This is a genomic window from Embleya sp. NPDC005575 (assembly GCF_040605455.1).
GTDB lineage: Bacteria > Actinomycetota > Actinomycetes > Streptomycetales > Streptomycetaceae > Embleya.
Genome location: NZ_JBEXCV010000013.1, coordinates 1 through 97,367, shown reverse-complemented (window position 1 = coordinate 97,367; position 97,367 = coordinate 1). Strand labels below are relative to the sequence as shown.

The following is a 97,367-nucleotide window of genomic DNA, read 5'->3' as shown; positions in this document are numbered from 1 at the left end:
AGGAGGCACGGCAACCAGCCACCGCCGGTGTACGCGCTGTTGTCGGTGTACGAGGGCACCAACCGCTCGCGCAGCGACGTCGGCGGCCGGTCCCGGTATCCGAATCGGGCCAGTGACCAGGCCCATCCGCGCGGCTCCGGACGGGCGGCCCCGGTGTTGCCGGGGGACTCCGCATCACCCTCCGGGGGCTGCTTTCGGGTCGGCTGATCGGTCGCCACGTCACTCGTCACCCGTGCATCGTATTGACGCGCGGGCCAACCGGGGCGCGTCAAAGGGGAGGATGGCGCAGTGGAACACGAACAGCAGAGCACTCAGGGCGGCGTACTCGTACTGGCCGGCACCCCCATCGGTGACGTGAGCGACGCGCCCGCGCGGCTCGCCGTCGAACTCGGCGCGGCCCAGGTGGTGGCCGCCGAGGACACCCGCAGGCTGCGCAGACTGGCCGGCGCGCTCGGCGTGGAGGTGCCCGGGCGCGTCGTGTCGTACTTCGAGGGCAACGAGGCCGCGCGCACGCCGGAGCTGGTCCAGGCGCTGCGCGAGGGCAAGCGGGTGCTGCTGGTCACCGACGCCGGCATGCCGTCGGTGTCCGACCCGGGCTACCGGCTGGTCGAGGCGGCGGTGGCCGAGGACATCCGGGTGACCGCCGTACCGGGGCCCTCGGCGGTGCTCACCGCGCTCGCGTTGTCCGGCCTGCCGGTGGACCGGTTCTGCTTCGAGGGCTTCCTGCCGCGCAAGGCGGGCGAGCGCGGTCGGCGGCTGACCGAGCTGGCCGCCGAGCCGCGCACGATGGTCTTCTTCGAGGCGCCGCACCGGCTCGCCGAGTCGCTCGTCGCGATGGCCGAGGCGCTGGGCGCCGACCGTCGCGGCGCGGTGTGTCGCGAGCTCACCAAGACCTACGAGGAGGTTCGCCGGGACACGCTGGCCGACCTCGCCGAGTGGGCGAAGCCGGGAGTGCGCGGCGAGATCACCGTCGTGGTTGCCGGCGCGCCGCCCGCCGACCCCTCGAAGATCGGCCCGGCCGAACTGGTCGAGCGGGTGGCCGGGCGCGAGGCCGCCGGGCAGTCCCGCAAGGAGGCCATCGCGGCGGTGGCCGCGGAGGTCGGCGTGCCCAAGCGGGTGGTCTTCGACGCGGTGGTCGCGGCGAAGAAAAGCTGACCCGCGGCGATCGATCGACAACGGATCGCGAAGTGTCGGCACGTTGCGTACGCGTGGTGCGACGCAGCGTGCCCGGTCGAGTCGGGGTCGGGTCGGGGTCGGGCCGGGATCCGTTCGGATCGGCTCGGGGTGGACGGTCAAGTGCACGCAACGGGTAGGTACGGCACAGCACTCGATTGGGTGATGAGTCTTTCGGGTTCGCCATATTCCGTGTTGGCGCCCGTCAAGGAACCGTATGTGCCGATACGGAAGACCTCGTTCGGGCATTCCATGGATACCGGTCACGGGAAGCCCCCTGAACGAGTCGGTGGGCGCGCCCGTGTGAGGAGGTCGTCATGGAGAACCCGACGGTGGTGCACGAGTCCTACGCCTTCGTCTGTATGTCGTGTGGTCGAGGCTGGGAGCGCGACTACGAGATCCACCACGCGACCGATCTGCACGGATTGCGACTTTGCCGGTACTACTCGGAGGGGGCGCTGGTCCCGTCCCCGTTCACCAAGCCCGCCTGCGAGCACTGCGACGGCACCCGCCTGCGCATACTCCCGGCCGGCCGGGTCGCCTCGGCGACCGGCACCTCGACGGCCAGGCCGGTCAAGGCCGTCGGGACGGTCAAGCCGGTCAAGGTCGCGAAGGCCGACAAGCCGGCCGAGGTGCCCGCTCCGCGCGGGGCCTCGCGGTGGCACCTGCCGTCGCTGCACCGCTCCGCCTGAGCCCGCTCCGGGCCGCCCGCCCGTCCCCGCCCGCCCCCGCCGATACTCGGGGGCGGGCGCCGTCGCGCCGGCCGTAGGATTCCGGGTATGGCGGCCACTGGAACCACTGACATCACTGCGGGCGAGCGCGAGAAGGCGTTCTATGTCACAACGCCCATTTACTACGTAAATGACGCCCCGCACCTGGGCCACGCCTATACGACCGTCGCAGGCGACGTGCTCACCCGTTGGCACCGCCAGCGCGGTGAGAAGGTGTGGTTCCTCACCGGCACGGACGAGCACGGTCAGAAGATCATGCGCACGGCCGAGGCGAACGGCGTCACTCCCCAGGAGTGGTGCGACAAGCTGGTGACACAGGCGTGGAAGCCCCTCTGGGAGCACCTCGAGATCGCCAACGACGACTTCATCCGCACCACCGAGAAGCGGCACACCGACCGGGTCCAGGAGTTCGTCCAGGATCTGTACGACAAGGGCGAGATCTACAAGGGCGGCTACGAGGGCCCGTACTGCGTGGCGTGCGAGGAGTACAAGGCGCCGGGCGATCTGCTCGACGGCGACGACGGGCAGAAGTTGTGCCCGATCCACAAGCGCCCGGTGGAGATGCTCAAGGAGGAGAACTACTTCTTCAAGCTCTCCGCGTACGGCCCCCGGCTGCTCGAGTTCTACGAGGCCGACCCGGACTTCATCCAGCCCGCCTCGGCGCGCAACGAGGTCCTCCAGTTCGTTCGGCAGGGCCTGCAGGACCTGTCCATCTCGCGGTCCACCTTCGACTGGGGCATCCCGGTCCCGTGGGACCCCAAGCACGTCATCTACGTGTGGATCGACGCGCTGCTCAACTACGCCACCGCGGTCGGCTACGGCGCGGACGAGGCGAAGTTCAAGGGCACCTTCCCGGCGGACGTGCATCTGGTCGGCAAGGACATCCTGCGGTTCCACGCGGTGATCTGGCCCGCGATGCTGATGGCCAACAGCCTGCCGGTGCCCGGCCGGGTGTTCGCGAACGGCTGGCTGATGGTCGGCGGCGAGAAGATGAGCAAGTCGAACCTGACCGGCATCTCGCCGCAGCAGCTCACCGACCACTTCGGTGTGGACGCCTATCGCTACTACTTCCTGCGCGCGATCCAGTTCGGCCAGGACGGGTCCTTCTCGTGGGAGGACTTCTCCGCGCGGTACACCTCGGAGCTGGCCAACGACTTCGGCAACCTGGCCTCGCGTGTGGCGGCCATGGTCGGCAAGTACTTCGACGGCGCGCTGCCCGCCTCCACCGCCGACGGGGACGCCGAGGGCGCGCTGCACAGCGCGCTGATCGAGGCCGTGTCGGTCGCCGACGACCGGGTCCGGCTGCTCGACTTCCAGGCCGGTCTGGATGCGGTGTTCGGCTACGTGAAGCTGGTCAACGGCTACATCACGGAGCAGGAGCCGTGGAAGGTGGCCAAGGACGACAGCCCCGAGGGCCGGGCCCGGCTGGCCACGATCCTGTACACCTCGGCCGAGTCGCTGCGTGCGCTCGCCGTGCTGCTCAACCCGGTGATGCCGGCGACCGCGGAGAAGTTGTGGGACTCGCTCGGCGCCGAGCCGCACCTGGGCCCGCTGGCCGCGCAGCACGTGCAGGACGCGGGCCGCTGGGGGCAACTGCCCGCAGGGGCGACGATCACCAAGGGCGCGATCCTGTTCCCGCGCCTCGAAGAGAAAAAGGATTTCTGAGCCTTGAGCAAGCGCAAGCGTCGGGACGGCGGGGCCCGGGACACCACCCCGCCGCCCGCGCCCGAGCCGCTGCGGGTGCCCGTCTGGGACGCCCATACGCACCTGGACCTCCAGGAGGCGAGTGTGGCCGACGCGTTGTCGGCCGCCGCCGAGGTCGGCGTGGACACGCTGGTCCAGGTGGGCATCGACGTGCCGTCCTCGGTGTGGGCGGCCGAAACGGCCGCCGCGCACGAGCGGGTGCACGCGACGGTGGCGTTGCATCCGAACGAGGCGCCCCGGATCGTGCTCGGCGACCCGGACGGCTGGTCGGGGCAGCGCCGCGCGCCGGGCGGTGCCGCCGCGCTGGACGCGGCGCTCGCCGAGATCGACCGCTTGGCCGCGTTGGCGCACGTGCGCGGGATCGGCGAGACGGGTCTGGACTACTTCCGCACGGGCGACGAGGGTGTGGCCGACCAGCAGGAGTCCTTCCGCCGGCACATCGAGATCGCCAAGCGGCACCGCAAGCCGCTGGTGATCCACGACCGCGAGGCGCATGCGGACGTGTTGCGGATCCTGGCCGAGGAGGGCGCACCGGAACGGGTGGTCTTCCACTGCTTCTCGGGTGACGCCGAGCTGGCGAAGACGTGCGCCGAGCTGGGCTACGTGATGTCCTTCGCGGGCAACGTGACCTACCCGAGCGCACAGCCGCTGCGGGACGCGCTCGCGGTCGCGCCGATCGACCTGATCCTGGTCGAGACCGACGCGCCGTTCCTGACCCCGGTGCCGTTCCGCGGCCGGCCGAACGCGCCCTACCTGGTGCCGATCACCGTGCGGGCGATGGCCGAGGTCAAGGGTGTGACCGAGGACGAGTTGGCCGGCGCGCTCGCAGCCAACGCCGAACGCACCTTCGCCCCCGCGTAGTTGCCTCGCCGTTGCCGCCCCTCACCCGGACGACCGGGGGACGGGCGGTGCCCGCTCCGCTCCCGTGTACAGTCCGATGCTCGTCGGGGGGAACAGCGCCCCGGCCCTCCCGGGTCACACCCGGACCAGTCCCCTCGGATTCCCCCAGGAGCACCGTTGAGTCGTTCCGCCGGCTCCGCCCGCAGGCGCAACACCGCCCGGGCGGGCAGGGGCGGCAGTCGCCCCGGACCCTCTCTGCGCACTCTCGTTCCGCAGGCCCTCGTGGTCGCCGTCCTGGTCGGCGGCACCACGGCCTTCGTCGCGTACGACAAGACGGTGACGCTCGTCGTGGACGGCGAGGAGCGCACCGTGCACACGTTCGCCTCGGACGTCTCCGGGCTGCTCGGCCGCCAGGAGATCAAGGTCGGCGAGCACGACATCGTCGCGCCCGGGCGCAAGGCGGGCCTGGAGGACGGCGACCGCGTCGCGGTGCGCTACGGCCGACTGCTGACGATGACCGTCGACGGCCGACCTCAGCAGATCTGGGTGACCGCGAAGTCGGTGTCCGAGGCGCTGGAGCAGGTCGGCGTGCGGGCGGACGGCGCGTACCTGTCGGTCTCCCGCGACCTGCCGATCGGCCGGCAGGGGCTCAACCTGGACGTGCGCACCGAGCGGGCGATCACCTTCCTCGTCGACGGCAAGACGGTGCCGCTGCGGACCAACGCGGCGACCGTGCAGGCCGCGCTGGAGCAGGCCGGGATTGCGATAGGGCCGCAGGACCGGGTGGACACGCCGACTGATTCCTACCCCCAGCAGGGCCAGACCGTCTCGATCCTGCGGGTCACCGGCGCCACGGTGACCAAGGACGAGAAGATCCCGTTCAAGACCACGAAGCAGGACGATCCGACCCTGTCCAAGGGGACCGAGGAGGTCGCCACCAAGGGCGTGGTCGGGCTTCGTCAGATCACCTACTCGTACGAGACGATCAACGGCGTCAAGCAGGAGCCGCGCAAGATCTCCGAGAAGGTGGTCAAGGAACCGGTCACCCAGATCGTCAAGGTCGGCACCAAGGAGATGCCGAACTCGGTGGCGGGGGCCGATCAGCTCAACTGGGGTGCGCTCGCGCAGTGCGAGTCGGGTGGCCGGGCGAACGTGGTGGACGCGTCGGGGACCTATCACGGGCTCTACCAGTTCGACGCGCAGACCTGGCAGTCGATGGGCGGCAACGGGGTGGCAAGTCAGGCACCTGCCTCCGAGCAGACATATCGGGCAAAGCTCATGTATGTGCAACGGGGGGCGAGTCCGTGGCCGCTGTGCGGCAGTAGGCTCTTCTCGTGAGTGATCTTCCCGCGGGACCGGGACTGCTCGGTGCCGCGGACATCCGCGCGCTCGCCGAGGCCCTGGGTGTGCGCCCGACCAAGCAGCTCGGCCAGAACTTCGTGATCGACGCCAACACGGTGCGGCGCATCGTGCGCACCGCAGGTGTGCGACCCGAGGACGTCGTCGTCGAGATCGGCCCCGGACTCGGCTCGTTGACCCTGGCCCTGCTGGAGAGCGCCGCGCGGGTGGTCGCGGTCGAGATCGACCCGGTGCTCGCCCGGCACCTGCCGACCACCATCGCCGCCCGGATGCCCGAGCGGGCCGCCGACTTCGCGCTCGTGCACGCGGACGCGATGACGGTGACCGAGTTGCCCGGCCCGGCGCCCACCGCGCTGGTGGCGAACCTGCCGTACAACGTGTCGGTGCCGGTGTTGCTGCACATGTTGCAGACCTTCCCGTCGCTGGACCGGCTCCTGGTGATGGTGCAGTCCGAGGTGGCCGACCGGCTCGCCGCGACACCCGGCGGCAAGGTGTACGGCGTGCCCTCGGTCAAGGCCGCGTGGTACGCCGACGTCAAGCGCGCGGGCGCGATCGGGCGCAACGTGTTCTGGCCGGCGCCCAACGTCGACTCGGGCCTGGTCTCGTTCGTGCGCCGCGAGCCGCCCGAGACCACGGCGACTCGCCAGGAGGTGTTCGCGGTCGTGGACGCCGCGTTCGCCCAGCGCCGCAAGACACTGCGGGCGGCCCTGGCGGGGTGGGCGGGCTCCCCCGCCGGCGCCGAGCAGGCGCTGCGCGCGGCCGGGATCGATCCGCGCACGCGCGGCGAGGCGCTGGGCGTCGAGGCGTTCGCCAGGATCGCCGAGCACCGACCCGACTCGACCGAGCGCAGGGTGCCGGGCGAAGCCGCACCCTAGGGCGAACGAGCCCCGCTACCGAGGGCACGGTGCCGCCGTCGATACCATCGGCGACGGTGTCGAGGAGTTCGCACGGCACCGGTCCGAAGAGGCCCGGCAGGGCCACGAAGGAGTTCCACGAGCCGTGTCTTCCGTCACCGTCAGTGTTCCCGCGAAGGTCAACCTGCAACTCGCGGTCGGTGGGGTGCGGCCGGACGGCTTCCACGAGCTGGTCAGCGTCTTCCACGCCGTTTCCCTGTACGACGAGGTCACCGTCACGCCCGCGGACCGGCTGAGTCTGGCCTGCGAGGGCGAGGGCATCGACGAGGTCCCGCTGGACCACAGCAATCTGGCCGCGCGCGCGGCCATCCTGCTCGCCGACCGGCTCGGCCGCGAGCCGAACGTGCGGATTCACATCCGCAAGGGCATCCCGGTCGCGGGCGGCATGGCAGGCGGCAGCGCGGACGCGGCGGCGACACTGCTCGCGTGCGACACGCTGTGGCGCGGCGACACGCCTCGCGAGATGCTGCGCCGACTCGGCGCGGAGTTGGGCAGCGACGTGCCGTTCTCCGACCTGGGCGGTACCGCGATCGGCACCGGGCGCGGCGAGCGGCTGGCCTCGGTGCCGACCACGGCGCGCTTCCACTGGGTGTTCGCGCTGGCCGACGGCGGGCTCTCCACGCCGGCCGTGTACGGCGAGTGCGACCGGCTGCGCGAGGTGGCGGGCGAGGCGGTCGGGCGGCCCGCGCCGCGCGAGGAGCTGATCGCGGCACTGCGCGCCGGCGACGCGTACGCGCTGGGCGCCAACCTGGTCAACGACCTGCAACCGGCGGCTCTGTCGCTGCGGCCCGCGCTGGCCGCGACGTTGACCGCGGGGATGGCCGCGGGGGCGGTCGGCTCGCTGGTGTCCGGGTCCGGGCCCACCTGCGCGTTCCTGGCGCCGGACCGGGAGACCGCGCACGTGGTGGCCGAGCGACTGACCGGATCGGGCACCTGCCGGGCCGCGCGGGTCGCGTTCGGCGCGGTGCCCGGAGCCCGGGTGCTGCCGCGCCGAGTGGTTCCGGTGGAGCGCGAGAACACGGTGTAGCGCGGACCGTTAGAGTTGGTCGAATGCGAGCGTTGCGGTATGGCGGTTCGGTCTGATGGCGAACCTGGTCAATCTTGAGTCAGTCGGCAAGGCGTATGTCATGCGCACCCTGCTCGACGAGGTGTCCCTCGGCGTGGCCGAAGGCGACCGGATCGGGGTCGTGGGCCGCAACGGGGACGGCAAGACCACGCTGATCCGGGTGATGGCCCAGCGGGAGCCGGTCGATTCCGGCCGGGTCACCCACGTGGGCGGGCTCAGCCTGGGCATCCTGAGCCAGCAGGACGACCTCGATCCGGCGGCGACCGTGCGCCAGGAGATCGTCGGCGACCGCCCGGAGCACGAGTGGGCGGGCGACGCGCGCATCCGCGACGTGCTGACCGGGCTGTTCGGCGGACTGGCCATGCCCGGCTTCGAGAGCGGCATCGACTCGGTGATCGGCCCGCTGTCCGGCGGTGAGCGGCGCCGGATCGCGCTGGCGAAGCTGCTGATCGAAGAGCACGACCTGATCATCCTGGACGAGCCGACCAACCACCTCGACGTCGAGGGCATCGCGTGGCTGGCCGGCCACCTCAAGACCCGGCGCTCCGCGCTGGTCGTGGTCACCCACGACCGCTGGTTCCTGGACGAGGTCTGCACGCGCACGTGGGACGTGCAGGGCGGCAAGGTGCACGACTACGAGGGTGGCTACTCGGCGTACGTGCTGGCCCGGGCCGAGCGCGCGCGGATCGCAAGCACCGAGGAGACCAAGCGGCAGAACCTGGTCCGCAAGGAACTCGCCTGGCTGCGGCGCGGCGCGCCCGCCCGCACCTCCAAGCCCAAGTTCCGGATCGAGGCGGCGAACGAGCTGATCGCGGACGAGCCGCCGCCGCGCGACACCCTGGCGCTGCGCGGCTTCGCCAACGCGCGGCTGGGCAAGACCGTCTTCGAACTGCTCGACGTGCGGATCGAGGCTGGTCCCAAGACGCTGCTGGAGCACCTGACCTGGAACCTGGGTCCGGGCGACCGGATCGGCCTGGTCGGGGTCAACGGTGCGGGCAAGACCTCGCTGCTGCGCGCGCTCAAGGACGCGGCGTACGAGGAGAAGCAGCCGGCCGCCGGCAAGGTCGTGGTCGGTCGTACCGTCAAGCTCGCCTACCTTTCCCAGGAAGTTGTCGAACTCCCGCCCACACTGCGGGTCCTGGAGGCGGTGTCGCAGATCCGCGAGCGGGTCGAGATCGGCAAGGGCAAGGAGATGACGGCCGGTCAGCTGTGCGAGCAGTTCGGCTTCACCGGTGAGAAGCAGTGGACGCCGGTCTCCGACCTGTCCGGTGGCGAGCGGCGCAGGCTGCAGCTGCTGCGGTTGTTGATGGACGAGCCGAACGTGCTGTTCATGGACGAACCGACCAACGACCTGGACATCGAGACGCTGACCCAGCTGGAGGACCTGCTGGACGGCTGGCCGGGTTCGCTGGTGATCGTCAGCCACGACCGGTACTTCATCGAGCGCACCACGGACACGGTGCTGGCGCTGCTGGGCGACCGCACGCTGCGGATGTTGCCGGGTGGCATCGAGGAGTACCTCAAGCGTCGTCGGGATGCGGTCGAGGCGGGGGCAACCGCCGCGCCGACCCGGCGCGGTGGCGGCGACACCCGCGCGGCGAAGAAGGAACTCCAGCGGGTTGAGCGGCAGTTGTCCAAGCTGGCCGATCGGGAGAAGAAGGTGCACGACGGCCTGGCCGAGTACGCCACCGACTTCGACAAGGTCTCCGCGCTGGACGCCGAACTGCGCGCGATCCGCGACGAACGCGACGAGTTGGAGATGCGCTGGCTGGAGCTCGCGGAGGAGACCGAGTAGGACCGGGCCCGACTTCGACCGGCGAAGATCAGGTCGAAGTCGGGTCTCCCGGCCCGGTCCCGGCCCGCCGCCTGCCGCCGGATCTTTCGGACAATGCGCGCTGCGGTGATCCATCGCATCGATATCCGGAGCGGGTCCGACGTGAGGGTCTCCCCGTACCCATCGGTCACATCCGCTATGTAGTCTGGGGATACTGATACGGGTGTGCCGCGATGCGCCGCCTCGGAGGACGGGGCAACGCGCGGCGCGTTGATGACTAGCTGCGTGGTGACGGGGTGAGGTATCGGCTCCACGCACGGGGGAGTGTGGCAGATGCTCATCGCGGATATCGGGGATGGTGGACCCACGGGGGTTTCCTCGTCGGACATGCAGGCGTTGTCCGTCGGGCTGGAATCGATGGTGCAGTTCCAAAAGGACGTCCAGCGCGCGCTGGACGACTTGGACGCGTCCACCGCGGCACCACACAAGTTGGTCGACAACCGCGTGGAATTGGACGCGTCGGGCAATTTCGGGGAAGCGATCCGGCTGTGGTCGGCGTACGTCGGCATACGCCAGGAGCTGATCGATCTGTCGACGCAGCTCAAGCGCCAGATCGAGGCGATGCAGATGACCGTCCAGTACGTGCAGGGCACGTACGAGGGCAACGAGGCGGAGTTCACCGCCAAGTACAAGTCTCTGCAAGAGGACTACGCGAACAACGCGCCGGCTCCCGCACCGCCGGCGAAGAAGCCCTGAGCGGCTCGAGATTCGACGTGACGGGAACTACGGGGACGGGGTGACGACATGCTGGATGCCGGCGGTGGCGGTGGCGGGTGGGGAAGTGGACCCACCAACTTCGAGGAGTTTTCGCACGAAGCGCTGAAGGGCATGATCGACGGCGCACGACCCGTCGAACTGACGGCATCGGGGAAGGCGTTGCTCGATGCCAAGGAAACGCTGGAGACGCTGACGACGGCACTGGAGACGCGGATCAGTCGTCTCGAGTGGACCGGGAAGTCCGCGGAGAGCTTTCGTGAGTGGACCGGCAAGGTCATGGTCGCCACGCGCAAGTTCGCCGAGCACTCGGGCAAGGTCGGTACCGCGATGGACCACGCGGGCAGCGAGCTGAGCTTCGCGCTGCTGACCATGCCGGAGGTGCCCGCGAACGCCAAGCTGATCGTGGACAGCAACGGCGAGAAGCGGCTGGTCTGCCAGCCGGGGGACACCCCGGACAAGAAGGCCATGGTGGCCTCGGCCAAGACCGAGCTGGAGAAGGCGCGCCAGGAAGCCATCCGCCGGATGGAGAGCCTGAGCAGCACCTACACGGTGACCACCGAGACGCTGGCCAAGGCGCCGGCGATCGACTTCCCGCCGTTGCCCGCGTTGCCGACCGTTTCGCACAGCGGTGGCGGCGGACCGACCAACGGCGGTCGTCGGACCACGAACAACTCGACGGTCAAGGCCACCGTGGACAAGGACGGCGGGACGCTGATCCCCGGCCACGGTCCCACGGGTCGCGGTGGCGAGAATCTGATCGACGGGTCCGACGGCTCGGGCGGTCCGGGCGGCGTCGGTTCGGTCGGCGGTGGTGGTGGCGGGTACGTGTCGCCGAAGGACACCGGCCTGCTCGGCACCGGCCCGTTCCAGAACGGCCCCGCGACGTTGCCCGACCCCGGTCCGATGGGTCCGGGGCAGGGCCCGATCGGCCCTTTGCCCAGCGGCAGCGGTCCCCAGGGTCTGCCCAACGGCCTGCCGATGTTCCCCGGCGGCAAGACGGGCGGCTTCCCGCCCGGCGGCAAGTCCGGTGGCTCCAAGGCGCAGTTGACCTCGAACCCGCTGGACAGCCGGCGCGGCCCCAACGCGACCTCGAACACCGAAGGTCTCACCGGGGGTCGGCCGACCGAGCGTGGCCCGACCGGCGGTGGCGGCGGTCACAACAACCCCGGCGGCGGCACCGGTCCGCGCGGCGGTGCGGGCGGTAGGCGGTTCACCGGGCAGAGCGGTGGCGTGGTCGGTGGCACCTCGCGCACCGCGGGCGCCTCGGGCCAGTTCTCCTCCGGCGGCAGCGGCCTGGCCGGCCGGGCCGGAGCGGGCGCGGGCAGCCAGGTCGGCGGCGGTCGCGGCGCAGGCATGCGCGGCGGTGGCGGTGGGATGGGCGCGGGCGGCGGTCGCGACGAGCGCAACCGGCGGCAGCGCGCGGACTACCTGCACGAGGAGGAGCAGACGTGGGTGGGCGACCGCTCGACGGCTCCGCCGGTGGTGGACTGATCGGGTGAGCACGGTCGAACAGAGTTGATACGGCACGGTTTTCGGGTCGGCTCCATTCGCGATTGTCGCGGGTGGGGCCGATTCGTCGTATCGCGGCGGTGATGCGTCGTATCGCGGGATCGATCGGGGCCTGCCGGGCGACTCGACACGTGCCCACCTCGGGGAGTGCGGTGGGTGGGCACGGTGGGATGACGGCAGGGAGCCGGGCTGGGAAACCCCCGACGATCACGGCGTGATCCCTTGCGGACACGGAAAAGGCGAAGTTGCGGGTGTTTGGGCAAAACCGCGGCGGGGGCCGAGAGTGGGCCGTACGCTGAATCCGGAGTGCCGGTGGTTGTCTGCGCGGCTGTTGGTCCATGCGATGCGCCTGGGCCGCAAGTGACGACGCGGACTGTGGGGCCATCGGGGTCGTGGGGCAATTGGGGCAGTCGCGTACGACCGCCGGGGTGGGCGTGGTGCGATGGGGGCGCTCATCCGCACCGGCGTGTCGATGCCGCGTGTGGTCGGTGCACGATCCGATGCCGATCACGCTGCACCTGACCGAGGGGGGCTTGATGGGTCGGAGTTCAGCAGCGACGGACAGTTCGGGAGCGGGTCTGCGGACCCTGGTCGTGGGGGCCGGGTCGGCGGGCAGCGCGTTGGCGCGAGATCTGTTGCGGACACCCGAATTCGGGTTGCGTCCGATCGGATTTCTCGACGACGACCCCGACAAGGACGGGATCCGGGTCGCCGACGCGGACAATCCACAACATCTGCTTCCGGTTTTGGGCGGCCTGGCCGCCCTGACCGACGTGGCATTGGAGCATGGCATCGAGGTGGTCGTACTGGCCATCCCGGGGCTTCCGCACGAGGATTTTCGCAAAGTGGCCGCCGGCGCCGCCGCAGTCGGCGCCGCCGTGCGGTATCTGCCTTCCTTCCTGGTCGCGTTGCGGCGCGATGTGGTCGGCAGCGACATGCGCATGCTCGACGTCAACCGGCTGATCGGTCGGCAGGAACTGCACGTGGTCTCGGCGTCGGTGCGCGAAGTGATCGCGGGCCGCCGGGTGTTGATCACCGGCGCGGGTGGCTCGATCGGCAGCGAGTTGTGCCGACAGGTATACGGCTTCGGGCCGAGCCGGATGTACATGCTCGACCACGACGAGTCCAACCTGCATCGTCTGCAACTCGATGTGTGGGGCGAGGCGTTGCTCGACGACGAGACGCTGGTCATCGCGGACATCCGGGATCGCCCGCGGATCGAGCAGCTCTTCCACGATCTCAAGCCGGAGGTGGTCTTCCACGCCGCGGCGCACAAGCACCTGCCGCTGCTGGAGCGGCATCCGTGCGAGGCGGTCAAGTCCAACGTGCTGGGCACGGAGAACCTGGTCCGGGCGGCGCTCGACGTGGGGGTCGAGCGCTTCGTGTTGATCTCCACGGACAAGGCGGCCGACCCGGTCTCGGTGCTCGGGGCGACCAAGCGGCTGGCCGAGTTGATCGTGCAGGCGAACACGCAGGCGCCGGGGGTGTTCGCAGGTGTCCGGTTCGGCAACGTGCTGGGCAGCCGCGGCTCGCTGCTGTCCGTACTGGCCGAACAGCTGCGCGCGGGCGGCCCGGTCACCGTCACCCATCCGGACGTCACCCGGTTCTTCATGACGATCGAGGAGGCCGTGGGACTGGTCCTGGAGGCCGGCCGGATGGCCCAGGGCGGCGAGATCTTCGTGCTCGACATGGGCGAACCGGTGCGGATCGTGGACTTGGTGCACAAGTTCGCCGAACAGGTGAACCTGCCGAACGTGCCGATCCGCTTCACCGGCCTGCGGCCGGGCGAGAAGCTCAACGAGGCGCTGTTCTCGACCACCGAGGAGCGCCTGCCCACCGAACATCGGCGGATCCAGGCGACCGTGCCGCCGGGGCAGGCCCTGGACGCGGTGGTGCGGCTGCCGGAGCTGTACGACGCGGCGGCCATCAACGATACGAAGGCGGTGCGCGCGCTTTTGTCCGAGCTGCTGCCGGGCTACATCACGCCGGAGCCGGCCGGGGTCGAGGTGCTGTCGGCGCCGTATCCGGACGACTTCTAGACGGTTCCCGTATACGTCGTGGGCGGTATTCACGTGACCGGTGGGGTGAAGGGCGCAGTACGGTGGCCATGAGGCCCCTGTGCTGCGAAAGGCGGATCCTCCATGATCGACCCCGAACTGAGGACGGCTCTGGACGCGATGCTCGGCGATCCGGAGCACTGGGTGCACGTGGGCACGGTGACCCCGACGGGGGAGCCGCACGTGACGCCCGTGATGCTCGCGTACGACGACGAGTATCTCTACCTCAGCCTCACCGGCCGCACCAAGAAGGCGAATCTGGAGCACGACCCGCGCGTGTGCCTGTCGATGGCGCGGGACGGCGACATCGCGCACGTCATCGTGTGGGGCGAGGTGGCCATGCGCGAGGACGAGTGGGCTCAGGAGCGCTGGGAGTTCGCCATGCGGCACATCCTGGGCGAGGAGGGCCTGGCGCAGCAGCGCCGCCCGCTCTCCCGCGAGGGCACGAGCCTGGGCGTGGTCACCCCGAAGCGCTGGCGGGTCTTCGGGTTGGGGCCGGGCCCGGGGTCGTGAGGGCAGGCTGCCCGTTCGGGCGGGGGTCGTGACGCCGGGTCAGCCGACTCGGCCGGCTCGGCCTTGGAGCGCTTCGTCGGCCTCCCGGTGGATCTCCGCCTGCGCGAACAACGCCGAGGCCACGTAGCACGGCAAGGCGATCAACGCGGCGACGAGCACGACATCCTCGGCCTGAATCAGGCTCATGGCGACCCCGATCAACCCGAGTGCAAGTGGCAACCCTCGCCGCCAGACCGCTAGTTCATACATACGAGCCACCCGACCGGCGCGGACGAGTACGCCTCCGCCGATTCCGGACATCAGAACAATCGCCATCAACTCCACGGCAGTGCAGGGCCTTTCCGGCTGCGGGTGGACACGGGTGACCCCAGCAAACCAGAAGTGGCCGGATTATGCGGTCCGTTCGAGCCACGGGCGGCGTCGGAAGCCTTGATCAGCCCCTCGCCCCAGCCGGTGCGAAAGCCGCGTGCGGTCTCCGCGAGCGCCGCACGCCGTGTCTTCGTCCACGTTGAGGACAAACGGGGCCCAGCGGACCCCGCGTGAGTCCCTGCGCTTTACTGGCGGTGGTCGCCGGGGGCGTACCGGTGGAACACATGCGTGGCTTGGAGATCAAGGACGGCGCGGTCGAAGTACGCCGCTGCCAGCGGCTGTTGAACCATTTCCGGGGCCATACTCTGTCTCCAGAGGACACGAAGAAGGTCATCGAGCAACGATTGCGAGACCTGGCATGACTGCGAACGCGCTTGCGTGGCGAACTTCCTCCTACTCGTCCGCCACCGACACGAATACCTGCGTTGAAGTGGCGCCCACTCCCTCTGCCACCGCCGTGCGGGACAGTGAATCCCATGAGCGAGGCCACTTCTGCGTCTCCTCCGCGTCTTGGGCCACGCTGGTGCAGACTCTCAAGGGTGCGCGCGGCCGCTGACCGGCGCACCGGGCCGGGGCGGCGGTCGTGGTCAGAACAGCGGCGCCAACGTGCCGCCGTAGCGCGGTTTGCAGGTTGTGCACGGGATCGGGCGGCCTTCGTGGTCCTCGCCGCGCCAACCGCCCTTGCAGCCGCAAGTGGGTGGCGTCGGGGTGGGTGTCGGGTCTCCGCTCATGGATCGGCGGAACGTCTCGCGCATGGTGGTGTGTATCTCGATTGCCTCGTCGAGGCGGTACAGGAGGACGGCCAGCGGTGAGCGGATTCCGGGGCCGGTGAGTGGTCCGCGGGTGCGGATCGTGTCCGCGAGGTCGTGGATCAGGACGCCTCGATCGGCGCGTTGGGCGAGCTTGAGGGCGACGCGGTGCAGACCGGGCATCAGGAATTCGTGCGACTCGGGCGGGAGTTGTTCGACCAGCACCTTCGCCGCTCGGAACGACGCGTTGTCCGGCGGGCTCGCGCGGGAGGGAGTGGGGGGAGACCCCGTTCCCTCCCTGATAGAGGTAACTACAGGGAGCGGCTCATCCAGGTGAACCGTTGAGGCGCTGTGGTGAGCGGTTGAGCGCCTGCGGGTCGTGTCCGACGAACGGCTCAACGGCTCATCCCGGTGAGCGGCTGAGTTTGCGCTCAACGGCCCATCCGGAAGAGCCGTTGAGGGCAGGAGCAGGGCGTATTCGCTGAGCGAGGAGTTGCCGTCCCCGAGGCGGTGGCCACGGTGGACCTGAAGCAACAGTCCGCGCTTTTGCAAGTGCTCCAATGCGCGGCGGACCGTGGAGAGGTGGAAGCCGCAGTCGCGGGCGAGTCTGGCGTGCGTGAGCCGGATGCCGGTGCCGTCGGACCGCGCGTACGTGGAGAGCAGCAACGCGAACATCAGCAGCGTGCGCTCAATCCCCGGATCATCGCGAATGACCTCCTGCCACCTGGCGCGCCGCGCATATGGGGGAATCGTGGCGGGATCGGTGGTCGGAGAGGGAGAGTTCAGGCATGCTTGTGCCTGAGGATGCGCCGGTGTCACGGCGTTGCCTTTCGGTTGGTTCGCTGTGCTTGCAGCGGGTTGACTAGCGGCGATCACCTTCTGAGGGGTGATCGCCGCTTTCCGTAGTCGAACCGTAATAGCCGTTTAACCGCCGATGCCCAGCTTTCACCCGATCGAGCGACCAACTGTTTTTTGACGCTCCGTCACCGGCAAGGCCGGCGAACACGCCTGCCGGGCTGACGCGCATCCTCGGCGAACCGCACGCCCAAGGAGCCGAGTTCGAGCTTTCAACCGTTGCTCACCGCGAGTCGAAGCGAGTCTGTGCTTGAGGCCGTGGCAGTGCGTCAGGGCATCAGCAGGGCGTACTCGCTGACTGCGTGGCCGCCGTCGTCAAGTTGATGGCCGCGGTGCACCTGGAGCAGCAGTCCGCGCTGCTGGAGCGTGTCGAGAGCGGAACAAACCGTCGAAAGAGGGAAGCCACTATCGCCGACGAGCATGGCGTCCGTGACGAGGATGCCGGTCCCGTCGGCCCTCGCGGAGGTGCCGAGCAACAGCGCGATCAGCAGCAGCTTGCGCGTGACTCCCGGATCGTCGAGGACGGTCGCCACCCACATCTCTCGGCACACGTTGGGCGTCGTGTCGGGATCACCGCTCGGAGACGAACAGTTCGGGCATGCTTGGGCGTGAGGATGCGCCGGGCCCATGGCGTTGCCTTTCGGTCGGGTCGCTGCGTTCATGGCGGACGGAGTAGAGGCGATTACCTTCCAGCGATGATCACCACCATCCGTCATCGAAACGTAACGGGTGGTTACCCGACGATGTACGACTTTCGCCCGATCGAGTACCAAGCGTTCCTGGCAGCGCCCGTAGAGGGCGCTGCCCGCTCGGGCGGTCCGTGTGGAAACCGGTCAACCCTGAAGGTCGGCGGGTTTGCCTGAGAAGTGGTTGTGCTGGTCGTGGGTGTGGAAGTCGCCTGAGCCGACACCCTGCTGGGCGAGGTGTTCGCCGACGAGCGGTTCATGGTGCTCTTCTCCGACCGCGGCCGTCCGTCGGTGCCTCCGGGACGGCTCGCACTGATCAGCGTGCTGCAGTTCACCGAGGGTTTGACGGACCGTCAGGCGGCCGACGCGGTGCGTGGAAGGTTGGATTGGAAATTCCTGCTGGGCCTGGAGTTGGGGGATCCCGGCTTCGACGCCTCGGTTCTCTCGGAGTTCCGTGGCCGTCTCGCGGAGAGCGGATCCGCGGAGGCGCTGCTGTTCGAAGCCGTCCTGGGCCGGCTGAAGGCGGCAGGTTGGGCCGCACCCGGCGGGCGGCAACGCACCGACTCCACCGTGGTGCTCGGCGCGATCCGCACGCTGCAGCGGTTGGAACTGGTCGGCGAAACGCTGCGGGCCGCCTTGGAAGGGATCGCCGCCACCGTCCCGGGCTGGCTGCTGGAATGGGCTCTGAAGGACTGGTTCACCCGCCACGGTCCGAGCGTGGACGCCTACCGGTTGCCCAAGACCGAGAACGAACGTGCCGATCTGGCCCTCGTCTTCGGGCGGGACGGCATCCGGGTCTTGACCGAATCCCTCCGCGACGGCGCCCCGGAGATCGTCCGCGCTCTGCTGGCGGTGCGGGCACGGCGTCAGGTCTGGGTCCAGCAATACCACCTGGACGCGGACGGTCTGCACTGGCGTGACGGGAAGGAACACGGTCGCCCTCCGAGCGGAACCGCCATCGTCTCGCCCTACGATCTCGACGCCCGCTACTGCACCAAGCGCGGCGTCGGGTGGACCGGCAAGGCCCAACTCACCGAGACCTGCGACGAGGACGGCCCGCGCCTGATCACCTACGTCGCAACGGTGCCGGCCACCGAGGCGGACATCGACACCACCAACCGGGTCCACCACAGCCTCGCCCGGCGCGATCTGAGCCCGGCCGAGCACCTCGTCGACAGCGCCTACGTCACCGCCGAGCAGGTCATCGACGCACGCGACAACCACGGCATCGACCTGCTCGGGCCGGTCACCCACGGCCTGACGCGCGAGTGCGTCTCGCGTGAAAATGAGGTCCACATCCGCGTTGGTGGCTCGAATCAGATAGCCGGCGGCATTGTATTGATGGGTGGTCTCACGGCCGGTGGCGGCGTGTACTTCGGCAGTCATCCTGCCCAACGCGTCCCGGCTGTATATGATCACTTCCCCAGCGCCGTTGATGCGTTGCGTCAGCCGTCCGGCAGCGTCGGCCTTCTCCGGGATCGTGTGCCGGATGCCGCGTCGCCGCAGGTATCGGCGGCAAGGACCGTTGCTGTAGGCCTTGTCGAACGCGACGCTGTCAGGCTTCTTACAGGCCTGCCCGACGTCCGACAGATTACCGCTTTCACCCCGCCCCATACACGGGGTAACGATTCGACCAGACGACAGTCACATGATCGGCCAGCCAGCTCCTAGTCGAGCTGCACCATGCCAGCGATGGTGGCGGGCATTTCGAAGGGCGCAGCCTCGAAGAACCAGTGGAGTGATCAAGCGCCGTTACCACGCTGACTCTTGGGTCGAACTCGGAGCCATGTGATGGGTCAAGATTCCTTGAGTTCTTGCAAGGTGGTCATGATTCGGGTGATGTCGCGGTTCGATTTTTCGCACAGATCCTGGTTCTGCTCCTGAAGGATACGCGAGGCCTCCACGCGAGATACTTCTTTCGCTAGTTCCAGGGCCACCGTGGGAGCCAGAGTCCAATTTCGACCCCAAGATGTGGTGAAGGACCACGCCAATTCCAGGTCGTCAATGGCTGCGATGGTGCGCCGAAAAATATCAGTAACGTTTGTCGGGGCATTTTCATATCGCCATACCAAAAAGACCAGGCGCCATCTCTCTGTATTTGGATTGCGGCCTGACGGAAAGCCGCCCCAGGCTACTTTGCCGAATAGGCTGAGCGTCGGCAAGATTTCAGGGGACACAAATTTCCTCGTCGGTCTGTGTGATGGGATCACTTGGTTCGTACGACGGTTTGATCGACCCGTCCGCCATTCAGTAGTCGCAGGGATCGCTCGTAATCTCCGAGTGGAATAGGTGTTGATCGGGCTTCGGGGTCGTCGATCTCGCCGGCCTGGTACGGCGACGAGTAGTGCTTTTGCAGCGCCGCCAGTTGCGCCTGCAACGGCTGCTGCTTCTGGGCGATTTCCCGGGCGACCAGCAATGCGTCGATCAACTCGGTACTCGCCCCGCGCACGAACGCGCTGTCGACCTTGAATCCGTCGTCACCCACCCGTGGCCTCCGTCTCCGGCTCGCCGTTCCACAGACTCGCCCGCAGCCGCACCGGCTGCGGGCCGGCCAGGTCCACCGCGATGTCGTAACCCGCCGGCAGCAACCGCAGCAGGTCCCCGCCCCCTGTGGCGAACCAGTCGCACGACTCGCCGACGAACAGTGCCAACTGCTCCTCGGAGGTGAACACCGGCACGACCCCGCCACCGGGCGGTCCGATCGCCGCGAAACCGACCTGGTCCGTCCGCTCGCAGTACAGCCGGGCCGCGAGCAGCGCGGCCAACAGCGCGGGCGGATCGCCCTCGCCCGCGAGCAACCGGGATATCTCCCGCTCCAGCGGCGAAGCGGCCCTTGGGTCCTCCGGACGTCCCGGGCCCCCGGCGACGCCCGCCATTTGCTCGGCCCCCGCCGTCCCCGCGCCCCCGCGCTCCGACTCGGTCACGTGTACGCCCCCGCCCCTCGACCGAGCGTCACCCTAGCGAATTCGTTCGAGTGCGCGTCACCGAATGGTTGCCCACAGCTACCCGTTCCCGGGCGAACCGTGCGGCGGGCTCCTACTAGGCTGGCGACGCAGAGCCAGCGTGCCCCTTGATCAAGGAGAAACTCGTGCCGTCCATCGACGTCATCCACGCCCGGGAGATCCTGGACTCCCGAGGGAACCCCACGGTGGAGGTCGAGGTCGTCCTCGACGACGGCAGCTCGGGCCGTGCCGCCGTGCCGTCCGGCGCTTCCACCGGCGCCTTCGAGGCCGTCGAACTGCGTGACGGCGACGAGACCCGGTACGGCGGCAAGGGCGTGCAGAAGGCCGTCGACGCGGTCAACGAGCGCATCTACGAGGAGATCGCCGGCACCGAGGCCGACGACCAGCGGCTGATCGACCAGGCGATGATCGACCTGGACGGCACCGCGAACAAGGCCGAGCTCGGCGCCAACGCGATCCTGGGCGTCTCGCTCGCCGTCGCGCACGCCGCCGCCGAATCGGTGAACCTGCCGCTGTTCCGCTACCTCGGCGGCCCGAACGCGCACGTGCTCCCGGTGCCGATGATGAACATCCTCAACGGTGGTGCGCACGCCGACACCAACGTGGACATCCAGGAGTTCATGATCGCGCCGATCGGCGCGGAGACCTTCGCCGAGGCGGTGCGCTGGGGCACCGAGGTCTACCACTGCCTCAAGTCCGTGCTCAAGGCCCGCGGTCTGGCCACCAGCGTCGGCGACGAGGGCGGCTTCGCGCCGAACCTGGAGAGCAACCGCGCCGCGCTCGACCTGATCGTCGAGGCGATCGAGATGGCCGGCTACACCCCGGGCTCCGACATCGCGCTGGCCCTGGACGTGGCCGCGAGCGAGTTCCACTCGGACGGCGCGTACGTGTTCGAGGGCGCCAAGAAGACCTCCGCCGAGATGTCGGCCTACTACGCCGAGCTGGTCCAGGCGTACCCGCTCGTGTCGATCGAGGACCCGCTGGACGAGAGCGACTGGGAGGGCTGGGTCGCGCTGACCGCGCAGCTCGGCGACAAGGTCCAGCTGGTCGGCGACGACCTGTTCGTGACCAACCCGGAGCGGCTCGCGCGCGGCATCGACGAGAAGGCGGGCAACGCGCTCCTGGTGAAGGTCAACCAGATCGGCACGCTGACCGAGACCCTGGACGCCGTGTCGCTCGCCCACCGCAACGGCTACCGGTGCATGATGAGTCACCGGTCCGGTGAGACCGAGGACACCACGATCGCGGACCTCGCGGTGGCCACGGACTGCGGCCAGATCAAGACGGGCGCCCCGGCGCGCTCGGAGCGGGTGGCGAAGTACAACCAGCTGCTGCGCATCGAGGAGATCCTCGACGACGCGGCGGAGTACGCCGGCCGCGGCGCGTTCCCGCGCTTCGACGGCTGACACCGGGTCGAGCGGAACACCGCCGGCGCCGAATCGACGGAACGGCGGGAGGACGCGTGAGCGAGCAGCGCGAGGGGGGCCGTAGGACGGCCGCTCCGAGCAGGGCCGCCCGCGCGTCCCGGGCCGTCGCGCCGCCGCGTCAGGCCCGCGGTGACCGTCCGGCGGCATCGGGCAAACCGAAGGTCGTCGCCGCGGTCGGGTCCATCAAGGACTCGGCCGCGGCGGCGAGCCTGGGTCGGCTGCGCCGGCGCGGCGGCGGCAGGTGGATCGTGTTGACCCTGGTGGTGCTGAGCCTGGCCGTCGCGCTGGTGTACCCGCTGCGGCAGTACCTGGACCAGCGGGCCGAGGTGGACGACCTGCGCGAGAGCACCCGCAAGCAGCAGTCCGAGACCGAACGCATGCGGTCCGACCTGGAGCGCTGGAACGACCCGGCGTACGTCCGCCAACAGGCGCGCGAGCGGCTGCACTTCGTCTACCCGGGGGATACCGCCTATCTGGTGGTGCCGCAGCCGGGCGAGCTCGGCAACCCGGCGCCGCCCACGCCCGCCCAGGCCGGTCCGCCGCCCTGGTACCGCGGTCTGTGGGACTCCACGCGCGACGTGGACCGGGCCGGCGTGCCGACCCCGAGCGCGACACCCACACCCACGAAGACGCCGGCCGCGTCGATCGGGTAGCCGGCGGATCCCCGCGCGTCGAGCGCGGCCGCAACGGCACCCGGATCGAACGTCGGTCCGAGTCACTCGGCGAAGCAGGAATACTTTCCTTTATGGATCAGCACGACATCGACGCCGTCAAGGCGCAGCTCGGCCGTACCCCGCGTGGTCTGCGCGGCGTCGCACACCGGTGCCCGTGTGGGCTGCCCGACGTCGTGGAGACCGCCCCGCGCCTGGAGGACGGCTCGCCGTTCCCGACGCTGTACTACCTGACCTGCCCGCGGGCGGCGTCCGCGATCGGCACGCTCGAGGCGAACAACGTCATGCGCGAGATGAGCGTGCGCCTGGCCGAGGACGAGGACCTCGCGGCCCGCTACGCCGCCGCGCACGAGGACTACATCGCGCGCCGGGACGCCATCGAGGTACTGGAGGGCTTCCCGTCGGCCGGCGGCATGCCGGATCGGGTCAAGTGCCTGCACGTGCTGGCCGGCCACGCGCTGGCCGCCGGGCGCGGCGTCAACCCGCTCGGCGACGAGACGCTGGACGCGCTGCCCAAGTGGTGGGCCAAGGGCCCGTGCGTGTGTGTGGACAAGCCGGCCGAGTCCGACGCCGCAGCCCCGGAGGATGAGTCCCGATGACCCGACGCGTCGCCGCGATCGATTGCGGCACCAACTCCATCCGCCTGCTCGTCGCCGACCTGGACCCGGCCGCCGGGACGCTGGTCGACCTGGACCGCCGGATGCAGATCGTCCGGCTCGGCCAGGGCGTCGACAAGACCGGCCGGCTGGCGCCCGAGGCGTTGGAGCGCACCTTCGCCGCGTGCCGCGAGTACGCCAAGGCGATCGACGAACTGGGCGCCGAGCGAGTGCGTTTCGTGGCCACCAGCGCGAGCCGCGACGCGGAGAACCGGGATGTGTTCCGGGCCGGTGTGCGCGAGATCCTGGGCGTGGAGCCCGAGGTGATCTCCGGCGACGAGGAGGCCGCGCTGTCCTTCACCGGGGCCACCCGGGAAATCGCCGGGACCGGCGCCGTCGAGACGCCGTACCTGGTGGTCGACATCGGCGGCGGGTCCACCGAGTTCGTACTGGGCGACGATCGACCCGAGGCGGCCCGGTCGGTGGACATCGGCTGCGTCCGGATGACCGAGCGGCACCTGCGCGCGGACCCGCCGACGCAGGATCAGATCGCCGCCGCGATCACCGATGTCGAGGCCGCGATCGCCCGGGCCGCGGAGGTGGTCCCGATGGATCGCGCCCGGACCCTGGTCGGCCTGGCCGGCTCGGTGACCACGGTCGCGGGCATCACGCTGGAGTTGCCCGAGTACGACTCGACGACCATCCACCACGCGCGGCTGACCCTCGACCAGGTCCGCGCGGTGACCGCCCGCCTCCTGGCGAGCACGCACGCCGAACGGGCGGCCATTCCGGTACTGCACCCGGGCCGGGTGGACGTGATCGGCGCGGGCGCCCTGGTACTGCGCACGATCATGGAACGCACCGGCCTGACCGAGGTCGTGGTCAGCGAACACGACATTTTGGACGGAATCGCCTGGTCTTTGGCGGAGGACCCCGAGCCCGAGGGCGAGTAGCCCTTTGCGGGCAGGGTCGGACGGGATCGCCCGGTCCCTGGTGGAAGTCTCCGACGCGGTGGGGCACCCGTGCCGGCCCGACCCTGGCCCACCGCCATGGGCCGGTGCGAAGGGTCGGAGGCTTCGGTGGACGTCGCGGCGGTCGCCGACCTCGACGACGAGAATAACGAACTCGGCGTCTCGAACCTGGGCCGACGGGAACCAAGGAGCGATGTCCAACGTTCGGACGCGGGGAAAAGTTTGTGAATCCCTTCACATGGCCGGCGAGGCAAAACTTGGCCATGTGGGGCCGTTTTCCTCTTGATAGGCCGCCCGGGTGGGAGTACTGCCTTCGAACGTGGTGGTCGCCGCCGGTTCGAGGTGGAGATCACATTGCGCCGTCCCCGGGTGCCTCCGGCAGGATCGACGCAGGTCATCGGGACCGGGTCGGTGGACAAGCCGGCCGAATCAGGTCGAGTGGATCTTCCTCGACGGCACACCGTGCACAAATGCACAAGCAAAAGGACGAAGGGTACCAGACGGCCCGTTCGGTACTGCGCGCGGCCTCAAAGCACCGGCGGGTTCGATCGGTGGATACTTCCAAACATGAGCAACACGGATCGCCCTCGCATCCTTATCGTCGGCGGCGGCTACGTTGGTCTGTACGCCGCGCAGCGCATCCTCAAGAAGATGCGCTACGGCGAAGCGACCGTCACGGTCGTCGACCCGCGGTCGTACATGACCTACCAGCCCTTCCTCCCGGAAGCGGCCGCCGGCAGCATCTCACCGCGCCATGTCGTGGTGCCGCTGCGCCGTGTCCTGCCCAAGGCCGAGATCGTCAACGGCCGGGTCACCTCCGTCGATCACGACCGCAAGGTCGCGCTCGTCGAGCCGCTCGCGGGCGAGTCCTACGAGCTCGGCTTCGACTACATCGTCATCGCGCTCGGCTCGATATCGCGGACCTTCCCGATTCCCGGTCTGGCCGAGAACGGCATCGGTCTCAAGACCATCGAAGAAGCCATCGCGCTGCGCAACCACGTGCTCGGGCAGCTCGACCTGGCCGACTCCACCACCGATGAGGAGATCCGCCGCAAGGCGTTGACCTTCTGTTTCGTCGGCGGCGGCTTCGCGGGTATCGAGGCGCTGGCCGAGGTCGAGGACATGGCGCGCGACGCGGTGCGCTATTACAAGAACCTCAAGCGCGAGGACATGCGCTTTGTGATGGTGGAGGCGGCCAACCGCATCCTCCCCGAGGTCGGCCCGGAGCTCGGCGCCTGGACGCTGGAGCGCCTCAAGGCCCGGGACATCGAGTTCCACCTGGAGACGTCGCTCAAGTCCTGCGTCGACAAGCACTGCGTGCTTTCCAACGACGTCGAGTTCGACGCCTCCACGATCCTGTGGACGGCGGGCGTCAAGCCGAACCCGGTGTTGTCGGAGTACGGTCTGCCGCTCGGCCCGCGTGGCCACGTCGACACCCGCACCACCCTTCAGGTGGTCGGCATGGACAACGTGTTCGCCGCCGGCGACAACGCGCAGGTGCCGGACCTCGCCGCGGGCGAGGGTGCCTGGTGCCCGCCGAACGCGCAGCACGCGGTGCGGCAGGCGCGGGTGCTGGGCGACAACGTCGTCTCGGTGATGCGTGGGTTCCCGCCGAAGGAGTACAAGCACAAGAACCTCGGTGCGGTTGCGGGCTTGGGCCTGCACAAGGGCGTTGCGGTGATGTTCGGCAAGCTGCGGCTCAAGGGCCTGCCGGCCTGGTTGTTCCACCGTACGTACCACGGGGCGATGGTGCCGACGTTCAACCGGAAGTTCCGGGTGTTCGCCGACTGGACGCTGTCGGCGTTCTTCCGGCGGGAGATCGTCTCGCTCGGGGCGATGGAGCATCCTCGGGACGAGTTCGCCGTGGCGGCGCTGCCGGCGCCGTGTCCTGCGGTCGAGCCTGCGGCCAAGGGTTAGCTTTTGCCTTGGAGCCCGGTACGCACTCGTGCGTGCCGGGCTCCTTTGTTGGGCGACTTCGTCGCCGGCTCGCGAGGCACCACTTTTTTCTCTCCCCCGCTTCGCTCCTCCGAGAAAAAAGCGGCCCCTCGCTCGTGACTTCGTGTCCCTGCGCTTCGCTCCGGGCCACGAAGTCGAAGTTTGCGGCTCCGCCGCTCTCCGCGCTTCGCGCGTCGATCACTTGGGTGGGCGCGGGTCGGGGGCGCTGACGCGCCGGGGGTGGGCGTTTCGGGGTCGGGCTTGCGGCTCGGCCGGTCTCCGCGGCTCGCGCGTCGATTGGCGGGGTGGGCGCGGTCGGGGCGCTGACGCGCCTGGAGGCGGTGTGTGGGGTGGTTTCAGGAGGTTCGGGCGGCTTCGAAGCGTTTCATGCGTTCGAGGACCAAGTCCGAGGTGGGGGCGTGCATTTCGTCGACGATTTTGCCGTCGGCGAGGAAGAGCACTCGGTCCGCGTAGGACGCCGCGTTGGGGTCGTGGGTGACCATCACGATCGTCTGCCCGCTTTCGCGCACCGAGCGGCGCAGGAAGCCGAGCACCTCGGCGCCCGAGTGCGAGTCCAGGTTGCCGGTCGGTTCGTCGGCGAAGATGATCTCCGGCTTGCTCGCCAGCGCGCGGGCGCACGCCACACGTTGTTGCTGACCACCGGACAGTTCGCTCGGGCGGTGGTTGAGCCGGTTCCGTAGGTCGACCGTCTCGATCACGTTGTCCAGCCACGCCCGATCCGGCTTCACACCCGCGATGTCCATCGGCAGCGTGATGTTCTCCAGCGCGGTCAGCGTCGGCAGCAGATTGAACGACTGGAAGACGAAGCCGACCTTCTCCCTTCGCAGCAGGGTCAACTGCTTGTCGTTCAGGGAGGACAACTCCACGTCGCCCAGCCGGACCGAGCCCGCCGAGATCGAGTCCAGGCCCGCGATGCAGTGCATCAGCGTGGACTTGCCCGACCCGGAGGGGCCCATGATCGCGGTGTACTCGGCGCGCCGGAATCCGACCGAGACGCCGTCGAGCGCGATCACCCGCGTCTCACCCGTGCCGTAGACCTTGGTCAGATCGGTGGCGACGGCGGCGAGCGCGCTGTTCGTCTCGATGCCCGCGCTGGGTTCGGTGGCGGTCACAGGAGACCTCTTTCGTCGGGATCGGATCCGATGCGGGGTGGCGTACGCACTCCGTCCGTGCCGGGTGGCGAGGATCCGGGACCGGCGACCACGATCATCGCGATGACGGTCGATCCGAGCGGACTCTCGACCCCCGGGTCCTACCCGGGTTCGGCGGCCGAATGCGGGATGTCCCCTGCTCACTCGCCCCAAAACGCCCATTCGGCATCATCCGTTATGCATGCGGACGGGTCGCCTTTCGTCGCTCTCCGCGATCGAACAGACCGGCGAAAGGGGTCCGCGGGCCCTCGAAACGCTGGGGGTCAACACGGTGCGCCGAGGCCGCTACGCTCAGCATCGCCCCCGGATGGTGGAACGCAGACACGAGGAGCTTAAACCTCCTTGGCCGCAAGGTCGTGCGGGTTCGAGTCCCGCTCCGGGGACAACTCGAAATTGCGGTTGACCTGCAAGAACGCCGCATCGTCGCGGACCCGCGACAGTGGGCCCTCGGTGGCTTGGACCACCAACCGGATGATCTCCCGGGCCCGCGGGCCACCCTCACTCGCGAATAGCGCAGGGTGTTCCCGTGCTAACAGCGATCGGCTTTACGATGGATTCCATCCGACTTTTTATGACCGGACAGTGACCACGGGCACAAATCCCGTGTCCGCGCACGTTGTGGGGGAAGGATGGAAGCCCTGAGCGCTTTGCTCGGGGATTACTCTCTTAAGCCACGACCCCCACCAGGGGGCATGGAGGAGATGACATGAGGAGCAGCAACCCGGTGCTCACGCGGCGGGGGGCGTTCGAGACCGGCCGGCAGGAGCAGGCCGGTTACGGAGCGCCGCAGCCCGGGCCGCAGGGCGCCCCGTACGGCGGGCCGCAGCCGCCGCCGATGCAGCCGATGACCCCCGAGCAGCTTCAGGAGATGTACCGCGCGCAGTCCGCCGGTCCGCTCCAGACCGGCCGGATGACCATCGACGACGTGGTCGCGCGTACCGCGATGACGTTGTTGACCGTGGTCGTCACCGGCGCGCTCTCGTGGGCCTTCCTGCCGTTCGAGAACTTCGGCTGGGCGGTCGGCGCGGCGCTCGCGGCGTTCGTCGTCGCGATGATCGTGACCTTCAAGCGTGAGGTCAGCCCCGCCCTGGTGCTGACCTATGCCGCACTCGAAGGCGTGTTCCTCGGCGCGATCAGCCATGCGTTCGAGCAGCAGTACAACGGCATCGTGGTGCAGGCGGTGCTCGGCACGGCCTCCGTCTTCGTCGGTGTGCTGGTGGCGTACAAGTCCGGCTGGATCAAGGTGACGAGCCGCTATGTGCGGATCGGCATGGCGATCGCAATCGGCTTCGTGCTCCTCACCTTCGTCAACCTGCTCGCGATTCTGATTGCCGGCGGCGACGGCCTCGGCCTGCGCAGCGGTCCGATCGGCATCGTGATGGGCATCCTCGGCATCCTCATCGGCGCCTTCTTCCTGTCGCTCGACTTCAACGAGATCGAACAACTGGTCGCCCAGGGCGTGCCGCAGCAGGAGTCGTGGCGGGCCGCATTCGGTCTGACCGTGACCCTGGTGTGGATCTACCTGGAGGTCCTGCGCCTGCTGTCGATCCTGCGGGACTGACTCGGCGCCGTATGACGGCCCGAAGTGAAGCGCGAAGTGGCGGTGCCCCGGGTAGGGGCACCGCCACTTTCGCGTATGCGCGTATGCGCGGAGATCTGCGGAGTCGAGAGTGGTCAGCGTGGCAGGGGTCTTCGACGGTGGATCGGTGGCGCGGCGGCCGCGGGGCGGGGGATCAGCTGACCCCGCCCGGCGCGTGCCGGCGACGGTCGTGCTCGCGGACGATGGCGAGGGCGTGCCCATGTCCGAGGTTGTGCTCGCCCTGGAGCCAGGAGACCCGGTCCTCGAACCGGGAGAAGGCCGGACCGGCCTCGATTTCCTTGAACCAGTCGGGGAGTTCGCGGCCGGTGCAGACGGGCACCCGGGCCACGAGGTTCCGGTGGGTCTCTTCGGAGAAGTGCAAGGACATAAGCGCCTCCGGTGAGCGTTCCGTTACCCGAGCGTGCATGACGGGCGAACGGTTGGCAAGCGGTCGAAGCCGACCCGCACGCGGTGTGCGCACTGGGTACGCTCCGGTTATGTCGTCCCGCATCCCCATCCCCCCGGTCGGGAAACCGTCCGTTTCCCTCACGGTTGACGTGGGCCCCTTCGTGAAGGAGTCCGGCGCGGTCGCCGATCGACTCCGGCACCTGTCCGAGGCCCGGTTGAAGGCGCCGCTGACCGCCCGTCAGGAGACCTCGCCGAGCCGGGCGGGCGCGGCCCTCGCGCTGGCCCAGTGTCTGGCCGACCTCGCGGCCGCGGTCGAGGGCGAGCCGCTGCGCGAGATCCCGGATCTGGGTGTGTTCGTGGTGGGCGATCAGGTCGCGGTCACCTCCGGCGATCTCGCCTCGGCGCTGGGGCCGTTGGCCGAGGAGCACGCGCTGATCCTGCAGGACGGCGAGCCGACGACGGCCGGCGACGTGGTGCGTCGGGCACGGGAGATGGTGCGCGAGTTGTCGGCGGCGATCTGAGCGGGGCGGGGCGCGAGGCCACCGAGAGCCGCCGGACCGGCCCTAAGCCGGCGGCCGGACGTACAGGCGGTCGGCCAGTGCGTACGTGGTGTCCTCGTCCGTGCCGAAGGTCAGTGCCCAGCCGCCGCCGATCTCGGAGGTGCCGAGCAGGCGCACCGGCAGGCCATGGGACAGCGCGACGTCGATCAGCGCCGCGGCCTCCGGGTCGCCCGGCATCACCACCAGCGAGCTGCCGTCGGCGAAGTCGAGCACGTCCAGTCCGCCGGCGCCGCCGGGCGAGCCGGTGCGCACGCGCGTGATCGGGGTGGCGCCGGCGATCAGGCCGGTCAGGTAGCCGCCGGTGAGGTGGGTGGGCAGCAGCGGGGTCAGGTTCTCCGACGGGTGCGGACGCCGGCCGGTCGCGTCGTCGTCCGGGTCGGAGAAGTCCTCGGCCCCGGTCCCGGGAACGGTCAGCGGTGGTCGCTCGGCGTCCCGGCTACGGAAGAGATGATCGACGAACACCTGGTCCCAGATCTCCGCAGTCGCGCGGGCACGGCGTCGCCGGGCCAGTCGGCGCACGACGGTGGCCACTGCGACGGCGCATGCGGCGGTGATCAGGACGGGGACGATGTAGGCGTTCGGCATGACGTGATCCGCAACCCTTGGCCAACCCGAGAAAACAGCTCCTTCATCCAGGGTCGCGCCGTCGGCGGCCGGCCGCCAGAGCGTGACGTCCCGACCGGGTGGAACCTTGGACCGACCGGTCGGGTGAACGTACGGCGAAGCCCGCCCGGGTTGTCCGGACGGGCTTCGCGCGGGTACCGGGCCGGGCCGGTGGGCCGGGTCAGCTCAGGCGTTCGAGCACCATGGCCATGCCCATGCCGCCGCCGACGCACATGGTCTCCAGGCCCCACTGCTTGTCGTGCCACCGGAGCGAGTTGATCAGCGTGCTGGTGATCCGCGCGCCGGTCATCCCGAACGGGTGGCCGATCGCGATCGCGCCGCCGTTGACGTTGACCTTGTCCAGGTCGAAGCCCAGGTCACGGTAGGAGGGGATGACCTGCGCGGCGAACGCCTCGTTGATCTCCACCAGGTCGATGTCGGCCGAGGTCAGGCCGGCTCGGGCCATCGCGATCCGCGAGGCCTCGACCGGGCCGTAGCCCATGATCTCCGGCGACAGGCCGGACACGGCGGTGGAGACGATCCGGGCCAGCGGGGTCAGGCCCAGCTCGCGCGCCTTGGTGTCGGACATCACGATGACCGCGGCGGCGCCGTCGTTGAGCGGGCACGCGTTGCCCGCGGTGACCGTGCCGTCCGGGCGGAAGACCGGCTTGAGCTCGGAGATGCCCTCGAGCGTGGTGCCCGCGCGCGGGCCGTCGTCCTTGCTCACCACCGTGCCGTCGGCGAGCGTGACCGGGGTGATGTCCTCGGCCCAGAAGCCGTCGGCGATCGCCTGCTCGGTGCGGTTCTGCGAGCGGACCGCGAACTCGTCCTGCTCGGCCCGGGAGATGCCCTTGTGCTGGGCCAGGTTCTCGGCGGTGAAGCCCATCCCGATGTATACGTCAGGGAGCAGGCCCTGCTCGCGCGGGTCGACCCACGTCGAACCCTTCTCGACGGTCTCGGTGGTGCGAGTCGCGGCCTCGGCGAAGAGCGGGTTCTTGGTGTCCGGGATCGAGTCGCTGCTGCCCTTGCCGCGGGTGCTGGTGACCATCTCGACGCCGGCGGAGATGTACGCGTCGCCCTCGCCCGCGCGGATCGCGTGCATCGCCATCCGGGTGGTCTGCAGGGACGACGAACAGTAGCGGGTGATGGTGGTTCCGGGCAGGTGGTCGTAGCCGAGCATGACCGCGACGTTGCGACCCATGTTGAAGCCCTGCTCGCCACCGGGCAGGCCGCAGCCGAGCATGAGGTCGTCGATGTCCTTGGGGTCCAGTGCCGGGACCTTGTCCAGGGCGGCGCGGACCATGAGCGCGGTCAGGTCGTCCGACCGCAGGTCCTTCAGGGAACCCTTGAAGGCGCGACCGATCGGGGAGCGGGCGGTGGCGACGATGACTGCTTCGGGCATCGGGACTCCTTGTTGGTCTTTGCGGCCGTCGGTACGAGGACCCCGGAGGGACTCTCGTCGGTGCGGAAGCGCAACTGACGCTGAAGTTACTGCCTGGTAGCCAAAAGTGGGAGGGGCGGGTCGTGCGACCTGCCCCACGCCATAACTGACGCCCAGTCAGATTTCATCCGCCACATTACCCCGGGCGTCCTCGAACGGGGTCGGCGCGCGCCGCTCGACCTTCGCGTCGTTCTCGGCGGCGTCGTTCGGCCCGGCATCCGGCTCGGCATCCGGCTCCACCGTCGCGGGGGTCGGGATCTGCTGCCGGCGGCGGTGGCGCAGCAGTGCCCACCGGCCGCGCGGGCCGCGCTCGCGCCCGCCGACGTCGGTGCCGGTCACCTCCGTGCCGCCCTCGGCGGCGGCCTCGATCGCGGCCTGGGCGATCGGCAGCACGCCCTCGCCGCGGAAGCTGTCCGGGCTCACCTCGTCCAGCGGCCACAGGTCCAACGCGGCGCACAGGGACGGCAACGAGGCCATCGCGGCGGTCGCGTAGCCCTCGATCGAGGGGTGGAAACGATCCGGACCGAACATCGCCTTGGGCCGAGCCAGGAACTCGGGCCCGAGCAACGCGCCGAGCGAGACGGTACGACCGCCCGCCTCGACCACGGCGATGGTCTGCGCGGCGGCCAGGTTGCGGCTCCACTGTCGGGCCAGGTAGCGCAGCGGCTGGGCGATCGGCTCGATCGTGCCCAGGTCGGGGCACGTGGCCACGACGACCTCGACGCCGGAGGCGATCAGCCGGCGGGTGGCCTGTTCGAGGTGGCGCACCGACTCGGCCGGGCGCATCCGGTGGGTGACGTCGTTCGCGCCGATCATGATTATCGCGACGTCGAGCTCGTGTTCGAGGGCGCGGGTGACCTGACGCTCCAGGTCCGAGGACTGCGCGCCGGAGAGCGCGACGTTGACCAGTCGTACCGGCACCTCGGCGACGGCGGCCAGGCCGGAGGCGAGCAACGCGCCGGGGGTCTGCATCGGGTCCTCGACGCCGAGGCCGGCGGCGGTGGAGTCGCCTATCACCGCGAACGTGATCGGCTCGCCCGGCAGATCGCCGTACATCCCGTCGGCGGTGGGCGGTTCGCCGTCCGGCTCGCCCACCGTACGACGGGCCATCTTCGCCTCGGTGTACAACACCGCGAACATCGCCCCGGTCAGCACTCCCACGCCGCCGCCACCGAAGGCCGCGGCGGCCGCCACCCGGCGGGCCATCCGAGTGCGCATCATCGCCGGGCACCGCGGCCGGCCGTCGTGTACAAGACCTCGGGCTCCTCCCCGTCGCGAACTCCACGCCGACCCTAACCGACCGTCAGGTTCGTCGGCGGACAGCCGAGGGCGCGGCGGGGCGCGCGGCGTGGGCGCGGGTCGAAGCCGCAGTGTCGTGTCCGGCGCGAAAGCGCGGACTAGGCTGGGAGAAGTTAGCGCAATGTGAGGATTTTGGGCCATCCGGCCCCGGCTGATGCGCACTCATGGCGGAGGTTCCGTGCGGTACCACGAATCCATGCTCGACCTGATCGGGGACACCCCCCTCGTCAAGCTCAACTCCGTCACCTCGGGGTTGTCGGCGACGGTGCTGGCGAAGGTCGAGTACTTCAACCCCGGCGGCTCGGTCAAGGACCGGATCGCCGTGCGGATGATCGACGCGGCCGAGCAGTCGGGCGCGCTGCGTCCGGGCGGCACGATCGTCGAGCCCACCTCCGGCAACACCGGAGTCGGGCTGGCGATGGTGGCGCAGCGACGGGGATACAAGTGCGTGTTCGTCTGCCCGGACAAGGTCAGCATGGACAAGATCAATGTCATGCGGGCCTACGGGGCCGAGGTGGTGGTCTGCCCGACCGCGGTCGACCCCGAGCACCCCGACTCCTACTACAACGTCTCGGACCGGCTGGTGCGCGAGACGCCCGGCGCGTGGAAGCCCGACCAGTACTCCAACCCGGAGAACCCGCAGTCGCACTACCTCTCCACGGGTCCCGAGTTGTGGGAGCAGACCGACGGTCGGATCACCTGCTTCGTGGCCGGCGTCGGCACCGGCGGCACCATCTCCGGGACGGGGCGCTTCCTCAAGGAGGTCTCGAACGGCGGCGTGCGCGTGGTCGGCGCCGACCCGGAAGGCTCGGTGTACTCCGGCGGCAGCGGCCGGCCGTACCTGGTCGAGGGTGTCGGTGAGGACTTCTGGCCGACCGCGTACGACAGCGGGGTGCCGGACGAGATCATCGCGGTGTCCGACCGCGACTCGTTCCTGATGACGCGCCGGCTCGCCCGCGAGGAGGGCCTGCTGGTCGGCGGCTCGTGCGGGATGGCCGTGGTCGCGGCGCTGCGTGCGGCCGAGCAGCTGGGGCCGGACGACGTGGTCGTCGTGCTGCTGCCGGACTCCGGGCGCGGCTACCTCAGCAAGATCTTCAACGACGAGTGGATGGCCGACTACGGCTTCCTGGACGCGGACCCGAACGAGGCCACCGTGGCCGACATCCTGGCCCGCAAGCAGGGCGACCTGCCCGCGCTGGTGCATGTGCACCCGGAGGAGAGCGTCGGCGACTCGATCGCGATCCTGCGCGAGTTCGGGGTCAGCCAGATGCCGGTGGTCAAGCCCGGTGCGGGCCACCCGGACGTGATGGCCGCCGAGGTGGTCGGCTCGATCGCCGAGCGCGACCTGTTGGACGCGCTGGTGTCCGGTCGCGCGTCGGCGGGCGACCCGTTGGAGAAGTTCATGTCGGTGCCGCTGCCGGTGGTCGGCTCCGGTGAGCCGATCGCGCGTCTCGCGCGGGTGCTGGAGCAGGCCGACGCGGCGTTGGTGCTGGTGCACGGCAAGCCGCAGGGCGTGGTCACCCGGCAGGACCTGCTGGGCCACCTGGCGGGCTGAGTCGGCCGTGTTTCGCCACCGGGGCGGCGACGTCACCGGATCGGTTCGCTCCGGACACGCCCACGTAGTCGATGCGTAACACCGCCTCGACACCGTGGGGGTTCGGCGAGGACGGACCGCGAGGGGACCGCTCCGGTGGCGAGAGGCGGTAGGGACATGACGGCGATATCGATGCGGGGCCGGGCCCGGCTGACCGTGGTGAGTGCGGTCCGCGCGGGCGAGTGGCCGTCGCACGTACGGGTGCGCGTGGCCCACACCCGGGACGCCGCGCAGGTGCGTGCGATGCACGAGCGGTGCTCGCCGGACACCCGCCGATTGCGCTACTTCACCTCGGCGCCCCGGTTGCCGGAGAGTGCGCTGAGCCGGTTGCTGGTGCCGGAGCACGGGGTGAGCCTGGTGGCGGTCGCGCCCGACGGTGCGATCGGGGCGCTGGCCACCCTCTTCCACCCGGCGCACGAGCCGGTCGCCGAAATGGCGCTGCTGGTCGAGGACGGGTGGCAGCGGCACGGGCTCGGCACCACGCTGCTGCGCTCGCTGGTCGAGCACGCGGCCGTGCGCGGGGCGAGTGACCTGCGGGCGCACGTGCTGCCGTGGAACCGGCGGATGCTCGGCCTGTTCGACCGGGCGGGGCTGGTCAGTCGGCGCGGTTACGAGGACGGCGTGGTGCTGGTGGAGGCCGAGGTACCGGCGGGCGTGCTTGCGCCGGGGCGCTGCGCCTGACACAGGGCAGACGGGCGGGGATTTCGGCTTCTATATCCGATATGCGCCGAGTCGAAGCAGGTATATTTGCCTCTGAGGCAAGTTAATTGCCTCATTGGTCGGGTCCTGCCTAACCTCGAAGCATGGCCGCTTCTCAAAGCTACGACACCGACGAGCCGGAACCGGCACCCGCCGAGGCGGTACCGACCGGGCTCGGCGACCGGTTGCGTGCGGCCCGTCGGGCCAACGGGTTCAAGCTCGACGAGGCCGCGCAACTGACCAAGCTATCCGTCGCCTATCTCTCCCGGCTCGAACACGAGCGCCGACAGCCGTCGTTGCCCGCGCTGTTGACCCTGGCTCGGGCCTACAACACCACCGTCTCCGAACTGCTCGGCGAGGACGGTGCCTCGGCCGAGCCGGTGGTTCGGGCCCGGGCGGCCGAACCGGTCGAGGCGCACGGCTGGACCTACTGGCGCGTGGGCAGTCCGCGCCGCGGCATGCAGGCGCTGCGGGTGCGGGTGCCGGCGGGTCGGGCGGACGGGCCGGGTCGGGTGCACCCGGGCGAGGAATGGCTGTACGTGTTGACCGGCCAGCTCCGGTTGACCCTGGACGGGGCCACCCACCTGCTCGGCCCCGGCGACGTGGCGCACTTCGACTCGGGGTTGGCGCATCGGATGGAATCCGCCGACGCGTATTTGCCGGTCGAGTTTCTGATGGTCCACGCGGCGCCGGCGCTGGTCGCGTTCTCGCCGTGCCTCCCCGCTCATGTCTGAGCCGCTCGTGTCCGAGCCGCTCGCGGGTGAGCCCGCCCGGGTCCGCGCCCGCCCAAGTCTGAGGAGTTCGCCGTGATGGAGAGCGAGAAGAGCCGGGCGACCGGGATGTGGATCCGGATCGCGATCTACATCCTCGGATTCTCCGTCGTCTTCGGGGCACTGATGTTCACTGCGGTGACCTACGGCCACCGCTGAGTGCACGGCGCGTCAGCGCGCCGGCGGCCGGTCGCGGGCCCGTAGGCTCGCGCTCATGGAAAACGCGACTTCCTCCGACTCCACGACCCGCTACATTCGGCTCAACCTCGAAATCGTGCTGGAGGTCACCGACGCCGACGCGCTGCGTGCCGCGGCGCTGGACAGCGTCAAGGCGGACGAGGAGCTGTCCTCGGGCGACCGGGCCGACGCGACCGCGGCGATCGAGAGCGACCTGGCCGAGTCGGTCTCGTACCTGATCGACCCGTTCAGCCTTGTCGAGGACATCGCCGGCACCGAGCTGAGCGAGGCCGGCTGGCAGTCCGAGGGCGCCGAGTACCTGCCCGAGGACGATGACGAGGGCGACGAGGACGTCTGACGTCCCGACGGTTCGTGCCCCGGTCGATCGGGCGCGGCCTCGAACTCCGCAGACCCTCAGCAGACCGACCCCTACGTCCCCCACGCCCCGCGAAGCCTCGGCTTTGCGGGGCGTCGATCGTTTCGCGTGGGTGGGGTCGGTTCGCCCGGTGGGGCAGGAGTGGAGCCGGGGGTGCGCGGGCGCCTGCCACCGGCGTACGACGCAAGCATCCGTCCGCGCAGGGGTGAATCGATGGGCAACCGAACGGTCGGGCGTTGCTCGTCGCCGCAGCCTTCGTTGTCCCACGTGCCGCATCCGTTCGTGCGGCACTGTGACATGGAGGAAGAATGAACACGGTCAAGAAGGCGGCCATCATCACCGCCGCCGCCGGTGGCATCCTCGCTGCGGGCATGGGTGCCGCCAACGCCGGCTCCGGGGCGGACGGCGCGGCCGTCGGCTCGCCGGGTGTGGGTTCGGGCAACAACATCCAGGTCCCGGTGCACGTTCCGGTGAACGTGTGTGGCAACAGTGTCAACCTGGTCGGCCTGGTGAACCCGGCGTTCGGGAACGTCTGCGTCAATCAGGGCTGACGCGCGGGCACCTTGCGGTGGGCGCTGTACGGGGTGACCGGTACGGCGCCCTCCGTCGTCTTGGGTTCGCCTCAAGTGCCGGCGGGGCTGGTTGGCCTCAAGCGCCGGCGGGGCTGGTTGGCCTCAAGCGCCGGCCGGGCTGGTTGGCCTCAAGCGCCGGCCGGGCTGGTTCGCCTCAAGCGCCGGCGAGGCTGGGTGGCCTCATGCGCCGGCGGGGCTGGGTTGGCCTCATGCGCCGGCCGGGCCGGTTGGCTCGGCCGGCGGTTCGAGGGGGTGGGGCGGGTTAGGCGTGTGTGCCGCCGTCTATGCGGAGGGATGTGCCGGTGACGAATTTGCCGTCGTCGGAGGCGAGCGCGGCGATCATGCCGGCGATTACGTCGGGGTGGGCCATGCCCTCGCCGATGATCGGCATCAGCTTGCCGAAGAGTTCCCAGTCGGCGTCGTCCGGAACCTGGTTCGGGGTGTCGTCGACGATGCCGCTGGAGATGCTGCCGGGCGCGACGTTGACCGCGCGCAGGCCCTGACGGCTGTATTCGAGTGCGATCGCGTGGGTGAAGGCGTCGATCGCGCCCTTGCTGGCCGCGTAGGCCGCCATGTACGGGTGGGCGAAGCTCGCCGACGTGGAGCTGAAGTTGATGATCACGCCGTTGCCGGTCTCCAGGAGCGGGGGCAGCGCGGCGCGGGTCATCAGGAACGTGCCCGTCAGGTTGACGGTGATGATCTGGTTCCACTTTTCGAGCGGGAACGTGTGGGTGTGGCCGGCGCGCAGGATCCCGGCCGCGTTCACCAGCACGTCCAGGCCGCCCAGGCGCTCGACCACCTCGGCCACGCCCGTGCCGACCGCGTCCTCGTCGGACACGTCCAGCACGCCCGTGCTCAGCCGGGCGTCCACGCCCTTCTCCGCCGCCATCGCTCGGGTCTTCTCCAGCCCGTCGGCGTTGACGTCCGCCGCGTGTACCGTGCCCGCCTCGCTCAGCAGCCGCAGCACCGTGGCCTGCCCGATGCCCGAGCCGCCACCGGTGACGATGATGCGCCGATCCTGGAACCGCTCCACAGTGTTTCCTCCTTGGACGGGGTATACGGGTCCCATCACAAGCGGTTCCGACGCGCAGGAGCAAGCCTCCTGAACGGTTGGCCGGACGTGAAATGAAACATGTTCCAATTCACTTTCGCGGCCGATCGGATTAATTCGCCCGGATTGCGTGACGAATCGATCGGGAAGGGGTCACTCCTCATGTGAGGGAAGCCCGCACCTCTCACGAAGCGGCGAAAGACGAGGTTCCAGCCATGACAGACTCACCCGTCCACACACCCGACAAGACCACCGGCCGTCCGCACCGGCCCGAGCGGTCGGCGTCCGGCTCCGGACACCTCACCGAGGTGACCGCACTGGCAACGGACCGAGGGCGGACCTCGATCGCGGACGGAGTGGTGGCCAAGGTCGCCGGACTGGCTGCGCGCGAGATCCCGGGCGTGTACGCGCTCGGCAGTGGGGTCTCCCGGGCCTTCGCCGCGATGCGCAAGGCCGTACCGGGCGGTCGTCCGGACGCGGCGCGCGGAGTCAGCGTCGAGGTCGGCGAGAAGCAGTGTGCGGTCGACCTGAGCCTTGTGGTGGAGTACGGCGCGGCGATCGCCGAGGTCGCCGCGGCGGTGCGCGACCACGTGATCGAGTCGATCGAGCGCATGACCGGCCTGGAGGTGGTCGAGGTGGACATCTCCGTGGACGACATCCACATCGAGCAGGACGACGACGACACCTCCTCGCGCAACCTGGCGTGAGACCGGGCCGGCGGCCCCGAAGCCGCGTGGGAGAGGGCGGGACCGGATCGCTCCGGGCCCGCCCTCTTGTGCCGCCCACGGCCGCGCCGTTCGCGGCGCTCCGCAGTGGTGCCCGCGCGGCGCCGCCGTGCGCGGTGTTCGTCAGCGCCGGCGTCCGCGCAGGCTCAGGCCGACCGCGCCCACCACGATCGCCACGATCGAGGCCGCGAGGACCGACCAGGCCATCGTGGTCAGCGAATCCGTGAACACGTCGTAGATCGCCTCGATGCCCTCCCGGTTCAAGGTGTTGCGGGTGGCCAGATCGTCGGCGATCGGCCCGCTCGCGGCGGATACCAGGAGCAGCAGCAGGCCGCTTGTGACGAGCAGGCCGACGCCGGTCATGATCAGCGCGCGGAACCGGTTGACCGCGACCACCAGGCCGACCAGCAGCAGCGCCACGGTCAGGATCGGCAGCCACTTGCCCGCGTCGTCGACGGCTTGGAACGCGTCCCGGCCCTGCTTGGCCTCGGAGGCGTGCGGCAGTTGGGCCAGGTCGATCGGGATGCTGGTGGGCAGGCTCGCCTTCGACACCGGGATCCCGGCCTTGTTCAGCCGGGGCACGATCGCGTCGAGCGGGCTCTTGAGGTTGACCACCACCTTGTCGCCGTCCGCTGTGACGTTCTTGCTGTCCCGACCGAGGATGGACGACATCACCACGTCGTGCGCGGTGGCGATGCCGTCCTTCCAGACCGCCTTGAACGAGGGCTTGCCGATCTCCTCGTTCACCGCGCTCTGCACCACGTCGCGCGGTACCTGACCGCGCACGGTCGTCGGGAGTTGCTTGATCACCTCGTCGGTCATCAGCCGGGCGACCTCACTGCGGATCGCCGACTCGTCGATCAGCGCGACCGCGTTGTCGGTGAACCCCTGCTCGGAGACCACCTCCCAGCGCAGCCACAATGCGGACAGTGCCGGGATCGTCAGCAGCACCGCCAGCACCAGGCTGATCCCGGCGACGGTGCCGCGCAGCGCGCCGTACGCGGGTCCCGAGGGCTGCCGAGGCGGAGGCCCGTAGGAGCCGCCGCCGCCCGGACCGCCCGGTTGATACGGGCCGCCCGGATCGTATGCGGGCGGTGGGGCGGGCGTGGACGCATAGGGCGGGGGCGGGGGCGGGTAGCCGCCACCCTGGCCCGGATACGAGCCCGGGGACGAGTGCATCGCGCTTCCTCCGTCGTTGTGGTCGAACCGCCGTGGAATCGACTCGGCATCCGAGAATCTCACCCGTACGCCGCTGCCACTGCCGCGCGTGCGGTGTTGTGCCTGTTCGGTGACACCGGCCCGGGTCGGTACCGGTGATCCGTACACCCGGGCATAGCCTGCGGGGATGGACACTGTGGACAACGCGCCGCAAGCCGGCCGCCGGCGACCCCGGGTAGGCCATATCCAGTACCTCAACTGCCTGCCCATCTACTGGGGGCTGGCCCGCACGGGCTCGTTGGTGGATCTGGACCTGACCAAGGACACTCCGGACAACCTCAACGACGCCCTCGTGCGCGGCGACCTCGACATCGCGCCGATCAGCGTGGTCGAGTTCCTGCGCCATGCGGACGACCTGGTGGTGCTCCCGGACATCGCGGTGGCCGCCGACGGACCGGTGATGTCGGTGATGCTGGTCAGCCAGGTGCCGATCGAGAAGCTCGACGGGGCCCGGGTCGCGCTCGGTTCGCAAAGTCGCACCGGGGTTCGGCTGGCCCGGCTGCTGCTGGAGGAGAAGTACGGCGTGCGGCCCGAGTTCTTCACCTCGGCGCCCGACCTGGGCCTGATGATGCAGGAGGCGGACGCCGCGGTGGTGATCGGCGACGTCGCGCTGCGCGCGACGCTGTACGACGCGCCGCGCCTGGGCCTGCTGGTCTACGACCTCGCGTACGAGTGGAAGCAGTGGACCGGGCTGCCGTTCGTGTTCGCGGTGTGGGCCGCGCGCCGCGACTTCCTGGCCGCGTATCCGGCCGAGGTGCACGCGGTGCACCAGGCCTTCCTGGAGTCGCGCGACCTGTGCATGCGGGAGGTGGACAAGGTCTGCGAGCACGTGGCCCGGTGGGAGGCCTTCGACGCGGCCACGCTGGAGCGCTACTACACCGAGGCGCTGGACTACTCGCTCGGCGCGCGACACCTGCAGGGGATGGCCGAGTTCGCCCGGCGGACCGCGCGCGACACCGGGTACCCGGCCGACGTGCGAGTGCGGCTGCTCGACGCCCCGCAGGTTCCGTGAGCGCGCCGGATAGGCTCGTTCACGAGCATTCGTGCCGCGCCCACCCGCTCGGCGCTCGTCCGCTCGACGCGCACTCGTCGTACGCGCAACCGTTCCACTCGTATTCGTTCCATGCGGAGGCTTCCCCGTGATCAGCGATCTCCAGCCGGTCCTGGACCGGGCCGCCGGCGGTGGGCGGATCACGCCCGACGAGGCACTCGCCCTGTACGTACACGCTCCGCTGCACGCGCTCGGCCGGGCCGCCGACGCCGCGCGGCGCATGCGCTACGCGGACACCGTCGACATCGCGACGTACATCATCGAGCGCAACATCAACTACACGAACGTGTGCGTCACCGCGTGCAAGTTCTGCGCGTTCTACGCCCCGCCCAAGAGTGAGAAGGGCTGGGTCCGGGAGATCGACGACATCCTGCGTCGGTGCGCGGAGACGGTCGAACTCGGCGGCACGCAGATCATGTTCCAGGGCGGGCACCACCCCGACTTCGGCGTCGAGTACTACGAGCGCTCGTTCGCCGCGATCAAGGCCGAGTTCCCGCAGCTGGTCATCCACTCGCTCGGTGCCTCCGAGGTCGCGCACATGGCCAAGGTGTCCGGGGTGGGCATCGAGGAGGCCATCACGCGCATCCACGCGGCGGGCCTGGACTCGTTCGCGGGCGCCGGCGCGGAGCTGCTCCCGGAGCGCCCGCGCAAGGCGATCGCCCCGCTGAAGGAGTCTGGCGAGCGCTGGCTGGAGATCATGGAGACAGCGCACGGGCTGGGCGTGGAGTCCACCTCGACGATGCTGATGGGCACCGGCGAGACCAACGCCGAGCGGATCGAGCACCTGCGGATGATCCGCGACGTGCAGGACCGCACGGGCGGCTTCCGGGCCTTCATCCCGTACACCTACCAGCCGGAGAACAACCACCTGAAGGGGCAGACGCAGGCCACCCTGCTCGAATACCTGCGCCTGATCGCGGTCGCCCGCCTGTTCCTGCACAACGTCGCGCACATCCAGGGCTCGTGGCTGACCACGGGCAAGGAGGCCGGCCAGCTCACCCTGCACTACGGCGCGGACGACCTGGGCTCGGTCATGCTCGAGGAGAACGTGGTCTCCTCCGCGGGCGCCAAGCACCGTTCCAACCGGATGGAGCTGCTGCACCTGATCCGCGCCGCCGGCCGGATCCCGGCCCAGCGCGACACCACGTACAACCACTTGGTCGTGCACGACGACCCGGCGAACGACCCGGTCGACGACAAGGTGATCTCGCACTTCTCCTCCACGGCCCTCGCCGGCGGTACCGCCCGCACCGAACTCGAGGTCGTCGACGCCCGCTAGTCGAGGGCTGACGCATGGTGATCGGCGGGGCGGCCGCCGCGCTCGTGGTGGTCGGCGCCGGTGGTGTGCTTCTCGCCCGCAAGCGTCGCGGGACGCAGCAGGCGTAACCGCGACACGTCGTGACACGAACCGCCGTCGGCCCGCGGCTCGACGGCGGTTCCGTGCGTCGCAGGGGGCTTGGGATGATGGGCGCATGTCGTTGACCCTGCATGTTGCGCCCGTTGTCCTGCCGATGGTGGATGCCGAGCCCATTCGTGACGGTGCCGTGCTCGTGGAGGACGGTCGGATCATTGCGGTGGGCTCGCGGCGCGAGTTGAGTTCGGAGGGGGCGCGCGAGCGGGTTTGGCGCGGGGTGCTGATGCCGGGGCTGGTGAACGCGCACGCGCATCTGCAGTACACCGACTTCGGGGATCTCGCGCTGTCCGGGCTGGCCTTCCCGGAGTGGATTCGGACGTTGACCGCGCGGCGGGCCGACTTCTCCGAGGTGATGTGGCAGGAGAGCGCGCGACGCGGGGTGCATCACATGTTGCGGTCGGGGACCACGGCGGTGGCGGACGTGGTCACCGATCCGTGCGTGCTCGTGCCGGTGGGCCGGTCGGGGCTGCGCGGGATCAGCTATGTCGAGGTGATCGCGGACGACGCGATGTGGGTGGGCGGGCGGCGGGCGGCCTTCCTGGACGCGCTGGACGGGGCGAGCGGCGGGCGTGCGTTGGGCGTGTCGCCGCACACCCCGTTCACGGTCGGTACGGCGGTGTTCAAGGAGTGCGTGACGATCGCGCGCGAGCGCGGACTGCGGCTGCACCCGCACCTGGCGGAGACCGCGCACGAGGCCGAGTTCATCCGGCACGGCACCGGCCGGTTCGCCGAGCTGAACCGGGCCGTGGGGATGGCCCTGGAACTGCTCGACGGCGGCAGCGGCGGCGGCCCGGGGGCCTACCTGGCCGGGTTCGACGGGCTGGGCCCCGATGTGCACGTCGCGCACGGCGTGCACCTGGCCGCCGAGGATCGCGCGCTGCTGCGCGAGCAGGACACGGCGGTCGCGCTGTGCGTGCGCTCGAACGCGATCCTGGCGGCGGGGGAGCCGCCGGTCGCCGACTACCTGGCCGAGGACGCGCCGCTCGCGCTGGGCACCGACTCGCTCGCCTCATCGCCGTCCCTGGACATGTGGGAAGAGGCGGCGGCGGTCCGGGAACTGGCGATCCGTCAGGGCTACCGCGCCGACGACCTGGACCGGCGCCTGGTCGAGGCGGTCACGGTCGGCGGCGCGGCGGCGATGGGCGGCCTCGACGGCGCGGGCACGTTGCGCCCGGGCGGTCTCGCCGACCTCGCGGTGTTCGACGTGCCGACGCAGGGCGACCCGTACGCGGCGCTGCTCGCGCACGGCACCGGGTCGTGCGTGGCCACCGTGCTCGGCGGACGGCTCGTGCATCGGCGGTGACGGTGGGCCCGAAGGGGTGGTGCCGGGTGGCGCGCGATCGTTTCCGCACGAGCACGCATGGCCGCGCAGACCCCGGGCAGGCGCATGGTCGGGACGACACGGTTCCCCACGAGGCACTTTTTCGACCCGGGCCCTGCCTGCTCGGGAGGAGGAGGTACACCATGTCTGTCGCTACCCGCATTCGTTCCATCGTCCATGCCGTGACGCCGCGTCGTCGGGGCCGTCGCACCGGCGGCGGTGGCGGCGTGGGCATCGGCGCCCGCATCGGCCGCGTCGGCGGCGGTGTCGGAGCCAACAAGCGTGGCGTCGGCGGTGGCGTCGGGCGGCGGTGACCGCGCGGCGCCGGCACGGCGCGCACCGGGCGGGTCGCGTGCGCTACGCGACCCGCCCGGTGCGTTGCGCGCCCCCAGGGCCCGAGGGCGGGCCGGGCGCGAGATGATGGCCGGGTGACCCGAGCCTCCCTGGACAAGCAACCGCGTGAAGTCGCGTCGATGTTCGACGCGGTCGCGGCACGCTACGACCTGACCAACACCGTGCTGTCGATGGGCCAGGACCGGTCCTGGCGCAAGGCCGTCGCGCGTGCCGTGGACGCCCGCCCGGGAGAGCGCGTGCTTGACCTCGCGGCCGGCACCGGCACCTCCTCGCTGCCCTTTCGGGACGCGGGCGCGGAGGTGGTGCCGTGCGACTTCTCCGTGGGAATGCTGCGCGAGGGCAAGCGCAAGCACCCCGAACTGCCCTTCACCGCGGGTGACGCGACCAGGCTCCCGTTCAAGGACGCCACGTTCGACGCGGTGACCATCTCGTTCGGTCTGCGCAACGTCAGCGACACCGAGGGCGCGCTGCGCGAGATGTTGCGGGTGACCCGGCCGGGCGGGCGATTGGTCGTCTGCGAGTTCAGCAGGCCCACCTGGCGCCCGTTCGAGACCCTGTACGTGGAGTATCTGATGCGCGCGCTGCCGCCGGTGGCGACCGCGGTCAGCAGCAACCCGGACGCGTACGTCTACCTGGCCGAGTCGATCCGCGCGTGGCCCGATCAGGCGGGCCTGGCGGCGCTGGTCGGCAAGGCGGGCTGGGAGCACCCGGCCTGGCGCAACCTCACCGGCGGGGTCGTCGCGCTGCACCGGGGCTTTCGACCGTCCAGGTGACGCTCGGGCCGGTTTCGCGCTCCGGCCACGGCACTGGTGCCGTGCCGGCAGTGGTGGCCACAGGCTGCCGCCCGCCTGCTCCTCATAGACTTGTCCGGCCGGAACCGTCCCGGTTTCGGTACTGCCGCAAAGACTTCCAGGGGAGTCGTCCGTGACCGACGCAGCGCCCGTCACAACCACCAAGCGCGCCGACTCGACGCATGAGGCCGACGTCATCGTGGTCGGGGCCGGTCCGGCCGGATCGACCACGGCGTATCACCTGGCCAAGTCCGGTGTCAGCGTGATCCTGCTGGAGAAGACCGAGTTCCCCCGGGAGAAGGTCTGCGGCGACGGACTCACCCCGCGCGCCACCAAGCAGCTGATCGCGATGGGCGTGGACACCTCGGTCGAGGCCGGCTGGCTGCCGAACAAGGGTCTGCGCATCCTCGGCGGCGGCATGCGCCTGGAACTGGACTGGCCCGACCTGGCCAGCTATCCCGCGCACGGCCTGGTCCGCAAGCGGGCCGACTTCGACGAGATCCTGGCCCGCCAGGCGGCCTCCGCCGGCGCCAAGCTGTACGAGCGCGCCAACGTCACCGGCCCGATCCTGGACGACCGTACCGGCCGGATCGTCGGCGTCAGCGTGCGGATGAACGGCTCGAAGGAGGAGACCGTCTTCCGCGCGCCGATCGTGGTCGCCGCGGACGGCAACTCGACCCGGCTCTCGCTCGCGATGGGTTTGCACCGCCGCGAGGACCGCCCGATGGGCGTCGCGGTGCGCACCTACTTCAAGTCCCCGCGCAGCGACGACGACTACCTCGAGTCGTGGCTGGAATTGTGGGACCGGCGCGACGGCCAGGAGAAGCTGCTGCCCGGCTACGGCTGGGTGTTCGGCATGGGCGACGGCACCTCGAACGTGGGCCTGGGCCTGCTGAACACCTCCTCCGCGTTCAAGGACATCGACTACCGCGACCTGCTCAAGGGTTGGGTCGCGGGCATGCCGGAGGAGTGGGGCTACACCGACGAGAACCAGGAGGGCCCGATCCGGGGCGCCGCGCTCCCGATGGGCTTCAACCGTCAACCGCACTACACCAAGGGCCTGTTGCTGGTCGGTGACGCGGGCGGGATGGTCAACCCGTTCAACGGCGAGGGCATCGCCTATGCGATGGAGTCCGGCGAGATCGCGGCCCAGGTGATCACCCAGGCGGTGGCCCGGCTGACCCCCGAGGGCCGCGAGCGGGCGCTGCACGACTACCCGCGCATCCTCAAGCAGACCTACGGCGGCTACTACACGCTCGGTCGGGTGTTCGTGAAGCTGATCGGCGACCCGCGGGTGATGAACTTCGCCACCAAGCACGGCCTGCCGCACCCGATGTTGATGAAGTTCGTGCTCAAGATGCTGGCCAACCTGACCGACCCGCGCGGCGGCGACGCGATGGACCGGATCATCAACGGCATGGTGCGGATCGCGCCGGCGGCGTGATGCGCGGGTAGTGCCGGCGTAGTGCGCGCGTAGTGGTGGTGTGCTTGGCTCGGCGGCGCACCATCACTACGACTCCGGAGGACTGCTCCCATGCAAGACGCCCGCGACATGCGCGACTTCATCGCCGGATTGCCCAAGTGCGAGCTGCATCTGCACATCGAGGGCACGTTGGAGCCCGAGCTGAAGTTCGCGCTGGCCGAGCGCAACGGGATCGAGCTGCCGTACTCCTCGGTCGAGGAGATGCGTGCCTCGTATCGGTTCGACAGCCTTGCGTCCTTCCTCACGGTCTACTACGAAGGCATGCAGGTTCTGGTGCACGAGCCGGACTTCTACGACCTGGCCATGGCGTACCTGCGCAAGGCCGCCGCGCAGAACGTGCGTTACGTGGAGATGTTCTTCGACCCGCAGGCGCACACCGGTCGCGGCGTGCCGTTCGACGTGGTCGTGCGCGGGCTCACCCGGGCGATCGGGGATGCGCGGCGCGAGTTGGGCATCCGGGCTCAGTTGATCATGTGCTTCCTGCGCGACTTCCAGGCCGAGTACGCGATGGCCACGCTGGTGCAGTCGCTGGCGTACCGGGAGTGGATCGTGGGGATAGGGCTCGACTCGGACGAGCGCGGCAACCCGCCGGCCAAGTTCGCGGCCGTGTACGCGCGGGCGCGGGCCGAGGGCTTCCGGCTCACCATGCACTGCGACGTCGACCAGGAGAACAGCGTCGAGCACATCCGCCAGGCGATCGAGGACATCGGCGTGGACCGGATCGACCACGGCTCCAACGCCCTGGAGGACCCGAAACTGGTCGCGGCGATCAAGGAGCGCGGGCTCGGCCTGACGGTGTGTCCGGTCTCCAACTCCTTTGTGGTGGACGGGATCAAGGAGCAGGAGATCCGGCGGATGCTGGACGAGGGCATCCTGGTCACGATCAACTCGGACGACCCGGCGTACATGGACGCGTACGTGCTGGAGAACCTCGAACGCACCCAGGAGGTCCTGGGCCTGAGTCGGGCCGAGGTGGCCCGCTTCGAGTACAACGCGTTCGCGATCGCGTGGCTGCCGGAGGATGTGCGGGACGGGTATGTGGCCGAGTTGGACTCTTACACGGCGGCTGCGCGATGATTCCGAAGACGAGCCGAACCCCGGTGACTTGCAAGGGAGTTCGGCTCGTCCGCTGAACGGCGCGATCAGCGAAGCGGGGCGGTCCAGGTGTTCGGGGCCCTGCAGTTGCCGAAGGTCATCGACGCGAGCATGCGCTCGAGTGCCGCATAGGGCACCACGTTGGTGTCGGTGACGGTGATCAGCACTTCGCAGCCGTTCACCTTCGCGACCATGCTTGCGCCTCCTTCGGGCATGAACAGGCCGGCAGCGGGCCGGGTGAAGTACCAGGTGTCGTGTCCGGCGATCACCCGCGGCGCACCGGATCGTTCGACCATGCCCAGGTGGCCGCTGTCCCCGGCCATGACGTGGATGCGCAGCGCGCCCTGTTCGGACAGGCTCAGCAGTGAGCTCCGCTTCAGCACGGGTTGCGCGGCGGCGCCGAAGACGAGCACGGAATTCGCCTGGTTCGGGTCGCCGGTGTTCGAGCCGCCGTAGTCGAGCCGGAGGGTGTCCGGCACGAAGCCGAGTCGGTACGGCGTGGTGGTGCCGGTCGGTTCGAGCCGGACCGCCTCGGCCAGGCGCAGCAGGTCGGCGCGCTGCCGGGGACCGGAGACGATCACCCAGGAGCCGGTGGCATCCCGCCAGGCGACCACCGATGCCCGTACGTCCGTGGGCGTGGCGGGCACCAGCTTTCCGTTCGCGTCGACCGTGCCCTTCTTGACGGCGGAGGCATTCTCCGGACCGGTGTGGTTCGAGGCCGGATCGATCAGATAGTTCTCGACGAGGCGGGCCGGATGTCCCTGCACGGTGATCGCCTCGCCGGCGTCCAGCGCGGCCACGTCCACGTCGGCAGGCGCGTAGACGCCGACGATCCCGTCCCTGCCGCCGACAGTTCGGGCCTCGCCGACCGGCCGAAGATCGTCCGAGCGGATGGTTGCCAACGCGGTGCTTCCCGAGAAGCCCCGTTCCATGACGAACAGGCCCTCGGCCCCGTCGACGCCGATGGACACCGCAGGCGGCTTCACCATGGGTGCGGCGGGGCCGGTCACTTGCTGCGGTCCGTTGTCGGTCAGCAGCGCGAATCCGCTCGGCGCGGCGGCGCCGATCGCGAGCACGGCGGCCACGCCCAGTCCGGCCGCGATCCGGCGTCGTCGGCGTGTGCGTCGGGCTCCGGTGTACGCGGCCTCGATCATTCCGTCGGCTGTGGGGGCCAGGTGCTCGTGGCGGGTGAATGCCTCTTCGAGGTCTCGAACTTCGGTCACGCCGGCTCTCCTTGGCTCATCGAGGGGATTCTGGGCAGCTCCACGGACAGCTGCACGCGCAGGGTGGCCAGGGCCCGGGACGCGTAGGCGCGGACGGTGCCGGGCCGGCAGTTCAGGGTGTCGGCGATCTCGTCGTCGGTGAGTCCTTCGTAGTAGCGCAGGATCAGGACGGCGCGATGTTGGCGAGGCAGGGCGATCAGGCGACGCCACAGGTCGTCTCCGGCGCCGACGGCGGCGGCGTGGTCCGGCACGCTGGGGGCGTCCGGGCCGCTGATCGCCTCGTAGGTCAGGGCCACCGTGCGCACGGCCTTGCGTCGGCGCAGGGACAGGAACTCGTTGGTGACCATCGTGCGCACGTAGGCGTCCGGTCGGTCCAGGGAACCGATGCGTTTCCAGCGCACGAGCGCCTTCGTCAGGGCTTCCTGGACGAGGTCTCGCGCCAACTCCCGTTCCCCGCACAGCAGCGCGGCATACCGCAGCAAGGCCGGCAGCCGGGCTGCCGCGAAGTCCTCGAACCGCATGGTGTCGTCTCCTTGTTCGAAAGCCTCCGCTACTACAAATGCGGGCCGGGCCCGATCCGCTGCGCGGGCCGAGCGGATATCGCGGCGGTCGCGGATTCGAGCACTACTACGCATTGCGTGGTACCGTGCGACGCACAAGAGCTGGAGGGGTCATGGATCCGAGTCAGTTGCTCAAGGGAGTGCTGGACCTCGCGGTGCTCGCCGTGCTGCGCGAGGAAGACGGCTACGGCTACGACGTGTTGCGCAGGTTGCGCAAGGCCGGCCTCGACGACGTGGGTGACGCGTCGGTCTACGGCACGCTGCGGCGGCTGTACAACGCCGGACTCCTCACGTCCTACGTGGTGGCCAGCGACGAAGGCCCGAACCGCAAGTACTACGCCTTGAACGAGCCCGGCCGAGAGCGGTTCCGGGAGTCCACCGACACGTGGAACTCGTTCGCCCGGACGATGTCGGAACTGGTGGGGGAGACCCGATGAAGGACACCGCACTGCACCCCGTCGCGGAGGACTACCGCGTCGAGGTAGCCCGCATTCTGGCCGACCTCCCGGCCTCCGAGGCGGAGGAGATCCTGGACGACGTCGGGGTGAACCTGAGCGAGGTGGTCGCCGAACTCGACGGCGCGGTCACCTCGGAGTCGCTGCGCGCACGTCTGGGCACCCCGCACGAGTACGCGGCCGAACTGCGTGCGGCGGCCGGGTACCCCCCGCTGACGCCGACCGAATCGGGCCGGCTGTCGCAGTTCGGCAAGGTCGAACTCCTGTGCCTGGGACTGCTCGTGGCGCTCGGCGCGGCGTTCGTGACCGGCATCGGGATCGGTGCCGCGAAAGACGGGGAGGACCGGTGGTGGGTCTTTCCTTGCCTGCTGGGCCTGGCTGTCGAGGCACTGAACGCACTGTGGTTGCGCGGCCGTGAGCCGGGACTGCCCGAGGTCGCCGCACTGTCGATCAGCCGACGTGCGAGGGCTCTCGGGGAGTCCTTGCGCACGGGCCGATGGGCCGAACCGGTGCGCTTCCTGATGGGTCTGCAAAGCGCGTGGTGGGTGGCGCGGGCGCTGATCGTGGCCGTGCTGGCGTGGGTCGTGGCGGGCGGCGTGTGGTGGCCGGTGGGCGCCGGTGTCCTGGCCCTGGTCGGGTCGTTGTGGCTGGGCCCGCGTGCGGCTCGCGATCGTCGACTGGTGTGGGCGGCGGTGCCGATCAACGCGCTCCTGATCGGGGCCGGGATCGGGGTGCTCGGCGCGGGGCAATTGAATCCGGACGGGGTCTCGATGGAGCGGGTGGCCTACGCCCCGCAGCCGCAGTACCCGTCGCGCTTCCATACCCCGGAGGGGAGTCCGCTGGACCCCGGCACGCTGCTGGGCACGCTGGACGGGCAACGACTGCAGAACATCTATCCCTTCGACGCGCAGGGTCGCCCGCTCAAGGACGTATTGCTCTTCGACCAGAACGGCAAGCAACTCGGGCTCGCTACGGCCGACTACGACTATCGGTGTGGGCCCGCGTGGTCGAAGCCGAACCCGGTGCCCAATCGGGAGAGCCTGCCGTTCCCGCAGCCCCGGGTGGTCGTCGAGCCGGGCGGGGCCAACTGCCGGGTCGAGGAGGGCACGGCGCCCTTTACGATTGCGATCCCGGTGCGACCGGGAGGCCAACCCTCGGCGAATCCGGGCGCGGTGCCGCCGCCCGGTGCGCAACTGCCGCAGAGCGCACCGTCGGCGACTCCCTCGGCCGGCGTCTCGGGCGCGCCGAACCTGGCGAACCCGACCACCCCGCCGGTGCCGCCGAACTCGGCTCCGCCCGCCTCCCCGGCGAACCCGAAGGCTGCGGAGTCGGCGACCGAGCCTTCGCAGAACGGGAGTTGAGGCTCGGGGCCCGCCCCGATCCGGGGCCCGGGACCGACGGTCGTCGACCGTCCGGTCCCAAATGACAGGGCGCGGTGTCGGTGGGTGATGTGTGGCCGGCCGGCGCCGCGTTCGTGCCGGTCGGCGTCGTCGTCCGGGCTCGCGTTCGGCGAATCGGCGCCGGAGGGGCCGTCGTCGGGTGGATGGCGAGTGGGCGGCAGGTCGGCGGCAGGACGACGGCAAGGGCGTTCATCGGGCGTCGAGTGAGCGTTGAACGCGACGTGGGACAACGGCCGGACGACTTCAGCCCCGGCCGCCGCTCGGTCGCTCGTGACGCATCAGTAAGGTCTCATATCCATGCTGACGTTTCGTGTTCTGGGAGCGCTCGAGGCGTGGGACGGTGACCGACCGGCCGACCTGCGCGGCCCGCGCCATCGGGCCGTTCTCGCTCGGCTCGTCCTGGCGCGGGGGCACGTCGTACCGGTCGACCGGTTGATCGAGGACCTGTGGCACGGTGAGTCGCCGCACCGCGCGCTCGGCTCCGTACAGACCTTCGTGTCGCACCTGCGCCGTGCGCTCGAACCCGACCGCGCGCCGCGCACACCCTCGACCGTGCTGGTGACCGCGCCGCCGGGTTACGCCTTCCGGGTCGGCACGGACGAGGTCGACGCGTGGCGCTTCGAGGCACTGGTACACCGGGCCGGCGGCCTACTGGCGGCCGGCGCCGCCGAGGAGGCGCTGCGTGAGTTGACCGCGGCGCTGGACCTGTGGCGCGGGCCGGCGTACGCGCAGTTCGCCGACGAACCGTGGGCTCGGCCGGAGGCGGCCCGGCTGGAGGAGTTGCGCCTGGTCGCGGTCGAGCGCCGGGCCGAGGCCGGCCTCGCGATCGGGCAGGCGTCCGGGATCGTGCCGGGCCTGGAGGCGCACGCGGCCGCACACCCGTTGCGCGAGGAGAGCTGGCGACTGCTCGCGCTGGCGATGTACCGATGCGCGCGTCAGGGCGACGCGCTGGCCGTGCTGCGCCGGGTACGGACCGCGCTGCGCGAGGAGTTGGGGGTCGAGCCGGGCGCGCGGTTGCAGCGCCTGGAGGCGGACATCCTGGCGCACGCCGCGGAGTTGGACGCACCGACGGCGACGCCGAACGCGACGGGAGCCGCTGCGCCACCGCTTCGGGAGGTGCCGGGCGCGGCGCGGATCCATCCCGCGATCTCTTCCGACCACAGCTCGGATCACAGGTCGGGCCACATTTCCGAGCACACTTCCGAGCAGGGTTCCGAGCGGATTTCCGGCGATGTGGCAAGGGGCGAGTACGTGGCGCGCATGACCACCTTGATCGGCCGGGCCGAGGAGACCGCGACGCTGCTGGCTGCGGCGAAGCGCGCCGATGGGCGGCTTGCGGTCGCGCTGGTCAGCGGCGACCCGGGCGAGGGCAAGACCGCATTGACGGAGCACGTCCGGGAGTTGCTGGCCGCCGAGGGCTGGCGGGCCGCGTGGGGCCGCTGCCCGGAATCCGGCGGCGCGCCGGCGGGGTGGCCGTGGACGCAGATGTTGCGCACGCTCGCGGCGGTGAGTCCCCCGGACGAGGAGACCGCGCGCGTGTTGGCACCGCTGCTCGCCGACTCGTTCGTTCCGGTCGGCGATCAGGCCGCGGCGAAGTTGAGACTGCATCAGGCGGTGGTGGGCTACCTGGCCCGCGCCACCGCCGAGACGCCGTGGCTGCTGGTCCTGGACGACGTGCACCGCGCCGACGAGGAGACGTTGGCACTGCTGTGCCACCTGGCCACCGACCGGGACGCGACCGGACGGGTGCTGCTGGTGGTCACCTACCGGCACAACGAGGTCGGCGACCTGCTCGCCGACGCGCTCGCCCGCTTGGCACGATGCGGCCCGGAACGCATCGAACTCACCGGCCTGGCCCCGGAGGCGGTCGCCGACCTGGTCCGCGGCGCGGTCTCGGCGCCGATCGACGAGGACACCGTCCGGGCGATCGTGGACCGCACGGCGGGCAACCCGTTCTACGTCCTGGAGACGGCGCGGGTACTCGCGGCCGAGGGGGCGCACGCAGCGGTGTCCGAGGTCCCGGTCGGGGTACGGGACGTGATCCGGCGGCATGTCGCGGGGTTGCCGAAGGCCGCCCAGGAGGTGCTCAAACAGGCCTGCGTGCTCGGTCGGGACATCGACGTCGACGTGCTGTTGGCACAGGGCGGCACCGACGAGGACACCGTGCTCGACGCGGTCGAATCGGCGCTGCTGACGGGACTGCTCGTCGAGCCGGACGCGGGCCAACTACGGTTCACCCACGCGCTGGTCCGCGACACGCTCTACGAGGACCTGTCCCAACTGCGCCGAGCCCGCATGCACGCACGCACGGCCGAGGCGATCGAGGCTGTGCGCCCGCGGGACGTGGCGGCGCTGGCGCACCACTACCTGGCCTCGGCATCCCGCGCGACGGCCGCCAAGGCCACCCACTTCGCCCGCCTCGCCGCACTCGACGCGGAGATCCACTTCGCGTACCGCGAGGCGGCCGAGTTGTGGCGCGGGGCACTCGTGGCCTTCGAACGCTCCGGCGTCACGGACGAGGTGGCCCGAAAGGAGATGGAGGCGGGAGCGGATCGCTCCCTCGCCCAATCGGGAGACCACAGCCACGACTGAACCCGCACGTGGGCTACGGGCCGCTCCGGCCATCGAGCACCGGCACGGTTGTGGGGCGCGGGGGCGGGCGGCTTGGTTGCGGGATGCGGCGAGCCGGTTGCCCGCGCCTGGGCCGCCGTGCGCGGCCGGCCTGCGCGCCGGTGTGCTCTGCCGGTCCGCTGCACGCCCGTTGCTCCGAGCCCGGGCTGTCATCCGCTTCCCGTAAGCGTGCCGGTCCACTCCGTGCCCCGCTCCGACCCGGGCCCCGTGTGTATCCCGTCGTCATGCTGTTCGCCGGACACCCCGTGCCGTCCGCGCGCCTCCGCAGGCCGGGGGCGCGCGGCGCGGGTGTGGCCGGGCTGGTCGGTCAGTCGGGGATGTGGGTCGCGATGATCGTGGCGTAGTTGGCTTCGCCGCAGCGGTTGGGGTGTAGAGGGGCGGCCAGGTCGGTGGGGACGTAGCCCTCCACCCACTTGGCTCCGGGAGCCTGGCACGCGTCGTGGCCGGTGCTGGGGCCGGCCACGTCCACGTAGTCGGCGCCGTGTGTGCCGGCTTGGGCGGCGATCGTTGCGTTGAGGCGGTTCACGCTGCCCTGGAGGTAGTCCGCGTCGACACCGAGGACCGGCTGGTACGGCCAGCAGCCGCCGGGCTTGATATACAGGCCGTAGCCGGTGACCACGACCCGCGCGTGCGGTGCGCGTTGGTGGATGCCGTTGAGTACCGCACCGAGTTTCGGCGCGAAGGCGTCTATGCGTTGGGCGATTTGGTCGACCCCGCCGGCCGTCCACTTGTCCCGGCACGGAGCCGCGAACGGGTTGAGTGTCGCGCAACCCTGGGCTATCCCCACCAGGCCCACGTCGTTGCCGCCGATGGTCAGGGTGACCAGCGTGGTGTCCGTACCCAGCGCGTCGAACTGCGGCGGCGCCTCGCCCATGTCGACGCCGGCCACGGACAGGTGCTGCGGTGACGTCATGTCGTTGCTGTCCGCGCCGCTGCACGTCACATCCCGCAACTCGGCGATGTTCAGGCGCGCCGCGAGTACGTGTGCGTAGTTGTTGGTGGACCGGCCGCACGCGAGCGGCCCGGTGATGTCCGGGATCAGCGGACCCGAGGCCATCGAGTCGCCGAGCGCGACATAGACCTGACGATCCGCCGCGCCCGCCGGCCCGGTCGCGGCGACCAGGACGGCAAGGGCCAGTGCGCCGGCCACGATCGCCGCTGCGGTCCCGCGGCCGAACCCGCGCAGGCGACGATGTGGATCCCGGGGACTGCTGTGCAGCCGACTCCTCGTGCGTGCAGCAGAGTTCATGACGACTCCCGCCGGTCGTGGAATGTCCCACGCGTCATCATGCAGACTCGGACACAGCGGCTTAACTGGTGAGTAACACAGACTTTCCGGGAGGTCCCTGTGACACGTGCCAACTCGCCGCGTGACCGGACACGCGCCGCACGCGCGGCGCCCAGCGAACACGCCGCGCCCGCTGCGTCCAACTCGCCCACCGCGCCCAAGAGGGCCAACACCCCCAACGCCCCCACCGCACAATCACACCCCGATCGACCCCGCCCCGGACCGCTGCGGATCGGCGGGCGGCCGGTGGCGGCCCGATTGCGGGCCGGCGCGCCCAGGTTGACCAGGGAGGTGCTGGATCGGCTGCCCGCCGAGTTGCCCGCGTACGCGGCGCTGCCGGCCGAGGAACTGGCCGGGGACATCGCCGAGATCGTGCAGCACACGGTGCGCTTGTTCGCCGATGTGGTCGAGGGCCGGCTCGCGGCGGCCGATGCGGATCTCGGTCCGCAGCGAGCCTCGGCGGCCCAGCGGGCGGAGGAGGGCGTACCGCTCGACGCGATCCTGACCGCCTATCAGATCGGCGTCGAAATGTGCTGGCGGGAGACGACCGGCCAGGCGCGACCGGAGGAACTCGGCGACGTACTGACCCTGTTCGCCGATCTGTTCGGACTCCAGCGGGCCATCGTCGCGGCGGTCAGTTCGGCCTACCTGGAAGCCCGCCGACTGCTGGAGGGTCCTGAACAGAGCGGCCGTTACGCGCTGTTCGCGGCCCTGCTCGCAGGCGAGTCGGCGGACACGGTGGCCGGCCGGACGGGAGTGCGCCCGGCCGCCCACTATCTGGTCCTGACCCTTGTTCTCGCCGCACATCCGGACGAGGCGCGCCCGGGCCCGTGCGCCGCCATCGCCGCGCGGCGCAAGCTGCGCCGGATCCGGCAGGCCCTGGACGGCTTCACCGGCCGCCCCGCGCTGACCGCGCTCGACCCGGGCGGCGGGACCGCGCTGCTGCCGATGGACGCCGCGCCCGACTGGCCGGAGGTACGGGCCCTGATTGCGCACGCCGCCGACGCGGCCGACACCCCGATCACCGCCTCGGCCGCGCTCACCGAGCCCACCGGCATTCCGGAAGCGGTGGACCGCAACACCGAGGTGCTCCGGCTGATCCGCAGCAGCGGCCGCGGCCCTGGCCTGTACCTGCTCACCGACGTCCTGCTCGACTACCAACTCAGCCGCCCGAGCGCCGCGTTGGCCGGTCTGGCCGGCCTCCTGGAGCCGCTCGACCGCAGGCCCGAACTACTGCTCACGCTGGCGACGTACCTCACCCACGGCCGCGACCGCCGGGCCACCGCCGCCATCCTGCACCTGCACCCGAACACGGTCGACTACCGCATCCGCCGGGTGACGGGCCTCACCGGCCTGTCCCCGAACCGCGTCGAGGACCTGCATCGGCTGAACGCGGCCCTGGTCGCGCGGCGGACGTTGGGCGCGGAGACGTCGGGCGGCTGACCGCAGCGGCCGAACGGGGCGACCGACCGGGCGCCGGGGGCCGGGCCGGAGGCGCCAAGTGCCGCTGGACGTAACGGTGGTCGATGTGGGTGTTGGGCCCAAGGAGCCGATCTCGTGGTCGGCCGGCGGGCGAGCCGGGCGGAGATCACGCCGACCGACTCACCGACGAGTGCGCGGAGGGGCCGACCAGGCCGGAGCGCACCGAACGCGCCGGCCAAGCCGAGCGCACCAGTCGGGCGAACGCGCCGGCCAAGCCGACGGGACCGAACGCGCCGACCATGTCATCGGTTTCCGACCCGGACCCGTCCCGATCCGCGACAGCGCCTTCCGAACCCACGGTTCGTCACCTCGCCCGGGTCCATCGCGACACGCGTCGTCGCGTCGAAAGGCGACCGCAGCCACCCCGCCTCGCGATCGACCGCCTGCGCCGAGCCATCGGCGCACTCGGCCGAGCGAGCCGGCAGCGAGCGAGGCCGCCGGGACGCAGTCAGGTCAGCGGCGGAGCGTCGGGTACAGCACCTCCGGGTCGGCGGACAGGGCGGCTTTGGCGTCCCGGCTGTAGTGGTCGGCGAGGACCTCGTACTGCTCGGCCTCGACCGCGTCGAGGGTCTGCGCGGCCACGTCCTCGGGGGCGATCTTGGGCAGTTGTACGCCGGCTGCCATGTCCGTGTCGATGAAGCCCGCGTGCACGCCGACCACGAGGGTCCCCTGGGCGGCGAGTTCCAGGCGCAATGCGTTGGTGAGGGACCAGGCGGCAGCCTTGGAGGCGCTGTACGAGCCGACCTGAGGGAGGGTCATGAAGGACAGCACGGAGAGCATGTTGACCAGCGCGCCGCCGCCGTTGCGGGCCAGGACGGGGGCGAAGGCGCGGCTCAGGGAGAGCGTGCCGAAGTAGTTGGTCTCGATCTCGGCGCGCGCCGCGTCCAGGGTCTCGGCACGCAGGAGCGACGCGGAGTGGGATACGCCCGCGTTGTTGACGAGCAGATCGACGTCGCCGAGCCGGTGGGCGACCTCGGCGACCTGTTCGGGGTCGGTGATGTCCAGCCTGACCGGGACGACGCCCGGGTCGGTGATGGTGTCCGGGTCGCGGGCACCCGCGTACACAGTGCGTGCGCCGCGGTCGACCAAGGCGCGAGCGAAGGCGCGGCCGAGGCCACGGTTGGCGCCGGTGACGAGGGCCACCGAACCAGGGATCTTCATGCTGGGCTGCTTTCGGAGGGGTGGAACTGCCGTGAATAGTCGGCGAGTTGGTCATCCGGCCGCCCGCCGATCGGGTCTGTTCGGCCGGCGGCCGGCCGGACGGCCGGTGGACGGGTGGGTCAGGCCAGACGCTCGATGATGGTCACGTTGGCCATGCCGCCGCCCTCGCACATGGTCTGCAAGCCGTAGCGGCCGTTGGTGCGTTCGAGCTCGTTGAGCAGCGTGGCGAGCAGCTTGGTACCGCTCGCGCCGAGCGGGTGGCCGAGCGCGATCGCGCCGCCGTTGACGTTGACCCGTTCCGGATCGGCGCCGGTCGCGCGCTGCCAGGCCAGGACCACGGACGCGAACGCCTCGTTGATCTCGACCCGGTCGATGTCGTCCATCGTCAGGCCGGTGCGCTCCAACGCCCGAGCGGTCGCCGGGATCGGTCCGGTGAGCATCATGATCGGGTCGTCGGCCAGGACGGTGAGGTGGTGGATCCGCGCCCGTGGCCGCAACCCGTGTACGCGCAGGGCACGTTCGGAAACCACGAGGGTGGCCGAGGCGCCGTCGGAGACCTGGCTCGCCAGCGCCGCGGTGATCCGGCCGCCGGGACGCAGGCTGGGCAGCGAGCGGATCTTGGCGAGGTCGGGTTCGCGCGGGCCCTCGTCGCGGGTGACCTCGCCGTACGGGACGATCTCGCCCGCGAACCGCCCCTCGCGCTGGGCGTGCAGCGCGCGCTCGTGCGAGGTGGCGGCGAATGCCTCCATGTCCTCGCGGGTGAGCCCCCAGCGCTCGGCGATCAGCTCGGCCGCACGGAACTGGCTGATCTCCTGGTCGCCGAACCGCGCCTGCCAGCCCAGCGCGCCGTCGTACGGAGTCTCGAAGCCGAACTCCCGCCCGGCGCGCAGCGACGAGGAGAGCGGTACGGCGCTCATGTTCTGCACACCGCCGGCGACCACGACGTCGGCGGTGCCGCTGAGTACGGCCTGCGCGGCGAAGTGCACGGCCTGCTGGGAGGAGCCGCACTGGCGGTCGATGGTGGTGCCCGGGACGCTCATCGGGAGACCCGCGGAGAGCCAGGAGGTCCGGGCGATGTTGCCGGCCTGCGGGCCGATCACGTCGAGACAGCCGAAGATCACGTCGTCCACGGCGGCGGGGTCGATGCCGGTGCCGTCGATCAGGCCGCGCAGGATGTGCGCGCCGAGATCGGCGGGGTGGACCTTGGCAAGACTTCCGTTGCGCTTGCCGACCGGGGTTCGGATGGCGTCGACGATGTACGCCTCGTTGCTCATGAGCGGCCGCCTTTCGACAGATGCACTCGGGCCTTGCGGCGTTTCGGGTGGGACGGGGTACCGAAGGCCTGGTGAGTTGGAAAATCCAACTTGCCTTTCGTCAACGTAGCGCGGGTGAGTTGGAGATGGCAACCTTGTCGATGTGGTTGTCATGAGTGGTTCTACGAACGGTTCGCCCCCCGACGACTCCGCCGCGCGCCCCGGCAACGCCTCGGCCCGCCCGGGAGCCGCCCCCTCGGCCACCGCGAGCGGCGTTACGGGGCCGGCGGGTGGCGCGGCCGGGCCTGCGGCGGGCTCGGCGGGCAGTGGCCCAGGGTCGGCAGCGGGTTGGCCAGGCAGCGGCCCGGGATCGGCGGGCGGTGCGGGAGGGCCCGCAGCGGGTTCCGTCGATGATGGCCCGGGACCGGTGGGCGGTATGGCGGAACCCGCGACGGGCTCGGCGGGCGAGGTGGTGAGTCGCGCGCGCCGTACGACGGGCCCCGAAGGCGACACCTCATGCCGGGGTGCCGAGGGCCTGTCGGGTGGGTCGGTCGAGACCTCTTCCGCCGAGGCGCCCGATCGTCCCGCCGGCGCGCCCCGCGCCGCCCGCGCTCCCGTCGGCCGACCGTGTTCGGTCGCGGCGACGCTTGCCGTGGTGGGGGAGAAGTGGGCGCTGTTGGCGGTACGCGAACTGAGCTTCGGCAACCACCGCTTCGACGCGATCGCCCGCAACACCGGCGCGCCGCGCGACATCCTGACCACCCGGCTGCGCGCAATGGAGGCGGCCGGCATTCTGGAGCGCCGCCGCTACCAGGACCGCCCGCCGCGCTTCGAATACCACCTGACCGCCCAGGGTCGTGACCTTGCACCGGTGCTCCAGACCCTGGCGTCCTGGGGCGACCGCTGGCTGGCCGAGGAACCACCGGTGGTTTTCCGACACGGCGACCACGAACTCGACGTCGCGGTGATGTGCCGGACCTGCGGCGCGGAGGTCGAGCCCGGCAGCGTGCAGCTACACGCCCACGCGCACGGATGGGACCGGTCCGGGCCGGTCGGCTGAGGGCCACGCGCCGGACCGTCCGTGGCCCGCCCGGGAATGACCGGCGCCTGATCGGGCTTGCGCCACTGCGGCCGGTCGGGTCTCCGGGTCCGGCACGGGTCTCGATCCGTCGTCTCGAAGCGCAGCCTCTCGCGCGTTGCCGCACTCCAAGCGAGAGCGCCGCTCTTGAACCGCCGTCTCGGAACACGTGCACCGCTCCCGAATCACTGCTCCGAGGTGTGAGCACCGGACACGACCGAGAGCACCGCTCTGGCGTCCGGTCCTGCCGCCTGCCGCCCGCCGCCCGCCGCCCGCCATTTGGCAGGGGTGGGCGGGGGCTGCGCTTGCGAAGCGAATGGGCAACCGACTGCGCCTGATGGATGGCGAGTCGCGCGCTTTCGGCCCCGCTCCGCGCCCGCGTGCTCACCCGCTCAGCGCTCGGCTACCATCCGCGCTACGCGCCCGCCACGAGACGGTCGCTCCGCGTCGGCCGGCTCGTTCGCTACGCGTCTCCGCCACAAGGCCGGCCGGTCCGCGCCGACTGGGCGTTTGCCCGCCCGGCCCACCGACTCAGCACCCGTTCTGCGGCCCGCGCGCCCGCCCGGTCCACCCGTTCTGTGCCCGCGCGCCCGCCCGGTCCACCCGTTCTGTGCCCGTGCGCCCGCCCGGTCCACCCGTTCTGTGCCCGTGCGCCCGGCCACCCCGCCCTGTCGGCGTCGCCAGGCACGGTCGCGTATCGGTTCGCATGCTGCGGCATTACGACGCGATCGGGCTGTTGCGGCCCGCCCGCGTCGATCCGGACAGCGGCTATCGCTTCTACGAGGCCGGCCAACTCGCGCGGCTCAACCGGGTGACCGCGCTCAAGGACCTCGGCTTCACCCTTCACCAGGTGCGGAGCATCCTGGACGAGCGGGTGAGCGTCGGGGAACTGCGCGGGATGCTGCGGCTGCGCCGGGCCCAACTCGCCGTCGCCGTCGCGGCGGACGCCCTGCGGCCGGCCCGGGGCGAGGCGAGGCTCCGGACGATCGAAGCCGCTACGCCCGGCGATCCGGAACAGCGGGTTACGGAACTCCAGGAGCCGATCGCCGCCGACTGAACCGGGATGCCGACGGGGTGATCGCACGATCGGGCCCTGACGGATCGGCCACGCACATACGTCCGCACGTCCGCCCGTGCGGTCGATTGCTGCCGTCACCCGCGTGGGGTTTCCTCACAACGGGCGGAACAGGCGCGCCAGGTCCGGCCCGGCGGATGTGGCGACCATCGCCGCCAATACCCGTCGTACGGCGGCCACGTCATCCGCGCCGACCTCCCGCGTCAACCTGCCCTCGTACTCGGCGTGGAACTCACGCACCACCGCCAACATCGCAACCCCGCCCGGCGCCAGGTGCAACTGCTTCGCGCGCTTGTCCACCGGGTCCGGACGGCGTTCGACATAGCCGACGGCCACCATCTCGTCGATCACCTTCGCCGCGCCCTGCGCCGTGATCCCGAGCCGTTCGCCGAGCTGCGTAGCAGTCACCGCCTCCCGGTCCAATGTGCGCAGCACGAAGCCGTACGACGACCCCACCACGGGGAACCCGCGTTCCGCCAAGTGCGCGTGCAGCTCTTGGACGAAGGCCTGGTAGGCGTGCCCCAACAACAGTCCGAAATCCACGCTTGACGCCCTCCATGGAAATATGCTCAACTTCGGTTGTATACCTTGGTTGAACACTCTAGCCGAAAGAACCGCGATGCCTCTCATCAAAGCTGCCGACGCGCCGCTCTTCGCAGCTCCGCTGATGACCGCCACCGGCCTCGCCGCCCCGAGCCGCGGCTCGAAGGAGAACAGCGTCTGGCGCTTCACCATGCACCCGGGCAACCCCGGCCGCGAACACGCCGTCACCCGCGAGGAGATCTTCATCGCGATCAGCGGCCAGGCCGTCGTCACTCTCGACGGTGAAACGCGCGACTTCCACGCCGGTGACGCCCTCATCGTCCCCGCGCACGTGCCCTTCGGTATCGCTGTCCCGGGTGACGAGCCCTTCGAGGCGGTCGCGGTCCTGCCCGTCGGCGGCCGGGCCGAGATGGGCGGCGACCTGATCGATCCGCCGTGGGCGCAGTAGACCCGTACTTCCTGTTTCTCCCTGCCTCCGCTTCTGCCCTCTGCCCTCTGCCCTTGCTCTCTGCCTCAAGGAGACGATCCCCATGCCGTTCATCGCCGCAGCCGAAGCGCCCGTCTTCGACAACCCGCACGCGACCTTTGTCGGGCTCGCCGCCCCGAGCCGTGGTTCCACCGAGAACGCCGCATGGCGGCTCACTCTCAAACCGGGCACGTCGTCCCCGCCGCACGCGCTCACCCGGGAGGAGATCTTCGTCGCGCTGTCGGGCCGGCTCACCGTCACCATGGACGGTGACACCTTCGACGTCGAACCGGGCGATGCGCTGGTCGTCCCCGCCGACACCTCGTTCGCCCTGGCCAACCACGGCACCGACCCGTTCGAGGCGGTCGTGGTCCTTCCGGTCGGCGGCCAGGGGCTCATCCCCGGCCAGGAGCCCTTCGTCGCCCCGTGGGCCCGGTAGCGCGCACGGCCCCGAGCCCGCGCGCGGCGTCGCCGCGTTGAACACCCGGCCGTACAGTTGCGGGCCGCGTTGCCGGGTTGGAACCTGCGGCCCTCGGCGAGCGGTCAGGCGGAGACGACGGCGAAGCCGCCTCAGCCGGGTCGGCGCGCCCATCCGGAATCGGTGCCCTGGGCGCGTGCCGCTCCCTTTCCGCCGCCCCCGCGTCCCCGTACGTCGCTCAGCCGCCACAACGCGGCCCACTGCCCTGCGGTCAACTCCTTGGGCAACGCATATGGCGCGAGCCGCTCGTCCCCAAACCACTCGCGCAGCGCCGGACCCGCGAACCGCCCCGTCCGGGTGAGGATTTCACGCAACCCCCGTCCCGGCCCGGTGAACACCTGCCGCACCAACTCCTGGTACGGGCCCCGCCGTCCCTCGACCAATGGCGCATCCCGACGCGTGATCGACATCAGCCCGCCGTCCACCGACGGCATCGGCCGAAATGCCCGAGCAGGCACCCGGGCGTGCAACGCGAACTCGTACCAGGGCCACCAGGCAGCCGTCAGCATCGTGGCCCCACCAACCCCGGCCCGCCGCCGAGCCACCTCCCACTGCACCAGCAACACGGCGCTCTGCCAGTACTCGGTCTCCAACAACCGCCGCAGCACCGACGTGGTCAGATGAAATGGCAGATTGCCCACCACGGTGTGCCGCTCGCGCGGGAAGCGAAACCGCAGCACATCGGCGGCCACGATGTCGACATGCGCGGGCACCCGCCGCGCCAGCCGCCGGGCACGCTTCGGGTCGAGTTCCACCGCGGTGATCGATCGTCCGGTTCGACTCAGCGGCACCGTGATGGCACCGTCTCCGGGCCCGATCTCGACGATCGGCCCGGATGTACGCGCGACAAGGTCCTCGAAAAGTGCGATCACCGCACGATCGACAAGGAAGTTCTGACCGAGCTCATGACGTCCACCATGAGTGGGATAAGGCACGAGGGGCTCCACAAAGGCAGTTCGGAGCCGGGCAGCACGAAGGAGCCGCACCGGCAAGGGACCCGAAGTGCGGCGGAACCAGGAGAGAGAAGCCCTCAGCCCGCCGCTAGAAGCGGCGAGTCCTCGTGAAAGCGGAAGCGAACATCCCACAACCATAGCCAGCCGGGACGCCCACGCTCATCCCGTTTTTGCCCACGATCGGCCGGGCGGTGGCCAGTCATCCGCGCTCGGTTCCGCACTCCCGAATCGGTCCTCAACTGCCAAAGGCGTGATGCGTCGTGCGTGGTCACACCCACGCCTTTGTGCCGAGTCGGCGACTTCGACGAGTTCGGGTCGGTCGCTCGATCGCGGCCCTTGCGGTGCGATGTCCACGATCGGGGCGGATCAACCGGCGGTGTGTTCCTCGGCCGGGACGGAAGTCGGGTTGGGCACGAATCGGCTCAGCCGATACGAGGACGGGTTCGTCAGGCGTCCGCACAGGATCTCGATCCTGATTGCCGACGGGTCGAAGTCCGCGTCCTCGGCACGCATGCGTCGCAGGTGAGCGTCCCCCTCCGCCTGGTCCTGCGTCTCGAAGACCACCTCCCAGTGCCCCGCGTCGGGAGCGAATCGGGCGGCGTCCCGTCGCCGTTGCTCCTGCTGCCTCTGCTTTCGCTTCCGCTGCCCTGGCATGGACCCAGCATCCCGGTTCACCGGAACGCGGCCAAGCCGATTCGGCGTCGGCTCCCACTCAGTCAGCGGGGAGGTTCCACGACAGCACGCTGCCGGGCAGGTGGATCGTTTGGGTGTCGGGGGTCGCCCGCAGGTGGAATGCCGCGATTGACGGCGCCCACCTGTGGGACGAGGTCTTCGAGCATGCCGACGAACCAGTCCCGGCAGCGCGGACGAGGACTTTCCCGAGTCATCGACGCAGTCCGATCCTTGACCGGGGGCATTGGCGGCCTTGGTCCACACGGCGGTCGGGTGCTTCGGGCGAGGTGGGCCGGTCGCCGCGTGCTCCATGTGGTCGGATCTCCTCCACTTGGCCGACTACGCGAACCAGGAGCAGACCAGGGCTCGTGCAGATGCCGTCCCGTGGGTCTCCGTCAGTGGGAGAACTTTATGGCTTCGGCGAAGATCGTCCACGCTCGACGGTCGTAGGTGTGGATGGGCCCCGAGACCACTTTGCTGTCTCTGACCAGAACGCCAGAGGTGTCGAGGGCGGTTTCGACACAACCGCCGCCGTCGCTGTAGGAAGAGGTTCTCCACGCCGGCGTGGTGTTTGGCTGTGACATGTGATCTCCCAGGCTAGGCATGCTTTCCTCCATCATGGGACCGGGTCCGGACTCGCGGGGACGCGGGGTGGCCGATCCTGCACGCGTCGTTGCGCGGATCGAGCGTCGACCGATGGAAGAGGGTGGCGAGATCGACCTACCTTGAGTGGAACTCCTGCAAGCTGCGCAGGAAGTCCACGCTGTCGTCCGGCCCGAGAGACAGTGTTTCGATGCTGGTGAAGGCATCGGCAAAGCCCGCCACCTGATCTTCTTTGGTGAAGTACGTGCTACCGCTGAGGCTTTCCGTGTAGACGACGTCCGGCATCTCCGTCTCGCGCGGAAGCTTGAGCCACAGGAAGGCGTTGGTCAGTCCTTTGTGGGCTCCGGCCTCGAACGTGACCACCCTGATCGTGATGTTGGGCAGCGCGGCAAGGTCGATCAGGTGTGAGATCTGGTCACGCATGATGGCACGGCTACCAATGACGCGGCGCAGGGCGCTCTCGTCGATGAGCGCCAGCAGACTTGGCGGAGACGCACGCCGGAGCAATTCCTGGCGACGCAAGCGCAATCGAACACGGCCCTCGACCAGCGACTGATCCATGGTGTGCACGCTGATGATCTCTCGGGCGTACTCCTCGATTTGGAGCATGCCGAACAACATTCCGCTGCTGACGGTTCTGAGTTCGTCGGCCGCCGTCTCGACGGCGAACAGTTGGCCCAGGCCCTGGGGGACGACGCCGGCCTCGTCCTGCCACCAATCCGGCAGCTTCGCCTTCTCCATCAGAGCGAGCGTATCCGCGACCTCTTTGGGAGTTCGCTCGTACAAGCGAAGGAGTTCGGCGATCTCGATGCGCTTGAGTGGCCACTGACGACCGGTTTCGTAACGCGAGATCTTGGGCGTGGATCCGTCGATCGCTTCGGCTGCGGCCTTCGCGGAAACCCCGGCCTCGTCGCGGTACTTACGCATGCGACGACCGAGTTGAACGCTGGCCACCGTCGGCTCAGGCCTGTTCTCCGCCAACACGTCTCCTCGACTGCACGTGTCCAGATGTTCGCCGTCATCTTGCCGCATGGTGCTCCACGACCATGCCTCATCCTGAGACTGTGCCGGTTGAATCGTCACACGGATCACTCTTCTCGTTGAAATTTCAGAGATAACCATTGCTCCAGGGATGTTCGCTTGTATCTTGAGGTCACCTTCGCGCCACTGATCGTGAGCAGGCGGGAAGGGCAGTTTTGGGCGAGCAAGACCCCCTGCTGCAAGGGAGTTCGAGATGACGTCAGCCCCAGCCCCTCATCTGCACCTGCCTAGGGACACGGTCGTGACAACGGCTGCTCGTGCATACGTATTCGACGTGTGCACCGCTTTGGGCGTCGACCGAACCACCGAGGGTCACGCCGATTGGCTGGACGACGTCCTCGTGGTCGCATCCGAGTTGGTTACCAACGCCTGGAGACACACCACCGGCGAGATCGCCGTCTACTGGTGGGTCGACGGGCACACACTGACGTTCGCAGTCACGGACACCCGATTCGTAGAGCTCGTGTGGCCTCGTGACTCGGACGCCGTGTCGGCGGACGGCGAAGGGGGACGGGGGCTGGGGATTGTTGCGAACCTCGCGCACCACTTGGCCTACGGACCCATCTGCCACGACGGCCACCACGGCAAGTGGGTCGCTGCCGGATTCACACTTCCCGAGATCCCACACGCTGTGCAACATCGGCGCCAGGCAACAAAGAACCGACCGATGTGGCAGCGCGATCGGTGCGGCATCGAGTCCTTCGACCCGGAAGGCCACCAGGGCTCGGTCGAGAGCCGCAGGTATTCGTGCGGGTCCCGGTGGGGCGATCCGGTTGGTGATCCGATTTCGTGCGGCACGCACCGTGGCGGGGACGGCGGACAGCGTGGCCGGCGCGATGTGCCGTGGCCGTACAGGTCTGTAGGTCCGTCGAGAACGTGACTTCGTCCCTGCATGCCTTGAGCTTGTCGGCTGCCGATTGAACGAAAGAAAAGGAAGACCGAGCGTCGGTAGCCACCTCTTCAACCGGCAGCGGCCGGGCGTCTCGATTCCAGGCGTGAGCCCGGCCGCTGCCTCCATCTATCCACCGTGAGGCGTGATGGAGATTCAAGAATATCGAGCCGATGTGCAGCCGCCGATTCGTGTCGGGTGCCGTGTTCGACACGTGGACGCACATGCCGACCTTCCCGAGGGGACCGTCGTGGCCCTTCCTCCCGCGTCGGAGCGTGTTGCCGTGGTGCAACCGCATCGGGCGGGGCGGTCGCCCTACCTGTGTCCGATCGGTCACCTGGTGGCGCTCGACGTCGATGTGGAACTGGACACCGCAGTACGGCGGTTGATGCGGGTGGACCGCCTTGGGCGGCAACTCGGTGCGGTGTTGTCGTCGGTGACATCGACCGGAAAGCCTTGTCTCAGTCTGCCCGTGGAAACCGGATCGATTCGGGGGACGGGATGAACAGGCGTTATGCATGGCCCGAACTCCCCTTTGCCATCCAAGGGTTCATCGAGAAGGCGGTCGGACCCGTGCTCTCGGTCGAACCCATTGCCGGGCCGTACACCAGTTCCTTCGCCGCGACCGTCACCACCCCCACCGGTTCGGTATTCGTCAAGGTTGCCGAGGAGGCCACCGCGCCGCTGTCCGCGCGGGCGCAGACGAGTGAGATCGCGGCGAGCGCCGTCACAGGTGTGTTGTCGCCGCGATTGTTGCGGCACGGCACGGTCGACGGGTGGCGGGTACTCGTCTTCGAGCACGTGGAAGGTCGCCCCCTCCGACTGCGCCTGGATTTGCCCGACATGGTGCTGGTGGTCGGCGCACTCGACCGCATCGGGCGCGTCCGACCCGGCCGCAGCGCGGGTCTGCCCACCCTGGCCGCGCGGCTGCGCGAGCACCTTCCTCCCGGCCGGACCGGACCGTTGTGCGGCAACACCTTGCTGCACACCGACCTGACCTCGGCCAACATGATCGTCCGGCCGGACGGGCGGCTGTCCGTCGTCGACTGGGGGCAGGTGGCGCTCGGGCCGCCGTGGGCGGAGGTCGGCTACCTGGGTGCGAATCTGGTGGACGCCGGCCACGACCTCGGCGAGGTCCGCCGCTGGATGTGGCGGTTTCCCGACTGGCGCCGGGCATCCCCCACCGCACGGCGGGTACTCGCGGACGCGATGGTCGGGCACAGCGGCGACCGCTCGACCTGGTGGACCCTCCTGGCCGAACCGCCCATCGGCGGCTGACCTTTCGGATCCCGCGCCGAGCGGAGGCCACTTCGACGGCGGGCTCCGCTCGGCGACCGCTCCGTCGGTGCGGGTGCGGGTGCGGTGCGGGTGCGCGTCGACTGAAGCCGAGTGCCTCCCGCGTGGGATCGTCGGCCTGCCCGCAGACGTCGACTCGGTTCAGGATGGGCCGAAGGACCGCGCGACCGGGGTCAGGACGCGCCGGCCAGGGCCACGGCCTGGAGGATGACGCCGATGGTCAGGACCGGGAGGCCGACTCGCCAACGGATGCGGTGCGGGAGGGCCACGGTGAGGAAGAGACTCAGGAGAGCCGCGGCGCCGCTGAGCTTGGCCAGGAGGATCAGGTGGTCGCTGCGGGCGACGGTGTCGGTCGGACACGCGGATTCGCAGGTGTCGGCGTCGACGGCGAGGGTCAACACCACGAACGCGTCGACAACGGCCATAGCCAGGATCGCGGCGACCACCAAGGCGACGAATGCGACGATCGGGCCGCGGCCGGTCCTGTGGTCTACGTGTGTGGTGTGGGGCATGGCTCGACGCTAGGGAGAGACGGGCTGCGCCGGCATGGGCGCCGGTACTCATGTGGCGACCGAGTACCGAACACAGCAGTGGGTCGGACGTCCACTGGTCGGACTGCGCGGCCGGCCGGGGTTGGTGGTCCCCAGTGGGGCCACGGTGCCGACGGCACTCTTTCGTGAGTGGCGTGGTGGATGGGGCAGTTGGTCCCAGTGAGCGAAGCGGTGGCGCCGCGCGCGACGCCCCCCGTCGGCGCGCCTGGGATCCCGTGATCGACACACCGGCGATCCACGCACCGGATCCCGTCACGTCGGTGACACCCGGCGCGTCAGCGCCCACGACTTGATCGTCGACGGTGATCGACGAGCCCGCGAAGGAGAGCGGCCGAAGGCCGCCGGCGGCGTAGCCGCCCCGCGCGAAGCGCGGTTTTTCCAGTGACGCTCCGTGCGCAACCGTTCGGATCGACTATCACAACCGATCATGATCGGCCAAATTTGATGCCCTTGTGAACGGGTGGTATAGGCGGTTCTCGTGATCAACATCGTCCGTGAGTGCCGAACCGTTTAGGCTCCCCTATTTCTCACCCTGTGTGATTTTTGCCTGCTCGCAACCGTTTCTGATCGATCATCAGGTGGTGAAGATCACACCATGATCGTTCTCTACCCGTGTCGCAGATCACATGACAAGGGGCCTAGGATGGGCGCCGTTCCGGCAGCTTGTGAACCCGGTCACATGCGTGACTTCGGGGGACTGAGAAGGGAGATGGGAGCGCGGTGAACCTGTACGCGCCGATCCTCGTGCTCGGGGGCATTGCCCTGGCCTTCGGAGTGGTCTCCCTCGTAATGGGGGCGCTCACCGGGCCCAAGCGCTACAACCGGGCCAAGCTCGAAGCCTACGAATGCGGCATCGAGCCGACCCCGCAGCCGGTCGGCGGCGGGCGATTCCCGGTCAAGTACTACCTGACGGCGATGCTCTTCATCGTCTTCGACATCGAGATCGTCTTCCTCTACCCGTGGGCCGTCTACTTCGACTCGCTCGGGATGTTCGGTCTCGTCGAGATGGCCATGTTCGTGGCTGCGGTCTTCGTCGCCTACGCCTACCTGTGGCGTCGCGGCGGCCTCGAATGGGACTGACCGACCGGCCTCGCATGGGACCGACCAAGGACGTAGGCAAGGACGTGGGACCGATGAGCCGAGACGCCCAGGCTTCCCCACAGGCTTCCCCCAACGACTGACGGAGAGAGGGCATCCGCGTGGGTATCGAGGAGAAGCTGCCCAGCGGCTTCCTGCTGAGCACCGTGGAAGGGCTGGCCGGCTACTTCCGCAAGGGATCCTTCTGGCCGGCCACGTTCGGACTCGCGTGCTGCGCGATCGAGATGATGGCCACCGGCGCCGGCCGCTACGACCTGGCCCGCTTCGGCATGGAGGTCTTCCGGGCCTCGCCCCGCCAGGCCGACCTGATGATCGTCGCCGGCCGGGTCAGCCAGAAGATGGCGCCGGTCCTGCGGCAGATCTACGACCAGATGCCCAACCCCAAGTGGGTGCTGTCGATGGGCGTGTGCGCGTCCTCGGGCGGCATGTTCAACAACTACGCGATCGTCCAGGGCGTCGACCACGTGGTGCCGGTGGACATCTACCTCCCCGGCTGCCCGCCCCGGCCCGAGATGCTGATGGACGCGATCATCAAGCTCCGCGAGGAGATCCAGGCGATGCCGCTGGGCGTCAACCGCGAGAAGGCGGCCCGCGCCGCCGAGCAGGCCGCCATGAAGGCGCTGCCCACCATCGAGATGCTGCCCGCGAGTGCCCGCCGAGGCGCGCACGAGCTCAACCCCGGCATTCCGGTCGGCCACGCGCCCGAGGGGGGTGCCCGGTGACCACTCCCGCCAACGGAACCCCGAACCCCACGCCCGAGGAAAAGGCACAACTGCCCGCCCCTCGTGACACGCGGGGCGAACCGATCGGCGAACCCATCGAGGTCCGCCACGGCATGTTCGGCCCGAGCGGATCGGGCGACACCTCCGGCTACGGCAAGCTGGTCCGCACCGTCGCCTTCCCCGGCGCCGCCGCCCGCCCGTACGGCGGCCCGGGCGGAACCGCGACCGGCGAAGGCGAGTTCGACCTGGTCGCCGACGAGCTCTCCGGCGCCCTCGCGGAAGCCGGCATCGAGTTCGACGAGGCGATCGAGAAGGTCGTGGTCGACCGCGGCGAACTCACCTTCCACGTGCGCCGCGAGTCGCTGCCGCGGATCGCGCTGACCCTGCGCAACGACCCGGCACTGCGCTTCGAGCTGTGCACCGGCGTCTCCGGCGCGCACTACCCGCAGGAGACCGGTCGTGAGCTGCACGCGGTCTACCACCTGCGCTCGATCACCCACAACCGGGCGGTCCGGCTCGAAGTCTCGGTCCCGGACGCGGATCCGCACCTGCCGTCCCTGGTGAGCGTGTATCCCGCGCTGGACTGGCACGAGCGGGAGACCTACGACTTCTTCGGCCTCGTCTTCGACGGCCACCCCGCGCTCACGCGCATCCTCATGCCGGACGACTGGCCCGGCCACCCGCAGCGGAAGGACTACCCGCTCGGCGGCGTGCCCGTCGAGTACAAGGGCGCCCAGATCCCGCCGCCCGACCAGCGGAGGTCGTACAACTGATGAGCGATCAGACAACGACACCCCCATCCGCCGCGCACGCGCGGGAGACCACCGAGGGCCGGATCTACACGGTCACCGGCTCCGACTGGGACGAGGTGGTCCAGGCCGCGGCGGACGCCGAAGAGCGCATCGTCGTCAACATGGGCCCGCAACACCCGTCCACCCACGGCGTGTTGCGGCTGATCCTGGAGATCGACGGGGAGAGCGTCACCGAGGCCCGCTGCGGAATCGGTTACCTGCACACCGGCATCGAGAAGAACCTGGAGTTCCGCAACTGGACCCAGGGCGTCACCTTCGTGACGCGCATGGACTACCTGATGCCGCTGCACAACGAGACCGCGTACTGCCTTGCGGTGGAGAAGCTGCTCGGCATCACCGACGACATCCCCGAGCGCGCACAGGTGATTCGGGTCCTGCTGATGGAGCTCAACCGGATCTCCTCGCACATGGTCTGCCTGGCCACCGGCGGCATGGAGATCGGCGCGCTCACCGTGATGACCTTCGGGTTCCGCGACCGCGAACTGATCCTCGACGTGTTCGAGATGATCACCGGGCTCCGGATGAACCACGCCTACATCCGCCCGGGCGGTCTCGCCCAGGACCTCCCGCCCGGCGCCGTGGACAAGATCCGCGACCTGGTGAACATCCTGCCCGGCCGGATCCGCGAGTACGAGCTGCTGCTCAACGACAACGCGATCTTCAAGGGCCGCACCCAGGGCATCGGCTACCTCGACCTGGCCGGCTGCATGGCGCTGGGCCTGACCGGCCCGGTACTGCGCTCCACCGGCCTGCCGCACGACCTGCGCAAGACGCAGCCCTACTGCGGCTACGAGAACTACGAGTTCGACGTGGCCACCGCGGACTCGTGCGACTCCTGGGGGCGGTACCTGATCCGCATCGAGGAGATGAAGCAGTCGCTGCGGATCGTCGAACAGTGCCTGGACCGACTGGCACCCGGGCCGGTCATGATCGGCGACAAGAAGATCGCCTGGCCCGCCCAGCTCGCGCTCGGCTCGGACGGCCTGGGCAACTCGCCCGCCCACATCGCGAACATCATGGGCACCTCGATGGAGTCCCTCATCCACCACTTCAAGCTGGTCACCGAGGGCTTTCGGGTACCGCCGGGCCAGGTCTACAGCGCGATCGAATCACCGCGCGGCGAACTGGGCGTACACGCGGTCAGCGACGGTGGCACCCGCCCCTACCGCGTGCACTTCCGCGACCCCTCGTTCAACAACCTGCAGGCCATGGCCGCGATGTGCGAAGGCGGTCAGGTGGCCGACGTGATCGTGGCAGTGGCGGGCATCGACCCCGTCATGGGAGGTGTCGACCGATGAGTACGGACCTGGGCATGCCGATGCCCCCGGCCAAGCCGGCTCCGCCGTTTCCGCCCGAGGTGCGCGCCCGCCTGGAGGTGGACGCGAAAGAGGTGATCGGGCGCTACCCGCAGGCCCGCTCGGCGCTGCTGCCGCTGCTGCACCTGGTGCAGGCCGAAGAGGGCTACGTGACCGGCACCGGCATCGAGTTCTGTGCCGACATGCTGGGCCTGACCACGGCGGAGGTATCCGCGGTCTCCACCTTCTACACGATGTACCGGCGTCGCCAGGGCGGCGACTTCCACGTCGGCGTCTGTACCAACACGCTGTGCGCGGTGATGGGCGGCGACGAGATCTTCGCGAGCCTGAAGGACCACCTCGGGATCGGCAACAAGGAGACCACCGCCGACGGCGTGGTCACCCTGGAGCACATCGAGTGCAACGCGGCGTGCGACTACGCGCCCGTGGTGATGGTCAACTGGGAGTTCTTCGACGACGCGACCCCGCAGTCGGCCAAGGAACTCGTGGACGACCTGCGCGCCGGCAAGGACGCGGTACCCACCCGCGGCGCGCGGCTGTGCACCTTCCGGGACACCGCGCGCATCCTGGCCGGCTTCCCGGACGAGCGGCCCGGCGCGGTCGACGAGGGCGGTGCCGGCGGTGCCGCCAGCCTGGTCGGCCTGCGCATCGCCACCGGTACGCACGCCGACGAACCGGCTCGCCCCGCCCCCACGCGTCGGCCGCTCACCGAGGACGTCGCGAAGGACATCCCGGCGTCCCCGAGTTCGCACGACGCTCCGGCGCGCACCGCCGAGTCCGACCCGGCCCACCCCGCGCCGCCCACCGGGGCGGCGACCGACCAGGACGGGGACCAAGCGCCGTGACCGAGCCTTCTCTCCTCACCCCCGTGCTCTCCGCGAACTGGGACGAGCACCGGCCGTGGACGCTGGACACCTACCGGCGCGACGGCGGCTACGACGGCCTGCGCAAGGCGCTGACGATGCACCCCGACGAGGTGATCCAGACCGTCAAGGACTCCGGTCTGCGCGGTCGCGGCGGCGCGGGCTTCCCCACCGGCATGAAGTGGGGCTTCATCCCGCAAAACGACGGCAAGCCGCACTACCTCGTGGTCAACGCGGACGAGTCCGAGCCGGGAACCTGCAAGGACATCCCGCTCATGTACGCCAACCCGCACGTGCTGATCGAGGGCGTGATCATCGCGTCCTACGCGATCCGCTCCGGGCACGCGTTCATCTACGTGCGCGGCGAAGTGGTCCCGGTGCTGCGCCGACTGCACAACGCGGTCCGCGAGGCGTACGCCGCCGGCTACCTCGGCAAGAACGTGCTGGGCTCGGGCTTCGACCTCGAACTCACCGTGCACGCGGGCGCAGGCGCCTACATCTGCGGCGAGGAGACCGCGCTGCTCGACTCGCTGGAGGGCCGCCGGGGTCAGCCCCGACTGCGCCCGCCGTTCCCGGCGGTGGCCGGCCTGTACGCGTCCCCGACCTGCGTGAACAACGTCGAGTCGATCGCGTCGGTGCCGCCGATCCTGAACAAGGGTGTCGAGTGGTTCCGCTCGATGGGCTCGGAGAAGTCGCCCGGCTTCACGCTGTACTCGCTGTCCGGACACGTCAAGCGGCCCGGTCAGTACGAGGCTCCGCTCGGGGTGACCCTGCGCCAATTGCTGGACCTGGCGGGCGGGGTGCGCGAAGGACACCGGATCAAGTTCTGGACGCCCGGCGGCTCGTCCACGCCGATGTTCACCGACGAGCACCTGGACGTACCGCTCGACTACGAGGGCGTCGGCGCGGCCGGATCCATGCTCGGCACCAAGGCGCTGCAGATCTTCGACGAGACCGTGTGCGTGGTGCGCGCGGTGTTGCGCTGGACCGAGTTCTACGAGCACGAGTCCTGCGGCAAGTGCACGCCGTGCCGCGAAGGCACCTACTGGCTCACCCAGCTGCTCACCCGGCTGGAGCGCGGCGAGGGCACCGAGCAGGATCTGGAGACCTTGCTCGACGTCGCCGACAACATCCTCGGCAAGTCGTTCTGCGCACTGGGCGACGGTGCCGCGAGCCCGATCCAGTCCTCGCTCAAGTACTTCCGCGACGAATACCTGGCGCACTTCGAGCACGGCGGCTGTCCGTTCGACACCGCGGCATCCACCGCGTGGGCGAGCACAGCCCCCGCTTCAACCGGGGCAGGAGCGCACAGCTGACATGACAGTCACGACCAACACCCCCGCGGGTGGGCCGCCGGCCCCCAAGCCGGAGGACCTCGTCACCATCTCGGTGGACGGGATCGACGTCTCCGTGCCCAAGGGCACCCTGGTGATCCGGGCCGCCGAGCTGATCGGCATCCAGATCCCCAGGTTCTGCGACCACCCGCTGCTCGACCCGGTCGGCGCGTGCCGGCAATGCCTGGTCGACGTCGAGGGCCAGCGCAAGCCGCTCGCTTCGTGCACCACCACCGTCACCGACGGCATGGTCGTGCGCACCCAGCTCACCTCGCCGGTCGCGAAGAAGTCGCAGGACGGGGTGATGGAGCTGCTGCTGATCAACCACCCCCTGGACTGCCCCGTTTGCGACAAGGGCGGCGAGTGCCCGCTGCAGAACCAGGCGATGGGCGCGGGTCGTTCGGTCTCGCGCTTCGCCGAGGTCAAGCGGACCTTCCCCAAGCCGCTGCGGATCTCCTCCGAGGTCCTGTTGGACCGCGAGCGCTGCGTGTTGTGCGCGCGCTGCACCCGCTTCTCCGAGCAGGTCGCGGGCGACCCGTTCATCGCGCTGATCGAACGCGGCGCACTCCAGCAGGTCGGGATCTACGAGAAGCAGCCCTTCGAGTCCTACTTCTCCGGCAACACGATCCAGATCTGCCCGGTCGGGGCCCTCACCTCGGCCGCGTACCGCTTCCGGGCCCGGCCGTTCGACCTGGTGTCCTCCCCGACCACGTGCGAGCACTGCGCGTCCGGGTGCTCGCTGCGCGCCGACCACCGAAGGGGCAAGGTGCTGCGCCGGCTCGCCGGCGACGAGCCCGAGGTCAACGAGGAATGGAACTGCGACAAGGGTCGCTTCGCGTTCCGTTACGCCACGCAGCAGGACCGGCTCACCTCTCCACTGGTTCGGGACGAGGAGAGCGGCGAACTGGTTCCCGTGTCCTGGTCCGAGGCGCTGGGCGCGGCCGCGCGCGGGCTCGCCGCCGCACGCGGCAACGCCGGCGTCCTGGTCGGTGGGCGGGCCACGCTGGAGGACGCCTACGCCTACGGCAAGTTCGCGCGGGTCGCGCTCGACAGCAACGACATCGACTTCCGGGCCCGGGACCACTCGGCCGAGGAGGCCGAGTTCCTCGCTGCCGAGGTGGCCGGCACCGGACTCGGTGTGACCTACGCCGACCTGGAGAAGGCCCCCGGCGTGCTCCTGGTCGGGTTCGAGCCCGAGGACGAATCGCCGATCGTGTTCCTGCGGCTGCGCAAGGCCGCCCGCAAGGGCCTGAAGGTCTACGGCATCGCGCCGTTCGCCTCGGCCGGCCTGGTCCGGATGAAGGGCACCCTGCTGCGCGCGGCCCCCGGCACCGAGACCGAGTGGCTCTCCGCGCTCGGCGACCCGGCGGTCGAGGGCGAGCTCGCCCGCGGCGCCGCCGAGCTGCTGCGCACGCCGGGCACCATCGTGCTCGTCGGCGAGCGCCTGGCGGCCGTGCCCGGCGCGTTGGCCGAGGTCACCGCGCTGGCGGCAGGCACCGGCGCCAGGCTCGCCTGGATCCCGCGCCGGGCCGGCGAGCGCGGCGCCCTCGACGCGGGGGCGCTGTACAACCTGCTCCCGGGCGGGCGTCCGGTCAGCGACCCGGCGGCCCGGGCCGAGGTGGCCGCGGCCTGGGCGGTCGCCGACCTGCCCGGCGGCTACGGCCTGGACACCACCTCGATGCTCACCGCGGTCCGCGAACAACGCCTGGCCGCACTCGTGGTCGGCGGCGTCGACGTGGACGACCTGCCCGACCCGGCCGGTGCGATCGCCGCGCTGGACGCGGCCCGCTTCGTGGTCAGCCTGGAACTGCGGCACAGCGCGGTCACCGAACGCGCCGACGTGGTCTTCCCGGTGGCCGCGCCCGCCGAGAAACCCGGCACCTTCGTCGACTGGGAAGGCCGCGAGCGCCCGTTCGCCACCGTGCTGAAGAAGGACCAGCTCACCGGCGACCTGGCCGCGGTGATGTCCGACCTGCGCGTGCTCGACGCGATCGCCGAGGCGATGGCCGAGCAGCGCGAGGGCACCCCGATCGACCTGCCCTCGCTCACCGCCGCCCGTCGCGAACTGCGCCGGCTCGGCCGGTGGAGCGGCGACCGGGGGCCGGTTCCCGAGGGCCCGACCCACGAACTCCCGCGCCCCGGTGCGGGTGAAGCCGTACTGGCCACCTGGCGGCTGCTCCTGGACGAGGGCCGCGGGCAGGACGGCGAACCCCATCTGGCGGGCACCCGGCGCGCGCCGGTGGTCCGACTGAGTGCGTCCACGGCCGCCGAGATCGGCGCCGAGGACGGGGGCGGCGTCACCGTGACCTCGTTGCACGGGGAGGTCACGTTGCCGCTGCGCATCACCGACATGACCGAGCGCGTGGTCTTCCTGCCCGCGAACTCGCCCGGTTCCTCCGTGCGTCGCGCGCTGCGGGTCGGCGCGGGCGAGGTGGTCGGGATCCGGCCGGCCGTGGCGGATCTCGCCCAGGCGGAGGGCCCCAACGGAAAAGAGCACGAAGTGCTTCACGACAAGGGTGGTGGCGGGCGACGGGCGGGCGGCACCGGCCTCAACGGTCGGACCGCACACGTTCATGAGGAGGAGCGGTGACGGACAGCGGCATGCAGCTCGCCGCGGTCGGGTTCGGTACCGACGTCTGGTGGCTGGTCCTGCTCAAGGCGGTGCTCATCTTCGCGTTCTGCGTCGTCATGACGCTGTTCGCGATCTGGTGGGAACGCAAGGTCGTGGCCTGGATGCAGATGCGCATCGGGCCCAAGTACACCGGCCCGCAGGGCCTGCTCCAGTCCCTCGCGGACGGCGTGAAACTCGCGCTCAAGGAGGACATCACCGTCAAGGGCGCCGACAAGGCCGTCTACATCATCGCCCCGATCGTGGCGATGGTCCCGGCGTTCATGGCGTTCGCGGTGATCCCCTTCGGGCCCGAGGTCTCCATCTTCGGGCACCGCACGCACCTGCAACTGACCGACCTGCCGGTCGCGGTCCTCTACATCCTCGCGGTCGCGTCCGTGGGCATCTACGGCATCGTGCTCGCGGGCTGGTCCTCCGGCTCGACCTACCCGCTGCTCGGCGGGCTGCGCAGCTCGGCGCAGATGATCTCGTACGAGATCGCGATGGGCCTGTCGTTCGCGGCGGTGTTCCTCTACGCCGGCTCGATGTCCACCTCGGAGATCGTCGCCGCCCAGCAGGACACCTGGTACGCGGTGCTGCTGCCGGTCTCGTTCATCATCTACGTCGTCGCGATGATCGGCGAGACCAACCGCGCGCCGTTCGACCTCCCCGAGGCCGAGGGCGAGTTGGTCGGCGGGTTCCACACCGAGTACTCGTCGCTGAAGTTCGCGCTGTTCTTCCTCGCCGAGTACGTGAACATGGTGGTGGTCAGCTCGCTGGCGACCACGCTGTTCCTCGGCGGCTACCTCGCGCCGTGGCCGGTCACCGCGGTCTGGGAGGGCGCCAACTCCGGCTGGTGGCCGTTCCTTTGGTACTTCCTCAAGGTCCAGGCGTTCATCTTCGTGTTCATCTGGCTGCGCGGCACGCTGCCGCGGTTCCGCTACGACCAGTTCATGAAGATCGGCTGGAAGGTACTGATCCCGCTCTCGCTGGTGTGGCTGATGCTGGTGGCCACCGTGCGCGCGCTCAAGAACGAGGGCTACGAGCAGTCCCGGATCGTGCTGTGGGTTGCCGGCGGTGTGGTCGCCCTGCTGCTGCTGTCGATTCTGTGGGACGCGGTCACGCCCGATCGGGACGAGGAGGCGGACGCGAAGGCGGCCGGACCCGAACCGTTCGACCCGATGGCGGGCGGGTTCCCCGTACCGCCGATGCCGGGGCAACAACTCCCGCCGGTGCCGCGCCGCAACGTGCGCAAACCCGAGCCGGTCGGTGCGCCGGCCGCGGCGGAGCTTCCGGCCGACCGCACTGAAGGAGAGGCATAGACCCGTGCCCAAGTTCCTCGGACCGGTCGCGGGGTTCGGTGTCACCTTCGCGACGATGTTCAAGAAGGCGAACACCGAGTACTACCCGTACGAGAAGAAGGTCACCGCACCGCGATTCCACGGCCGGCACCAGCTCAACCGGTACGCCGACGGCCTGGAGAAGTGCATCGGCTGCGAACTGTGCGCGTGGGCGTGTCCCGCCGACGCGATCTTCGTGGAGGGTGCCGACAACACCGAGGAGGAGCGCTTCTCGCCCGGTGAGCGGTACGGCCGCAACTACCAGATCAACTACCTGCGCTGCATTTTCTGCGGCCTGTGCATCGAGGCGTGCCCGACCCGGGCGCTGACCATGACCAACGAGTTCGAGCTCGCCGACACCAGCCGGGCGAGCCTGATCTTCACCAAGGAAGATCTGCTCGCGCCGCTGTACGAGGGCATGGTCCCGGCGCCGCACGAGATGTACCCGGGCACCACCGACACCGACTACTACCTGGGCAAGGTCACCGCGGCCGCACCCGGCACGGTGACCCAGGGGCAGCCCCGCGAGCCGGCCGAGGTGCACAAGCAGGGGACGGAGGCGGGCCGATGAGCCCCGGAATCGACTTCGCGGCCGAGGTCACCAAGACCTCCACCGGCGAGGCGCTGCAGTTCTGGGTGCTCGCGGCCGTCGCGCTGATCGGCGCCCTGGCCACCGTCTTCATGAAGAAGGCGGTGCACAGCGCGCTCGCGCTGGTCACCACGATGATGTGCCTGGCGATCTTCTACCTGGCTCAGGGCGCGATGTTCCTGGGCATCGTGCAGATCGTGGTCTACACCGGCGCGATCATGATGTTGTTCCTGTTCGTGCTGATGCTGGTGGGCGTCTCCTCGGTGGACTCGCTCAAGGAGACGCTGAAGGGCCAGCGGATCGCCGCCGCCGGGCTGGGCCTGGGCTTCGGCATCCTGCTGGTGGCGGGTATCGCCAACGCCTCCATCACGCACTTCACCGCGCTGGCCACCAAGACGCCGGCCGGCCGGCCGGTGTATCCGGCCGAGACGAACGACGAGGCGCTGCGCGCGGCGTCCCAGGGCAACGTGCAGGGCTTGGCGCACCAGATCTTCACCAAGTACATCTGGGCCTTCGAGATGACCAGCGCGCTGCTGATCACCGCGGCGGTCGGCGCGATGGTGCTCGCGCACCGTGAACGCCTGGTGCCGCGCAGGACCCAGCGAGAGTTGTCCGAGGAGCGGGTGCGCGAGAACAAGCAGGTCGCGCCGCTGCCCACGCCCGGGGTGTACGCCCGGCACAACGCCGTGGACGTGGCCGCGCTGCTGCCGGACGGCAGCGTCTCGCAGCTGTCGATCAACGGCACGTTGCGCGCACGCGGCCAGATCCGCGACGTCAGCGCCGAGGCGGTGCACAGCGTCGCCGAGTTGGAGAGCGCCGGCGCGGACACCGACGACGAGGCGTGGCCCGACGAGTCGGACGGTCCCTCGTCCGCACCGGTGCCCCCCGCCCGGCAGGAACACGACGACGCCGACTCTTCGTCGGACGGCGGCTCGGGCAACGAGGTTGCCGCCGGCGCAGGCTCCAAGGAGGGGCGCCCGTGAACCCGGTGAACTACCTGTACCTGTCCGCGCTGTTGTTCACCATCGGCGCGGCCGGGGTTCTGCTCCGGCGCAACGCGATCGTGGTGTTCATGTGCGTCGAACTGATGCTGAACGCGTGCAACCTCGCGTTCGTCACGTTCGGCCGCATGCACGACAACCTCGACGGCCAGATCATCGCGTTCTTCACGATGGTCGTCGCCGCGTGCGAGGTCGTGGTCGGACTGTCCATCATCATCGCCATCTTCCGCAGCCGCCGTTCGGCCTCGGTCGACGACGCCAGCCTCATGAAGTGGTAGGTCGGAACCGGTGATCGAAACCTCCTCCCTGGCCTCCGGCGTCGTGCTCGCCAACGAGGGCGGCGGCGGGCTGCACTCCGTCGCGGCAAGTGGCGCGTTCTCGGCGCTGTGGCTGGTCGTCGGCCTGCCGCTGCTCGGCGCGCTGCTGCTGCTCGTCGGCGGCAAGCGCACCAACGCCTTCGGCCACATCCTCGGCACCGCGATGGCCCTCGGGTCGTTCGTGGTCGGCGTGCTGATGTTCGTGACCATGCTCGGCAAGGACGATGCGGGCCGCTCGGTCGACCAGCACCTGTGGACCTGGGCGCCGGTCAACGAGTTCCAGGCCGACGTCGGCCTGCACCTCGACCAACTGTCCATGGTGTTCGTCCTGCTGATCACCGGTGTGGGCTCGCTGATCCACATCTACTCGATCGGCTACATGGCGCACGACGAGAACCGTCGGCGCTTCTTCGGCTATCTGAACCTGTTCGTCGCCGCGATGCTGCTGCTGGTGCTGGCGAACAACTACCTCCTGCTGTACGCCGGTTGGGAGGGCGTGGGGCTTGCCTCCTACCTGCTGATCGGGTTCTGGCAGCACAAGCCCAGCGCCGCGACCGCCGCCAAGAAGGCGTTCATCATGAACCGCGTCGGCGACTTCGGTCTGGCCGTGGCGATCTTCCTGATGTTCGCCACGTTCGGCACCTTCACCTTCGCCGACGTGCTCGGTGGCGGAGCGAGCGCGAGCGACGGCACGATGACCGCGATCGGTTTGATGTTGCTGCTCGCCGCGTGCGGCAAGTCGGCGCAGTTCCCCCTTCAGGCCTGGCTCGGCGACGCGATGGAGGGTCCGACCCCGGTCTCCGCGCTGATCCACGCGGCGACCATGGTCACCGCCGGCGTGTACCTGATCACCCGGTCCGCGGAAATCTTCAACGCCTCGCCGGACGCACAACTCGCGGTCACCATCGTCGGCGCGATCACCGTGCTGTTCGGGGCGATCGTGGGTTGCGCCAAGGACGACATCAAGAAGGCGCTGGCCGCCTCCACGATGAGCCAGATCGGCTACATGATCCTGGCCGCGGGCCTGGGTCCGATCGGCTACGCGTTCGCGATCATGCACCTGGTCACGCACGGCTTCTTCAAGGCCGGGCTGTTCCTGGGCGCGGGCTCGGTCATGCACGGCATGAACGACGAGGTCGACATGCGCCGCTACGGCGGCCTGCGCAAGTACATGCCGATCACCTTCGTCACCTTCGGTCTGGGCTACCTGTCGATCATCGGCTTCCCGCTGCTGTCCGGGTTCTTCTCCAAGGACAAGATCATCGAGGCGGCGTTCGCCAAGGGCGGCACCTCCGGCTGGATCCTGGGCGCGGTCACCCTGGTCGCCGCCGGCCTCACCGCGTTCTACATGACGCGCGTGATGCTGATGACCTTCTTCGGCAAGGAGCGCTGGAAGGAGGCACCGGCGGGTGCCCCGGCCGACTGGCACGAGCCGCACCCGCACGAGTCGCCGAGCTCGATGACCGGGCCGATGATCCTGCTCGCGTTCGGATCGGTGTTCGCGGGCGGCCTGTTCGTGCTCAACGAGTCGTTTGTCAAATGGCTGACGCCCGTCACCGGCTTCTCGCACGGCGACCCGCCGATGAGCGAGTGGGCAGTCACCGGTATGGCACTCTCGATGGTCGCGCTGGGCGCCGCGGTGGCGTACGTGCAGTACGCCCGCCGGGACGTGCCCGCGGTGGCGCCGGCCGCGAGCCTGGTCACCGTGGCGGCGCGGCGGGACCTGTACCAGGACGCGGTCAACGAGGGCCTGGTGATGCGACCCGGCCAGTACCTGACCCGCCTGCTCGTGTGGTTCGACAACCGCGGCGTGGACGGATTCGTGGGCGGACTGGCGGCGTTCATCGGCGGCACCTCGGCGCGTGTGCGCAAGGTGCAGACCGGGTTCGTGCGTTCGTACGCGCTGTCCATGTTCGGCGGCACGCTGCTGGTCGTGGCCTGCACGCTGATGGCTCGGATGGCCTGAACATGACCATCCGGACACGACCTCAGATCGCCCACCCCGTAGGCGCCTTGGCGGAGGGACTTCGATGAACGGCCACTTTCCCTGGCTGACGACGCTCGCGGCGCTGCCGTTCGTCGGCGGGCTGTGCGTCGCCGCCGTTCCGGCCGGCAAGCGCAAGCTCGCCAAGAACGTGGCGCTGCTGTTCAGCCTGCTGACCCTCGCCGTCGCGATCGTGGTGGCGACCAAGTTCGACAATCACGGCGGCCGCTTCCAGCTCACCGAGAGCTACAGCTGGATCTCCTCGTTCGGGGTGCGCTGGTCGCTGGGCGTGGACGGGATCGGCCTGGTGCTGATCCTGCTCACCGCGGTGCTGATGCCGCTGCTGATCCTGGCCTCGTGGCACGACGCGGACGACGCGCCGGTGGGCACCGACGGTGCGGCCGGCACCGGCAAGGCGGCTCCGCGCAGCACGCACGCGTTCTTTGCGCTGATGTTGCTGGTCGAAGCCATGGTGGTGGTGTCCTTCGCGGCCACCGACGTGTTCATGTTCTACGTCTTCTTCGAAGCCATGCTGATCCCGATGTACTTCCTGATCGGCGGCTACGGCGGCGCGCAACGCTCCTACGCGGCGGTCAAGTTCCTGCTCTACAACCTGCTCGGCGGCCTGGTCATGCTGGCCGCGGTGGTCGGGCTGTACGTGGCCACCGCGAACCAGGGCATCGGGATCGACGGCAACGGCACCTTCGACTTCGTGAAGATCTCGCAGGCGGTGGCCACCGGTCAGCTGGACCTCGACCCGACCGCGGAGAAGGCGCTGTTCCTGGGCTTCATGTTCGCGTTCGCGGTCAAGGCCCCGCTGTGGCCGTTCCACACCTGGCTGCCGGACACCATGACCGAGGCCACCCCCGGCATCGCGGTCCTGGTCACCGCGATGGTGGACAAGGTCGGCACGTTCGCGATGTTGCGGTTCTGCCTGGAGATCTTCCCGAACGCCTCGAAGTTCTTCGCCCCCGCGGTGGTCACGCTCGCGGTGATCGGGATCATCTACGGTGCGCTGCTCGCGGTCGGCCAGACCGACATCAAGCGGCTGATCGCGTACACGTCCATCTCGCACTTCGGCTTCATCATCCTGGGCATCTTCGTGATGACCAGTCAGGGCCAGTCGGGCGCGACGCTGTACATGGTCAACCACGGCTTCTCCACCGCGGCCCTGCTGCTGATCGCGGGCTTCCTGATCACCCGCCGCGGCAGCAGGACGATCGCCGACTTCGGCGGCGTGCAAAAGGTCGCCCCCATTCTCGCGGGTACGTTCCTGGTGGCCGGACTCGCGACCCTCTCGATGCCGGGACTCGCCCCGTTCGTGAGCGAATTCCTGGTGCTGGTGGGCGCGTTCACGAAGTACAAGGTGGCCGCGATCTTCGCGACCACCGGCATCGTGCTCGCCGCCCTGTACGTGCTGGTGCTGTACCAACGCACGATGACCGGCCCGCTGCGGCCGGGCAATGAGAAGCTCCGCGACCTGGTGCCGCGCGAACTGGCGGTCGTGGTACCGCTGATCGCGTTCCTGCTCGTGCTCGGCGTCTATCCCAAGCCGGTGCTCGACGCGGTGAACCCGGCCGTGGACCACACGCTCAGCCGGGTGGATCAGAAGGACCCGGCGCCCACCAAGCCCATCGAACAGGCCGCGGGCACCGAGGCGCACACCACTGGAGGCTCCAAGTGAGCATGAGCACCGCCGCAACGGCAACGCTCGCCGTGACGAAGGTGGACGCGCCCACCATCGAGTACGGCAAGCTCTCGCCGATCCTGATCATCGCGGGCGTCGCGGTGGTGGGTGTGCTGATCGAGGCGTTCCTGCCGCGACCGGCCCGCTACCGCGCGCAGCTCACGGTGGCCCTGGTCGGCATGATCGCCGCGTTCGGCGCGGTCGTCTGGCTGGCCCGGGACCTGCCGGACGACCACCGGGGCAGCATCACCGCGATGGGCGCGGTCGCCGTGGACGGCCCGTCGTTGTTCCTGCAGGGCACGCTGCTGCTGCTCGGCATCGCCTCGGTGCTGCTGATCGGCGAGCGCAGGCTGGAACCGGCCGGCGGCGACGCGTTCGCCCCGCAGGCCGCGGCGGCGCCGGGCAGTCAGCAGGAGAAGGACGCGGAGGCGGCGGGCTGGACGCAGACCGAGGTCTACCCGCTGACCATGTTCTCGCTGATGGGCATGCTGCTCTTCCCGGCGGCGAACGACCTGCTGATGATGTTCGTCGCGCTGGAGATCCTGTCCCTGCCGCTCTACCTGCTGTGCGGGCTGGCTCGGCGCCACCGGTTGCTCTCCCAGGAGGCCGCGCTCAAGTACTTCCTGCTCGGCGCGTTCTCCTCGGCGTTCTTCCTGTTCGGCGTGGCCATGCTGTACGGCTACTCGGGCAGTGTCTCGCTGGACAAGATCGGGGTCGCCTCGGCCGGCGCGATGGACAACGACGCGCTGCTGCTGATCGGGCTCGCGATGGTGGCCGTCGGCCTGCTGTTCAAGGTCGGCGCGGTGCCGTTCCACTCCTGGACGCCGGACGTGTACCAGGGTGCGCCGACCCCGATCACCGGGTTCATGGCGGCGGCCACCAAGGTCGCCGCGTTCGGCGCGATGATGCGCTTCTTCTACGTCGCGCTGCCGGGCATGCGCTGGGACTGGCGACCGGTGATGATCGGCGTCGCGATCGCGACCATGGTCGCCGGCGCGATCATCGCGATCACCCAGACCGACGTGAAGCGACTGCTCGCCTACTCCTCGATCGCCCATGCGGGTTTCATCCTGACCGGAATGATCGCGATGAACGACGCGGGCGTGTCGTCCACGATGTTCTACCTTGTGGCCTATGGGTTCGTCACTCTGGGTGCATTCGCGGTGGTCACACTGGTACGCGATGCCCGTGGCGAGGCGACGCATCTGTCCCACTGGGCGGGTCTGGGCAGGCGTTCCCCGCTGGTTGCAGGAGTGTTCGCACTGTTCCTGCTCGCCTTCGCCGGCATCCCGCTGACCAGCGGTTTCGCCGGAAAGTTCGCGGTCTTCCAGGCGGCGGCGCGAGGCGGTGCGGGCAGCCTGGTGGTGGTCGGTGTGCTGTGCAGCGCGGTCGCCGCTTTCTTCTACGTACGGGTGATCGTGTTGATGTTCTTCTCGGAGCCCAAGGTCGACGGTCCGACGGTCGTCGTACCGAGCGTGATGACCACCGCTGCCATCGCGCTCGGGGTAGCCGTTACCTTGGTCCTTGGCATCCTCCCGCAGCCGGTACTGGACCTCGCGGACAAGGCAGCCTTGTTCGTCCATTAAGCAAGACGCAGAGACTCTGCGTGATCGACAGGAGAGAACCGTCATGGCGATCGTGGGGCCCTTCGGGCTGAGCGTCACGGACGAGACTCTCGACGCCGATATCAGGGCGGGGCTGGCCGCCGTGGAGCAGGAGCTCCTGGCGGCCACCAAGAGCGAGTTCCCCTACCTGACGCAGACCTCGCGGCATCTGGTCGAGGCGGGCGGCAAGCGGTTCCGGCCTCTGCTGGTGCTGCTCGCCGCCCAATTCGGCGACTGGCAGGCGCCGGGCGTGGTGCCGGCGGCGGTGGTGTGCGAACTGACCCACCTGGCCACGCTGTACCACGACGACGTGATGGACGAGGCCCTGCTGCGGCGCGGCGCACCCAGCGCCAACTCCCGGTGGGACAACTCGGTCGCGATCCTGACCGGCGACTTCCTGTTCGCCCGGGCCTCGGAGATCGTCGCCGACCTGGGCAACGAGGCGGTGCGGATCCAGGCGCGGGCGTTCGCCCGGCTGGTGACCGGCCAGATCCGCGAGACGGTCGGCCCGGGCCCGGGCGACGACCCGGTCGAGCACTACCTGTCGGTGATGGCGGACAAGACCGGCTCGCTGATCGCGGCATCCGGCCAGTTCGGCGCGATGTTCGCGGGTGCGGACGAGCACGTGGTGGACATCCTGACCCGGTACGGCGAGCGGTTCGGCGTCGCCTTCCAACTGGCCGACGACGTGCTCGACATCGCCAGCGAGGCGACCGAGTCCGGCAAGACGCCGGGCACCGACCTGCGCGAGGGCGTGCCGACGCTGCCGGTGCTGCACCTGCGGGCGGGCGTGAGCGGCTCGTCGCCGGCGGCCGACCGACACCTGCTCGCTCTGCTCGACGGGCCGATCACGGACGACGACGAGCACGCGGAGGCACTCGGGCTGTTGCGTGCGCACCCGGCGCTCGCGAAGGCTCGCGAGGACACCCGACGCTATGCCGAGGCGGCTCGGGAGGTTCTGGCGCCACTGCCGGAGTGCGGTGCGAAGCTGGCCTTGTCGTCGTTGTGCGAATTGGTCGTGGAGCGCAGCGCGTAGTTTTGCTTCCCGCCCACCCGTGACGTCACGTGGGCGGGCCGCGGACTACGGCGGGAGTGCTCGGCGGCTGCTCCCGGGGGAGTAGCGCGTGAGGTGGCGAGTCACCATCAAGTCCCGTACTCGGACGTGCCGCACGTCTTGAGGTGGACGTTTTCCCGTGACGTACGGCCGACGCCGAGTGCGCGGTCTCGATGGTCCCCTTGGGGTGTCGCATTCGACACTCGAATCAGGGGGCAATCTCCATGACTCGCACCACCCGCCGATCCGTTCCGTGGCGCTTCGCGGTGCCGGCCGCGATCGCGGCCGCGACCGTCGGTGCCGTGACGTTCGGCCCGTCCGCGTTCGCCGACGACTCGCATCCGGGGCTACCGGAGCAGACCGCCGAACAACTCGTCGCCAAGGTCGCCGCCGCCCGGGCGGACGCGCTCACCGGTACCGTCCGCATCGACACCGAGCTGGGCCTGCCCGCCCTTCCCGGCAAGGCCGGCGGCGACGGCCCGCAGGCGCTGCTGTCCGGCACCAACAAGCTCCAGGTGGCCCTGGACGGCCCGGACCGGCAGCGCATCGGCATCATGTTCGATCTGGCCGAATACAACGTCGTCCACAACGGCCGCGACGTGTGGACCTACGACAGCCGCGCGCACGCGGTGACGCATGGCACGTTCGACCAGGGCCGATCCGATGTCGCGTCGCTGGTGCCGACCACGCCGCAGGACGTGGCCCGGCAACTGCTCGACCTGGTGGGCCCGACCACCGACGTCCGGGTCGACGGGACCGGTCGGGTCGCCGGGCACGACGTGTACAAGCTGCGCTTCGCGCCCAAGGCCCAGGGCAGCCTGATCGCCGCCGCGACGGTGTTCGTGGACGCGAAGACGGGCGTGCCGCTGCGGGTGACCGTGGACACCGTCAAGGGCGGCAAACCCGCGATCGACATCGGCTTCGAGAACGTCTCGTACGACAAGCCCCCGGCCGGCGCCTTCGACTTCAAGCCGCCGGCCGGGTCCCGGGTCAAGGAGGTGGCGCCGAACGAGGCGCGGCCCGAGGCACCCGGCACGCCGAACACGCCGGCGGCGCCGACCGGGAAGCAGGCCGAACCAGGCCTGCTCGGTGAGGGCTGGGCGACCGTGATCGAGCTGCCCGCCGGCGGCGAGGCCCGGGACGCCACCCGACTGCTGGGCAAGCTGGGCAAGCCGGTTCCGGGCGGGACGCTGATCAACACGCGCCTGCTGAACGTGCTGAGCACCGACTCGGGCCGGATCTTCGCCGGCGCGGTGGACGCGGACACGCTCCAGCGGATCGCGGCACAGCGATGACCGCGTCCACGGCGGTCGGGACCGCCGCGATCCGCACCGAGGGGCTGTCCAAGCGCTACGGCCGGGACCGGCTCGCCGTGGACGGCCTCGACCTGACCGTGCCGGCCGGCTCCGTCTTCGGCTTCCTCGGGCCCAACGGTTCCGGCAAGACCACGACCATCCGGATGCTGCTCGGCCTGATCCGGCCGACCGGCGGTTCGGTCACCCTGCTCGACGGCCCCATGCCCGGGGCCGTCGGGCAGGTGTTGCCCAGGGTCGGCGCGCTGATCGAAGGCCCGGCGCACTACGGCTTCCTGACGGGTCGGCAGAACCTGGACCGGCTGGACGCCGCCGACCCCACCGCGGACCCGCGGACCCGCGACGCCCGGGTGGACGAGGCGCTGGCCAAGGTCGGCCTGACGGCGGTGGCCGGTCGCAAGGCGCGCGCCTACTCGCTGGGCATGAAGCAGCGGCTGGGCATCGCGTCCGCGCTGCTGCGCCCGCGTGACCTGCTGGTGCTCGACGAGCCGACCAACGGCCTGGACCCGCAGGGGATGCGCGAGATTCGCACGCTGATCCGCGAGTTGGCCGCGGACGGCACGACGGTGTTCCTGTCCTCGCACCTGCTGGACGAGATCGAGCAGGTGTGCACGGATGTCGCGGTGATGAGCCACGGCAGGCTGATCACGCAGGGCACGGTGGAATCCCTGCGCGCCGGTACCCGAGCCCGGCTGGTTGTCACGACTCCCGACGCGGAGGCGGCGGTCGTGGTGCTGGGCAGGCTCGGCGCGACCGACATCGTCACCACCCGCGACGGCGTCGAGGCCGACCCGGCGCCGCTGGAGCCCGACGAGGTCTGCGCGGCGCTGGTCCGCGCCGACGTGCGAGTCCGCTCGTTCACCCTTGCGCGACCGTCCCTGGAGGACGCGTTCGTCGCCCTGACCGGAGAAGGCTTCGATGTCACCGACTGACGCACTGCCCAAGACGGGTGTCCTGTCGCCCGCGTTCCGGTACTCGGCGGACAAGGAGGCGTTCGGGGCCGAGCGGCTGCCGCGACTGCGCGGGTTGATGCGCAGCGAGTTGCGGTTGGTCTTCCTGCGCCCGCGCACCGCCGCGATGCTGGGCTTCCTGGCCTTCGTACCGGTCATGCTCGGGGTCGCGCTGCGCTACTTCCACAACGGCCGCTCCTCAGGCGGGGGTGGCGGCGGGTCGATGGACTTCGTGAACCAGGTCACCGGCAACGGGCTGTTCCTGGTCTTCGCGTCGCTGGCCGCCGCGCTGCCGTTCTTCCTGCCGATGACGGTCGGCGTGGTGGCGGGCGACTCGATCGCGGGCGAGGCGCACGCCGGGACGCTGCGCTATCTGCTGGTCGCGCCGGCCGGCCGGACCCGGTTGCTGCTGGTCAAGTTCGCCGGTGTGCTGGCGTTCTGCCTGGCGGCGACACTGACGGTCGCGCTGTCCGCGCTGGTGGTGGGCGCCGCGCTGTTCCCGATGGGCGATGTGCCGCTGCTGACCGGCGACACGATCTCGATGGGCGAGGCGTCCTGGCGGGCGTTGTTGATCGCGCTGTGTGTGGCGGCCTCGCTGGTGGGCCTCGCGGCGATCGGGCTGTTCGTCTCGACGCTGACCACGGTGCCGGTGGCGGCGATGGCCACCACCGTCGGCGTGGTCATCGTGACCGCGATCCTGACCGGCATCCCGCAGTTGTCGGGGATCCACCCGTGGTTGTTCACCGACGGCTGGATGAGCTTCGGCGACCTGCTGCGGAGTCCGATCCCGACCGGCGAGATCATGCGCAACCTCGGCGTCCAGGCGGCCTACACGGCCATCTTCGGCGCGGCGGCCTGGGCCCGGATGACCGAACGCGACATCACCACGTGAGCAGGACCGGGCCGGTGGCGGGCGGCGCCTCGTTGGGGTCAGTGTCCGGCTGGTTCGCGAGCCTCGCGCGTATGTACGCCGATATGAGGATGCGCGCGGTACAGCCGGCGAACCGACCGGCTCGTCAAAGCAGTTCGGGGGCGCCGAAGTTCGGTCCGGTCGCCGGGCGGGAGCGGGAGCCGGCCATACTCTCGCTCATGAAACTCGGACGCTCGTTCGCCCTGCTGATCGGCGCGCTCACGTTGATCACCGGGTGCACCTCGGACAAATCCTCGCCGTCGGCGGCCGGCCCGACGAGCACGCCGCCGTCGGTCGCACCACCGGCCGCGCCGGCGTCCTCTCCCGACCCGGAGGAGTCGGCGTCCCCGACCCCGGTCCTCGCCGTCGACCCGAACAACCCGAATCGGCCGAACCTGCCCGACCTCCAGGGGCGGTGGTGGACCTGGGTGGCCAAGAGCACGAGCGCCACCAATCCGCTCGCCGACCCGAACGGCAAACAGTGCGACCACAATCAAGGGACCACCGCGTGGTACCTCGCGGGCTCCTCCGACGGCGCGGCGATTCGGCGCTGCCGCATGCTCACCCGGGCTCCGATCGCGTTCCCGGTGGTGAACACGAAGGGCACCCAGGCGGACTGCGCCACGTTCATGGCCGACGCGAAGGGCTCGGTCGAGTTGGACGGCAAGCAGATCCAGCCGGACCGGTTCGACGCCGCACCCATCCACTTCACCGGCGTCGAGGGCAACCCGATCACGGGCAATGCCGAGGAGGTGAAAACCTACGCGTGCGGCCTGTGGGTGCAGTTGGCCCCGCTCGGCACGGGCACTCACACACTCGCCATCCGCGGCTCGTCGGGCACGTCGACGACCGTCGTCGACTACACCCTGGACGTCACCGCGCGCTGACCGGCGGCCGGTGGGCGCGCCACCATCAACTCGCGCACCTCGTCCGGATCGTGCCCGACCTCGGTGCACAGCGCGCCCAATTCGACGAACTGCCGATTCACGTACGCGTCGTCCGCCGGCGTCATCGCGTGGTCCCCGTTGACCTCCCGAAACCGAGCTGCCAGGTCACAGGCGTGTGCTGACAGTTCTGCGGGTGTCGGGGGCGGCGCTGACAGCGGTCTGTGGGGGTGGTCAGCGGTCTGTGCGGGGGCTGCCGGCGGTACAGCGGATGCTCTTGCACATGGACACCACGAGCACCACCACCGCGAAGGCCCCCGGAGTGATCGGCTCCTTCGTCCGCTTCGTCGTCTTCGGCGGCGGTGTCGGCCTCGCGAGCAGCGCGACGCTGGTCCTGCTGTCCGGCCACCTGCCGTTCGCCGCCGCCAACGCGCTGGTGACCGTCGGCTCGACGCTGATCGCGACCGAGTTGCACAGCCGGTTCACCTTCGGCCAGGACAAGCCCGGCAAGAGCGACCACGTCAAGGCGGCGCTGACGGTGCTGGTCTGCTACCTGTTCACCACGGCCGCGATGCTGGTCCTGCGGGCGATCGACCCGAACGCGGGCGTCCTGGTCGAGCAGGCCGTCTACCTCTCGGCCTCCGGCCTGGCCGGCATCGGCCGGTTCGCCTTCATGCGGCTGGTGATCTTCGCGAAGAACAGCCCGAAGGGCACGCCGCGTCTGCTCGCCCGCGAAGCGGTGGTGACGGCGGCCTGACCGGCCCCGGCGACAACCGCGACGACCGACGGGTCGGCTCGCGGGGAGCGGCGACAGTGTCCCGCCGACTCCCCGTTCGAGCCGACCCGTCGTCGCGTCAGGTGACGAAGCAGAACTCGTTGCCCTCCGGATCGAGCATCACCCGGAACGACCCCTGCTCGTCGCCGACCACGGGTCCCCCCGCGCTCGCCCCGAGGGAGATCGCCAGCGTCACCGCCGCGTCCAGGTCGGCCACCCGCAGGTCCAGGTGCAGCCGATTCTTCCCGGCCCTGTCCTCCGGCACCGGCTGGAACGCCATCCGCGCCGAGCCGGGCGGTTCGACGTGCGACCAACCCCGCTCCCGATCCACCGGCTCCCCACCCAGCAACCCGGCCCAGAACCGAACCAACGACCCCGGCTCCCGGGCGTCCACGACGATCTGATGCAGCTCCACACGCATACGCGAAGCCTAGGAGACCCCGCCGCTGCCCGATCGGGTGAACCGGATCGTGAGGGCTGCTGCGGCATCGAGGGCGAAACTAGGCTGAAGGTGTTTGCCTCGGGGAGGGGAGGAGCGGGTGTGATCTCAGTCGAAGCTGTGTACACACATGGTGTGGAAACCGACGACGATGCGATGCCGGATCCGTTCGGATTCGTGCTCGACACCGCCGCGATCGTCGACTGGGCAGTGGGGGCGTGATCCCGTGTCGGATGTGCCGGAGAATGGCCTCAGCCCGCTCGCTCGGCGGGTGCTCGCGTGCATGTTGGCGGTGCCGGAGGGGATCAGGTTCACTGGCAAGGACGTGGCCGACGTGATGCCCGAGGGGCCGTATCGGGTGCAGAAGGCGTTGCGCGAGCTCGGTGCGGCGGGGCATCGGACCGTGCGGCGGTTGAAGCGGGCCAACGGCCAGTTCTATATAGAGGTCGAGTACCACGCGATACCCGTCCGGGCCGACGACTCGTCGCTGGATTGAAGTGATTACGTAACTGCGTAACAATCGCGACGTGCCGAATCGACCGGACGACGACGATGACGAGCGAGCCGCCCTGGCCGCGCGCCTGGACGCGCTGACCGAGCGGGTCGCGGCCCTGGAGGCCGCAGCCGGCACCCGGGTGCGGACCGGACCGGCGGAGCCGCCGGTGGCGGGCCGGGACGACGAACTGTTCTGGGCGCTGGAAGGGCTCAAGGAGCACTTCGGGATCGGTTCGCTGCTCTACACCGGCGCGCTGCAACTGCCCCAGGGAACCCCCGTCGAGTGGCAACTGGCCGCCGACGCGGACGAGTTGCTCGCCGAGGACTGGGCGCCGTTCGCGGAACACCTGGCCGCACTGGGCCACCCCGTACGGCTGTCGCTGCTGCGCGAGATTCTGCGCGGTACCGACACCGCGGCCGAACTCGGCGCCCTGGACGGTATGGGCACCAGCGGGCAGGTCTACCACCACCTGCGCCAACTGGTCGCCACCGGCTGGCTGCGCACCGTCGGCCGAGGCCACTACGAGGTGCCCGCGATGCGGGTCGTACCGCTCCTGGTCGTCCTGTTCGCCGCCCGCCCTTGAACCCGCACCGCCCGCTCCGATCCCGACGCCGCCCGGCCCGGCCCGGAGTCGTCCGAGATTGCCCGCCCGTCAGGACGTGCTCGAAGACTCCGACGTGCTCTCGGGGCCGTCGGACCGGCCCACGCGACGGAGCAGGCCCAGCCGGCTGGCGGTGCGGGTGATGTCGGTCGGCAGGTCGTCGCCTGCGAGGAGTTCGGCCAGGGGAAGGTCGCTGCACAGGAAGAGCCGCACGTCGGCGTCGCAGCAGACGTCGATCAGGTTCACGAAGCGTTGCCGGGCCTCGGCGCTCGCGGTTTTCAGCGCAGGCAGCGCGCCCAGCACCCACGTCGGGTACGTCTCGGCGAGCACGAGGTAGTCGAGCGGCGAGGTCCGGCCCTCGCACAACGCGGCGAACCCGCCCCACAGCTCGCCCGGGCGGGCCGCCTCGACCGCCAGGTCGCGATGGTTCACCCGCAACGTGACCGCCTCGTCGGGAGTGGGCGGAACCAGGCCCTGTCCGCGCAGTTGCTCGGGGTCACCGGGCCACAACACCGCGCCCCGGCCGAACTCGGTCGCCACCGATTCGGCCCGGGGCAGGGCCCGATAGTCCTGCGGGCCGGCGACGGTGACCACGGTCATCCGCTCCTCGATCTCGCGGATCGTCGGCTCGAACAGGTGGTGGTAGAGCGGATTGGGCAGCAGTCCGACGGGGGGATAGTTGGACGTGCAGACCAGGACGACGCCGCGTGCGTGCAACTCCCGCAGCAGCCGGGTGACCAGCATCGCATCACCCGGGTCGTGCACGTGGAACTCGTCGAAGCACAACAGGTCGACGTCGCCGACCAGTTCGGACACGGCCGCGTCGACGGCGCTGTGTTCGTGGCCGTGGTCGTCGCGGTGCCGGTTGACCGCCTCGTGCAGGCGCCGGAAGAACGCGTGGAAGTGCACCCTGGTGCGCCGCTCGGCGGGCAGCGGTACTGCCGCGAAGAACGCGTCGAGCAACCAGGTCTTGCCCCGGCCGACCGGGCCCCACAGGTAGAGCCCCGCCGCCGGTCGGCGGTGGAACAGGCCGTGCCCACGACCCCGGCTCAGCGCGGCGCCGAGTTCGGCGAGCCGATCGGCCGCCTCTTCCTGCGCCGGATCGAGCACGAAGCCGCGCGTGTTCGCGGCGCCGTGGAGGTGGCCTCGCATTGTCTCGACGGTCGTTCGCCCCATGATCGAGATCCTAGTGAGCGCCTGTTCACGGGCATCACCGATGATCGAGGCCGGAGCGGCCCTCACTCGTCCTCCGGGAGCAACTCGTAGCTCGGATCGGACATCGCCAAGTGCCCCTCGGCCTCGCCGACCACGCCCTTGACCCGCATCCGGCGGCCCGGTTCCACGCCGGCGAGTTGCCGGCGGCCGTGGAAGAGCAGCCGGAGGCCGCCGGTGCGGTCGTACAGTTCGACTTCCAGGGCCGGCCGGGCGGTCTCCGGTGACGGGGACACCGACCGGACCCGGCCGACCACCTCGGCCCGTTGCCGCCACTTGAGCTCCGCCACCGACGCGGGACCGGCCGCGTGGGGGACCGGCTCCGGTTCCGCGTCCATCGTCGGCAACAACCGGGGCACACACCTGGTCGCCGTCGGCTCATCGGGCGCGGGCGGTCGATGCGCCATCGCCGCGGCCACGTCGAACGGCACGACGGTGGCGATCGCGTGCGGCACCCGGGTCAACGCGGACGCGATCGAGTCGGTGGTGCGGCCGTGCAGCAGCCGGCCGATCACCGGCGGATAGGTGTGCCGGGGCAGCAGCAGGGTGATCCCGGACGCGCCGTCCGCCACCTCCCGCGCGGCCAGTTCCATGACCGCTCGGGCGAGCCGCCGGTCCGGGCACTCGATCAGCTCCAGCGGGATGTCGGCGGCCCGGCTCGCCTCCCAGCGCTTGCGCAGCACCTTGGCATGCCGACTGTCCAGCACGAAGTGCGCCGCGCGCAGATCGTCGGCCCGCAGAGCGCGCGCGTAGCGCACCGCTTGGAGCACCGCGACGTCGAGCGAGTCGACCAGCACCACCACCACCGACCGGTCCCGCAGGCCGAAGTCCGCCGTGGCCGGCGCCGCCGCGAGCGCCGCCGCCTCCTCCCGGTAGCGCCGGTTGACCCCGATCAACGCCCACACGCCCAGCGGGAAGAGCAGCACCACCAGCCACGCGCCCTCGGTGAACTTGGTGATCGCGAAGATCAGCACCACCACCCCGGAAACCACCGCCGCGAGCGCGTTGACCACGAACCCGGCCCGCCAGTGGCTGCTGCGGTGTGTCCAGTGATGCTTCGTCAGCCCCGCGCCGGCCATCATGAACCCGGTGAACACGCCGATCGCGTACAGCGCGACCAGCGAGTCCACACTCGCCTGAGTCACCAACAGCAGCGCGACGGCGGGCACCGCGAGCAGGATGATCCCGTTCGAGAAGGCCAGCCGGTGCCCGCGCCTGCGCAGCATCTTGGGCAGGAACGCGTCCTCGGCGACGAAGTCGGCCAGGAACGGGAATCCGTTGAACGGCGTGTTCGCGCCGGTGTACAGGATCAGCGCGGTGGCCAGTTGTACGAAGATCAGCCCGGCCCGACCGAATACGCCCCCACCGAGCACCAAGTGCGCCTCCTGCGCGATCACCGTGGGATCGCCGTCCACGTAGGGGATCGCGTGCGTGGCGCGCGCGAGCAGCGAGATGCCCAGCACCAGCACCGCGAGCACCAGCGACATCGCCACCAGCGTCTCGCGCGCGTTGCGGCCCTGCGGTTCGCGGAAGGTGGACACACTGTTGGAGAGCGCCTCCAGGCCCGTCAACGAGGACCCGCCGTTGGCGAAGGCGCGCAGCACCACGAACAACGAGGCGCCGTACAGCAGTCCGCCGCCCGACGTACCCAGCGGCACCGCGCCGGCCGCGTGCACGTCCGCCTGTGGCAGCGAGCCGTCGCTCGCCCAGCGCACCAGCGCGACCGCGAACACCACCGCCATCGAGCCGATGAACAGGTACGCCGGCAGCGCGAACGCCCGGCCGGCCTCCTTGACCCCGCGCAGGTTGCCGTAGAACAGCACCGCGACCACACCGACGCAGATCTCCGGCTTCCAGCCGCTGATGTCGGTACCCCACACCAGGTGCAGCAGCGAGGCGATGGCGTCGGTGCCGGCCGCCGTCTGCACCGCGACGGTGACCACGTAGTCGATCAGCAGCGCGACCGAGGCGATCTGCGCGACGCGCGGCCCGAAGTTGTCGCGGGCCACGATGTAGGAGCCGCCGGCCTTGGTGTACAGGCTGACCACGTCCCAGTAGGACAGCGTCAGCAACAGCAGCACCATGAGGATGGCGTAGGTGACCGGCAGCAGCAGGGTGAAGGCGGCGACGCCGATGTAGGGCACCAGCGCGCGCAACATCTGTTCGGTGCCGTACGCCGAGGACGAGATGCAGTCCGAGGCCAGGACACCGAGCGCGGTCGGGTTGGACAACTTCTCGCCGCGCAGGCGCGAAGTGACCAGGGGCGGCCCGAGCAGTCGTTTCTTGACGCGGTATCCGACCGTCTCGGGGATCCGGACATCCACGCTGAGCGGAGCGGGCGGGCCGAGGGGTGACTGCATGGCCCCTCGGCTGCCCGTGCGTCACCCCGCACATGCCCAGGATCGGCCGAACAGGGTCCGGCGCCCGAGCGGGGCCCGACGAAAAATCCGTCGGGCCCCGCTCGGTGTGGATGTGTCCGGACGTCGAGGTGCTGCTAGTCGATCGTCCAGGTGTCGTTGCCCCGGATCAGCGAGGACAGGTCACCGGCGCCCGCACTGCTCGCCGCCTCGGCCATCTGGGCCGACATCAACCGGTCGTAGACCGGGCGCTCGATGTCGCGGAAGACGCCGATGGGGGTGTGCGTGTTGCTGGTCAGGTCACCCAGCCGGGTCAGCGCGAAGGCCAATTCCGGGTTGTCCGCGTGCGCGTCGTGCACCAGCAGCGCGTCCTCGCCGACCTGTGCGACCTCGGCCACGTCCAACGAACCGCGCGCACCGCGGATGACGCCGAACTGGCCTTCCGAGCCGAACCGGATCGGCTGCCCGTGCTCCAGCCGGATGGTCACGTCGTCCCGCCGCTCGGGGTCCTTGAGTTGCTCGAACGCGCCGTCGTTGAAGATGTTGCAGTTCTGGTAGATCTCCACCAGCGCGGTGCCCTCGTGGGCCGCCGCGGCGCGCAGCACCGAGGT

At 70.0% G+C, this 97,367-nt stretch carries 94 protein-coding genes, 1 tRNA gene and 6 pseudogenes; 69 read left to right on the top strand and 32 right to left on the bottom strand.

The window, feature by feature from the left end; translation table 11 throughout:
- Nucleotides 1–230: pseudogene (locus ABZS54_RS07150) on the bottom strand (hypothetical protein); the annotation flags it as partial.
- Between the two features lie 58 nt (nt 231–288).
- Here ABZS54_RS07150 and rsmI point away from each other — a divergent pair.
- The 12 genes from rsmI to ABZS54_RS07090 all read left to right on the top strand — a co-directional run bounded on the left by rsmI (nt 289) and on the right by ABZS54_RS07090 (nt 14,417).
- Nucleotides 289–1,155, top strand: a complete 867-nt coding sequence (rsmI, locus tag ABZS54_RS07145; protein ID WP_355531924.1) for a 16S rRNA (cytidine(1402)-2'-O)-methyltransferase — start codon at nt 289–291, stop codon at nt 1,153–1,155.
- A 335-nt stretch (nt 1,156–1,490) separates the two neighbouring features.
- Nucleotides 1,491–1,865 (top strand): hypothetical protein, encoded by a 375-nt coding sequence (locus tag ABZS54_RS07140; RefSeq protein WP_355531922.1) that lies wholly within the window; start codon nt 1,491–1,493, stop codon nt 1,863–1,865.
- Between the two features lie 87 nt (nt 1,866–1,952).
- Entirely contained in the window at nt 1,953–3,569 is a 1,617-nt protein-coding gene (gene metG / locus ABZS54_RS07135; RefSeq protein WP_355531920.1) for a methionine--tRNA ligase, read from the top strand.
- 3 nt (nt 3,570–3,572) lie between these two features.
- Nucleotides 3,573–4,469 carry a TatD family hydrolase gene (locus ABZS54_RS07130; RefSeq protein WP_355531918.1) on the top strand — a complete coding sequence of 299 codons (897 nt, stop codon included), beginning with the start codon at nt 3,573–3,575 and terminating at the stop codon, nt 4,467–4,469.
- 156 nt (nt 4,470–4,625) lie between these two features.
- On the top strand, nt 4,626–5,786 hold the full coding sequence (locus tag ABZS54_RS07125; RefSeq protein WP_355531916.1) for a ubiquitin-like domain-containing protein: 1,161 nt from the start codon (nt 4,626–4,628) through the stop codon (nt 5,784–5,786).
- Nucleotides 5,783–6,682 carry a 16S rRNA (adenine(1518)-N(6)/adenine(1519)-N(6))-dimethyltransferase RsmA gene (rsmA, locus tag ABZS54_RS07120; RefSeq protein WP_355531914.1) on the top strand — a complete coding sequence of 300 codons (900 nt, stop codon included), beginning with the start codon at nt 5,783–5,785 and terminating at the stop codon, nt 6,680–6,682. Before ABZS54_RS07125 ends, rsmA begins: the two co-directional genes overlap by 4 nt.
- 124 nt (nt 6,683–6,806) lie before the next feature.
- Nucleotides 6,807–7,748: a 4-(cytidine 5'-diphospho)-2-C-methyl-D-erythritol kinase gene (locus tag ABZS54_RS07115; protein WP_355531912.1), complete on the top strand. Its 942-nt coding sequence runs from the start codon at nt 6,807–6,809 to the stop codon at nt 7,746–7,748.
- Between the two features lie 52 nt (nt 7,749–7,800).
- Nucleotides 7,801–9,582, top strand: a complete 1,782-nt coding sequence (locus ABZS54_RS07110) for an ABC-F family ATP-binding cassette domain-containing protein (protein ID WP_355531942.1) — start codon at nt 7,801–7,803, stop codon at nt 9,580–9,582.
- 312 nt (nt 9,583–9,894) lie between these two features.
- Nucleotides 9,895–10,317: a hypothetical protein gene (locus ABZS54_RS07105; protein ID WP_355531910.1), complete on the top strand. Its 423-nt coding sequence runs from the start codon at nt 9,895–9,897 to the stop codon at nt 10,315–10,317.
- Between the two features lie 48 nt (nt 10,318–10,365).
- Complete coding sequence (locus tag ABZS54_RS07100; RefSeq protein WP_355531908.1) at nt 10,366–11,829, top strand: hypothetical protein; 1,464 nt, start codon at nt 10,366–10,368, stop codon at nt 11,827–11,829.
- Nucleotides 11,830–12,335: 506 nt separating this feature from the next.
- On the top strand, nt 12,336–13,886 hold the full coding sequence (locus ABZS54_RS07095; RefSeq protein ID WP_355531906.1) for a nucleoside-diphosphate sugar epimerase/dehydratase: 1,551 nt from the start codon (nt 12,336–12,338) through the stop codon (nt 13,884–13,886).
- 102 nt (nt 13,887–13,988) lie between these two features.
- Complete coding sequence (locus ABZS54_RS07090) at nt 13,989–14,417, top strand: pyridoxamine 5'-phosphate oxidase family protein (RefSeq protein WP_355531904.1); 429 nt, start codon at nt 13,989–13,991, stop codon at nt 14,415–14,417.
- A 39-nt stretch (nt 14,418–14,456) separates the two neighbouring features.
- On the opposite strand, the gene ABZS54_RS07085 is transcribed toward ABZS54_RS07090, so the two are convergent.
- Nucleotides 14,457–14,603: a hypothetical protein gene (locus tag ABZS54_RS07085; RefSeq protein WP_355531902.1), complete on the bottom strand. Its 147-nt coding sequence runs from the start codon at nt 14,601–14,603 to the stop codon at nt 14,457–14,459.
- A gap of 541 nt (nt 14,604–15,144) precedes the next feature.
- Between ABZS54_RS07085 and ABZS54_RS07080 the strand changes: the two genes are divergently transcribed.
- Nucleotides 15,145–15,342 carry a DUF397 domain-containing protein gene (locus tag ABZS54_RS07080; RefSeq protein WP_355531900.1) on the top strand — a complete coding sequence of 66 codons (198 nt, stop codon included), beginning with the start codon at nt 15,145–15,147 and terminating at the stop codon, nt 15,340–15,342.
- Nucleotides 15,343–15,373: 31 nt separating this feature from the next.
- On the opposite strand, the gene ABZS54_RS07075 is transcribed toward ABZS54_RS07080, so the two are convergent.
- Both ABZS54_RS07075 and ABZS54_RS07070 read right to left on the bottom strand, forming a co-directional pair.
- Nucleotides 15,374–15,760, bottom strand: coding sequence for a hypothetical protein (locus ABZS54_RS07075; RefSeq protein ID WP_355531898.1), 387 nt, complete (start codon nt 15,758–15,760; stop codon nt 15,374–15,376).
- Nucleotides 15,761–16,659: 899 nt separating this feature from the next.
- Nucleotides 16,660–16,929 carry a hypothetical protein gene (locus ABZS54_RS07070; RefSeq protein ID WP_355531896.1) on the bottom strand — a complete coding sequence of 90 codons (270 nt, stop codon included), beginning with the start codon at nt 16,927–16,929 and terminating at the stop codon, nt 16,660–16,662.
- Between the two features lie 156 nt (nt 16,930–17,085).
- Between ABZS54_RS07070 and ABZS54_RS07065 the strand changes: the two genes are divergently transcribed.
- Together ABZS54_RS07065 and ABZS54_RS07060 are read left to right on the top strand one after the other, a co-directional pair.
- Nucleotides 17,086–17,253 (top strand): hypothetical protein, encoded by a 168-nt coding sequence (locus ABZS54_RS07065; RefSeq protein ID WP_355531894.1) that lies wholly within the window; start codon nt 17,086–17,088, stop codon nt 17,251–17,253.
- A gap of 81 nt (nt 17,254–17,334) precedes the next feature.
- A pseudogene (locus ABZS54_RS07060) lies at nt 17,335–17,559 on the top strand (transposase); the annotation flags it as partial.
- Between the two features lie 987 nt (nt 17,560–18,546).
- Here ABZS54_RS07060 and ABZS54_RS07055 read toward each other — a convergent pair.
- From ABZS54_RS07055 to ABZS54_RS07040, 4 genes and pseudogenes are all read right to left on the bottom strand, one after another.
- Nucleotides 18,547–18,639: pseudogene (locus ABZS54_RS07055) on the bottom strand (IS5/IS1182 family transposase); the annotation flags it as partial.
- A gap of 233 nt (nt 18,640–18,872) precedes the next feature.
- Complete coding sequence (locus ABZS54_RS07050) at nt 18,873–19,253, bottom strand: hypothetical protein (protein WP_355531892.1); 381 nt, start codon at nt 19,251–19,253, stop codon at nt 18,873–18,875.
- A gap of 29 nt (nt 19,254–19,282) precedes the next feature.
- Nucleotides 19,283–19,561: a hypothetical protein gene (locus tag ABZS54_RS07045; protein WP_355531890.1), complete on the bottom strand. Its 279-nt coding sequence runs from the start codon at nt 19,559–19,561 to the stop codon at nt 19,283–19,285.
- Nucleotides 19,554–20,000 carry an SseB family protein gene (locus ABZS54_RS07040; RefSeq protein WP_355531888.1) on the bottom strand — a complete coding sequence of 149 codons (447 nt, stop codon included), beginning with the start codon at nt 19,998–20,000 and terminating at the stop codon, nt 19,554–19,556. Before ABZS54_RS07040 ends, ABZS54_RS07045 begins: the two co-directional genes overlap by 8 nt.
- A gap of 164 nt (nt 20,001–20,164) precedes the next feature.
- Between ABZS54_RS07040 and eno the strand changes: the two genes are divergently transcribed.
- The 5 genes from eno (at nt 20,165) to ABZS54_RS07015 (ending at nt 25,621) form a co-directional block, all read left to right on the top strand.
- Entirely contained in the window at nt 20,165–21,445 is a 1,281-nt protein-coding gene (gene eno / locus ABZS54_RS07035) for a phosphopyruvate hydratase (protein WP_355531886.1), read from the top strand.
- Nucleotides 21,446–21,501: 56 nt separating this feature from the next.
- On the top strand, nt 21,502–22,119 hold the full coding sequence (locus ABZS54_RS07030) for a septum formation initiator family protein (RefSeq protein WP_355531884.1): 618 nt from the start codon (nt 21,502–21,504) through the stop codon (nt 22,117–22,119).
- 92 nt (nt 22,120–22,211) lie between these two features.
- Nucleotides 22,212–22,736, top strand: a complete 525-nt coding sequence (locus ABZS54_RS07025; RefSeq protein ID WP_355531882.1) for a DUF501 domain-containing protein — start codon at nt 22,212–22,214, stop codon at nt 22,734–22,736.
- Complete coding sequence (locus ABZS54_RS07020) at nt 22,733–23,686, top strand: Ppx/GppA phosphatase family protein (RefSeq protein ID WP_355531880.1); 954 nt, start codon at nt 22,733–22,735, stop codon at nt 23,684–23,686. The genes ABZS54_RS07025 and ABZS54_RS07020 overlap by 4 nt, the downstream gene beginning before the upstream one ends.
- Before the next feature lie 585 nt (nt 23,687–24,271).
- Nucleotides 24,272–25,621, top strand: a complete 1,350-nt coding sequence (locus ABZS54_RS07015) for an NAD(P)/FAD-dependent oxidoreductase (protein ID WP_355531878.1) — start codon at nt 24,272–24,274, stop codon at nt 25,619–25,621.
- Between the two features lie 374 nt (nt 25,622–25,995).
- Here ABZS54_RS07015 and ABZS54_RS07010 read toward each other — a convergent pair whose 3' ends face one another.
- Entirely contained in the window at nt 25,996–26,772 is a 777-nt protein-coding gene (locus ABZS54_RS07010) for an ABC transporter ATP-binding protein (RefSeq protein WP_355531876.1), read from the bottom strand.
- A 340-nt stretch (nt 26,773–27,112) separates the two neighbouring features.
- On the opposite strand from ABZS54_RS07010, the gene ABZS54_RS07005 reads away from it, so the two are divergent.
- Nucleotides 27,113–27,194 (top strand) — tRNA-Leu (locus ABZS54_RS07005).
- Between the two features lie 323 nt (nt 27,195–27,517).
- Entirely contained in the window at nt 27,518–28,372 is an 855-nt protein-coding gene (locus ABZS54_RS07000; RefSeq protein ID WP_355531874.1) for a Bax inhibitor-1/YccA family protein, read from the top strand.
- 172 nt (nt 28,373–28,544) lie between these two features.
- Here the strand turns inward: ABZS54_RS07000 and ABZS54_RS06995 are convergent, their stop codons facing one another.
- Nucleotides 28,545–28,778 (bottom strand): DUF4287 domain-containing protein, encoded by a 234-nt coding sequence (locus tag ABZS54_RS06995; RefSeq protein WP_355531872.1) that lies wholly within the window; start codon nt 28,776–28,778, stop codon nt 28,545–28,547.
- A 169-nt stretch (nt 28,779–28,947) separates the two neighbouring features.
- Here ABZS54_RS06995 and ABZS54_RS06990 point away from each other — a divergent pair, with 169 nt between their 5' ends.
- Nucleotides 28,948–29,319, top strand: a complete 372-nt coding sequence (locus ABZS54_RS06990; protein WP_355531870.1) for a hypothetical protein — start codon at nt 28,948–28,950, stop codon at nt 29,317–29,319.
- A gap of 42 nt (nt 29,320–29,361) precedes the next feature.
- On the opposite strand, the gene ABZS54_RS06985 is transcribed toward ABZS54_RS06990, so the two are convergent.
- The 3 genes from ABZS54_RS06985 to ABZS54_RS06975 form a co-directional block, all read right to left on the bottom strand.
- A complete protein-coding gene (locus tag ABZS54_RS06985) occupies nt 29,362–29,943 on the bottom strand; it encodes a hypothetical protein (RefSeq protein WP_355531868.1) in 582 nt (193 codons plus the stop codon).
- 199 nt (nt 29,944–30,142) lie between these two features.
- Nucleotides 30,143–31,363, bottom strand: coding sequence for an acetyl-CoA C-acetyltransferase (locus ABZS54_RS06980; RefSeq protein WP_355531866.1), 1,221 nt, complete (start codon nt 31,361–31,363; stop codon nt 30,143–30,145).
- 156 nt (nt 31,364–31,519) lie between these two features.
- On the bottom strand, nt 31,520–32,623 hold the full coding sequence (locus ABZS54_RS06975; protein ID WP_355531864.1) for an SGNH/GDSL hydrolase family protein: 1,104 nt from the start codon (nt 32,621–32,623) through the stop codon (nt 31,520–31,522).
- A 256-nt stretch (nt 32,624–32,879) separates the two neighbouring features.
- Between ABZS54_RS06975 and ABZS54_RS06970 the strand changes: the two genes are divergently transcribed.
- From ABZS54_RS06970 to ABZS54_RS06945, 6 genes are all read left to right on the top strand, one after another.
- Complete coding sequence (locus ABZS54_RS06970; RefSeq protein ID WP_355531862.1) at nt 32,880–34,256, top strand: cystathionine beta-synthase; 1,377 nt, start codon at nt 32,880–32,882, stop codon at nt 34,254–34,256.
- A 156-nt stretch (nt 34,257–34,412) separates the two neighbouring features.
- The gene (locus ABZS54_RS06965; RefSeq protein ID WP_355531860.1) at nt 34,413–34,976 is read left to right on the top strand and encodes a GNAT family N-acetyltransferase; all 564 of its coding nucleotides are present in this window, start codon (nt 34,413–34,415) and stop codon (nt 34,974–34,976) included.
- A 122-nt stretch (nt 34,977–35,098) separates the two neighbouring features.
- Nucleotides 35,099–35,728: an XRE family transcriptional regulator gene (locus tag ABZS54_RS06960; protein ID WP_355531859.1), complete on the top strand. Its 630-nt coding sequence runs from the start codon at nt 35,099–35,101 to the stop codon at nt 35,726–35,728.
- A gap of 72 nt (nt 35,729–35,800) precedes the next feature.
- A complete protein-coding gene (locus ABZS54_RS06955; RefSeq protein WP_268812492.1) occupies nt 35,801–35,923 on the top strand; it encodes a hypothetical protein in 123 nt (40 codons plus the stop codon).
- A 55-nt stretch (nt 35,924–35,978) separates the two neighbouring features.
- Complete coding sequence (locus ABZS54_RS06950) at nt 35,979–36,299, top strand: hypothetical protein (RefSeq protein ID WP_355531856.1); 321 nt, start codon at nt 35,979–35,981, stop codon at nt 36,297–36,299.
- Nucleotides 36,300–36,625: 326 nt separating this feature from the next.
- Nucleotides 36,626–36,868, top strand: coding sequence for a chaplin (locus ABZS54_RS06945; RefSeq protein WP_355531854.1), 243 nt, complete (start codon nt 36,626–36,628; stop codon nt 36,866–36,868).
- Between the two features lie 283 nt (nt 36,869–37,151).
- Here ABZS54_RS06945 and ABZS54_RS06940 read toward each other — a convergent pair whose 3' ends face one another.
- Entirely contained in the window at nt 37,152–37,922 is a 771-nt protein-coding gene (locus ABZS54_RS06940) for an SDR family oxidoreductase (RefSeq protein WP_355531852.1), read from the bottom strand.
- 233 nt (nt 37,923–38,155) lie between these two features.
- On the opposite strand from ABZS54_RS06940, the gene ABZS54_RS06935 reads away from it, so the two are divergent.
- The gene (locus ABZS54_RS06935) at nt 38,156–38,647 is read left to right on the top strand and encodes an Asp23/Gls24 family envelope stress response protein (protein ID WP_355531851.1); all 492 of its coding nucleotides are present in this window, start codon (nt 38,156–38,158) and stop codon (nt 38,645–38,647) included.
- 141 nt (nt 38,648–38,788) lie between these two features.
- On the opposite strand, the gene ABZS54_RS06930 is transcribed toward ABZS54_RS06935, so the two are convergent.
- Nucleotides 38,789–39,844 (bottom strand): hypothetical protein, encoded by a 1,056-nt coding sequence (locus ABZS54_RS06930; protein ID WP_355531849.1) that lies wholly within the window; start codon nt 39,842–39,844, stop codon nt 38,789–38,791.
- A gap of 166 nt (nt 39,845–40,010) precedes the next feature.
- Between ABZS54_RS06930 and ABZS54_RS06925 the strand changes: the two genes are divergently transcribed.
- From ABZS54_RS06925 to add, 6 genes are all read left to right on the top strand, one after another.
- Nucleotides 40,011–40,895 carry a menaquinone biosynthesis protein gene (locus tag ABZS54_RS06925; RefSeq protein ID WP_355531847.1) on the top strand — a complete coding sequence of 295 codons (885 nt, stop codon included), beginning with the start codon at nt 40,011–40,013 and terminating at the stop codon, nt 40,893–40,895.
- Between the two features lie 127 nt (nt 40,896–41,022).
- The gene (gene mqnC, locus ABZS54_RS06920; protein WP_355531845.1) at nt 41,023–42,213 is read left to right on the top strand and encodes a cyclic dehypoxanthinyl futalosine synthase; all 1,191 of its coding nucleotides are present in this window, start codon (nt 41,023–41,025) and stop codon (nt 42,211–42,213) included.
- A gap of 193 nt (nt 42,214–42,406) precedes the next feature.
- The gene (locus tag ABZS54_RS06915) at nt 42,407–43,651 is read left to right on the top strand and encodes an amidohydrolase family protein (RefSeq protein ID WP_355531843.1); all 1,245 of its coding nucleotides are present in this window, start codon (nt 42,407–42,409) and stop codon (nt 43,649–43,651) included.
- 446 nt (nt 43,652–44,097) lie between these two features.
- The gene (locus ABZS54_RS06910; protein WP_355531841.1) at nt 44,098–44,796 is read left to right on the top strand and encodes a demethylmenaquinone methyltransferase; all 699 of its coding nucleotides are present in this window, start codon (nt 44,098–44,100) and stop codon (nt 44,794–44,796) included.
- A 121-nt stretch (nt 44,797–44,917) separates the two neighbouring features.
- Nucleotides 44,918–46,258, top strand: a complete 1,341-nt coding sequence (locus tag ABZS54_RS06905) for a geranylgeranyl reductase family protein (protein WP_355531940.1) — start codon at nt 44,918–44,920, stop codon at nt 46,256–46,258.
- 90 nt (nt 46,259–46,348) lie between these two features.
- Nucleotides 46,349–47,374 (top strand): adenosine deaminase, encoded by a 1,026-nt coding sequence (gene add / locus ABZS54_RS06900; RefSeq protein ID WP_355531839.1) that lies wholly within the window; start codon nt 46,349–46,351, stop codon nt 47,372–47,374.
- A 65-nt stretch (nt 47,375–47,439) separates the two neighbouring features.
- On the opposite strand, the gene ABZS54_RS06895 is transcribed toward add, so the two are convergent.
- Nucleotides 47,440–48,615: a hypothetical protein gene (locus ABZS54_RS06895; RefSeq protein WP_355531837.1), complete on the bottom strand. Its 1,176-nt coding sequence runs from the start codon at nt 48,613–48,615 to the stop codon at nt 47,440–47,442.
- Nucleotides 48,612–49,136 carry a SigE family RNA polymerase sigma factor gene (locus tag ABZS54_RS06890; RefSeq protein WP_355531835.1) on the bottom strand — a complete coding sequence of 175 codons (525 nt, stop codon included), beginning with the start codon at nt 49,134–49,136 and terminating at the stop codon, nt 48,612–48,614. The genes ABZS54_RS06895 and ABZS54_RS06890 overlap by 4 nt, the downstream gene beginning before the upstream one ends.
- A gap of 152 nt (nt 49,137–49,288) precedes the next feature.
- Between ABZS54_RS06890 and ABZS54_RS06885 the strand changes: the two genes are divergently transcribed.
- From ABZS54_RS06885 to ABZS54_RS06875, 3 genes are all read left to right on the top strand, one after another.
- Nucleotides 49,289–49,612: a PadR family transcriptional regulator gene (locus ABZS54_RS06885; protein WP_020549346.1), complete on the top strand. Its 324-nt coding sequence runs from the start codon at nt 49,289–49,291 to the stop codon at nt 49,610–49,612.
- Complete coding sequence (locus tag ABZS54_RS06880) at nt 49,609–50,991, top strand: hypothetical protein (RefSeq protein ID WP_355531833.1); 1,383 nt, start codon at nt 49,609–49,611, stop codon at nt 50,989–50,991. The genes ABZS54_RS06885 and ABZS54_RS06880 overlap by 4 nt, the downstream gene beginning before the upstream one ends.
- A 336-nt stretch (nt 50,992–51,327) precedes the next feature.
- Entirely contained in the window at nt 51,328–53,622 is a 2,295-nt protein-coding gene (locus ABZS54_RS06875; protein WP_355531831.1) for a BTAD domain-containing putative transcriptional regulator, read from the top strand.
- Between the two features lie 346 nt (nt 53,623–53,968).
- On the opposite strand, the gene ABZS54_RS06870 is transcribed toward ABZS54_RS06875, so the two are convergent.
- On the bottom strand, nt 53,969–54,910 hold the full coding sequence (locus ABZS54_RS06870; RefSeq protein WP_355531829.1) for an SGNH/GDSL hydrolase family protein: 942 nt from the start codon (nt 54,908–54,910) through the stop codon (nt 53,969–53,971).
- Nucleotides 54,911–55,174: 264 nt separating this feature from the next.
- Here ABZS54_RS06870 and ABZS54_RS06865 point away from each other — a divergent pair, with 264 nt between their 5' ends.
- Nucleotides 55,175–56,392: a helix-turn-helix domain-containing protein gene (locus ABZS54_RS06865; RefSeq protein ID WP_355531938.1), complete on the top strand. Its 1,218-nt coding sequence runs from the start codon at nt 55,175–55,177 to the stop codon at nt 56,390–56,392.
- Between the two features lie 145 nt (nt 56,393–56,537).
- Here ABZS54_RS06865 and ABZS54_RS06860 read toward each other — a convergent pair whose 3' ends face one another.
- The 3 genes from ABZS54_RS06860 to ABZS54_RS06850 form a co-directional block, all read right to left on the bottom strand.
- Complete coding sequence (locus ABZS54_RS06860; protein WP_355531827.1) at nt 56,538–56,729, bottom strand: hypothetical protein; 192 nt, start codon at nt 56,727–56,729, stop codon at nt 56,538–56,540.
- Nucleotides 56,730–56,884: 155 nt separating this feature from the next.
- The gene (locus ABZS54_RS06855; protein ID WP_355531825.1) at nt 56,885–57,592 is read right to left on the bottom strand and encodes an SDR family oxidoreductase; all 708 of its coding nucleotides are present in this window, start codon (nt 57,590–57,592) and stop codon (nt 56,885–56,887) included.
- 119 nt (nt 57,593–57,711) lie between these two features.
- A complete protein-coding gene (locus tag ABZS54_RS06850) occupies nt 57,712–58,866 on the bottom strand; it encodes an acetyl-CoA C-acetyltransferase (protein ID WP_355531823.1) in 1,155 nt (384 codons plus the stop codon).
- Nucleotides 58,867–59,497: 631 nt separating this feature from the next.
- Here ABZS54_RS06850 and ABZS54_RS06845 point away from each other — a divergent pair.
- Both ABZS54_RS06845 and ABZS54_RS06840 read left to right on the top strand, forming a co-directional pair.
- Complete coding sequence (locus ABZS54_RS06845; RefSeq protein WP_355531936.1) at nt 59,498–59,905, top strand: helix-turn-helix domain-containing protein; 408 nt, start codon at nt 59,498–59,500, stop codon at nt 59,903–59,905.
- Between the two features lie 658 nt (nt 59,906–60,563).
- Nucleotides 60,564–60,917 (top strand): annotated as a pseudogene (locus ABZS54_RS06840) (MerR family transcriptional regulator); the annotation flags it as partial.
- A 177-nt stretch (nt 60,918–61,094) separates the two neighbouring features.
- On the opposite strand, the gene ABZS54_RS06835 reads toward ABZS54_RS06840, so the two are convergent.
- Nucleotides 61,095–61,541, bottom strand: a complete 447-nt coding sequence (locus ABZS54_RS06835; protein WP_355531821.1) for a MarR family transcriptional regulator — start codon at nt 61,539–61,541, stop codon at nt 61,095–61,097.
- A 76-nt stretch (nt 61,542–61,617) separates the two neighbouring features.
- On the opposite strand from ABZS54_RS06835, the gene ABZS54_RS06830 reads away from it, so the two are divergent.
- Complete coding sequence (locus tag ABZS54_RS06830) at nt 61,618–61,989, top strand: cupin domain-containing protein (protein WP_355531819.1); 372 nt, start codon at nt 61,618–61,620, stop codon at nt 61,987–61,989.
- 82 nt (nt 61,990–62,071) lie between these two features.
- Entirely contained in the window at nt 62,072–62,446 is a 375-nt protein-coding gene (locus tag ABZS54_RS06825; protein ID WP_020549335.1) for a cupin domain-containing protein, read from the top strand.
- Between the two features lie 131 nt (nt 62,447–62,577).
- Here the strand turns inward: ABZS54_RS06825 and erm are convergent, their stop codons facing one another.
- The 4 genes from erm to ABZS54_RS06805 all read right to left on the bottom strand — a co-directional run bounded on the left by erm (nt 62,578) and on the right by ABZS54_RS06805 (nt 65,796).
- On the bottom strand, nt 62,578–63,420 hold the full coding sequence (erm, locus tag ABZS54_RS06820) for a 23S ribosomal RNA methyltransferase Erm (RefSeq protein WP_355531816.1): 843 nt from the start codon (nt 63,418–63,420) through the stop codon (nt 62,578–62,580).
- A 384-nt stretch (nt 63,421–63,804) separates the two neighbouring features.
- Entirely contained in the window at nt 63,805–64,092 is a 288-nt protein-coding gene (locus ABZS54_RS06815) for a hypothetical protein (RefSeq protein WP_355531814.1), read from the bottom strand.
- 413 nt (nt 64,093–64,505) lie between these two features.
- Nucleotides 64,506–64,694 (bottom strand): DUF397 domain-containing protein, encoded by a 189-nt coding sequence (locus tag ABZS54_RS06810; RefSeq protein WP_355531934.1) that lies wholly within the window; start codon nt 64,692–64,694, stop codon nt 64,506–64,508.
- 136 nt (nt 64,695–64,830) lie between these two features.
- Nucleotides 64,831–65,796, bottom strand: coding sequence for a helix-turn-helix transcriptional regulator (locus ABZS54_RS06805; protein WP_355531812.1), 966 nt, complete (start codon nt 65,794–65,796; stop codon nt 64,831–64,833).
- A gap of 151 nt (nt 65,797–65,947) precedes the next feature.
- Here ABZS54_RS06805 and ABZS54_RS06800 point away from each other — a divergent pair, with 151 nt between their 5' ends.
- Together ABZS54_RS06800 and ABZS54_RS06795 are read left to right on the top strand one after the other, a co-directional pair.
- Nucleotides 65,948–66,634, top strand: a complete 687-nt coding sequence (locus ABZS54_RS06800; protein ID WP_355531810.1) for an ATP-binding protein — start codon at nt 65,948–65,950, stop codon at nt 66,632–66,634.
- Nucleotides 66,635–67,144: 510 nt separating this feature from the next.
- Nucleotides 67,145–67,921, top strand: coding sequence for a phosphotransferase (locus ABZS54_RS06795; RefSeq protein ID WP_355531808.1), 777 nt, complete (start codon nt 67,145–67,147; stop codon nt 67,919–67,921).
- Between the two features lie 191 nt (nt 67,922–68,112).
- Here the strand turns inward: ABZS54_RS06795 and ABZS54_RS06790 are convergent, their stop codons facing one another.
- On the bottom strand, nt 68,113–68,451 hold the full coding sequence (locus ABZS54_RS06790; RefSeq protein WP_355531806.1) for a hypothetical protein: 339 nt from the start codon (nt 68,449–68,451) through the stop codon (nt 68,113–68,115).
- Between the two features lie 759 nt (nt 68,452–69,210).
- Between ABZS54_RS06790 and ABZS54_RS06785 the strand changes: the two genes are divergently transcribed.
- From ABZS54_RS06785 to ABZS54_RS06695, 19 genes are all read left to right on the top strand, one after another.
- Nucleotides 69,211–69,570 carry an NADH-quinone oxidoreductase subunit A gene (locus ABZS54_RS06785; protein WP_355531804.1) on the top strand — a complete coding sequence of 120 codons (360 nt, stop codon included), beginning with the start codon at nt 69,211–69,213 and terminating at the stop codon, nt 69,568–69,570.
- 119 nt (nt 69,571–69,689) lie between these two features.
- On the top strand, nt 69,690–70,310 hold the full coding sequence (locus ABZS54_RS06780) for an NADH-quinone oxidoreductase subunit B (protein ID WP_020549326.1): 621 nt from the start codon (nt 69,690–69,692) through the stop codon (nt 70,308–70,310).
- 50 nt (nt 70,311–70,360) lie between these two features.
- Nucleotides 70,361–71,083: an NADH-quinone oxidoreductase subunit C gene (locus tag ABZS54_RS06775; RefSeq protein WP_355531932.1), complete on the top strand. Its 723-nt coding sequence runs from the start codon at nt 70,361–70,363 to the stop codon at nt 71,081–71,083.
- Entirely contained in the window at nt 71,083–72,420 is a 1,338-nt protein-coding gene (locus tag ABZS54_RS06770) for an NADH-quinone oxidoreductase subunit D (protein ID WP_355531801.1), read from the top strand. Before ABZS54_RS06775 ends, ABZS54_RS06770 begins: the two co-directional genes overlap by 1 nt.
- Entirely contained in the window at nt 72,417–73,283 is an 867-nt protein-coding gene (nuoE, locus tag ABZS54_RS06765) for an NADH-quinone oxidoreductase subunit NuoE (protein WP_355531799.1), read from the top strand. The genes ABZS54_RS06770 and nuoE overlap by 4 nt, the downstream gene beginning before the upstream one ends.
- Nucleotides 73,280–74,617: an NADH-quinone oxidoreductase subunit NuoF gene (gene nuoF / locus ABZS54_RS06760; RefSeq protein ID WP_355531797.1), complete on the top strand. Its 1,338-nt coding sequence runs from the start codon at nt 73,280–73,282 to the stop codon at nt 74,615–74,617. Before nuoE ends, nuoF begins: the two co-directional genes overlap by 4 nt.
- Nucleotide 74,618: 1 nt before the next feature.
- Nucleotides 74,619–77,225 (top strand): NADH-quinone oxidoreductase subunit G, encoded by a 2,607-nt coding sequence (locus ABZS54_RS06755; protein ID WP_355531795.1) that lies wholly within the window; start codon nt 74,619–74,621, stop codon nt 77,223–77,225.
- An 11-nt stretch (nt 77,226–77,236) separates the two neighbouring features.
- The gene (gene nuoH / locus ABZS54_RS06750) at nt 77,237–78,565 is read left to right on the top strand and encodes an NADH-quinone oxidoreductase subunit NuoH (protein WP_355531930.1); all 1,329 of its coding nucleotides are present in this window, start codon (nt 77,237–77,239) and stop codon (nt 78,563–78,565) included.
- Between the two features lie 4 nt (nt 78,566–78,569).
- Nucleotides 78,570–79,154 carry an NADH-quinone oxidoreductase subunit NuoI gene (nuoI, locus tag ABZS54_RS06745; RefSeq protein WP_355531793.1) on the top strand — a complete coding sequence of 195 codons (585 nt, stop codon included), beginning with the start codon at nt 78,570–78,572 and terminating at the stop codon, nt 79,152–79,154.
- On the top strand, nt 79,151–80,155 hold the full coding sequence (locus ABZS54_RS06740) for an NADH-quinone oxidoreductase subunit J (protein ID WP_355531791.1): 1,005 nt from the start codon (nt 79,151–79,153) through the stop codon (nt 80,153–80,155). Before nuoI ends, ABZS54_RS06740 begins: the two co-directional genes overlap by 4 nt.
- The gene (gene nuoK / locus ABZS54_RS06735; RefSeq protein WP_020549317.1) at nt 80,152–80,451 is read left to right on the top strand and encodes an NADH-quinone oxidoreductase subunit NuoK; all 300 of its coding nucleotides are present in this window, start codon (nt 80,152–80,154) and stop codon (nt 80,449–80,451) included. The genes ABZS54_RS06740 and nuoK overlap by 4 nt, the downstream gene beginning before the upstream one ends.
- A 70-nt stretch (nt 80,452–80,521) precedes the next feature.
- Nucleotides 80,522–82,456: an NADH-quinone oxidoreductase subunit L gene (gene nuoL / locus ABZS54_RS06730; RefSeq protein WP_355531928.1), complete on the top strand. Its 1,935-nt coding sequence runs from the start codon at nt 80,522–80,524 to the stop codon at nt 82,454–82,456.
- Nucleotides 82,457–82,520: 64 nt separating this feature from the next.
- A complete protein-coding gene (locus ABZS54_RS06725) occupies nt 82,521–84,158 on the top strand; it encodes an NADH-quinone oxidoreductase subunit M (RefSeq protein ID WP_355531789.1) in 1,638 nt (545 codons plus the stop codon).
- Nucleotides 84,159–84,160: 2 nt separating this feature from the next.
- A complete protein-coding gene (nuoN, locus tag ABZS54_RS06720) occupies nt 84,161–85,747 on the top strand; it encodes an NADH-quinone oxidoreductase subunit NuoN (protein WP_355531787.1) in 1,587 nt (528 codons plus the stop codon).
- Between the two features lie 43 nt (nt 85,748–85,790).
- A complete protein-coding gene (locus ABZS54_RS06715; protein ID WP_355531785.1) occupies nt 85,791–86,801 on the top strand; it encodes a polyprenyl synthetase family protein in 1,011 nt (336 codons plus the stop codon).
- A gap of 242 nt (nt 86,802–87,043) precedes the next feature.
- Nucleotides 87,044–88,114 carry a DUF2092 domain-containing protein gene (locus tag ABZS54_RS06710; protein ID WP_355531780.1) on the top strand — a complete coding sequence of 357 codons (1,071 nt, stop codon included), beginning with the start codon at nt 87,044–87,046 and terminating at the stop codon, nt 88,112–88,114.
- Complete coding sequence (locus ABZS54_RS06705; protein WP_355531778.1) at nt 88,111–89,064, top strand: ABC transporter ATP-binding protein; 954 nt, start codon at nt 88,111–88,113, stop codon at nt 89,062–89,064. The genes ABZS54_RS06710 and ABZS54_RS06705 overlap by 4 nt, the downstream gene beginning before the upstream one ends.
- A complete protein-coding gene (locus ABZS54_RS06700; RefSeq protein ID WP_355531776.1) occupies nt 89,051–89,974 on the top strand; it encodes an ABC transporter permease subunit in 924 nt (307 codons plus the stop codon). Before ABZS54_RS06705 ends, ABZS54_RS06700 begins: the two co-directional genes overlap by 14 nt.
- Nucleotides 89,975–90,171: 197 nt before the next feature.
- Complete coding sequence (locus ABZS54_RS06695; RefSeq protein ID WP_355531774.1) at nt 90,172–90,879, top strand: signal protein; 708 nt, start codon at nt 90,172–90,174, stop codon at nt 90,877–90,879.
- Here the strand turns inward: ABZS54_RS06695 and ABZS54_RS06690 are convergent.
- Complete coding sequence (locus ABZS54_RS06690) at nt 90,852–91,004, bottom strand: hypothetical protein (RefSeq protein WP_355531772.1); 153 nt, start codon at nt 91,002–91,004, stop codon at nt 90,852–90,854. The genes ABZS54_RS06695 and ABZS54_RS06690 overlap by 28 nt on opposite strands.
- Nucleotides 91,005–91,159: 155 nt before the next feature.
- On the opposite strand from ABZS54_RS06690, the gene ABZS54_RS06685 reads away from it, so the two are divergent.
- Nucleotides 91,160–91,633 carry a hypothetical protein gene (locus ABZS54_RS06685; RefSeq protein ID WP_355531770.1) on the top strand — a complete coding sequence of 158 codons (474 nt, stop codon included), beginning with the start codon at nt 91,160–91,162 and terminating at the stop codon, nt 91,631–91,633.
- 97 nt (nt 91,634–91,730) lie between these two features.
- Here the strand turns inward: ABZS54_RS06685 and ABZS54_RS06680 are convergent, their stop codons facing one another.
- Nucleotides 91,731–92,072: a VOC family protein gene (locus ABZS54_RS06680; RefSeq protein ID WP_355531768.1), complete on the bottom strand. Its 342-nt coding sequence runs from the start codon at nt 92,070–92,072 to the stop codon at nt 91,731–91,733.
- Between ABZS54_RS06680 and ABZS54_RS06675 the strand changes: the two genes are divergently transcribed.
- The 3 genes from ABZS54_RS06675 (at nt 92,055) to ABZS54_RS06665 (ending at nt 93,169) form a co-directional block, all read left to right on the top strand.
- Nucleotides 92,055–92,312: a hypothetical protein gene (locus tag ABZS54_RS06675; RefSeq protein WP_355531766.1), complete on the top strand. Its 258-nt coding sequence runs from the start codon at nt 92,055–92,057 to the stop codon at nt 92,310–92,312. The genes ABZS54_RS06680 and ABZS54_RS06675 overlap by 18 nt on opposite strands.
- Nucleotides 92,313–92,325: 13 nt before the next feature.
- Nucleotides 92,326–92,586 (top strand): hypothetical protein, encoded by a 261-nt coding sequence (locus ABZS54_RS06670; protein ID WP_355531764.1) that lies wholly within the window; start codon nt 92,326–92,328, stop codon nt 92,584–92,586.
- Between the two features lie 139 nt (nt 92,587–92,725).
- Complete coding sequence (locus tag ABZS54_RS06665; protein WP_355531926.1) at nt 92,726–93,169, top strand: winged helix-turn-helix domain-containing protein; 444 nt, start codon at nt 92,726–92,728, stop codon at nt 93,167–93,169.
- A 69-nt stretch (nt 93,170–93,238) separates the two neighbouring features.
- Here ABZS54_RS06665 and zapE read toward each other — a convergent pair whose 3' ends face one another.
- The 3 genes and pseudogenes from zapE to ABZS54_RS06650 form a co-directional block, all read right to left on the bottom strand.
- Nucleotides 93,239–94,339: a cell division protein ZapE gene (gene zapE / locus ABZS54_RS06660; RefSeq protein WP_355531762.1), complete on the bottom strand. Its 1,101-nt coding sequence runs from the start codon at nt 94,337–94,339 to the stop codon at nt 93,239–93,241.
- Between the two features lie 464 nt (nt 94,340–94,803).
- A pseudogene (locus ABZS54_RS06655) lies at nt 94,804–96,759 on the bottom strand (APC family permease); the annotation flags it as partial.
- A 134-nt stretch (nt 96,760–96,893) separates the two neighbouring features.
- Nucleotides 96,894–97,367 (bottom strand): annotated as a pseudogene (locus ABZS54_RS06650) (2-oxoacid:ferredoxin oxidoreductase subunit beta); the annotation flags it as partial.

Bases quoted from the DNA above. Each gene is read 5' to 3' on its own strand.
- ABZS54_RS07140 (WP_355531922.1), top strand. From the start codon at position 1,491: ATGGAGAACCCGACGGTGGTGCACGAGTCCTACGCCTTCGTCTGTATG.
- metG (WP_355531920.1), top strand. From the start codon at position 1,953: ATGGCGGCCACTGGAACCACTGACATCACTGCGGGCGAGCGCGAGAAG.
- ABZS54_RS07105 (WP_355531910.1), top strand. From the start codon at position 9,895: ATGCTCATCGCGGATATCGGGGATGGTGGACCCACGGGGGTTTCCTCG.
- ABZS54_RS07100 (WP_355531908.1), top strand. From the start codon at position 10,366: ATGCTGGATGCCGGCGGTGGCGGTGGCGGGTGGGGAAGTGGACCCACC.
- ABZS54_RS07090 (WP_355531904.1), top strand. From the start codon at position 13,989: ATGATCGACCCCGAACTGAGGACGGCTCTGGACGCGATGCTCGGCGAT.
- ABZS54_RS07085 (WP_355531902.1), bottom strand. From the start codon at position 14,603: ATGAGCCTGATTCAGGCCGAGGATGTCGTGCTCGTCGCCGCGTTGATC.
- ABZS54_RS07080 (WP_355531900.1), top strand. From the start codon at position 15,145: ATGACTGCGAACGCGCTTGCGTGGCGAACTTCCTCCTACTCGTCCGCC.
- ABZS54_RS07070 (WP_355531896.1), bottom strand. From the start codon at position 16,929: ATGTGGGTGGCGACCGTCCTCGACGATCCGGGAGTCACGCGCAAGCTG.
- ABZS54_RS07065 (WP_355531894.1), top strand. From the start codon at position 17,086: ATGATCACCACCATCCGTCATCGAAACGTAACGGGTGGTTACCCGACG.
- ABZS54_RS07025 (WP_355531882.1), top strand. From the start codon at position 22,212: ATGGATCAGCACGACATCGACGCCGTCAAGGCGCAGCTCGGCCGTACC.
- ABZS54_RS07020 (WP_355531880.1), top strand. From the start codon at position 22,733: ATGACCCGACGCGTCGCCGCGATCGATTGCGGCACCAACTCCATCCGC.
- ABZS54_RS07015 (WP_355531878.1), top strand. From the start codon at position 24,272: ATGAGCAACACGGATCGCCCTCGCATCCTTATCGTCGGCGGCGGCTAC.
- ABZS54_RS07000 (WP_355531874.1), top strand. From the start codon at position 27,518: ATGAGGAGCAGCAACCCGGTGCTCACGCGGCGGGGGGCGTTCGAGACC.
- ABZS54_RS06995 (WP_355531872.1), bottom strand. From the start codon at position 28,778: ATGTCCTTGCACTTCTCCGAAGAGACCCACCGGAACCTCGTGGCCCGG.
- ABZS54_RS06985 (WP_355531868.1), bottom strand. From the start codon at position 29,943: ATGCCGAACGCCTACATCGTCCCCGTCCTGATCACCGCCGCATGCGCC.
- ABZS54_RS06980 (WP_355531866.1), bottom strand. From the start codon at position 31,363: ATGCCCGAAGCAGTCATCGTCGCCACCGCCCGCTCCCCGATCGGTCGC.
- ABZS54_RS06975 (WP_355531864.1), bottom strand. From the start codon at position 32,623: ATGATGCGCACTCGGATGGCCCGCCGGGTGGCGGCCGCCGCGGCCTTC.
- ABZS54_RS06965 (WP_355531860.1), top strand. From the start codon at position 34,413: ATGACGGCGATATCGATGCGGGGCCGGGCCCGGCTGACCGTGGTGAGT.
- ABZS54_RS06960 (WP_355531859.1), top strand. From the start codon at position 35,099: ATGGCCGCTTCTCAAAGCTACGACACCGACGAGCCGGAACCGGCACCC.
- ABZS54_RS06950 (WP_355531856.1), top strand. From the start codon at position 35,979: ATGGAAAACGCGACTTCCTCCGACTCCACGACCCGCTACATTCGGCTC.
- ABZS54_RS06945 (WP_355531854.1), top strand. From the start codon at position 36,626: ATGAACACGGTCAAGAAGGCGGCCATCATCACCGCCGCCGCCGGTGGC.
- ABZS54_RS06935 (WP_355531851.1), top strand. From the start codon at position 38,156: ATGACAGACTCACCCGTCCACACACCCGACAAGACCACCGGCCGTCCG.
- ABZS54_RS06930 (WP_355531849.1), bottom strand. From the start codon at position 39,844: ATGCACTCGTCCCCGGGCTCGTATCCGGGCCAGGGTGGCGGCTACCCG.
- ABZS54_RS06925 (WP_355531847.1), top strand. From the start codon at position 40,011: ATGGACACTGTGGACAACGCGCCGCAAGCCGGCCGCCGGCGACCCCGG.
- ABZS54_RS06915 (WP_355531843.1), top strand. From the start codon at position 42,407: ATGTCGTTGACCCTGCATGTTGCGCCCGTTGTCCTGCCGATGGTGGAT.
- add (WP_355531839.1), top strand. From the start codon at position 46,349: ATGCAAGACGCCCGCGACATGCGCGACTTCATCGCCGGATTGCCCAAG.
- ABZS54_RS06890 (WP_355531835.1), bottom strand. From the start codon at position 49,136: ATGCGGTTCGAGGACTTCGCGGCAGCCCGGCTGCCGGCCTTGCTGCGG.
- ABZS54_RS06885 (WP_020549346.1), top strand. From the start codon at position 49,289: ATGGATCCGAGTCAGTTGCTCAAGGGAGTGCTGGACCTCGCGGTGCTC.
- ABZS54_RS06880 (WP_355531833.1), top strand. From the start codon at position 49,609: ATGAAGGACACCGCACTGCACCCCGTCGCGGAGGACTACCGCGTCGAG.
- ABZS54_RS06875 (WP_355531831.1), top strand. From the start codon at position 51,328: ATGCTGACGTTTCGTGTTCTGGGAGCGCTCGAGGCGTGGGACGGTGAC.
- ABZS54_RS06870 (WP_355531829.1), bottom strand. From the start codon at position 54,910: ATGAACTCTGCTGCACGCACGAGGAGTCGGCTGCACAGCAGTCCCCGG.
- ABZS54_RS06855 (WP_355531825.1), bottom strand. From the start codon at position 57,592: ATGAAGATCCCTGGTTCGGTGGCCCTCGTCACCGGCGCCAACCGTGGC.
- ABZS54_RS06850 (WP_355531823.1), bottom strand. From the start codon at position 58,866: ATGAGCAACGAGGCGTACATCGTCGACGCCATCCGAACCCCGGTCGGC.
- ABZS54_RS06830 (WP_355531819.1), top strand. From the start codon at position 61,618: ATGCCTCTCATCAAAGCTGCCGACGCGCCGCTCTTCGCAGCTCCGCTG.
- ABZS54_RS06825 (WP_020549335.1), top strand. From the start codon at position 62,072: ATGCCGTTCATCGCCGCAGCCGAAGCGCCCGTCTTCGACAACCCGCAC.
- ABZS54_RS06815 (WP_355531814.1), bottom strand. From the start codon at position 64,092: ATGCCAGGGCAGCGGAAGCGAAAGCAGAGGCAGCAGGAGCAACGGCGA.
- ABZS54_RS06810 (WP_355531934.1), bottom strand. From the start codon at position 64,694: ATGTCACAGCCAAACACCACGCCGGCGTGGAGAACCTCTTCCTACAGC.
- ABZS54_RS06800 (WP_355531810.1), top strand. From the start codon at position 65,948: ATGACGTCAGCCCCAGCCCCTCATCTGCACCTGCCTAGGGACACGGTC.
- ABZS54_RS06795 (WP_355531808.1), top strand. From the start codon at position 67,145: ATGAACAGGCGTTATGCATGGCCCGAACTCCCCTTTGCCATCCAAGGG.
- ABZS54_RS06790 (WP_355531806.1), bottom strand. From the start codon at position 68,451: ATGCCCCACACCACACACGTAGACCACAGGACCGGCCGCGGCCCGATC.
- ABZS54_RS06770 (WP_355531801.1), top strand. From the start codon at position 71,083: ATGAGCGATCAGACAACGACACCCCCATCCGCCGCGCACGCGCGGGAG.
- nuoE (WP_355531799.1), top strand. From the start codon at position 72,417: ATGAGTACGGACCTGGGCATGCCGATGCCCCCGGCCAAGCCGGCTCCG.
- ABZS54_RS06755 (WP_355531795.1), top strand. From the start codon at position 74,619: ATGACAGTCACGACCAACACCCCCGCGGGTGGGCCGCCGGCCCCCAAG.
- nuoH (WP_355531930.1), top strand. From the start codon at position 77,237: ATGCAGCTCGCCGCGGTCGGGTTCGGTACCGACGTCTGGTGGCTGGTC.
- ABZS54_RS06740 (WP_355531791.1), top strand. From the start codon at position 79,151: ATGAGCCCCGGAATCGACTTCGCGGCCGAGGTCACCAAGACCTCCACC.
- ABZS54_RS06725 (WP_355531789.1), top strand. From the start codon at position 82,521: ATGAACGGCCACTTTCCCTGGCTGACGACGCTCGCGGCGCTGCCGTTC.
- nuoN (WP_355531787.1), top strand. From the start codon at position 84,161: ATGAGCACCGCCGCAACGGCAACGCTCGCCGTGACGAAGGTGGACGCG.
- ABZS54_RS06715 (WP_355531785.1), top strand. From the start codon at position 85,791: ATGGCGATCGTGGGGCCCTTCGGGCTGAGCGTCACGGACGAGACTCTC.
- ABZS54_RS06710 (WP_355531780.1), top strand. From the start codon at position 87,044: ATGACTCGCACCACCCGCCGATCCGTTCCGTGGCGCTTCGCGGTGCCG.
- ABZS54_RS06705 (WP_355531778.1), top strand. From the start codon at position 88,111: ATGACCGCGTCCACGGCGGTCGGGACCGCCGCGATCCGCACCGAGGGG.
- ABZS54_RS06700 (WP_355531776.1), top strand. From the start codon at position 89,051: ATGTCACCGACTGACGCACTGCCCAAGACGGGTGTCCTGTCGCCCGCG.
- ABZS54_RS06695 (WP_355531774.1), top strand. From the start codon at position 90,172: ATGAAACTCGGACGCTCGTTCGCCCTGCTGATCGGCGCGCTCACGTTG.
- ABZS54_RS06690 (WP_355531772.1), bottom strand. From the start codon at position 91,004: ATGACGCCGGCGGACGACGCGTACGTGAATCGGCAGTTCGTCGAATTG.
- ABZS54_RS06685 (WP_355531770.1), top strand. From the start codon at position 91,160: ATGGACACCACGAGCACCACCACCGCGAAGGCCCCCGGAGTGATCGGC.
- ABZS54_RS06675 (WP_355531766.1), top strand. From the start codon at position 92,055: ATGCAGCTCCACACGCATACGCGAAGCCTAGGAGACCCCGCCGCTGCC.
- ABZS54_RS06680 (WP_355531768.1), bottom strand. From the start codon at position 92,072: ATGCGTGTGGAGCTGCATCAGATCGTCGTGGACGCCCGGGAGCCGGGG.
- zapE (WP_355531762.1), bottom strand. From the start codon at position 94,339: ATGCGAGGCCACCTCCACGGCGCCGCGAACACGCGCGGCTTCGTGCTC.